General features: G+C 71.7%; 99 protein-coding genes, 1 tRNA gene, 3 pseudogenes and 1 riboswitch (1 of these 104 running past the window's edge). Of the genes and pseudogenes, 43 read left to right on the top strand and 60 right to left on the bottom strand.

Features of this window, described 5'->3' with window-relative positions:
* The 3 genes in view from ACZ4Z5_RS03095 to ACZ4Z5_RS03085 are tightly spaced (at most 22 nt apart) and all read left to right on the top strand, a layout consistent with a single transcriptional unit that may run on beyond the window.
* Positions 1-575, top strand: the 3' portion of a protein-coding gene (locus ACZ4Z5_RS03095) for an NADP-dependent oxidoreductase (protein ID WP_468255822.1). It extends 373 nt beyond the left edge of the window; only the last 575 of its 948 coding nucleotides appear in the window; the start codon falls outside the window, past its left edge; it ends in the stop codon at positions 573-575.
* Positions 576-597: 22 nt separating this feature from the next.
* Positions 598-843 (top strand): DUF2630 family protein, encoded by a 246-nt coding sequence (locus tag ACZ4Z5_RS03090; protein WP_468255820.1) that lies wholly within the window; start codon positions 598-600, stop codon positions 841-843.
* Between the two features lie 15 nt (positions 844-858).
* Positions 859-2,832 (top strand): FUSC family protein, encoded by a 1,974-nt coding sequence (locus ACZ4Z5_RS03085; protein WP_468255818.1) that lies wholly within the window; start codon positions 859-861, stop codon positions 2,830-2,832.
* Between the two features lie 189 nt (positions 2,833-3,021).
* Here the strand turns inward: ACZ4Z5_RS03085 and snpA are convergent, their stop codons facing one another.
* On the bottom strand, positions 3,022-3,684 hold the full coding sequence (gene snpA, locus ACZ4Z5_RS03080) for a snapalysin (protein WP_468255815.1): 663 nt from the start codon (positions 3,682-3,684) through the stop codon (positions 3,022-3,024).
* A gap of 195 nt (positions 3,685-3,879) precedes the next feature.
* On the opposite strand from snpA, the gene ACZ4Z5_RS03075 reads away from it, so the two are divergent.
* The 3 genes from ACZ4Z5_RS03075 to ACZ4Z5_RS03065 all read left to right on the top strand — a co-directional run bounded on the left by ACZ4Z5_RS03075 (position 3,880) and on the right by ACZ4Z5_RS03065 (position 7,609).
* Entirely contained in the window at positions 3,880-4,827 is a 948-nt protein-coding gene (locus ACZ4Z5_RS03075) for a LysR family transcriptional regulator (protein ID WP_468255813.1), read from the top strand.
* Between the two features lie 235 nt (positions 4,828-5,062).
* On the top strand, positions 5,063-6,538 hold the full coding sequence (locus ACZ4Z5_RS03070; RefSeq protein WP_468255810.1) for an APC family permease: 1,476 nt from the start codon (positions 5,063-5,065) through the stop codon (positions 6,536-6,538).
* A gap of 57 nt (positions 6,539-6,595) precedes the next feature.
* Entirely contained in the window at positions 6,596-7,609 is a 1,014-nt protein-coding gene (locus ACZ4Z5_RS03065) for a hypothetical protein (protein ID WP_468255808.1), read from the top strand.
* A 49-nt stretch (positions 7,610-7,658) separates the two neighbouring features.
* Here ACZ4Z5_RS03065 and ACZ4Z5_RS03060 read toward each other — a convergent pair whose 3' ends face one another.
* Positions 7,659-9,737: a PhoX family protein gene (locus ACZ4Z5_RS03060; RefSeq protein ID WP_468255806.1), complete on the bottom strand. Its 2,079-nt coding sequence runs from the start codon at positions 9,735-9,737 to the stop codon at positions 7,659-7,661.
* A 280-nt stretch (positions 9,738-10,017) separates the two neighbouring features.
* On the opposite strand from ACZ4Z5_RS03060, the gene ACZ4Z5_RS03055 reads away from it, so the two are divergent.
* On the top strand, positions 10,018-12,096 hold the full coding sequence (locus ACZ4Z5_RS03055; protein WP_468255803.1) for a VWA domain-containing protein: 2,079 nt from the start codon (positions 10,018-10,020) through the stop codon (positions 12,094-12,096).
* A 148-nt stretch (positions 12,097-12,244) separates the two neighbouring features.
* On the top strand, positions 12,245-13,960 hold the full coding sequence (gene metG, locus ACZ4Z5_RS03050; RefSeq protein ID WP_468255801.1) for a methionine--tRNA ligase: 1,716 nt from the start codon (positions 12,245-12,247) through the stop codon (positions 13,958-13,960).
* Positions 13,961-14,026: 66 nt separating this feature from the next.
* Here metG and aspS read toward each other — a convergent pair whose 3' ends face one another.
* A complete protein-coding gene (gene aspS, locus ACZ4Z5_RS03045; RefSeq protein WP_468255799.1) occupies positions 14,027-15,814 on the bottom strand; it encodes an aspartate--tRNA ligase in 1,788 nt (595 codons plus the stop codon).
* Positions 15,815-15,972: 158 nt separating this feature from the next.
* Between aspS and ACZ4Z5_RS03040 the strand changes: the two genes are divergently transcribed.
* Positions 15,973-18,087, top strand: a complete 2,115-nt coding sequence (locus tag ACZ4Z5_RS03040; RefSeq protein ID WP_468255797.1) for an ATP-binding SpoIIE family protein phosphatase — start codon at positions 15,973-15,975, stop codon at positions 18,085-18,087.
* On the opposite strand, the gene ACZ4Z5_RS03035 is transcribed toward ACZ4Z5_RS03040, so the two are convergent.
* Complete coding sequence (locus ACZ4Z5_RS03035; protein WP_468255795.1) at positions 18,084-18,500, bottom strand: nuclear transport factor 2 family protein; 417 nt, start codon at positions 18,498-18,500, stop codon at positions 18,084-18,086. The genes ACZ4Z5_RS03040 and ACZ4Z5_RS03035 overlap by 4 nt on opposite strands.
* Entirely contained in the window at positions 18,497-19,495 is a 999-nt protein-coding gene (locus tag ACZ4Z5_RS03030; protein WP_468255792.1) for an NADP-dependent oxidoreductase, read from the bottom strand. Before ACZ4Z5_RS03030 ends, ACZ4Z5_RS03035 begins: the two co-directional genes overlap by 4 nt.
* A 121-nt stretch (positions 19,496-19,616) precedes the next feature.
* Between ACZ4Z5_RS03030 and ACZ4Z5_RS03025 the strand changes: the two genes are divergently transcribed.
* Complete coding sequence (locus ACZ4Z5_RS03025; RefSeq protein WP_468255790.1) at positions 19,617-20,492, top strand: LysR family transcriptional regulator; 876 nt, start codon at positions 19,617-19,619, stop codon at positions 20,490-20,492.
* A gap of 406 nt (positions 20,493-20,898) precedes the next feature.
* Here ACZ4Z5_RS03025 and ACZ4Z5_RS03020 read toward each other — a convergent pair whose 3' ends face one another.
* The 3 genes from ACZ4Z5_RS03020 to ACZ4Z5_RS03010 all read right to left on the bottom strand — a co-directional run bounded on the left by ACZ4Z5_RS03020 (position 20,899) and on the right by ACZ4Z5_RS03010 (position 23,622).
* Positions 20,899-21,963 carry an AI-2E family transporter gene (locus ACZ4Z5_RS03020; RefSeq protein ID WP_468255787.1) on the bottom strand — a complete coding sequence of 355 codons (1,065 nt, stop codon included), beginning with the start codon at positions 21,961-21,963 and terminating at the stop codon, positions 20,899-20,901.
* Positions 21,964-22,047: 84 nt separating this feature from the next.
* On the bottom strand, positions 22,048-23,001 hold the full coding sequence (locus ACZ4Z5_RS03015) for a pirin family protein (RefSeq protein ID WP_468255784.1): 954 nt from the start codon (positions 22,999-23,001) through the stop codon (positions 22,048-22,050).
* Between the two features lie 174 nt (positions 23,002-23,175).
* Positions 23,176-23,622, bottom strand: coding sequence for an SseB family protein (locus ACZ4Z5_RS03010; protein ID WP_468255781.1), 447 nt, complete (start codon positions 23,620-23,622; stop codon positions 23,176-23,178).
* A 314-nt stretch (positions 23,623-23,936) separates the two neighbouring features.
* Here ACZ4Z5_RS03010 and ACZ4Z5_RS03005 point away from each other — a divergent pair, with 314 nt between their 5' ends.
* From ACZ4Z5_RS03005 to ACZ4Z5_RS02995, 3 genes are all read left to right on the top strand, one after another.
* Complete coding sequence (locus ACZ4Z5_RS03005; RefSeq protein ID WP_468256596.1) at positions 23,937-25,763, top strand: acyl-CoA dehydrogenase; 1,827 nt, start codon at positions 23,937-23,939, stop codon at positions 25,761-25,763.
* Positions 25,764-25,964: 201 nt separating this feature from the next.
* Positions 25,965-27,263: a M18 family aminopeptidase gene (locus tag ACZ4Z5_RS03000; RefSeq protein WP_468255778.1), complete on the top strand. Its 1,299-nt coding sequence runs from the start codon at positions 25,965-25,967 to the stop codon at positions 27,261-27,263.
* A gap of 160 nt (positions 27,264-27,423) precedes the next feature.
* Positions 27,424-30,000, top strand: coding sequence for a BTAD domain-containing putative transcriptional regulator (locus tag ACZ4Z5_RS02995; RefSeq protein ID WP_468255776.1), 2,577 nt, complete (start codon positions 27,424-27,426; stop codon positions 29,998-30,000).
* Positions 30,001-30,177: 177 nt separating this feature from the next.
* Here the strand turns inward: ACZ4Z5_RS02995 and ACZ4Z5_RS02990 are convergent, their stop codons facing one another.
* Positions 30,178-32,034 (bottom strand): NHL domain-containing thioredoxin family protein, encoded by a 1,857-nt coding sequence (locus tag ACZ4Z5_RS02990; protein WP_468255774.1) that lies wholly within the window; start codon positions 32,032-32,034, stop codon positions 30,178-30,180.
* Between the two features lie 188 nt (positions 32,035-32,222).
* Here ACZ4Z5_RS02990 and ACZ4Z5_RS02985 point away from each other — a divergent pair, with 188 nt between their 5' ends.
* Positions 32,223-32,816: a methyltransferase domain-containing protein gene (locus ACZ4Z5_RS02985; RefSeq protein WP_468255772.1), complete on the top strand. Its 594-nt coding sequence runs from the start codon at positions 32,223-32,225 to the stop codon at positions 32,814-32,816.
* Positions 32,817-32,826: 10 nt separating this feature from the next.
* Positions 32,827-33,252, top strand: a complete 426-nt coding sequence (locus tag ACZ4Z5_RS02980; protein WP_468255769.1) for a DoxX family protein — start codon at positions 32,827-32,829, stop codon at positions 33,250-33,252.
* Here ACZ4Z5_RS02980 and ACZ4Z5_RS02975 read toward each other — a convergent pair.
* The 3 genes from ACZ4Z5_RS02975 to ACZ4Z5_RS02965 all read right to left on the bottom strand — a co-directional run bounded on the left by ACZ4Z5_RS02975 (position 33,195) and on the right by ACZ4Z5_RS02965 (position 37,080).
* Positions 33,195-34,199, bottom strand: a complete 1,005-nt coding sequence (locus tag ACZ4Z5_RS02975; protein WP_468255767.1) for a glutaminyl-peptide cyclotransferase — start codon at positions 34,197-34,199, stop codon at positions 33,195-33,197. The genes ACZ4Z5_RS02980 and ACZ4Z5_RS02975 overlap by 58 nt on opposite strands.
* A gap of 15 nt (positions 34,200-34,214) precedes the next feature.
* Positions 34,215-35,693: a tyrosine-protein kinase domain-containing protein gene (locus tag ACZ4Z5_RS02970; RefSeq protein WP_468255765.1), complete on the bottom strand. Its 1,479-nt coding sequence runs from the start codon at positions 35,691-35,693 to the stop codon at positions 34,215-34,217.
* 118 nt (positions 35,694-35,811) lie between these two features.
* Positions 35,812-37,080, bottom strand: coding sequence for a nucleotide sugar dehydrogenase (locus tag ACZ4Z5_RS02965; protein WP_468255763.1), 1,269 nt, complete (start codon positions 37,078-37,080; stop codon positions 35,812-35,814).
* A gap of 257 nt (positions 37,081-37,337) precedes the next feature.
* Here ACZ4Z5_RS02965 and ACZ4Z5_RS02960 point away from each other — a divergent pair, with 257 nt between their 5' ends.
* Both ACZ4Z5_RS02960 and ACZ4Z5_RS02955 read left to right on the top strand, forming a co-directional pair.
* Positions 37,338-38,417: an NAD-dependent epimerase/dehydratase family protein gene (locus ACZ4Z5_RS02960; RefSeq protein ID WP_468255761.1), complete on the top strand. Its 1,080-nt coding sequence runs from the start codon at positions 37,338-37,340 to the stop codon at positions 38,415-38,417.
* Entirely contained in the window at positions 38,405-39,442 is a 1,038-nt protein-coding gene (locus ACZ4Z5_RS02955; RefSeq protein WP_468255758.1) for an MraY family glycosyltransferase, read from the top strand. Before ACZ4Z5_RS02960 ends, ACZ4Z5_RS02955 begins: the two co-directional genes overlap by 13 nt.
* A 75-nt stretch (positions 39,443-39,517) precedes the next feature.
* On the opposite strand, the gene ACZ4Z5_RS02950 is transcribed toward ACZ4Z5_RS02955, so the two are convergent.
* The 5 genes from ACZ4Z5_RS02950 to asnB all read right to left on the bottom strand — a co-directional run bounded on the left by ACZ4Z5_RS02950 (position 39,518) and on the right by asnB (position 46,700).
* Entirely contained in the window at positions 39,518-40,495 is a 978-nt protein-coding gene (locus tag ACZ4Z5_RS02950) for an NAD-dependent epimerase/dehydratase family protein (RefSeq protein WP_468255755.1), read from the bottom strand.
* A gap of 6 nt (positions 40,496-40,501) precedes the next feature.
* Entirely contained in the window at positions 40,502-41,629 is a 1,128-nt protein-coding gene (locus tag ACZ4Z5_RS02945; RefSeq protein WP_468255753.1) for a glycosyltransferase, read from the bottom strand.
* Between the two features lie 519 nt (positions 41,630-42,148).
* Positions 42,149-43,363 (bottom strand): glycosyltransferase, encoded by a 1,215-nt coding sequence (locus ACZ4Z5_RS02940; protein WP_468255750.1) that lies wholly within the window; start codon positions 43,361-43,363, stop codon positions 42,149-42,151.
* A gap of 93 nt (positions 43,364-43,456) precedes the next feature.
* Positions 43,457-44,785 carry a lipopolysaccharide biosynthesis protein gene (locus ACZ4Z5_RS02935; RefSeq protein ID WP_468255746.1) on the bottom strand — a complete coding sequence of 443 codons (1,329 nt, stop codon included), beginning with the start codon at positions 44,783-44,785 and terminating at the stop codon, positions 43,457-43,459.
* The gene (gene asnB, locus ACZ4Z5_RS02930) at positions 44,778-46,700 is read right to left on the bottom strand and encodes an asparagine synthase (glutamine-hydrolyzing) (RefSeq protein WP_468255744.1); all 1,923 of its coding nucleotides are present in this window, start codon (positions 46,698-46,700) and stop codon (positions 44,778-44,780) included. The genes ACZ4Z5_RS02935 and asnB overlap by 8 nt, the downstream gene beginning before the upstream one ends.
* A 290-nt stretch (positions 46,701-46,990) precedes the next feature.
* Between asnB and ACZ4Z5_RS02925 the strand changes: the two genes are divergently transcribed.
* Genes ACZ4Z5_RS02925 through ACZ4Z5_RS02910 form a run of 4 tightly spaced genes read left to right on the top strand, consistent with a single transcriptional unit; the run spans position 46,991 to position 50,765 of the window.
* On the top strand, positions 46,991-47,761 hold the full coding sequence (locus tag ACZ4Z5_RS02925; protein WP_468255741.1) for a methyltransferase domain-containing protein: 771 nt from the start codon (positions 46,991-46,993) through the stop codon (positions 47,759-47,761).
* A gap of 60 nt (positions 47,762-47,821) precedes the next feature.
* On the top strand, positions 47,822-49,156 hold the full coding sequence (locus ACZ4Z5_RS02920; RefSeq protein ID WP_468255738.1) for a hypothetical protein: 1,335 nt from the start codon (positions 47,822-47,824) through the stop codon (positions 49,154-49,156).
* A 34-nt stretch (positions 49,157-49,190) separates the two neighbouring features.
* Positions 49,191-50,150, top strand: a complete 960-nt coding sequence (locus tag ACZ4Z5_RS02915; RefSeq protein ID WP_468255736.1) for a class I SAM-dependent methyltransferase — start codon at positions 49,191-49,193, stop codon at positions 50,148-50,150.
* 6 nt (positions 50,151-50,156) lie between these two features.
* A complete protein-coding gene (locus tag ACZ4Z5_RS02910) occupies positions 50,157-50,765 on the top strand; it encodes an arsenate reductase/protein-tyrosine-phosphatase family protein (RefSeq protein WP_468255733.1) in 609 nt (202 codons plus the stop codon).
* 18 nt (positions 50,766-50,783) lie between these two features.
* Here the strand turns inward: ACZ4Z5_RS02910 and ACZ4Z5_RS02905 are convergent, their stop codons facing one another.
* Positions 50,784-52,646 (bottom strand): DUF4012 domain-containing protein, encoded by a 1,863-nt coding sequence (locus ACZ4Z5_RS02905; protein WP_468255730.1) that lies wholly within the window; start codon positions 52,644-52,646, stop codon positions 50,784-50,786.
* 11 nt (positions 52,647-52,657) lie between these two features.
* The gene (locus ACZ4Z5_RS02900; RefSeq protein ID WP_468255728.1) at positions 52,658-53,662 is read right to left on the bottom strand and encodes an LPXTG cell wall anchor domain-containing protein; all 1,005 of its coding nucleotides are present in this window, start codon (positions 53,660-53,662) and stop codon (positions 52,658-52,660) included.
* Positions 53,663-54,022: 360 nt separating this feature from the next.
* Between ACZ4Z5_RS02900 and ACZ4Z5_RS02895 the strand changes: the two genes are divergently transcribed.
* Positions 54,023-54,667: a hypothetical protein gene (locus ACZ4Z5_RS02895; RefSeq protein WP_468255725.1), complete on the top strand. Its 645-nt coding sequence runs from the start codon at positions 54,023-54,025 to the stop codon at positions 54,665-54,667.
* A 202-nt stretch (positions 54,668-54,869) separates the two neighbouring features.
* On the opposite strand, the gene ribA is transcribed toward ACZ4Z5_RS02895, so the two are convergent.
* Positions 54,870-55,622 carry a GTP cyclohydrolase II gene (gene ribA, locus ACZ4Z5_RS02890; RefSeq protein WP_468255723.1) on the bottom strand — a complete coding sequence of 251 codons (753 nt, stop codon included), beginning with the start codon at positions 55,620-55,622 and terminating at the stop codon, positions 54,870-54,872.
* A 134-nt stretch (positions 55,623-55,756) separates the two neighbouring features.
* Here ribA and ACZ4Z5_RS02885 point away from each other — a divergent pair, with 134 nt between their 5' ends.
* Both ACZ4Z5_RS02885 and ACZ4Z5_RS02880 read left to right on the top strand, forming a co-directional pair.
* Positions 55,757-56,569: a creatininase family protein gene (locus tag ACZ4Z5_RS02885; protein WP_468255720.1), complete on the top strand. Its 813-nt coding sequence runs from the start codon at positions 55,757-55,759 to the stop codon at positions 56,567-56,569.
* Positions 56,566-57,522 carry a RibD family protein gene (locus tag ACZ4Z5_RS02880; RefSeq protein WP_468256593.1) on the top strand — a complete coding sequence of 319 codons (957 nt, stop codon included), beginning with the start codon at positions 56,566-56,568 and terminating at the stop codon, positions 57,520-57,522. Before ACZ4Z5_RS02885 ends, ACZ4Z5_RS02880 begins: the two co-directional genes overlap by 4 nt.
* A 111-nt stretch (positions 57,523-57,633) precedes the next feature.
* Here ACZ4Z5_RS02880 and ACZ4Z5_RS02875 read toward each other — a convergent pair.
* The 5 genes and pseudogenes from ACZ4Z5_RS02875 to ACZ4Z5_RS02855 all read right to left on the bottom strand — a co-directional run.
* Positions 57,634-58,398, bottom strand: a pseudogene (locus ACZ4Z5_RS02875) (lysylphosphatidylglycerol synthase domain-containing protein); the annotation flags it as partial.
* 59 nt (positions 58,399-58,457) lie between these two features.
* The gene (locus ACZ4Z5_RS02870) at positions 58,458-59,399 is read right to left on the bottom strand and encodes a methyltransferase domain-containing protein (protein ID WP_468255717.1); all 942 of its coding nucleotides are present in this window, start codon (positions 59,397-59,399) and stop codon (positions 58,458-58,460) included.
* Entirely contained in the window at positions 59,396-60,622 is a 1,227-nt protein-coding gene (locus tag ACZ4Z5_RS02865) for a glycosyltransferase family 4 protein (protein ID WP_468256590.1), read from the bottom strand. Before ACZ4Z5_RS02865 ends, ACZ4Z5_RS02870 begins: the two co-directional genes overlap by 4 nt.
* A gap of 59 nt (positions 60,623-60,681) precedes the next feature.
* On the bottom strand, positions 60,682-61,080 hold the full coding sequence (locus ACZ4Z5_RS02860) for a 6-pyruvoyl trahydropterin synthase family protein (protein ID WP_468255714.1): 399 nt from the start codon (positions 61,078-61,080) through the stop codon (positions 60,682-60,684).
* A 95-nt stretch (positions 61,081-61,175) separates the two neighbouring features.
* Complete coding sequence (locus ACZ4Z5_RS02855) at positions 61,176-62,195, bottom strand: zinc-dependent alcohol dehydrogenase (RefSeq protein WP_468255711.1); 1,020 nt, start codon at positions 62,193-62,195, stop codon at positions 61,176-61,178.
* Between the two features lie 113 nt (positions 62,196-62,308).
* Between ACZ4Z5_RS02855 and ACZ4Z5_RS02850 the strand changes: the two genes are divergently transcribed.
* Positions 62,309-63,067: a CDP-alcohol phosphatidyltransferase family protein gene (locus tag ACZ4Z5_RS02850; protein WP_468255709.1), complete on the top strand. Its 759-nt coding sequence runs from the start codon at positions 62,309-62,311 to the stop codon at positions 63,065-63,067.
* Positions 63,068-63,651: 584 nt separating this feature from the next.
* On the opposite strand, the gene ACZ4Z5_RS02845 is transcribed toward ACZ4Z5_RS02850, so the two are convergent.
* From ACZ4Z5_RS02845 to ACZ4Z5_RS02830, 4 genes are all read right to left on the bottom strand, one after another.
* Positions 63,652-65,850 (bottom strand): alkaline phosphatase family protein, encoded by a 2,199-nt coding sequence (locus tag ACZ4Z5_RS02845; protein WP_468255706.1) that lies wholly within the window; start codon positions 65,848-65,850, stop codon positions 63,652-63,654.
* A 148-nt stretch (positions 65,851-65,998) separates the two neighbouring features.
* Positions 65,999-66,541, bottom strand: a complete 543-nt coding sequence (locus ACZ4Z5_RS02840; RefSeq protein ID WP_468255704.1) for a hypothetical protein — start codon at positions 66,539-66,541, stop codon at positions 65,999-66,001.
* A 105-nt stretch (positions 66,542-66,646) separates the two neighbouring features.
* Positions 66,647-67,789, bottom strand: coding sequence for an ArsR/SmtB family transcription factor (locus tag ACZ4Z5_RS02835; protein ID WP_468255701.1), 1,143 nt, complete (start codon positions 67,787-67,789; stop codon positions 66,647-66,649).
* A gap of 46 nt (positions 67,790-67,835) precedes the next feature.
* On the bottom strand, positions 67,836-69,017 hold the full coding sequence (locus ACZ4Z5_RS02830) for a M20 family metallopeptidase (RefSeq protein WP_468255698.1): 1,182 nt from the start codon (positions 69,015-69,017) through the stop codon (positions 67,836-67,838).
* A 495-nt stretch (positions 69,018-69,512) separates the two neighbouring features.
* Here ACZ4Z5_RS02830 and ACZ4Z5_RS02825 point away from each other — a divergent pair, with 495 nt between their 5' ends.
* Genes ACZ4Z5_RS02825 through ACZ4Z5_RS02815 form a run of 3 tightly spaced genes read left to right on the top strand, consistent with a single transcriptional unit; the run spans position 69,513 to position 70,419 of the window.
* The gene (locus ACZ4Z5_RS02825; protein ID WP_468255695.1) at positions 69,513-69,779 is read left to right on the top strand and encodes a hypothetical protein; all 267 of its coding nucleotides are present in this window, start codon (positions 69,513-69,515) and stop codon (positions 69,777-69,779) included.
* On the top strand, positions 69,776-70,225 hold the full coding sequence (locus ACZ4Z5_RS02820; RefSeq protein WP_468255692.1) for a hypothetical protein: 450 nt from the start codon (positions 69,776-69,778) through the stop codon (positions 70,223-70,225). The genes ACZ4Z5_RS02825 and ACZ4Z5_RS02820 overlap by 4 nt, the downstream gene beginning before the upstream one ends.
* Positions 70,159-70,419 carry a hypothetical protein gene (locus tag ACZ4Z5_RS02815; RefSeq protein WP_468255689.1) on the top strand — a complete coding sequence of 87 codons (261 nt, stop codon included), beginning with the start codon at positions 70,159-70,161 and terminating at the stop codon, positions 70,417-70,419. Before ACZ4Z5_RS02820 ends, ACZ4Z5_RS02815 begins: the two co-directional genes overlap by 67 nt.
* A 198-nt stretch (positions 70,420-70,617) precedes the next feature.
* Here the strand turns inward: ACZ4Z5_RS02815 and ACZ4Z5_RS02810 are convergent, their stop codons facing one another.
* The 10 genes from ACZ4Z5_RS02810 to ACZ4Z5_RS02765 form a co-directional block, all read right to left on the bottom strand.
* Positions 70,618-71,178: a DUF7676 family protein gene (locus tag ACZ4Z5_RS02810; RefSeq protein WP_468255687.1), complete on the bottom strand. Its 561-nt coding sequence runs from the start codon at positions 71,176-71,178 to the stop codon at positions 70,618-70,620.
* Positions 71,175-71,897, bottom strand: a complete 723-nt coding sequence (locus ACZ4Z5_RS02805; protein WP_468255684.1) for a (2Fe-2S)-binding protein — start codon at positions 71,895-71,897, stop codon at positions 71,175-71,177. Before ACZ4Z5_RS02805 ends, ACZ4Z5_RS02810 begins: the two co-directional genes overlap by 4 nt.
* Entirely contained in the window at positions 71,891-72,961 is a 1,071-nt protein-coding gene (locus ACZ4Z5_RS02800) for an ABC transporter ATP-binding protein (RefSeq protein WP_468255681.1), read from the bottom strand. Before ACZ4Z5_RS02800 ends, ACZ4Z5_RS02805 begins: the two co-directional genes overlap by 7 nt.
* Positions 72,958-74,094: a FecCD family ABC transporter permease gene (locus tag ACZ4Z5_RS02795; RefSeq protein ID WP_468255678.1), complete on the bottom strand. Its 1,137-nt coding sequence runs from the start codon at positions 74,092-74,094 to the stop codon at positions 72,958-72,960. Before ACZ4Z5_RS02795 ends, ACZ4Z5_RS02800 begins: the two co-directional genes overlap by 4 nt.
* Positions 74,095-74,102: 8 nt before the next feature.
* Positions 74,103-75,338, bottom strand: coding sequence for an ABC transporter substrate-binding protein (locus ACZ4Z5_RS02790; RefSeq protein WP_468255675.1), 1,236 nt, complete (start codon positions 75,336-75,338; stop codon positions 74,103-74,105).
* Positions 75,339-75,575: 237 nt separating this feature from the next.
* Positions 75,576-75,752, bottom strand: a riboswitch (cobalamin riboswitch).
* A gap of 392 nt (positions 75,753-76,144) precedes the next feature.
* Positions 76,145-78,145 carry a bifunctional polysaccharide deacetylase/glycosyltransferase family 2 protein gene (locus ACZ4Z5_RS02785; RefSeq protein WP_468256588.1) on the bottom strand — a complete coding sequence of 667 codons (2,001 nt, stop codon included), beginning with the start codon at positions 78,143-78,145 and terminating at the stop codon, positions 76,145-76,147.
* Positions 78,146-79,382: 1,237 nt separating this feature from the next.
* Entirely contained in the window at positions 79,383-79,796 is a 414-nt protein-coding gene (locus ACZ4Z5_RS02780) for a DUF6223 family protein (RefSeq protein WP_468255672.1), read from the bottom strand.
* Positions 79,797-79,997: 201 nt separating this feature from the next.
* Positions 79,998-80,447, bottom strand: coding sequence for a hypothetical protein (locus ACZ4Z5_RS02775; protein ID WP_468255669.1), 450 nt, complete (start codon positions 80,445-80,447; stop codon positions 79,998-80,000).
* A gap of 58 nt (positions 80,448-80,505) precedes the next feature.
* Positions 80,506-81,402, bottom strand: coding sequence for an RNA polymerase sigma-70 factor (locus ACZ4Z5_RS02770; RefSeq protein WP_468255666.1), 897 nt, complete (start codon positions 81,400-81,402; stop codon positions 80,506-80,508).
* A 134-nt stretch (positions 81,403-81,536) separates the two neighbouring features.
* A complete protein-coding gene (locus tag ACZ4Z5_RS02765) occupies positions 81,537-82,775 on the bottom strand; it encodes an NAD(P)/FAD-dependent oxidoreductase (protein WP_468256586.1) in 1,239 nt (412 codons plus the stop codon).
* A 306-nt stretch (positions 82,776-83,081) separates the two neighbouring features.
* On the opposite strand from ACZ4Z5_RS02765, the gene ACZ4Z5_RS02760 reads away from it, so the two are divergent.
* The 3 genes from ACZ4Z5_RS02760 (at position 83,082) to ACZ4Z5_RS02750 (ending at position 84,932) form a co-directional block, all read left to right on the top strand.
* Positions 83,082-83,507 carry a DUF6153 family protein gene (locus ACZ4Z5_RS02760; RefSeq protein ID WP_468255663.1) on the top strand — a complete coding sequence of 142 codons (426 nt, stop codon included), beginning with the start codon at positions 83,082-83,084 and terminating at the stop codon, positions 83,505-83,507.
* Between the two features lie 88 nt (positions 83,508-83,595).
* Positions 83,596-84,237, top strand: coding sequence for a DUF305 domain-containing protein (locus ACZ4Z5_RS02755; RefSeq protein WP_468255660.1), 642 nt, complete (start codon positions 83,596-83,598; stop codon positions 84,235-84,237).
* 206 nt (positions 84,238-84,443) lie between these two features.
* Positions 84,444-84,932, top strand: coding sequence for a DUF5994 family protein (locus ACZ4Z5_RS02750; protein ID WP_468255657.1), 489 nt, complete (start codon positions 84,444-84,446; stop codon positions 84,930-84,932).
* 69 nt (positions 84,933-85,001) lie between these two features.
* Here the strand turns inward: ACZ4Z5_RS02750 and ACZ4Z5_RS02745 are convergent, their stop codons facing one another.
* From ACZ4Z5_RS02745 to ACZ4Z5_RS02700, 10 genes are all read right to left on the bottom strand, one after another.
* The gene (locus ACZ4Z5_RS02745) at positions 85,002-85,340 is read right to left on the bottom strand and encodes a MerR family transcriptional regulator (RefSeq protein WP_359873640.1); all 339 of its coding nucleotides are present in this window, start codon (positions 85,338-85,340) and stop codon (positions 85,002-85,004) included.
* A gap of 1,026 nt (positions 85,341-86,366) precedes the next feature.
* Complete coding sequence (locus tag ACZ4Z5_RS02740; RefSeq protein ID WP_468255654.1) at positions 86,367-86,699, bottom strand: SCO5918 family protein; 333 nt, start codon at positions 86,697-86,699, stop codon at positions 86,367-86,369.
* A gap of 50 nt (positions 86,700-86,749) precedes the next feature.
* Positions 86,750-87,157 (bottom strand): CBS domain-containing protein, encoded by a 408-nt coding sequence (locus ACZ4Z5_RS02735; RefSeq protein WP_468255651.1) that lies wholly within the window; start codon positions 87,155-87,157, stop codon positions 86,750-86,752.
* 46 nt (positions 87,158-87,203) lie between these two features.
* Positions 87,204-88,712: a DEAD/DEAH box helicase gene (locus tag ACZ4Z5_RS02730; RefSeq protein ID WP_468255648.1), complete on the bottom strand. Its 1,509-nt coding sequence runs from the start codon at positions 88,710-88,712 to the stop codon at positions 87,204-87,206.
* Positions 88,713-88,965: 253 nt separating this feature from the next.
* Entirely contained in the window at positions 88,966-89,169 is a 204-nt protein-coding gene (locus tag ACZ4Z5_RS02725) for a cold-shock protein (protein ID WP_468255645.1), read from the bottom strand.
* Between the two features lie 647 nt (positions 89,170-89,816).
* Positions 89,817-90,239 (bottom strand): hypothetical protein, encoded by a 423-nt coding sequence (locus ACZ4Z5_RS02720; RefSeq protein WP_468255642.1) that lies wholly within the window; start codon positions 90,237-90,239, stop codon positions 89,817-89,819.
* Positions 90,236-90,505 (bottom strand): hypothetical protein, encoded by a 270-nt coding sequence (locus ACZ4Z5_RS02715; protein ID WP_468255639.1) that lies wholly within the window; start codon positions 90,503-90,505, stop codon positions 90,236-90,238. Before ACZ4Z5_RS02715 ends, ACZ4Z5_RS02720 begins: the two co-directional genes overlap by 4 nt.
* 589 nt (positions 90,506-91,094) lie before the next feature.
* Complete coding sequence (trxB, locus tag ACZ4Z5_RS02710) at positions 91,095-92,066, bottom strand: thioredoxin-disulfide reductase (protein WP_468256584.1); 972 nt, start codon at positions 92,064-92,066, stop codon at positions 91,095-91,097.
* A gap of 14 nt (positions 92,067-92,080) precedes the next feature.
* Positions 92,081-92,494 carry an arsenate reductase ArsC gene (locus tag ACZ4Z5_RS02705; RefSeq protein ID WP_468255636.1) on the bottom strand — a complete coding sequence of 138 codons (414 nt, stop codon included), beginning with the start codon at positions 92,492-92,494 and terminating at the stop codon, positions 92,081-92,083.
* A gap of 43 nt (positions 92,495-92,537) precedes the next feature.
* Positions 92,538-93,179: an arsenate reductase ArsC gene (locus tag ACZ4Z5_RS02700; RefSeq protein ID WP_468255633.1), complete on the bottom strand. Its 642-nt coding sequence runs from the start codon at positions 93,177-93,179 to the stop codon at positions 92,538-92,540.
* 74 nt (positions 93,180-93,253) lie between these two features.
* Here ACZ4Z5_RS02700 and ACZ4Z5_RS02695 point away from each other — a divergent pair, with 74 nt between their 5' ends.
* From ACZ4Z5_RS02695 to ACZ4Z5_RS02680, 4 genes are all read left to right on the top strand, one after another.
* Positions 93,254-93,568, top strand: a complete 315-nt coding sequence (locus ACZ4Z5_RS02695) for an ArsR/SmtB family transcription factor (RefSeq protein ID WP_030842180.1) — start codon at positions 93,254-93,256, stop codon at positions 93,566-93,568.
* Between the two features lie 42 nt (positions 93,569-93,610).
* Positions 93,611-94,393, top strand: coding sequence for an aquaporin (locus ACZ4Z5_RS02690; RefSeq protein WP_468255630.1), 783 nt, complete (start codon positions 93,611-93,613; stop codon positions 94,391-94,393).
* The gene (locus ACZ4Z5_RS02685; RefSeq protein WP_468255627.1) at positions 94,390-95,448 is read left to right on the top strand and encodes an ArsO family NAD(P)H-dependent flavin-containing monooxygenase; all 1,059 of its coding nucleotides are present in this window, start codon (positions 94,390-94,392) and stop codon (positions 95,446-95,448) included. Before ACZ4Z5_RS02690 ends, ACZ4Z5_RS02685 begins: the two co-directional genes overlap by 4 nt.
* A gap of 94 nt (positions 95,449-95,542) precedes the next feature.
* Positions 95,543-96,103 carry a DinB family protein gene (locus ACZ4Z5_RS02680; RefSeq protein WP_468255624.1) on the top strand — a complete coding sequence of 187 codons (561 nt, stop codon included), beginning with the start codon at positions 95,543-95,545 and terminating at the stop codon, positions 96,101-96,103.
* On the opposite strand, the gene ACZ4Z5_RS02675 is transcribed toward ACZ4Z5_RS02680, so the two are convergent.
* Positions 96,091-96,591, bottom strand: coding sequence for a GNAT family N-acetyltransferase (locus ACZ4Z5_RS02675; protein ID WP_468255621.1), 501 nt, complete (start codon positions 96,589-96,591; stop codon positions 96,091-96,093). The genes ACZ4Z5_RS02680 and ACZ4Z5_RS02675 overlap by 13 nt on opposite strands.
* Entirely contained in the window at positions 96,588-96,950 is a 363-nt protein-coding gene (locus ACZ4Z5_RS02670) for an ArsR/SmtB family transcription factor (protein ID WP_468255618.1), read from the bottom strand. The genes ACZ4Z5_RS02675 and ACZ4Z5_RS02670 overlap by 4 nt, the downstream gene beginning before the upstream one ends.
* Positions 96,951-97,149: 199 nt before the next feature.
* Between ACZ4Z5_RS02670 and ACZ4Z5_RS02665 the strand changes: the two genes are divergently transcribed.
* The 3 genes and pseudogenes from ACZ4Z5_RS02665 (at position 97,150) to ACZ4Z5_RS02655 (ending at position 100,390) form a co-directional block, all read left to right on the top strand.
* On the top strand, positions 97,150-98,523 hold the full coding sequence (locus ACZ4Z5_RS02665; protein WP_468255615.1) for an NAD(P)-binding domain-containing protein: 1,374 nt from the start codon (positions 97,150-97,152) through the stop codon (positions 98,521-98,523).
* Positions 98,520-99,759 (top strand): annotated as a pseudogene (locus ACZ4Z5_RS02660) (MFS transporter). The gene ACZ4Z5_RS02665 and the pseudogene ACZ4Z5_RS02660 overlap by 4 nt, the downstream one beginning before the upstream one ends.
* 70 nt (positions 99,760-99,829) lie before the next feature.
* Positions 99,830-100,390 carry a GNAT family N-acetyltransferase gene (locus ACZ4Z5_RS02655; RefSeq protein WP_468255612.1) on the top strand — a complete coding sequence of 187 codons (561 nt, stop codon included), beginning with the start codon at positions 99,830-99,832 and terminating at the stop codon, positions 100,388-100,390.
* Between the two features lie 66 nt (positions 100,391-100,456).
* On the opposite strand, the pseudogene alaS reads toward ACZ4Z5_RS02655, so the two are convergent.
* The 6 genes and pseudogenes from alaS to ACZ4Z5_RS02625 all read right to left on the bottom strand — a co-directional run bounded on the left by alaS (position 100,457) and on the right by ACZ4Z5_RS02625 (position 106,898).
* Positions 100,457-103,111: pseudogene (alaS, locus tag ACZ4Z5_RS02650) on the bottom strand (alanine--tRNA ligase).
* A 241-nt stretch (positions 103,112-103,352) separates the two neighbouring features.
* Positions 103,353-104,006 (bottom strand): HAD family hydrolase, encoded by a 654-nt coding sequence (locus tag ACZ4Z5_RS02645; protein WP_468255609.1) that lies wholly within the window; start codon positions 104,004-104,006, stop codon positions 103,353-103,355.
* Positions 104,003-104,554 (bottom strand): orotate phosphoribosyltransferase, encoded by a 552-nt coding sequence (locus ACZ4Z5_RS02640; protein ID WP_468255605.1) that lies wholly within the window; start codon positions 104,552-104,554, stop codon positions 104,003-104,005. Before ACZ4Z5_RS02640 ends, ACZ4Z5_RS02645 begins: the two co-directional genes overlap by 4 nt.
* Positions 104,551-105,150: an SLOG cluster 4 domain-containing protein gene (locus tag ACZ4Z5_RS02635; protein WP_468255602.1), complete on the bottom strand. Its 600-nt coding sequence runs from the start codon at positions 105,148-105,150 to the stop codon at positions 104,551-104,553. The genes ACZ4Z5_RS02640 and ACZ4Z5_RS02635 overlap by 4 nt, the downstream gene beginning before the upstream one ends.
* Positions 105,147-105,536, bottom strand: a complete 390-nt coding sequence (locus ACZ4Z5_RS02630; RefSeq protein WP_468255599.1) for a hypothetical protein — start codon at positions 105,534-105,536, stop codon at positions 105,147-105,149. The genes ACZ4Z5_RS02635 and ACZ4Z5_RS02630 overlap by 4 nt, the downstream gene beginning before the upstream one ends.
* Before the next feature lie 531 nt (positions 105,537-106,067).
* The gene (locus ACZ4Z5_RS02625; RefSeq protein ID WP_468255596.1) at positions 106,068-106,898 is read right to left on the bottom strand and encodes an aspartyl/asparaginyl beta-hydroxylase domain-containing protein; all 831 of its coding nucleotides are present in this window, start codon (positions 106,896-106,898) and stop codon (positions 106,068-106,070) included.
* Positions 106,899-107,280: 382 nt separating this feature from the next.
* Here ACZ4Z5_RS02625 and ACZ4Z5_RS02620 point away from each other — a divergent pair, with 382 nt between their 5' ends.
* The 3 genes from ACZ4Z5_RS02620 to ACZ4Z5_RS02610 are packed head-to-tail and all read left to right on the top strand — an operon-like array spanning position 107,281 to position 109,704.
* Positions 107,281-108,687, top strand: coding sequence for a hypothetical protein (locus tag ACZ4Z5_RS02620; RefSeq protein WP_468255593.1), 1,407 nt, complete (start codon positions 107,281-107,283; stop codon positions 108,685-108,687).
* A gap of 23 nt (positions 108,688-108,710) precedes the next feature.
* A complete protein-coding gene (locus tag ACZ4Z5_RS02615; protein WP_468255590.1) occupies positions 108,711-109,331 on the top strand; it encodes a GNAT family N-acetyltransferase in 621 nt (206 codons plus the stop codon).
* A gap of 4 nt (positions 109,332-109,335) precedes the next feature.
* On the top strand, positions 109,336-109,704 hold the full coding sequence (locus ACZ4Z5_RS02610; RefSeq protein WP_468255587.1) for a hypothetical protein: 369 nt from the start codon (positions 109,336-109,338) through the stop codon (positions 109,702-109,704).
* Between the two features lie 211 nt (positions 109,705-109,915).
* Here the strand turns inward: ACZ4Z5_RS02610 and ACZ4Z5_RS02605 are convergent, their stop codons facing one another.
* Together ACZ4Z5_RS02605 and ACZ4Z5_RS02600 are read right to left on the bottom strand one after the other, a co-directional pair.
* The gene (locus ACZ4Z5_RS02605; protein WP_468255584.1) at positions 109,916-110,113 is read right to left on the bottom strand and encodes a hypothetical protein; all 198 of its coding nucleotides are present in this window, start codon (positions 110,111-110,113) and stop codon (positions 109,916-109,918) included.
* Between the two features lie 200 nt (positions 110,114-110,313).
* A tRNA-Gly gene (locus tag ACZ4Z5_RS02600) sits at positions 110,314-110,387 on the bottom strand.
* Positions 110,388-110,845: 458 nt separating this feature from the next.
* Here ACZ4Z5_RS02600 and dcd point away from each other — a divergent pair.
* Together dcd and ACZ4Z5_RS02590 are read left to right on the top strand one after the other, a co-directional pair.
* Positions 110,846-111,421 carry a dCTP deaminase gene (dcd, locus tag ACZ4Z5_RS02595; RefSeq protein WP_468255581.1) on the top strand — a complete coding sequence of 192 codons (576 nt, stop codon included), beginning with the start codon at positions 110,846-110,848 and terminating at the stop codon, positions 111,419-111,421.
* A gap of 172 nt (positions 111,422-111,593) precedes the next feature.
* Positions 111,594-112,100, top strand: coding sequence for a phosphoribosyltransferase (locus tag ACZ4Z5_RS02590; RefSeq protein ID WP_468256581.1), 507 nt, complete (start codon positions 111,594-111,596; stop codon positions 112,098-112,100).
* A 176-nt stretch (positions 112,101-112,276) separates the two neighbouring features.
* Here ACZ4Z5_RS02590 and ACZ4Z5_RS02585 read toward each other — a convergent pair whose 3' ends face one another.
* The gene (locus tag ACZ4Z5_RS02585) at positions 112,277-113,191 is read right to left on the bottom strand and encodes a Yip1 family protein (protein WP_468255578.1); all 915 of its coding nucleotides are present in this window, start codon (positions 113,189-113,191) and stop codon (positions 112,277-112,279) included.
* Positions 113,192-113,483 lie beyond the last annotated feature (292 nt).

Raw genomic sequence — 113,483 nt, 5'->3', positions numbered from 1 at the left:
CCGCACTGCCCACGGCGGGGACCACGGCCGCGCTGATCGTGCAGGTCCTTGCGGACCGGGAGTGCGGGAATGCCCTGGTCGTGGGCGCGGCCGGCGGCGTCGGATCGTTCCTGACGCAGCTCGCGGCACACCGCGAGATCCGCGTCCTCGCCGCCGTGCGCGGCGACGAGCACGAGTGGATGGCCGGGCTCGGCGCCGACGTCACCATCGACACCACCGCGGAGAAGCTCGCGGACGCGGTACGGGAGGTGTACCCAGGAGGTGTGGACGCGCTGGTGGACCTTGCGTCCGCCACCCCGGACGCTTTCGCCCGGCACGCGGTGCTCGTCCGCCGGGGCGGTCTGGCCCTGTCCACGCTCGGGGCGGCCGACCCCCTGAGGCTGCCGCTCGGCGTCGAGGCGCTGAACTTCATCTCCGAAGGCGCCGCGGGAATCCTGGACCTGCTGGCGGCCGCCGCGGTGAAGGGCTCGCTGAAGGTGCCCGTCACCAACGAGGTCCCTCTCGACGAGGCCCCGGAGACCGTCACACGGCTCCGCTCGGGCGGCGCCCGGGGCAAGACGATCATCGTGCCCTGAACGGGCCGGAGGAGCGATCGGCATGGACAACCAGGAGATCATCGAGCACATCGGCGTGCTCATCGACGAGGAACGCGCCCTGCGCGACCGGGCGTCCGGGGAACGCGGCCTCGAACCGCAGGAACGGGAACGCCTCGCGGAGCTGGAGGTGCAGCTCGACCAGTTCTGGGACCTGCTGCGGCGCAGGCGCGCCAAAGTGGAGTTCGGCGAGAACCCGGACTCCGTGCGGGTGCAGCCCGCCGAGCAGGTGGAGAACTACGAGGGCTGAGCGCACCCTTCCTCCATGGGCACCCCACGCGCCGACGACACCGCCCGGCACCGGAAGCAGCCCTGGCCGGCCTGCTGGGTGCTGACGACGCTGCGGCCCGAGCCCGCGCCCGTCCCCTGGGCCGCCGTGGTCCGGGCAGGGATCGCCCTCTCGGCGCCGCTCGCCGCCGGACTGGCGCTCGGCCGGCCCGAGTACGGCGCCCTGGTGTCGCTGGGCGCCCTGTCGGGCGTCATCGGAGACACCGCGGACGCCTACCGCATGCGGTTGTTCAACATCGGGGTGCCGCAGGTGTTCGGCGCCGTCGGCGTCACCCTGGGGACCCTGGTGTACGGGCAGGGGTGGACCGCGGTCGTCGTGGTCACGCTGGTCGCGCTGGTCTCCGGGATGATCTCGTCGATCGGCGCGGTCGCGTCCGCCTCCGGACTGCTGCTGCTCCTGAACGCCGTGATCGGCGCGGGTCTGCCCCTGCCGCGGCCGTGGTGGCTGCCCGCGCTGCTGCTCGGCCTGGGCGGGCTGCTGGTCCTGGCACTGGCTCTGCTCGGCTGGCCGCTGCGGCACCAGGTCCCGGAACGCGCCGCGGTCGCGGATGCCTACCGTGCGGTCGCCGAACTCCTCGAAGCGGCAGGCGCGGACGAGTACGAGCCGCGACGGCAGGCCGTCACCCAGTCCCTGAACACCGCCTACGACCTGGTGCTGGCCCGCCGGGTCCGCGACCACGGCCGACGCGGCCCGCTGGTGCGGCTGCTGGCCGAGCTCAATGTGCTCATGCCGCTCGTGGAGGCCGCCCCGGCCGTCCATCTGGGCAGCCGGTCGCTTCCCGCGGAGATCCCCGCGGCCGTGCGGGAGCTGGCCGACGCCGTCGAGACGGACAGCCCGGCCGGATGCCCCCGGCCGGTGCTGCCCCCGCCGTCCACACCGTCGCAGCGCGCGGTGGACCACGCGCTGCGCAACGCGGCGGCCGTCGTGCTGACGCCCGAGCCCGGTTCCGGCCCGGACCGCGGGGCCGACCGGCTGGGCCGGCCGGCCCCCCTGGGGGTACGGGCGCGCAGGGCCGGCCGCAATGTGCTGCTGTCGGCGTCGTCCTGGCGGTACGGGCTGCGGCTCGCGCTGTGCATCGGCATCGCCCAGGCGTTCGTGTCGCTGGTCCCGGTGACCCGCTCGTACTGGGTCGCGCTCACCGTCACGTTCGTGATGAAGCCGGACTTCGGATCGGTCTTCTCACGGGCCGTGATGCGCGCCGTGGGCACTGCGGGCGGTCTGCTCGTCGCGGCGGTGGTGCTCGCGGAGGTCCCGGCGGGATGGTGGGAGGTGCCGGTGATGTTCGTGCTCGCCGCGCTGGTCCCCGCGTTCTCGGCGCGCGGGTACGCGTTCCAGACGGCCGCGATCACGCCGGTGATCCTGCTGCTGTCCGACATCCTGAACCGTGAGGGCCTCGGGCTGGTGCTGCCCCGGCTGGTGGACAGCCTCATCGGCTGTGCCATCGCGCTGGTCGTGGGGTATCTGCTGTGGCCGGAGAGCTGGGGCACCCGGGTCGGGGACCGGTTGGCCGACGCGGTCGCGGACAGCGCCCGCTATGTGGAGTGCGCGTTCGGGGGTGGCAGCCCGGATCCGGCGGTGCGGCTGCGGTTGCGGCGCCGGCTCTACCGCGATCTGTCGGTGGTCCGTTCCGAGTTCCAGCGGGCGCTCACCGAACCGCCGCCGGCCGGAGCCCGCGCGGCCGCCTGGTGGCCGCTGGTCGTCGCGGTGGAGCGGGTCGTCGACGCCACCACCGCGGCCCGGGTCGGGGTCGCCCACGGCGCGCCCCCGCCGTCACCGCACGGGGTCCGTGAGATCACCCGTGAGCTGCGGGAACTCGCCGACGGGCTACGGGGCACGGACACCCTGGTGGAGGTGCGCGCCGATCTGGAGGACGACACCGATGACGTCCTGGCGCCGTTGCGCCGGGAGGTCGCCTCGGCGCGGGCGATCGCCTCGCCCACGCCGGGCTGACCCGGTGCACGGGGCCCGGTGCGGGGCCCATGGCACGAACGCGTCCGAGGTCCTGGTCGGGATCCCGGTGTGGGTCCTGGTCGGGATCCCGGTGTGGGCCCCGGTCCGGGTCCCGGTATGGACCCCGGTCCTGATCCCGGCGGAGGCCAGGCCCAGCACCGGCCCTCGGACCGGACTTCGGGACCGGCGTCAGGAGGCCGGCTTCACCGCCGTGGCCAGTCCGTTGCGCCACAGCCGGTCCACCCGGGACCGCTCGGCCGTGTCGGGAACGGCGTTGGTGCAGGACGGCCCGGGGCCGCCGCCCGACATCAGTTCGCTGCACGGCCCCGAGTAGTGGTCGGGCAGACCGAGGACGTGCCCGGTCTCGTGGGCCGTGACCCGGGTGGAGTCGTACTGCTGGTTCTGCCGGTAGTCGAGGAAGATGTAGCCCCGGCCGTGGCCGTCCGTGGACGCGTACGAACCCCGGGGGTCGTTGCCCTCGTAGTAGCGGAAGTCCGGGTTGGAGCCTTCCTGGAGTCTGACGTTGGTGACGGAGGAGTTCCATATCTGGGTGCTGCGGGCTATCTGGCTGCGGAAGCGGGGTGCGCCCGCGGCGCTGTAGACGACGGTGACGGCCGCGGCGCCCGGGTTCGCGGCGCGTTTGGCGGCGACGGACCTCATGACGGCCTCGTGGAAGGCCTTGGTGGCGGCGGCGTTCTCCTTCGACCTCTCGTACTGGGCGTAGGCGGTGGTGGCGGCGGCGGTGCCCTCGGGGGTTGCGGCCTGGGCGGGGACGGCTGCCAGCGCGCCGGCAGCCAGGCCCAGGCCGACGAGGACGGCGACGGACGTGCGATGACCCGTGGGGGGTGTCATGGCTCTCCCTACTCGTCCGAGACGGGTTCGGTAGGGGGATCGTGGGGGACGACGAGGCCTGTGGGGATGATGTCAACTGGCGATAGCACCACGGCATCACCCCTGATGGATGCCCCAACTGCCTTGGTTTGCAAGGGAATTACCGCGCACGGAACGTCTGGTGCATGCCCGGACAACCGTTCTACCCTCAAGCACATGGAGCTGGAGGTGAGGCATCTACGGGTGCTGTGCGCCATCGCCGACGCGGGCAGCCTGCACAAGGCCGCCCGCGAACTCGGCATGAGCCAGCCTTCTTTGACCACCCAGCTCCGCCGCATCGAGAACTCCCTCGGCGGCCAGCTGTTCTCCCGCGAACGCACCGGCTGCCGGCCCACCCCGCTCGGCAGCACCGTCCTCGCCCGGGCCCGGCTGCTCGTCGCCGAGATGAACGCCCTCGTCGCCGAGGCCAAGGCGGCCGCCGCCCGGGCCACCGGCCCCCTGCTGCGCATCGGCTCCACGGCCAGCCGTGCCCTCCCCGGCTGGCTGAGCCGGCTGCGCGCCAGGTTCCCCGGCACCGAGACCTCCCTCCACATGGACGTCTCGGCGAACCGGTTGCTCCGGCTGGTCGCCTCGGGCCAGCTCGACGTCGCCTTCGTCCACGAGGTCGCGGGCACCTTCCTGCGCGTGCCCCACGGGGTCTCGCTCCAGGTGGTCGTGGAATCCGAACCGCAGTTCGTGGCGCTGGCCGTGCACCATCCGGCCGCTCGCCGGTCCGTGGTGGACCTGGCCGACCTCGCGGGCGACCGCTGGATGGTCGACCCCAGCGTGGACGGCGAATGGGAGGGTCTGAGACGCGTGTTCAGCGTGGCCGGCCTCAATCCGACCGTGTTGTACGGCGACTACCTCACCGCCTCGTCACTGGTCGCCGCCGGAGAGGCCGTCACCCCCTGCCAGCCCACGTCCCGTTGCCGTCCAGACATGGCGATCCGGCCGCTGCGGGGTGACCCGCTGACCGTGCGGCTGCTGCTGGCACGCCGTTCCGGGCCGCCCGCGGAGGACATCGACGCGGTCCACGCCGACCTGGAAGCCGCGTACTGGGAGGCGGCCAGGCAGTCAGCGGTGTACCGGCGCCGGCTGCGCGAACTGCCTTACCTCGTTCCGTGATGCGGGGCCCGCCCCGGCAGCCGGCCTTCGGCGGGGGTGCCGCGGTACCGGGTGCGCGGCGGGGGACCCGGACCTCCACGGGGTGCACGCGCACGGCTACTATGCGCTCGATCTCTCGCTGCGGAAACGACCGCTCCGCGCGGCCGGTCTCTTTCTGACATGCCATCACATGCCGGGTCATGCAGGACAATCGGGGGCTCCTGGAGCGCGGCGCACATCGGGAAGTGTGACAGCCATGAGCAGCAGCGTGCGGCGAGGACTGCAGCCCAACGTCCTCACCGGGTCCGACACCGTCGTGATGGCGGTCGCGGGCAGCGCACCGGCCTATTCGCTCACCGCGACGACCGCCGTCCTCGTCGGCGCCGTCGGCCTGGCCGGCCCGGCGGCGCTGCTCTACTGCGCGATACCCATGCTCGGCATCGTGCTGGCCTTCGGGCGGCTCGGCCGGATCGACGTCAACGCGGGCGCCGCGTACTCGTGGGTGGGCCGCACCCTCCACCCGTTCCTGGGCTTCCTGTCCGGCTGGGCCCTGGTGGTGTCCGCGACCATTTTCATGGTGGCCGGATCCCTGCCCGCCGGTGCCATGACCCTCGCCCTGTTCGACCCCGCGCTCGCCGACGACACCGTGCTCGCCGGCGCCGTCGGGGCCGGCTGGTTCCTGATGATGCTGCTGGTCGTGCTGGGAGGGGCCCGGCTCACCGTCCGCGCCCAGCTGGTGATGACCGGCGTCGAGGTCGCCGTCCTCGTCCTGTTCGCCTTCGCCGCGCTGTTCCACCACGGAGCCGGCCACGCCTTCCACTGGTCGTGGTTCGGCCTCGGGCACTTCGACGGACCCTCCGGATTCGCGTCCGGCGCGCTCATCGCGGCTTTCTACTTCTGGGGCTGGGACATCACCGGCAACCTCAGCGAGGAGACCAGGAACAGCCGCCGCACCGCCGGTACGGCCGCCCTCGTCGGTCTCGGCGTGGTCTTCGTGGTCTTCGAGGTGTTCACCGTCGCGGTGAACACCGTCCTCACCCCCGAGCAGATCCGGCAGAACCCCGCCAACGTCCTCGCGGTGCTCGGCGAGGAGATCTGGCCGGGCACCGGGGGCCGGCTCCTCGTGCTCGCCGTGCTGCTGTCCACCGTCGCCACCCTGGAGACCACCCTCATCCAGGTCACCCGGTCCCTCTTCGCGATGGGCCGCGACCGGACGATGCCCGCCGCGCTCGGCCGGGTCCACCGGCGGTGGAACACCCCGTGGGTCGCGGTCACCGCCGTCGGAGGGGTCGCCTTCGCCCTCTTCCTCGCCGCCGGCACCCTCGGCCCGGTCGGCGGCGTCCTCGCCGACGCCGTCAGCGCCATCGGCCTCCAGATCGCCTTCTACTACGGGCTCGCCGGGCTCGCCGCCGTCGTCGCGTACCGGGGACTGCTGCTGAGGTCCGTGTCCGACTTCGTGCTCGGCGGGATCTGGCCGCTGCTGGGCGCGCTGTTCATGTTCTGGATCCTCTACACGTCCCTGGGCGAGCTCAGCAGCCGTTCCGTGGCCGTCGGCATCGGCGGACTCGTCCTCGGTGTCGTCCCGATGCTCTGGTACTGGCGCAAGGGCAGCTCCTACTACCGGCCCGCCAGGCTCGACGCCGCCCGCTCCCTGCGCCTGCAGGAAGGCGGCCACGACGGGAGCCCGGTGGCACCGGACCATCCGTCGGACGCCCTTGCCACCGACTTCTGAGACAGGAGGCGAACCCAGAGGGACCCGGACGGGCTCGGACGGACACAGACCGGACGCATGAAGCGAGACAGAGAACGAGAGGCCGGACCCCGCATGGCCGCACGCCGCCGCCCCGCGCGCTTCACCCCCCGCTTCGACCCCGACCTCGGCGACCAGCCGCTCACCGACGCCCGCCACGACATCGTCATCGGCCGCTGGCAGGGCGTCCGCGATCTGCTCGCCGTCACCGGCGAGGACTGGCCGCTGCGCACCCACCGGGTGCGGCTGCTCTCCCACGCGGCGGCCGCCAGTTCGGTGGCCGAGACCTGGCTCGCAGCCGAACCGCACAGCGCCGACGCCGCTGTCCTGCGTGCCGCGACGGAGGTCGTCCGGATCTTCAACCGGGCCATCGCCGCGGGCCGCGGCACCGACGTGGACCGCGACCGGCTCGACGCGACCGTCACCGCCTGCCTCACCGCCGCGGACACGGCCCCCGCGGACCCGATGCCCTGGGTGTCGCTGCTCACCGTGGCCCGGCTCCAGCCGGGCGGTGTGGCGCGGCGCGAACTGCGGGGCTGGTGGGACGAACTGCGCCACCGCGACCCGTACAACATCGAGGCGCACGTGCAGATACTGCGATACTTCTCGGCCCGCTGGCACGGCACGCACGGCACCATGTACGACTTCGCTCGGGACGCCGCCGGCGCGGCCCCGCCCGGCTCGCCGCTGCCGGTCCTGGTGCAGATAGCCCGCGTCGAGGAGTACCGGTACGTGTCCGAGGCCGCCCGGGGGAGGCCGGTGCGCGGTTTCGGCCAGCACTGGAACCACGAGCTGGCCGTCACCGAGGTGGCCCGCACCTTCGACCGGTGGATCGGCTGGCGCGACGAGAGCCGCCCGGTCCCCCCGCAGGAGGCCGCCGAACTCAACTACCTCACGCACGCCGCCTGCCAGGCGGGGCTCCTCGCGGAGGCCGCCGAACTGTTCCGGCTGCTCGGAACGAACGCCGCCCGGATCCCCTGGTCGTACACAGGGGATCCGGGCGAGCAGATCACGCGCTGGCGGGAACAGGCCGGCCTGGGACCGGCCGGCTGACGGCTCCGGGGCCGGAGCCCCGGAGCCGGCGTCCTCGCTCCCGGCCTCGTCAGACGCCGATGTTGCGGCCGTCCTGGCGCCACACCGCCACGACCGCCGGCCGGACGATCCGGCCCGGTCCGTCCGGCCAGGCCGACGCGGGCTTCTCGACCGACGCGCCGTCCACCTCGCCCGGGTGCTGCACCGCGACCAGCACACGGCGGTCCTGGATGACCGGGCCGCAGGTCTCGGCACCCGTCGGAACCGTCAGGAACTGCTTCAGCTCACCGCGCTTCGGGCCGTGCGTGGCGACACCGAACAGACCGTCGTGCGAGCCGAGCCGGTTGCCGTCCGTGGAGATCCACAGGTTGCCGTGCGGGTCGAACGCGACGTTGTCCGGGCAGGAGATCGGCGACACCCGCTCCTTCGGGAAGCCCGCGAAGTAGGTCGACGGGTCGTTCGGGTCGCCGGCGACCAGGAACAGCCGCCAGGCGAAACCGTCGCTCGCCGGATCGTCCCAGTTCTCCGCGAGCTCCAGGATCTGCCCGTGCTTGTTCAGGTTGCGCGGGTTCGCCTCGTCCGCACCCGGCTTGCCCGTCTTGCCGCGGTCGGTGTTGTTCGTGAGCGCCACGTACACCCGGCCGGTGCGCGGCGACGGCTCGATGTCCTCGGGACGGTCCATCTTCGTGGCGCCCACCTTGTCGCCGGCCAGCCGCGTGAAGACGAACACCTCCTCGGGGGTCATGCCCGGAACGTGTGACACGTTCTTCCCGTTCGGACCGGCGGTCGCGAGCGGGATCCACACGCCGCTGCCGTCGAACTCGCCGTCGTTCGGCAGCTTGCCGGTGCCGTCGATCTCGGCCGCCGGGCTGTCGCCGGTCACCTTGGCGACGTACAGGGTGCCCTCGTCGAGCAGCGTCAGGTTGTGCTCGCGCGCGGCGCGGGTGCCGCCCTTCATCATCCGCTTCGAGGAAACGAACTTGTAGAAGTAGTCGAACCGCTCGTCGTCACCGGTGTACACGACCGGACGGCCGTCCTCGGTCAGCCGCGGCTGCGCGCCCTCGTGCTTGAAGCGGCCCAGGGCGGTGCGCTTGCGCGGCACCGAGGCGGGGTCGTACGGGTCGAGCTCGACGATGTAGCCGAAGCGGTGCGACTCGTTCGGCTCCTGCGCCGCGTCGAAGCGATTGTCGAACCGCTCCCACTTGCGCTCGGTCGCGCCGGTGCCCAGGCCGTAGCGCTTGTCGGTCGGCCGGGACGAGTTGGCGAAGTACTGGTTGAAGTTCTCCTCGCCGTGCAGCGTCGTACCCCACGGGGTGGTGCCGCCGGCGCAGTTGTTCAGGGTGCCGAGGACCTTGGTGCCGGTCGGGTCGGCGGACGTCTTCAGCAGGTCGCTGCCGGCCGCCGGGCCGGTCAGCCGGAACTCGCTGGTCGCCGTCAGGCGGCGGTTGAGGGGGTGCCGGGTGACCGGGGTCAGCTTGCCGGACCGGAAGTCCTCCTCCACCACGACCACGGACAGGCCGTGCGCGGCCCACGCGATCTCCGCCTGCTCGCGGGTGGGGTTCGCCGGGTCGTAGCCCCGGAACATCAGGATCTCGTCGGTGTACTCGTGGTTCGCGACGAGGACCTGGCGGTTGCGCTCGCCGGGCAGCGGCAGCAGCGCGAGGAAGTCGTTGTTGTAGCCGAACTGGCCGGCCTGGGCGGCAGCCGTCTGCTTCTCCGGGTCGAAGGCCGGGGCGCCGCGCAGGATCGGGTCGCCCCAGCGGATCACCACGCCCTGGGCGTAGCCGGACGGGACCGTGACCTTGTCGTCCGTGTTCGGCGGGACGCTCACGAAGCGCAGACCGCGGGCGGCGTTCCTCGTGGCGGCGGCCTGCGCGGACCCGGCGGCGTCACCGGCGGGCGCGGCGGCGGCCTGCGAGCCGCCCTGGCCGACGACCGCGGCGGTGCCCGCGGTGGCGGCGACCGTCACGACGGCCGCGGCACGCATCATCGAGCGGCGCGAAAGGGCACCGGCTATGACATCACCGACGTACTCGTTGTCGCTGGTGTTCGGCACCTCGTGGAAGCAGGCGTCACCACAGCGGTAACGGCAGGTCAGCGCGGACCGGCCACCCGCGTGCGAGGTGAGCAGCGGCAGCAGTTTGCGCACGTTCGTTCCCTCCGACTGGATTTGACTTCAGGCGCGCCCTGCGCCAGCAACGTTGTGGAATGCGACGGCCGTGACGCTAGGGCGCATCACCATCGGCACGGCGGACTCAGGGTGAACGACACGTGAATGAGTATCGGCGTAAAGGGAGTTGGAAGAGGTGCCACACCCTCCCTGAGTTTGGCCCGAAGGGTCGCTAACCTTACGTGTCCGCCCTGGCCAGGGATCACTTCCGACAGTACGGACAAACATCGCACCCAACTCATGCGAAAGGCCTACGTCCATGGGCATTCGGAGCTTGCTGCGCAAGGTGTTCGGACGCGATCGAGCGGAGAGCGTCGCGTCGACGGCGGCTCCCGTCCCGGCCCAGCCCTCCGCGCCGGACACCACCGCCGAGCAGCCCACCCCGTCCCCCACCCCCACCGTCCCGGCCCAGGCCGCCGACCTGACCGCCGCGGGCGACCTCGTCGCGGCGGCCTTCGACACCCCCCGCCCCACGGTCCCCGCCCAGTCCCGCACCACCGCGTCCGGCCCGGAGACGGCCTCCGAGGCATCCACGGCCGAGACGGCGCCGGGTCCGGAGACCGCGGAGGCGGCTGGCGCCGCGGCCGGCGCCGAAGCGACTCCGGAGACGTCCTCCGAGAAGGGGACGGAGCCGGTCGCCACCTTGGACGCCGAGCCCGAGGCCCGGCCCGAGACCCCGGCCGAATCCGCGGAGCCGGTTGCCGCGGAGGCCGTCACCGAGCCGGAGCCCGAGGTCGCCTCGGCCCCGGAGCCGGCTCCCGAGGCCGTCGTCGAGCCGGTCGCGGTGGCCGATGAGGAGCCCGCGGCTCAGGCCGGGACGGCTCCCGAGCCGGAGGCCGAGGCCGAGGCCGTCGCCGAGGCGGCTGAGCCGGTCGCCGAGGCCCCGGCCGAGCCGGACGCGGTTGCCGAGGCCGTCGTCGAGCCGGTCGCGGTGGCCGATGAGGAGCCTGCGTCGCAGGCCGGGACGGCTCCCGAGCCTGAGGCCCTCACCGGGGCCGGGCCGGCCGTCGCAGAGCCGATGTCCGAAGACGAGCCCGAGGCTGTTGCCCAGCCCGAGCCCGCCGCGGATGAGACCGGGGCGGCCACAGGCGAGTCCGCGAGCGTCGTCGCCGAGGCGCCCGAGCCGGAGGCCGTTGTCGAGCCTGAGCCGGTCGCCGAGGCCCCGGCCGAGCCGGTCGCGGCTGTCGAGGCCGTCGTCGAGCCGGTCGCGGTGGCCGATGAGGCGCCTGCGTCGCAGGCCGGGACGGCTCCCGAGCCTGAGGCCCTCACCGGGGCCGTTGTCGAGCCTGAGCCGGTCGCCGAGGCCGAGGCCGTCGCCGAGGCGCCTGAGCCGGTCGCCGAGGCCCCGGCCGAGCCGGTCGCGGTTGTCGAGGCCGTCGTCGAGCCGGTCGCGGTGGCCGATGAGGAGCCTGCGGCTCAGGCCGGGACGGCTCCCGAGCCGGAGGCCCTCACGGAGGCCGAGCCCGAGGCCGCCGTCGAGCCCGAGATCACCCCCGAGCCGGAGGCCGTCGCCGGGCCCGAGGCCGAGACCACCCGCGCCCCCGAGCCCCAGCTCGTCACCGCGGCCGTCGAGGAGCCCGTCTCCCCTGCGGACGTGGACGTCGACGCGGGCGTGGACGCCGGCGTGGAGCCGGTTGCCGCGGCTGCGGCGCCGCAGGCGGGTGGCGCCGGGGCCGACGGTCGCCCGGCGTTCGCCGAGGCGCTCGTGAAGGCGCAGGCGCCCGGGCTCGTCGGGGCGTACAGCGCCGCCGGGGCGGCGCTGGAGGCGCGGGGGCTGGCCGGGACGCGGGCCGCCGTGTACCTCGTACTGGACCGGTCCGGTTCGATGCGCGGGTACTACAAGGACGGCAGCGCGCAGAACCTCGCCGAGCAGGCGCTCGCGCTCGCCGCGCACACCGATGGGGACGCCGGCGTGCACGTCGTGTTCTTCTCGACGGAGGTCGACGGCACCGTGGACATCACGCCCGCCGACCACGAGGGCCGCATCGACGAGACGCACGCCGCACTCGGGCGGATGGGCCGCACGAACTACCACCTCGCCGTGGAGGCGGTCGTGGCGCACCACGAGAAGCACGCGGCGGGTCGCCCCGCGCTGGTGGTGTTCCAGACGGACGGTGCCCCCGACGCGAAGGTGGCGGCCCGCCAGGCGCTGGCGGACGCGGCCGGACGCCCGCTGTTCTGGCAGTTCGTGGCGTTCGGTGAGCACGACGGCAAGGCGTTCGACTTCCTGCGCAAGCTGGAGGTCCCGAACGCGGGCTTCTTCCACGCGGGTCCCGCCCCGAAGGAGCTGACGGACGCCGAGCTGTACGAGGGTCTGCTGAAGGACTGGACCCTCTAGGCGTCCGGCCTGCGAGACGCCGCCCGTCCGGGCCGTAAATCCCGGGCGGGCGGCCCCGAGGGGTCGGATACGCTAATGAGGTTCCGTGGACGCCGCACGCAACTCCGTGCGCGCGTCACTCCTCGTAGCGACTTGGGAGCAGCCTGCAATGGCTCGACACCTCATCACCAGCGCCCTTCCGTACATCAACGGGATCAAGCACCTGGGCAACATGGTGGGGTCCATGCTCCCGGCCGACGTGTACTCCCGTTACCTGCGCCAGCGCGGCCACGAGGTGCTGTACATCTGCGCGACCGACGAGCACGGCACGCCCGCCGAGCTCGCGGCCAAGGAAGCCGGACTGCCGGTCGACGAGTTCTGCGCCCAGGCGCACGACGCGCAGAAGGCGATCTACGACGGATTCCAGCTGGCCTTCGACTACTTCGGCCGCAGCTCCTCCCCGCAGAACCGCGAGATCACGCAGGAGATCGCCCGCGAGCTCAAGGCGAACGGGTTCATCGAGGAGCGGGCCATCCGCCAGGTGTACTCCAACACCGACGGCCGCTTCCTGCCGGACCGCTACATCGTCGGCACCTGCCCCCACTGCGGTTACGACAAGGCCCGCGGCGACCAGTGCGAGAACTGCACCCGGGTCCTGGACCCGACCGACCTGATCGAGCCGCGTTCGGCGATCAGCGGCAGCAGCGACCTGGAGGTGCGCGAGACCAAGCACCTGTTCCTGCTGCAGTCGGCGCTGGCCGGTGAGGTCGAGGCGTGGCTGGACGGGCGGGCCGACGACTGGCCGGTGCTGGCGTCCTCGATCGCCCGCAAGTGGCTCACCGAGGGCCTGCACGACCGCGCCATCACCCGTGACCTGGACTGGGGCGTGCCGGTGCCCGCGGACACCTGGCCGGAGCTCGCGGCCGAGGGCAAGGTCTTCTACGTCTGGTTCGACGCGCCGATCGAGTACATCGGTTCGACGAAGGAGTGGGCCGACCAGGACCCGGAGAACCGGGACTGGCGTGCCTGGTGGTGGGAGGCCGACGACTCGGTCCGCTACACGCAGTTCATGGGCAAGGACAACGTCCCGTTCCACAGCATCATGTTCCCGGCGACCCAGCTGGGCACCCGGGCGCCGTGGAAGAAGGTGGACGTCATCAAGGCGTTCAACTGGCTCAACTACTACGGCGGCAAGTTCTCCACGTCGCAGAAGCGCGGTGTCTTCACGCACGACGCGCTGGAGATCCTGCCGGCGGACTACTGGCGCTACTTCATGATGGCCAACGCCCCCGAGTCCGACGACACGTCGTTCACCTGGGAGCACTTCACCGCCACGGTCAACAAGGACCTCGCCGACACCCTCGGCAACTTCGTCAACCGTGTGCTCTCCTTCTCGCGCAAGCGCTTCGGCGACGACGTGCCGGCGGGCAAGGAGGCCGGTGAGGCGGAGGCGAAGCTCGGCGAGGAGATCGCCCGGCTGCTCGCCGAGTACGAGGGCCACATGGACGCCGTCCAGTTCCGCAAGGCGGCGGCATCGCTGCGTGCCCTGTGGAGCGCGGGCAACTCCTACCTCGAGGAGAAGGCCCCCTGGCTGGAGATCAAGACCGACCCGGACGGCGCGGCGCTGACGCTGCGCACGGCGATGAACCTGATCCACCTCTACTCGGTGGTGTCGGAGCCGTTCATCCCGTCCTCCGCGAAGGCGATGCGCTCGGCGTTCGCGCTGGAGAACGACACCGCCCCGTGGGTGACCGCGGAGGAGGCGAAGTCCCTGGACGCGGTCCCGGCCGGCACACCGTTCACGGTCCCGCCGGTGCTCTTCGCGAAGATCACCGAGGAGGACCAGGAGTCCTACCGCGAGCGCTTCGGCGGCACCGAGGAGTGAGCCGCGGAAACAGCGGCACATGAGGAAGCCCCCCGGCCGGGGGGCTTCCTCATGCACGCGGTGCGATCACTTCGTGGGCTTGTACGGCGTCGGCTTCGCCGGGCCCTTGTAGATGCTCAGGTGGAGTTCCTTCATGCGGGCCTCGTCGATCTCCGACGGGGCGCCCATCAGCAGGTCCTGGGCGTTCTGGTTGAGCGGGAACGCGATCGTCTCGCGGATGTTGGGCTCGTCGGCCAGCAGCATGACGATGCGGTCGACGCCCGGGGCGATGCCACCGTGCGGCGGGGCGCCGTACTGGAAGGCACGGAGCATGCCCGCGAACTCCCGCTCGACGGTCTCCTTGTCGTAGCCCGCGATCTCGAAGGCGCGGTACATGACGTCCGGCTCGTGGTTCCGGATGGCGCCGGAGGACAGCTCGACGCCGTTGCAGACGATGTCGTACTGCCAGGCGAGGATGTCCAGCGGGTCCTGGGTGTCCAGCGCCTCCAGGCCGCCCTGCGGCATGGAGAACGGGTTGTGCGAGAAGTCGATCCGGCCGGTCTCCTCGTCCTTCTCGTACATCGGGAAGTCGACGATCCAGCAGAAGCGGAAGACGTTCTCCTCGAAGTGGCCGGCCCGCTTGGCGGCCTCGACGCGCACGGCGCCCATGACCTTCGAGACCTCGTCGAAGTCGCCCGCGCCGAAGAACACGGCGTGGCCCGGCGTCAGGCCGAGGCGCTCGGTGAGGACCTTGACGTTCTCCTCGGTGAGGAACTTGGCGATCGGGCCGGCCAGCGTGCCGTCCTCGCCGACGCGCACCCAGGCCAGGCCCTTGGCGCCCAGCTCGACGGCGAACTCGCCGAGACCGTCGAAGAACTTGCGGGGCTGGTCCTGCACGCCGGGCACGGGCAGGGCGCGGACGTGCTTGCCGGCGAAGGCCTTGAACTCGGAGTCGGCGAAGACGTCGGTGATGTCCACCAGCTCCAGCCGGGCGCGCAGGTCCGGCTTGTCCGAGCCGTACTTCAGCATCGCCTCGCGGAACGGGATCCGCGGGAACGGCGAGGTGACCTCGCGGCCGCCGCCGAACTCGGTGAAGAGCTCGGTCATGAGCTTCTCGATCGGCTGGAAGACGTCCTCCTGCTCGACGAAGCTCATCTCGACGTCGAGCTGGTAGAACTCGCCCGGCGAGCGGTCGGCGCGGGCGTCCTCGTCGCGGAAGCAGGGCGCGATCTGGAAGTAGCGGTCGAAGCCGGCGATCATCAGCAGCTGCTTGAACTGCTGCGGGGCCTGCGGCAGCGCGTAGAACTTGCCGGGGTTCAACCGGGACGGCACCAGGAAGTCACGGGCGCCCTCGGGGGAGGTCGCGGTGAGGATCGGGGTGGCCATCTCGTTGAAGCCGAGCGCGGTCATCTTGTGCCGGATGGCGGAGATGACGGCGGTGCGCAGCATGATGTTGCGGTGCATGCGCTCGCGGCGCAGGTCGAGGAAGCGGTACTCCAGGCGGCGCTCCTCGTTCACCCCGTCGTCGGTGTTGACGGTGAACGGCAGCGGTGCGGCGGCGCCCAGGACCTCGACCTCGGAGACCTCGATCTCGATCTCGCCGGTCGGCAGCTCCGGGTTGACGTTCTCGGCGCCACGGGCGGAGACCTTGCCGTCGATGCGGACGACGCTCTCCTTGCTGATGTGGCCGAGGGCCTCGTTGGCGGCGGTGCCGGGGCGGGCGACGAGCTGCACCAGACCGTGGTGGTCCCGCAGATCGATGAAGAGGATGCCGCCCAGGTCTCGGCGATTGTGCAGCCAGCCGCTCAGCCGGACGTCGGTGCCGACGTCAGAGGCGCGGAGCTCGCCGCAGGTGTGGGACCTGTACCGATGCATCGTCGTTCATCCAGTCTTCGCGATTCGGGGTGGGCACAACCACCTCAGGTTACCGCTCGCACACCGGGAATCGGTTGGCATATACATGGCCTGACGTCTCCGGTGCATCACCTGACGTCTCCGGCATCACCGATCGGAACGTCATAAAGTTGTGGGCAATGCGCACCGAGGACGTCCTGGCCGCGATCGCAACCGGTCTCTGGCGCTGGGACAACGCATCCGGGACCGTGTCCCTCGACGCGGAAGCCGCCCGGCTGCTCGGTCTGCCTGCCGAACCGGTCACCCTCACCGAGGCCAGGGTGCGCTCCCGGTTCCACCCCGTCGACTGGATCGAGGTCGGCAGCACCGTCCAGCTCGCCGCCACCGAGGGCACCCTCGCCGAGGCCCGGCTGCGCATCGTCGACGAGAACGGCCGCGTCCTGCGCACGGTCCGCAGCCGCAGTACCGCCGTCCCGCAGGGCCACGGCGCCTTCCTCCTGTACGGCAGCCTCCAGGAGGTCAGCGAGGCCCCGCCGGAGTCCGCCGCCCGCACCCCCGTCACCGGCGACTGGCGGCGGTCCCGCGAGGCGTTCCTGCTGGACGCGGGGCGCGCCCTCGCCGAGGCCCGCTCCACCGCCGAGGTGCTGCGGGTCGCCGCGTCCCTGTCCATGCCGGGCTTCTCCCCGGACGGGCTCGCCGTGTTCGGCATCAAGGGCGACCGGCTGACCCTCATCGGCCACCACGGATACGGCCCGGGCGTCGACACCCCCTTCGCGGACATGCCGCTGGACACCGAGTACCCCGCCGCCGAGGTCGTCCGCACCGGCCGCGCCGTCTACCTCTCGGGACCCGAGACCTACCGCAGCCGCTACCCCGTCACCTGGCCGCTCGCCGAGCGCTTCGGACGCCGCTCCTGGGCCTTCCTGCCGCTCGTCGTCGCGGGCCGCACCATCGGGGCCTGGATGGCCGCCTTCGCCCACAAGGTCGGCTTCACCCCCGACGAACGGTCCGTGCTCGCCACCGTCGCCCGCATGCTCGCCCAGGCGCTCGCCAGAGCCGGCGCCGCCGAGTCCGAGCGCGAGCTCTCCCTCGGCCTGCAGCGCACGATGATGCCGACGCTCGGCCCCGACATCCCCGGCATGGCCGTCGCCGCGCGCTACGTCCCCACCGGCGGCGGGCTCCAGGTCGGCGGCGACTGGTACGACATGATCCCGCTGCCCTCGGGACGCTTCGCCCTGGTCATCGGTGACGTCCAGGGCCACGACGTACGGGCCGCGGGCCTCATGGGACAGCTCCGGATCGCCCTGCGCGCCTACGCGTCCGAGGGCCACCGCCCCGACGCGGTGCTCTCCCGCGCCTCCCGCTTCCTGCACGGCCTGCACGACCACGCCCTGGCCGAGTCACCGGCCTACCAGGAACACACCCTCCCCCGCTTCGCGACCTGCCTCTACGTCGAGGTCGACCCGGCCACCGGCACCCTCGACGTCGCCCGCGCCGGGCACCCCGAACCGGCGGTACGGATGCCCGACGGCACCGTGATCACCCGTCGCACCCGGGGCGGACTCCCGCTCGGCATCGAACCCGACCCCGACTACCCGACGACCCGGCTCACCCTGGACCCGGGCGAGACGATGATGCTGTGCACCGACGGCCTCATCGAGACCGGCGGCCACGACCTCGACAGCGGCTGGGACAGGCTCCGCACCATCCTGGAGAAGGAGGGCGGCGAGGGCCTGGAGAAACTCGCCGACGCCCTCGTGCAGGCCGTGCACGGCCCGCCCTCGCACCACACCACCGGGCCGCTCGCCGACCGGCGCGAGGACGACATCGCCGTGGTGCTGCTGCGCCGCCAGGGACCCGAGGACTTCCGGCCCGTCCCCCTGCGGCGCTCCGTGCTGACCATCGCCCAGGCCGAGCCGGAACGCATCTCCTTCGCCCGGCGGCAGGTCCGCGACCTCCTGCACGACTGGACGGACGCCGAGCAGGTCGACTCCGCCGTCCTGATGGTCTCCGAGATGGTCACCAACGTCCTCGTCCACACGGACGGCGACGCCCTGCTGGTCGCCGAGGCGACCGGACCCTCCGGTGGGCGCACGCTGCGCATCGAGGTGTCCGACGCCAGCGACGAACTGCCCCATGTGCGGCACCCCGGCGAGCTGGCATCGTCCGGCCGCGGCCTGCTGTTGATGGAGATGCTCGCCGACACGTGGGGCGTCGACCCCCGCGGCGAGGGCAAGTCCATCTGGTTCGTCCTCCACGAGCCGCCCCGCACGACGGCTTCCCAGGAGTCCTAGCCGGCCCCGCCCTGAAAGGCGTTGTCCAGCGTCAGGGTGAGCTCGGCGATCCGCCACCCACCGTCGGACCGGCGCAGGCCGAACGTGTAGACCCCGGTCGAGACCATCTGGATGCTCTCGCCGGTGTTCCTCGTCTGCACCAGATAGGCCCGCACCTCAGCGGTGGCGGCGTCCGTCGTCGTGACCACGACATTGCCCAGGTGGTGCCGCACCCTTCCGGTCTGGGCCGGGTGCTGGTCACGGATGAAGTCGAGCACCGCCGCGCGTCCGGCGACCGGGCCGAGCACTCCCCGTCCGGGCATCGTGAAGGTCCAGGTGGTGTCCTCGGTCAGGACCGCTTCCAGCTCGGGCACATTCAGCTCGTCCAGGGCGTGGGCGTAGTTCGCCACCGCCTGCTGGAGTTCGGTGATCACGAGACCACCGTCAGCACGATCTTGCCTTGGAGGTGGCCCTGCGCGGCTCGCGTGTGTGCGCTGCCCGCCTCGGGCAGCGGGTAGGTGCTGTCCACCCCGACCTGGAGCTTGCCCTCGTCGAACAGGCGCCCGATCTCGGTGAGCTGGGGGCCGTTGGAGCGCACCTGGATGTTCGAGACTGTGATGCCCAGACTCGCCGTCTCTTCCGGGTCGTACTGGGCGAAGAACACCGGAAGCATGGTGCCGCCGCGCTTGAGCACGGTCAGGAAGCGTGAGCTGTCCGGGCCGCCGACGGTGTCGATCACCAGGTCGACACCGCTGACCACGTCCGCGGCCTGCGTCCTGGTGTAGTCGATGAACTCATCGGCGCCGAGCTTGCGCAGGAACTGCTCGTGCCGGCCCGAGGCCACCGCGATGACGTGTGCCCCCTTCCATTTCGCCAGCTGCACCGCGAAGTGGCCCACTCCACCGGCGGCCCCGTTGACCAGCACGGTCATCCCCGGCGTGATCGGCACCGGCCGGTGCACCCGGCCGGTGAAAGGAGACGGCACGTCGTGGCCGAGATCAACCAGGTACTGCCAGGCCGTCAGCACGGCCATCGGCGCCCCAGCCGCCTGCACGTGGTCGATACCGGCCGGCTTGTGAGCCAGGTCCGAAGCCGGCGCGGCCACGTACTCGGCGTACGTCCGGCCGTCGAACCCGGGAAACCGCAGCATGCCGAAGACCTCGTCACCGACGGCGAACCCCGGCACGTCCGGAGCGACCGCCTGGACCACGCCCGACATGTCCGTTCCGGGGATCAGGGGGAACTCCAGCGCCGGCCTCATCTCGGCCGGCATGACCTTCATCCCCTCACGCAGGTACCAGTCCGGCGGGTTGATGCCCGCCGCGTGCACCCGGACGAGCACCTCGCCCGGGCCGATCTCGGGAGCCGGCACCTCGTCATACTGCAAAACCTCCGGCCCGCCCGCTTCGTGGAACTGGATCGCCTTCATCGCACCTGTCGCTTTCTTGGGGAGACGTTGCTCCTTCAGTCAAGGCCCGGGACGGCATGGCCGTCCAAGACCGGTTCGGCAACTGATCATTCCGAAACGGCATGACACGTACGCTGGAAGGGTGAACGATCTCGGGAAGGACCTGGAACTGCGGCTGGTGCGCTACTTCACCGTGGTGGCGGCGCACCGGCACTTCGGCCGGGCCGCCACCGAATTGCACGTGGCCCAGCCGGCGCTGAGCCGCCAGATCCAACGGCTCGAGAAGTATCTCGGCGCACGACTGCTGGACCGCGTACCCCAGGGCGCCCGGCTCACTCCGGCCGGCCAGAGGTTCCTGCCCCGGGCCCAAGCCCTGCTGCAGGCCGCCCGCCAGGCCGAGTTGGCCGTGCGTGAACAAGTCGAGACCGAACGAATCGCCATCGGCTACGTTGAAGACCTGGTGATCACTGCCGCCGTGCGGGAACTGCGCCGCCGTCACCCGGACGCCGAGATCGCCACCCGGTACCTGAGCTGCCGCGACGTCGGGGCGCTGTCCGACAAGCGCGTCGACGCCCTGATCGCGCGGGCCCCGCTGCCGCTCGCCGCCGACGACGTGTTCACCACCCCGCTGTACGAGGAGCCCCGGATGCTCGTGGTCCCGCGCGGCCATCTCCTGGCCGACCGCGCGTCGGTGACCGCGGAAGAACTGGCCGGCGAGGAGGCGGCGCCGTGCGCGTTCGAGACCGCGGACTGGACTTCCTACCGGGTCCTCGGGGCCGGCGTGCCGCCGATCGAGAGCTACGAGGACAAGCTCGAACTCGTCGCGAGTGGTGGGGCGATCGCCGTGCTACCGGTCGGCGACCGGCGTAGCTCACTGCGTCCCGACCTCGTCACCGTCCCGATCGAGGGCGCTCCCCCCAGCCAGGTCGTCCTGGTCAGCCGCAAGGGCGACCCGAATCCGATGATCGGGAATCTCCGGCTGGCGGCCAAGGCCGTCCTGACCGCCCCGGCAGCCTGACCGGTACCAGCCGACCCCTTGGCGCTGAACCGCACCAAGCGGTGCTCACGCGCGCCGTGTTCGCCGCGCATCTGCCGGTATCGCTCGGGGTCGGGTTGTGCCGGCTCGGCGTCCGACCCTGTGGAACGGCGATCAAGCACGCCGTCTCGACCAGGAATCGTTGCCGTATCGCGTGAGGGTGCAGGGAAGCTTCAGATCCGACCAGGTCGACACACACGTGTTGTTCAGGGTCGTCGTCGAGACGCGCTCCGAAGCGCTGCCTGTCGCGAGCGGCAGCCCGGCGACGCCTGGATCAACTCCCTGGCGTTGCTTTTCGCTGGAAGCTCCCGGGCGCCCCCTGGCCTCCCCGTGGGCGGCGGCCCCGTCGCCCAGCCCGTTCAGCCGCCCTGCGGGCTCCCGCCCCGGTTCACCCGACCCGCGGGCTCCGCGCCGCCGTGTGGCGTCTGCGCAGCTCGCCCAGGACACCGAAGGCTGCCGCCGCGACCGGCACGGCGAGCAGCATGCCGAGGATCCCCGCGAGGCCGGCCCCGGCGGTGATCGCCAGCATCACCACCGCGGGATGCATCTGGACGGTGCGGCTCTGGACCACCGGCTGGAGGACGTGGCCCTCCAGCACCTGGACGGCCAGGACGACGCCCAGCGCCCACAGGGCGATCACCCAGCCCCGGTCGGCGAGCGCGACCAGGACCGCGACGGCTCCGGAGAGGAACGCCCCCAGGTACGGGATGTAGGCGGTCACGAACACGAGGGCGCCCAGCCCGGCCGCGCCCGGCACCCGGAGCACCAGGAGCCCGATCGTGATGAGGACGGCGTCGATCAGCGCGATGAACGTCGTGCCCCGCATGAATCCCTCGACGGCCTCGAACGCCCGGCGTGCCATGGATTCCGCGACGTCCCCCGTGGCGCGCGGCGCGAGCCCCTTGATCAGCCCCGCGACCTTGTGGGAGTCCCGCAGGAAGAAGAAGATCAGCAGCAGGGACAGCACCGCGGTCGCGATCGCCTCGCCGACCACGCTGATCCCGGAGATCACTCCGGAGGCGGCGGTGCCGCCGAACTTCTGCAGCAGCTCCCTCGCGTGCGCGGCGATGTCGTCCAGCGAGGTCCCGGCCGCCCCGAAGTGCTCGGCGATGCCCCGCGCGGCGTCCCGCAGCGAGGCGAGGATCTGGTCGCCGCTGTCGATGAGCGCGTTCACCACCACGTACAGCGCCCCGCCGACCCCCACGACCACGGCGACACAGGTCAGCCCGGCGGCGAGGGAGCGGTTCACGCCCCTCGAGACGAGCCACCGGTGGACGGGGCCGAGGAGCGCGGTCCCGAGGATCGCCAGCAGCGCCGGTGTGACGGCCGTCCTGAACGTGATGATCAGCCAGATCGCGAGGGCCGCCACCCCGCTCACGAGCAGTGCGACGGCACACCACGCCCCGGCCCGCTGCGCACCCACCGGCAGCAGCGGCCCCTTCCGCGTCTCCATCCGCCCACGGCATCACGCGGGCCCGTCGCCGGGCCCCCGACCCGCCCGGGTGACCCCCCGGGCGGATCAGTGCCCCTCGGCCGGTCAGCCGCGGGTCGCCGGGACCGTTCCGAGCCGGCCCTTCCGGAAGTCCTCGAAGGCCTGCTGGAGCTCCGCGTGGCTGTTCATCACGAAGGGCCCGTAGTGCGCCATCGGCTCACGGATGGGCCGCCCGCCCAGCAGGACGATCTCCAGGTCGGGTGCGTGCCCGTCCTGCTCGTCGTCCGCCGTGACGGTCAGCGAGCCGCCCGCGCCGAACACCGCGGTCTGCCCCATGTGCACCGGCCGGCGGTCCGTGCCGACCGAGCCGCGCCCGGCCAGGACGTAGCCGAGGGCGTTGAAGTCCTCGCGCCAGGGCAGGGTGATCCGTGCGCCCGGCCGCAGGGTGGCGTGGATCATCGTGATGGGTGTGTGGGTGATGCCCGGCCCCTCGTGCCCGTCCAGCTCACCGGCGATGACGCGGAGCAGCGCGCCGCCGTCCGGGGAGGTGAGCAGCCGCACCTGGCCGCCCCGGATGTCCTGGTAGCGGGGGTCCATCATCTTGTCGGCGGCCGGCAGGTTCACCCACAGCTGGAGGCCGTGGAAGAGGCCGCCGGACATCACCAGGTGCTCCGGCGGGGCCTCGATGTGCAGGAGGCCGGATCCGGCGGTCATCCACTGGGTGTCGCCGTTCCGGATGGTGCCGCCGCCACCGTTGCTGTCCTGGTGGACGAAGGTTCCGTCGATCATGTAGGTCACGGTCTCGAAGCCGCGGTGCGGGTGCCACGGGGTGCCCTTGGCCTCGCCGGGCGCGTACTCCACCTCGCCCATCTGGTCCATCATGATGAACGGGTCGAGGTACCGGTAGTTGATGCCCGCGAACGCGCGGCGCACCGGGAATCCCTCCCCTTCGAACCCCGTCGGCGCGGTCGTCACGGCCAGCACCGGACGCGACGCGGCGGCGTCGGGTGCGGTCACGCGCGGCAGGGTGAGCGGGTTCTCGACAGTCACGGCAGGCATGTGGACCTCCATCTCGTACGCCCAAGATTAGTTGAACGTAGAACTTCTTGCCATCCGGAACGACGAACGCCCGGGAGGTATTCCTCCCGGGCGTTCGTGCCTGCCCTGCCTGTCGTCCGGCCATACGTCCCGCACCCGGACCCGGGTGCGGAAGTCGGCCGTCCGGACGACGCGCTAGCCGTACATGCGGCGCATCGCGTAGTCGACCATCTGCTCCACGGCCTTCGCGTCGAAGACCATGCGGTGCTCGCCCTCCATGTCCAGGACGAAGCCGTATCCCGTCGGCAGCAGGTCGATCACCTCGGCGCCGGTGATCACGAAGTACTTGGACTCCTTGCCCGCGTACCGGCGCAGCTCCTTGAGCGAGGTGAACATCGGGATCACCGGCTGCTGCGTGTTGTGCAGCGCCAGGAAGCCGGGGTTGTCGCCGCGCGGGCAGTAGACCTTCGACGTGGCGAAGATCTGCTGGAAGTCCTCGGCGGAGAGCGACGCGGTGGTGAAGGCCCGTACCGCGTCGGCCAGTGACGGCGGCGACGGCTCCGGGTAGAGCGGCTGCTCGGGGTAGCCCTGCTGCGGGATGTACTGCTGCTGGGCGCCCGGGGTCTGGTCGTAGCCGTACATGCCCGTAAGGGTACCGAGGCGGGCGCGGCCCCCGGGCGGGCCGGGCGGACCGGGTGCCGACGGGGGCGTGTTCCGGCCATGGGCGGCCGCGGGCGGCCACGCGGTCCGCGGCCGTGACGGGGTGCGGGGGCGGGTGTGGGGCGGGCGCGGAGCCGAGTGCGAGGACCGGGTGTCCCCTGTGAACCGGTGATTCCCCCTATGGACCCGTGGTTAGAGCCTCGTCACACTTGTCCCCAGAGGGGTTGCTTGTTATTACCGGCGGGTAGCATCATCGGAGTTACTTACTGGTAATGGGTCATGAGAGGGCCGTCGCCATGGGGCACTACAAGTCGAATCTCCGCGACATCGAGTTCAACCTGTTCGAGGTCCTCGGACGCGACAAGGTATACGGCACCGGCCCGTTCGCCGAGATGGACGCCGACACCGCCAAGAGCATCCTCGACGAGCTCTCCCGCCTCGCGGAGAACGAGCTCGCCGAGTCCTTCGTGGACGCCGACCGCAACCCGCCGGTCTTCGACCCGGAGACCAACACCGCGCCGGTCCCGGCCTCCTTCAAGAAGAGCTACCAGGCCTTCATGGACTCCGAGTACTGGCGTCTGGGCCTGCCCGAGGGCATCGGCGGCACCACCGCCCCCGCGAGCCTCGTCTGGTCCTACGCGGAGCTGATCCTCGGCTCGAACCCGGCCATCTGGATGTACTCCTCCGGCCCGGCCTTCGCCGGCATCCTCCACTCCGAGGGCAACGAGGCGCAGCGGAAGGTCGCCCAGATCGCCGTCGAGAAGCAGTGGGGCTCCACCATGGTCCTCACCGAGCCGGACGCCGGCTCGGACGTCGGCGCCGGCCGCACCAAGGCCGTCGAGCAGGAGGACGGCTCCTGGCACATCGAGGGCGTGAAGCGCTTCATCACGTCCGGTGAGCACGACATGTCGGAGAACATCCTCCACTATGTCCTCGCCCGCCCCGAGGGCGCCGGCCCCGGCACCAAGGGCCTCTCCCTCTTCCTCGTGCCGAAGTACCACTTCGACTGGGAGACCGGCGAGCTCGGCGAGCGCAACGGCGTCTACGCCACCAACGTCGAGCACAAGATGGGCCTCAAGGCGTCCAACACCTGCGAGATGACCTTCGGCGACCGCCACCCCGCCAAGGGCTGGCTGATCGGCGACAAGCACGACGGCATCCGCCAGATGTTCCGCATCATCGAGTTCGCCCGCATGATGGTCGGCACGAAGGCGATCTCCACCCTCTCCACCGGCTACCTCAACGCCCTCGAGTACGCCAAGGAGCGCGTCCAGGGCGCCGACCTCGCGCAGTTCACCGACAAGAACGCGCCCAAGGTCACCATCACCCACCACCCCGACGTCCGCCGCTCCCTGCTGACGCAGAAGGCGTACGCCGAGGGCATGCGCTCCCTCGTCCTCTACACCGCCTCCGTCCAGGACGCCATCGCGCTCAAGGAGGCCGCGGGCGAGGACGCCAAGTCCCTGCACGGCCTGAACGACCTGCTCCTGCCCATCGTCAAGGGCTATGGCTCCGAGAAGGGCTACGAGCAGCTCGCCCAGTCGCTGCAGACCTTCGGCGGCTCCGGCTTCCTGCAGGAGTACCCGATCGAGCAGTACATCCGCGACGCCAAGATCGACACCCTCTACGAGGGCACCACCGCGATCCAGGGCCAGGACTTCTTCTTCCGGAAGATCGTCCGCGACCAGGGCGCGTCCCTGAACCTGCTCGCCGAGGAGATCAAGAAGTTCCTGGCCTCCGAGGCCGGCGGCGAGGCGCTGGCCCCGGCCCGCGACGCGCTCGCCCGCGCCGCGGTCGACCTGGAGGCGATCGTCGGCACGATGACCAACGACCTCATCGCCACCGGCGAGGACGTCAAGAACATCTACAAGGTCGGCCAGAACACCACCCGCCTGCTGCTCGCCTCCGGTGACGTCGTCGTCGGCTACCTGCTCCTCAAGGGCGCGGCCGTGGCCGCCGAGAAGCTGCCGTCCGCCTCCACCAAGGACGTCGCCTTCTACCAGGGCAAGATCGCGGCGGCGAAGTTCTTCGCGGCCAACATCCTGCCGGGCGTCTCGGTGCAGCGTTCGATCGCCGAGTCGATCGACAACTCCCTGATGGAGCTGGACGAGGCCGCTTTCTGAGCCGAGTCCGGACGGAACCGCGACCCCGGAACCACTTTCCGTAGCCGCACCCCGGATCCACGGCGCCGTCCGCGCCCTGGATCCGGGCCCGCCCGCACCGCACCACGCCGACGGGCCGGACCCCCCTGCTCCACAGGGGTCCGGCCCGTCGGCACATCACGGCCCCGGCGGCCAGGCCGGGCATCTCGTTAGGGTGATCTCATGAGCAGCGCAACCGCCCGGTTCGACCGCGGCCACACCGACGACCTGATGTCCTTCCTGGCGGCGTGCCCGTCGCCGTACCACGCCGTGGCGGCCGGCGCGGCCCGGCTGGAGAAGGCCGGCTTCCGCAAGGTCGAGGAGACCGACGCCTGGGACGGCTCGGCGGGCGGCAGGTACGTGATCCGCGGCGGCGCACTCATCGCCTGGTACGTGCCGGAAGGCGCCGGCGCCCACACCCCGTTCCGCATCATCGGCGCCCACACCGACTCCCCGAACCTCCGGGTCAAGCCGCTCCCCGACTCCGGGGCGCACGGCTGGCGCCAGATCGCCGTCGAGATCTACGGCGGCACCCTGCTCAACACCTGGCTCGACCGCGACCTCGGCCTCGCCGGCCGGCTCACCCTGCGGGACGGCACCCACCACCTGGTGAACGTCGACCGCCCGCTGCTGCGCGTCCCGCAGCTCGCCGTGCACCTCGACCGGTCCGTCAACACCGACGGCCTCAAGCTGGACAAGCAGCGGCACATGCAGCCCGTCTGGGGCCTCGGGGACGACGTGGCCGAGGGCGACCTGATCCGCTTCGTCGCCGGCGAAGCCGGCGTCGAGGCCGCCGACGTGGCCGGCTGGGACCTGATGGTGCACAGCGTCGAAGCCCCCGCCTACCTGGGCCGCGACCGGGAACTCGTCGCCGGGCCCCGTATGGACAACCTCGTGTCCGTACACGCCGGTGCCGCCGCCCTCGCCGCCGTCGCGGCCCGCGGCGACCTGCCGTACATCCCCGTCCTCGCCGCCTTCGACCACGAGGAGAACGGCTCCGAGGCGGACACCGGCGCACAGGGCCCCCTGCTCGGCAACGTCCTGGAACGCTCGGTGTACGCCCGCGGAGGCTCCTACGACGACCGGGCCCGCGCCTTCGCCGGCACCGTCTGCCTGTCCTCCGACACCGGACACGCCGTGCACCCCAACTACGCGGAACGGCACGACCCCACGCACCACCCGCGCATCAACGCCGGCCCGATCCTCAAGGTCAACGTCAACCAGCGGTACGCCACCGACGGCAGCGGCCGCGCCGTGTTCGCCGCCGCGTGCGAGAAGGCCGGGGTGCCCTGGCAGACCTTCGTGTCGAACAACGCGATGCCCTGCGGCACCACCATCGGCCCCATCACCGCCGCCCGGCACGGCATCAGCACCGTCGACGTCGGCATCGCCATCCTGTCCATGCACAGCGCCCGCGAACTGTGCGGTGACAAGGACCCCTATCTGCTGGCGAACGCCATGACCGCGTTCCTGGAAGGCTGACGCGCCCCATGGCGCCCGCGCGGCAGCCGGAGCCGGGCCCTGTGATCCGGGCCGGCGGTCCGGACAGGTGAGCCGGGCGCGATCCGGACAAGTGAGCCGGGCCAAGGCTCCCAAGGCTCCGAACGAGCACACGGCCCGGCGGTATCCTCGGGGGCCCGAAGTGAACGGGGAACAAGGGGGAATCACCGTGGAGTTCCGGCTGCTCGGGGTGGTATCCGTCGTAGCCGCCGGGAACACGGAGATCGACCTGGGCACGGCGGAGCGCCGCAGCGTCCTCGCGGCGCTCCTGCTCGGCGCCGGCACCCCCGTCACCCTCGAACAGCTCACAGCCGCAGCATGGGAAGGAACACCGCCACCGCAGGCCGACGGTGTGCTGCGCACCCATATCGACGGACTGCGGACCACGCTCGACGGCACCGGACTGACCGGCCACGGGGATGCCTTCACCCTCCATGTGCCCGAACAGTCCGTGGACGCACGGCACTTCGAGCGGCTCGTCCGCGACGCCGACCCCCAGCGGCGCGGCCCCGCCGAGGTCCTGGCCCTGTTACGGGAAGCCCTGGCCCTCTGGCACGGCCCCGCCCTCGGCGGCACCGTACCCGGCACACCCCTGCGGGCCGCCGCCCGCGACCTGGAAGAAACCCGGCTGACGGCCGTCGAGCGGCTCGCCGAGGCGTACGGGCGGCTCGGCCGGCACGCCCGGGCCGTCGCGCTCCTCCGCCGGGAAGCGGTCGCCCACCCCCTGCGCGAAACCGTCGCCGCCGCCCTCGTCCGCGCCCTCCACCGGGCCGACCGCTCCGCCGAGGCCCTCGACTGGTACCACCGCACCCGCCGCCTCGTCACCGCCGCCTACGGCACCGACGTGAGCCCCGCACTCCGCGAGGCCTACGAATCCGTCCGCGACACCGTCCCGCACACACCGCCCATCGGCCCCGGGGTGCCCGTGAGCACGTCCGGGGATCGTGCTCCTGCGCCGCCGGTGCACGGCGTCGACGTCGCTGTCCCCGGGGTGCCTGTGAGCACGTCCGGGGATCGTGCTTCTGCGCCGCCGGTGGACGGTGTCGACGTCGCTGTCCCCGGGGTGCCTGTGAGCACGTCCGGGGATCGTGCTTCTGCGCCGCCGGTGGACGGTGTCGACGTCGCTGTCCCCGGGGACGGTGTCGGCGTTCCTGCTTCCGGCGTTCCCGTGCACACGCCTGGGGACCCTGCTCCAGTGCCGCCGGCTACCGGTGCCGACGTCCGTCCCTCCGATGTACCCGTCCACACGTCCCGGGATCGCGCATCCGCGGCACCGGCCCCCACAGCAGACGCCCCCGCCACCGAAGCGACGCCGGGCACGCCCTCGTCCGCGGCGATCGGCTCGACCGGCGCTTCCGCAACGGCACCGGGCGCAGCGGGAACTCCAGCCCACGCCACGGACCCAGCGGGAAGGCCACTGGAGGCCACCGGGCCGGCCGCACCCAGCGCCGCGCCCGCAGCGACCGGAGCCCCCGCAGCGACGGTGCGTTCGGGCACCGCCGGGTCCGCCACGTCCCCGGTCGGCCCCGTCGTGGCCGGACCCCCCGTCTCGTCCGTCGGCACGGGAGCCGGGCCCTCCCCGTGCCTCCCCGGCGGTACGTCGGACACCCCGGGGACCGCCCCCGCCACGGTCCCGGTGCGGCTCCCGGTTCCCGACCCCGCGCTCTTCCCCCTCTTCGCGCCGCTCGCCGGGTTCACGCTGGACCCGTACGCGGCGGCGGCGCTCGCCGACACGCGGCCGGAACGGACGGGGCGGGCAGCTGCCGCGATCGAGCGGTGGGCGGCGGCGCGGCGCCTGCGGGCGCGGCACCCCGACGGGGCCCATGGGCAGCACGAACACGACAGGGAGGCGCTGTTGCGGCTCCTCGACCACTACCTCTGCACCGCCCTGGCCGCGTGTGCCACGGCCGAGCCGGACGGCCGGCCCTGCTGCACCCTGCCCGGCGACGTGCGCTGGCCCGCCGCCGTCCAGGAGTTCCGGGGCCGGGACGACGCGCTCGCGTGGTTCACCCGGGAACGCGCCGCGCTCACCGCCGCCGTGGCCGCCGCCCGCGCCGCCGACTTCGACGACCGGGCGTGGCGCCTCGCCGTCCTCCAGTGGCCGGCCAGGGTGGGAACCGCCGCCGACGGCTGGGAACCGCTGCTCGTCCAGGCGCTCGACGCGGCCGTACGGCTCGGCGACGCCGACGCCGAGTCACGCGTACGGGCCCTGCTGGGCCTCGCCCTCACCAGCGAGGGCAGGCCCGCGGAGGCCCTGCCCCACCTCGCGGCCGCCCCCGACCTGGCCGCCCGCGCTGCGAACCCCCTCGACGAGGCGATCGGCCGTATCAACCTCGCGACCGCCCTGGAGCCCCTCGGGCGACTCGACGACGCGATGGACGAGTACCGGCGCGCCGCCGGACTCGCCCTGCGCGCCCGGGACCGCCGCGCGCAGATCCTGGCCCACCACCACCTCGCCCGCCTCTGCCTCACCACCGGCGACCCCGAGGACGCCCTCCGCCACGCCGAGACCGGTCTCGCGCTCACCCCCGACGACCCCGCGGCGGCGGCCACCGAAACGGTTCACCGCCGTGCCCTCACCCAGACCCGGAAGGAAGCCCTGACCCGCCTCGGCCGACGCCCCGGCTCCCCCTCGCCCGCACCCCGCCCCGCGCCCGCATCCCGCCCGACGCTCCGCGCACTGCCGGCGATCGACGCCACCCCGGACGAGCCGGCCTGACACCGACGAGCGGGCCTGGCAGCGACCGGGCCTGACACCGACGAGCCGGCCACGGTCCGTCCCGGCGCCGGCACGTCGGTGGGGCGTCCTCACGGAGTGAGCCGCTCCCGGACGGGTACGGCCCGCCCCGACGTGTCCCGGGGCGGGCCGTACCGTCCTGTGCCTCCGCGGCGGGTGCTACTCCGTCGCCGCGTCGTCCATGCCCGCGAGCACCAGCGGGAGCCGGGCCGCGCCGTCCTCCGTCAGGCGCACCGGAACTCCCCAGTCCTGCTGGTGCACATGGCACGCCGGGTACTCGTTCTCCGGGTCGTCGTCGCAGGACGCGGCCATCGCCGAGACGTGCAGGACGCCCTCGGCGACCTCGGGGTTCAGCACCAGGTCCCGGCTCAGGTCGGTGCCCTTCCCCTCGCCGGAGGCCAGCAGCTCCGGCGGTGTCGCCGAGACGAGGAGCCGCGTCGACGGTCCGTAACGCGTGTCGAGCTTCTGCCCCGCCGGGGCCTGGAACACGACGTCGAGCCGGAGCGCGCCCGGTGCGACGTCGGTCGCGGCGCGCTGCGTGCGGTGCGCGACGGCCTCGACCCGTACGGCCTCCTCCGGCAGCCGCAGCCGGGTCAGCCGGTGCCGCGCGGACTCCACGACGACGATGTCCTGGCCGACGAGGACGGCGTCCGACGGCTCCCGCAGGTCCGTGGCGAGGGTGCCGACCTCCCCGGTCGCGGGGTCGTAGCGGCGCAGTGCGTGGTTGTACGTGTCGGAGACCGCGACGGATCCGTCCGGCAGGGCGGTGACGCCCAACGGGTGCTGGAGCAGCGCCTGTTCCGCGGGCCCGTCCCGGTGCCCGAAGTCGAACAGGCCGCTGCCGACGGCCGTTCCCACGACGTAGCCGCCGTCGCCGTCGCTCTCCACGTACCGCAGCGCGGAGTTCTCGGAGTCGGCGACCCACAGCCGGTCCCCGGCCGCCGCGAGCCCGGACGGCTGCCCGAACCACGCCTCCGCGGCGGGCCCGTCGACCAGGCCCTCGTTGGTGGTACCGGCGGCGGCCCGCACCTCCCCGGTGGCCGGGTCGTACGTCCACAGCTGGTGGACGCCGGCCATGGCGATCCACACCCGGTCCTGCCACCAGGCCACGTCCCACGGCGAGGAGAGGTCCACCTCCAGCGCCGGCCCGGAGGCCGGCGAGCCCTGCCACCACTGTCGGCCCGTGCCGGCGACGGTCCTGACCTCCCCGGTGGCCGGATCGTACGTGCGCAGCACATGGTTGACGGTGTCCGCGACGATCACCGTGCCGTCCGGCAGCAGCGCGAGCCCCTGCGGTTCGCTGAACGCGGCGGGCGCGTCCCCGTGGCCGCGCTCCCCGGTCCCGGTCCGCCGCACCACCGTCTCGCCGTCCGGCTCCAGTTCGACCAACTGGTGCCGGGTGGTGTCCGTGACGAGGAGGTTGCCGCTGTCCGGCAGTACCAGCGCCTTCCCGGGGAACCGCAGATGCGTGGCGAGGGGCTCCGGCGCCACGTACGGCCCGTCGCCGCGCCGCAGGGTCCCCTTCGCCTCGTGCTCCGCCTCCAGCTCCTCGACCAGCTTCGCGATGGCGTGCGCATGCCCCTCACCGGCGTGCTGGGCGACGACGTACCCCTCGGGGTCGATCACCACGAGCGTCGGCCACGCCCGCACGGCGTACTGCTTCCACGTCGCCAGCTCGGGGTCGTCGAGCACCGGGTGCTCGACCTCGTACCGCTCGACGGCGTCGACGACGGCCGCGTGGTCGGCCTCGTGGACGAACTTCGGTGAGTGCACGCCGATGATCACCAGCGTGTCGCGGTGCTTCTCCTCCAGTTCGCGCAGCTCGTCGAGGACGTGGAGGCAGTTGATGCAGCAGAAGGTCCAAAAATCCAAGATCACTACGCGACCTCGGAGGCCGGCCAGTTTCAAGTCCTTGCCGCCCGTATTCAGCCAGCCGCCTTTGCCGATCAGCTCGGGGGCACGGACACGGGCACGGCGGCGGGGCGTGGGCGCGGGCGCCGGGGCGGCATCGTTCATGGTTCAAGCTTGCCATCCGCCCGTGAACGGTGGATCACGCCCGTACGACGCGGCCCGGCGCCGCCTTCGGGGGAGGAGGAGGTCCGCGCGGTGGCGCGGGGTCCTGGCGAAGGTGACCATGGATACGGAGGCCGGGTCCGGCAGGTGTGTCGGGGACGGACCTGCCGGGGCGGGCGAGGGAGGCGCACATGGTTCCCTTCCGGCTGATGTACCGGCTCGGGTTCCTGCCGTGGGAACGCGCGCCGGTGACGGCCGGGTTCCGGGACATCCTGGAGGGCCCGGACGGTCTGCCGCCGGGACGGGCGCTCGACGTGGGCTGCGGTACGGGCCGGCAGGCCGTGTACCTGGCCAAGCGCGGGTGGCGGGTCACGGGTGTGGACCTCGTGGCGGGTGCGATCGCCAGGGCCCGGGACCGCGCGGCCCGGGAGGGAGTCGAGGTGGAGTGGGTGCGCGGCGACGTCGGCGACCTCGCAGGGCTCGGCCTGGAGCCGGGCTACACCCTGCTCTACGACTTCGGCTGTCTGCACGGGTTGCCCGACGACGCCCGTGCCCGTGCGGCCGCGGCGATGACGGCCCTCGCGGCACCGTCGGCGACCCTCCTCCTCGTCGGGTTCTCCCGCGGCCGGCGCGTGCTGCTGCCGCGCGGCATCGAGGAGGTGGAGGTGGTCGGCCTCTTCGCCGGCTCCTGGGCGCTGCGGGAGGTCCGGGACGTCGCCTACCCGGCCGCGCAGCCGCGGGTGCGGCGTGCCCGCCCGCGGTGGTACCGCCTCACCAAGAACTGAGGAGAATCACGTGGACGCCCTGGTGCTCGTCGGCCGCATCCTCTTCGCGGCCCTCTTCGTCGTGGCGGGGGTCAGCCACCTCCTGCACACCGAGGCGATGGGCGGGTACGCCGCCTCCCGCGGCATTCCGCTTCCGGTCGTCGAGCCGATGACCGTCGGTTCCGGTGTGCTGATCATCCTCGGGGGTCTGAGTGTGGCGTTCGGCGTCTGGGCGGACCTGGGCGCCATGCTGCTGGCCGCGTTCCTGCTGCCGACGGCGCTGCTGATGCACGCTTTCTGGAAGGAGAGCGACCCACAGGCCCGGCAGCTGGAGATGATCCACTTCCTCAAGGACCTGTCCTTGTGCGGCGCGGCGCTGATGCTGCTCGGGTTCTTCGCCTATGTCGGAGAGGACCTGGGGCTGACGCTGACCGGCCCGCTCTTCGAAGTCGGCTGAGGGCCCGACGCCGGCCGGCGGTCCGATGCCGGCAGCCGGCGGTCGGATGCCGGCTGACGTGATGGCGCCGGCCGGCGGTCCGACGCCGACTGACGGTCCGACGTCCGCTGACGGGATGGCGCGGGAACGAAGACGACGCGGAACGTCTTCGGCCACCACTTGCCGGTGATCAGGAACTGGTCGGTGCCGGGAACGGCCGCGATCCCGTTGAGGACGTCCGCACGGGCGGCTTCCTCCTCGGTGAGCAGGCCGGTGGCGTCGATCTCTCCGGTGACCGTGCCGGTGCCGGCGTCGATGCGCAGGATCCGGTCCGACGGCCAGACGTTGGCGTAGACGACGTCACCGGCGCATTCGAGTTCGTTCAGCCGCGGTACGGGCTCCCCGTGGGCGGTGACGTCGACACCTCCGGTCGCGCGGAGGGTGGCGGGGTCCCGGAAGGTGAGCCGGGCGGAGCCGTTGCTGGTGACGAGCCGCTTGCGGTGCGGCTGGTGGCACACGCCCCAGCCTTCGTCCTCGTAGGGGACGCGGCGCAGTTCTGCGAGCGTCCTCGCGTCCCGTTCGACGGCGATACGGTCCTTCCAGGTGAGCTGCCACAGGGAGGCGCCGAGGACGGTGAGCCCTTCGCCGAAGAGGGGCGGCGCCAGTGCGGCGCGGGCGGTGGGCGGTCCGCCGGGCGGGCCCGCCAGGGCCGAGGACGCGCCGGCGATGCCGGTGCTCTCGTAGAGCGTGCCGCCGGCCAGCTCCAGGCCCTGGGTGAAGGACGCGGGATCATGGGGCAGGGTCTCCAGGACCTGCACGCGGAGCCGTGCGACATCCGGGGCGGGCCGTGCGTGGGTGTCCGGGCCGTGGCCCTCGGCTCGTCCGCCCGCCTCACACGAGCGGACGAGCATGCCACCGGCCAGGGAGGCGATCACGACCGGCACGGCCGCCGCCAGTGCGAGGCGCATGCGGAGTGCCCGGTCCTACGAGCGGTTCTCGGCCGGGACGGGCGTCGCGTGTTCCTTGGCGGCCGTCCTGCGGCCGGGGACCACCGCCGCCAGGCGTGACGACATGCGCTTGGTCAGTCCGGCCGTGTCCTCCTTCGGGCGGTACTTGTAGCCGTAGCCGTACGCGTCGCCCTCCCCTCGTGGGGGAGCGGCGTTCATGACCGCGCCGAGCACGGGCACGTTGACGCGTTCGAGGACGCGCAGGGCGTCGATGACCTGGCTCCGGCTCGTCCGCCGGGCGCGTGCCACCAGCAGATACCCGTCGAGGGCGCGTGCCATGGCCGTGGTGTCGGCGAACGGCAGTACGGGGGCGGTGTCCACCACGACGTGGTCGAACTCCTCGGCGAGCGTGCGCAGCAGGGAGGCGAACTGGGCGCTGCCGAGGAGCTGGGTCGGATTGGGCGGGATCATTCCGCTGGTGAGCACGGAGAAGGCCCCGGCGGACTGGAGGACGTCGTGGACGTCGGCTCTGCCCACGAGGACGGTGGTGAGTCCGGCGTCCCTGACCAGGCCGAGGGCGGGTGCGACGGAGGGGCGGCGCAGGTCGCAGTCGATGAGGCAGACCTTGGCGCCTTCCTCGGCGAGGGCGGCGGCGAGGTTGACCGACACGCTGCTCTTGCCCTCGCGGGGCAGCGGACTGGTGACGGCGATCACCTTGGGGCGCCGGTCGACCTCGGCGAACTGCAGGTTGACGCACAGCTTGCGGAAGCCTTCCGCACGGGGGCTGTGCAGGTCGTCGCGCAGGGACACCGGCTGTCGTGCGGCTCGCGGGTCCTGCACGATGCCGGAGAGCACGGGAGGGCCTCCGGCCGCTGCCAGGCAGTCGGTGAGGGCCTTGGAGTCCCGCATCGAGGTGTCCACCGTTTCCAGCACGACGCCCAGCCCCAGCCCGAGGAGGAGGCCCGTCGCCAGGCCGAGCGCGATGTCGAGCGGGATGTTCGGGGACGAGGGCGCGGAGGGCATGGTGGCGGGTTGGGTGACGGTCAGGCGTACCGGGGACGGCTGCCTGTTTCCCTCGGGTGTCTCCAGCTCCCTGATCACCTGGGCGAAGCGGGCCGCGACGGCGTTGCCGATCCGGACGGCCCGCGTCGGTCGGGTGTCCGTGACGGTCAGGCGCACCAGCACGGTGTTGAGGGGGGCGTCGGCAGAGATCCGGGAGGCGAGCTGGTTTCCCGTCATGTCGAGCCGGAGCGCCTTCACGACCGGCTCGGTGACTTCGGGGCTCGTCGCCACCTGGGCGTACGACTGGACGCGCGCCTGCGTGAACGCGTTTCCCTGATTGAGCTGGGAGGTGTCGTCACCGCCCTGGAGGGAGGCGAACAGCGTGGCCGTTGCCCGGTATTCCGGCGTGGCGAGGAAGCCGGCCACGCCGCCCGCGGTCGTCCCCAGCAAGGTGACCAGGGCGATGACGTGCCATCGGCGGGAAAGGACTCGTAGGTAATCGCGCAAATCCAAGGTCGTCCCCGATCGGAGCGTGTGGGTGAGCAGTCACCGTAGAGTTACTCCGAGGGATTCGCCGTATACGGCATGTTTTGCTGCCTTTTCATACCCCAACGGAGTGCATCGGCGTCCCCTAGAGGCGCTCGACGTTCTCCGAGCGGCAGCGATTGCAGGCGTCGAACACGTAGTCGGCGACACGCTCCAGCATCGCGTAGTCGAAGACGTCGTGGTCGGCGGTGATGACCACGGCGTCGGCCGCCGCGACCTGTTCCTCCGTGAGGTCGACGCAGAGGATGTCGGCGGGCAGTCGGGAAGGGTCGACGTGCGGTTCCACCGCCAGGACGTGTGCGCCCAGCTGCCGGAGCCCGTGGGCCACCGCGACGGCGGGTGACTCCCGGATGTCGCCGGTGTTCTTCTTGTAGGCGAGTCCGAGGACCAGCACCTGGCTGCCGTTGACCGGTTTGCGGCGGGCGTTGAGGCCCCGGGCGACGCGCAGCACGATGTGGTCGGGCATGTGGCTGTTGATGTCGTTGGCCAATGCCACGAACCGGAAGTCGTGCCGCAACGCCTGCTTGACCTGCCACGAGAGGTACGAGGGGTCGATGGGCAGGCAGTGCCCGCCGACTCCGGGGCCCGGCAGGAAGCGCATGAAGCCGAACGGCTTGGTGGAGGCCGCGTCGATGACTTCCCAGATGTCGATGCCGAGCGGCTTGCAGAACATCGCGAGCTCGTTGACGAGGGCGATGTTGACGTGGCGGAAGGTGTTCTCCAGCAGCTTGGTCAATTCGGCCGTGCGGGGTGAGCTGACGGGGACGGTGCGGTCCACGACGTCGTCGTAGAAGAGCCGGACCTCCCGCAGAGAGCCCTCGTCGAGACCGGAGACCACCTTGGGGGTGTTCTCCAGCCTCCAGGTGGGGTTCCCCGGGTCGATGCGTTCCGGGCTGTAGCCGAGGAAGAAGTCCTCGCCGGCCCGGAGCCCGCTGCGCGCCTCCAGGATCGGCCGCACCACGTGCTCCGTGGTGCACGGGTAGGTGGTGGATTCCAGGATCACGGTGGCGTTCGGCCGGAGGTGCTCGGCGACCGCTTCCGCGGCGCTCTCCACGTAACTCAGGTCCGGTGCGCCGTCCTTGAGCGGGGTCGGCACCGTGATGACGCAGACGTCGAAGTCCGCGGCGTCCGCGTAATCCGTGCTGAGTAAATAGCGACCGGAGTTGAGTGCCGACAGCAGGCGGGAGGACGTCACGTCCTCGGCGAACGAATCGCCGGATGACAGACGCTTGACGCGCATCTCGTCCACGTCGAGACCCACGACGTCGTGCCCGGCTTCCGCCACCCGGACGGCCAGCGGAAGGCCCACGTACCCCTGGCCGACCACCACCACCTTCTTCGTCGCAACCGGCACGGTCGGACTCCTCTCTGTCTACGGGCGAGATATCTGCGAGGAATATGCCCACGCGTTCGCCTGATGTGACTTCCTTCCGTCTCTTGAGTGACATGCGGTGGGCGAATGGGGGCATGCCCGCCGGTGGAGGCGGCGAACGGGCTAATTGCAGGATTCATTTCATTCTTTTTGCGGCGCCCCCCGCTATCGTTGCCGTGCTTTCGCCGGTGCACATGCCGCCGGCAATGCCCCACCGGCAAAAATGGAGTAACGGCGTGATGCAACGTCCGAAATACCTGGTAACCGGAGGAGCCGGTTTCATCGGCTCCCATCTCGTCGATGCCCTGCTGGCGCGTGGCGAGCCCGTCGTCGTACTCGACGACCTCAGCACCGGACGTCTCGACAACCTCGCAGGCGCGCGGGAACACGGCCACTTCCGATTCGTCCAGGGTTCCGTGCTGGACGCGTCACTCGTCGACGAGTTGGTGCGCGGAGCGGATCGTGTCGTGCATCTGGCCGCGGCCGTCGGGGTGAGACTCATCGTCGAGCAGCCGCTGAATTCCTTCGTCGTCAACACCAGGGGCACCGAGACGGTCATCGGGGCCGCCCACCGCCACGACCGCAGGGTGGTCCTCGCCAGTACCTCGGAGATCTACGGGAAGAACTCCTCCGGGCCCCTCAGCGAGACCTCCGACCGCGTCCTGGGAAGCCCTTCCGTCCCGCGCTGGTCCTACAGCACCGCCAAGGCGGTCGACGAGATCCTCGCCGAGCTGTACCGCCGCGAGTACGGCCTGCGGTCCACGATCGTGCGGTTCTTCAACACCGTCGGCCCCCGGCAGAGCCCCGCCTACGGCATGGTCATCCCGCGGTTCGCCCGCCAGGCGGTCCGCGGGGAACCCCTCACCGTCTACGGCACCGGGGAGCAGAGCCGCTGCTTCCTGCACGTCGCGGACGTGGTCGAAGCGCTGCTGTCGGTGATGGATCTCCCTGGCACCGTGGGCGAGACCTTCAACATCGGGAGCGACGAGGAGATCAGCATCCTGGAGCTGGCGAAGCGGGTCGTCGCCTGCGCCAGGAGCACCTCGCCCATCCGGCACGTCTCCTACAACGAGGCCTACGGACCGGACTTCGAGGACATGGAGCGCCGGGTTCCCGACACCGCGAAACTGCGGGCTTCCACCGGGTGGGAGCCGCGCCGGACCCTCGACGACGTGCTGGCGGACGCCGTCGGGGACGCCCGGAGCGAGCTGGGGGAACAGGCCTTGGGGCTCGTCGCGAAGGGCTCGGCCACCGGCGCGTCCGGTGAGACCGGCGACCCGGACGGCAGAGCGGTGCTGGCGGGCCCGTGTCCGGTCTGAGCCCCTGGTGGGTGGTGGCGGTCGCGGCGCTGGCGGCCCTGGCCGCCGCCGCCCTGCTCACCGAGCCGTTGCGGCGTCTCGCCCTCCGGCGCGGGTACACCGACCGGCCCGACGCACGCAAGGCCCATGACCGTCCCACCCCCTACCTCGGGGGCGTCGCCGTCGCCCTGGCGACCCTGGGTGCTGCGGGCGCGGTGATACTCGCCGCCGAGGACACCGACGCCACCATGGCCGTCGTGCTGTCCAGCGCGGCCCTGATCGCCCTCCTCGGCCTCACCGACGACCTGCGCCCGCTCAGCATCCGTCTCCGGCTCTCCGTCGAGGCACTGGCGGCGCTGGTGGTGGTGCTGCGGTGCGGCCACCCCGTGCTCTTCGATTCCTGGATCGACGTGGCCCTCTCGGTCGTATGGATCCTCTTCACCACCAACGCGTTCAACCTGCTGGACAACATGGACGGGGTGGTGTCCACGGTGACCGCGGTCACCGCGGGGTTCCTGTGCTGCGCCGCCCTCTCCGTCGGCCTCGTCGGCACCGCGTCGGTCATGGCCGCCCTCGCCGGGGCGTGCGCGGGCTTCCTCTTCCACAACTGGCACCCCGCGAGGATCTTCCTCGGTGACGCCGGCTCGCTCTTCGTCGGCTTCCTGGTGTCGTGCGCCACCGTGACCCTGCACCGGGGCGACGTCGCGCCGTCCGGGTACACGAGCCTGCTGCTCATCACCCTGGTCGTCACCGCGGACACCGTCCTGGTGATGGTCGCGCGCCGCAGGGAGGGCAGGTCCGTGCTGCAAGGCGGCAGCGATCACATCGCCCACCGGCTCCGACGGCTCGGGCTGACCGTACGGCAGGTGACGCTCGTCATCGGCGGTTTCGCGGCCGTGACGTGCCTGACGGCGGTGCTGGTCATGTTCAAGGTCTTCCCGCAGACCACCGTCCTGGTGGCCGTCGTCGCGGTGACCGCCGCGGTGGCCTGGGGCCTGCTCCTACGGGTGCCGGTGTACGCGGTCAGCGGTGACGGACAGCGCTGAGGCGGACGGACGGCCTCAGGGGAGGGACGGCATCGAGGGGAGCCCCGGCGCCGGTGACTCCCCTCGATGCCGTGCTCAGCCGACTTCGACCGCGAGCTGCTCGGCCGGCCGCGGGCCGGCGTAGTCGGGCAGGGCGCGGAACCAGTTCACCGTCTCGGCCAGCCCCTGGGTCAGCGGCACCTGGCTGATGTCGGGGAAAAGGGCACGCAGCTGTGCGTCCGAGGCCTGGGAGTGGCGGACGTCTCCCGCCCGAGCCGCCTCGTGCCGGACGTCGGCCGGACAACCGATGAGCTCCGCGAGCTGCCGGGCCAGATCGAGGACGGCGATCCGGGTGCCGAACGCGAGGTTGACCGGGCCGGGGGCCGTCACCTTGCGGAGCACGGCGTCGGCCAGAACCTTGGCGACGGTCCCCACATAGGTGAAGTCCCGGGTCTGGAGTCCGTCGCCGAAGATCCTCACGGGTGCGCCGCGCAGCACGGCGTCGATGAAGGCCGGGACGACGGCGGCGTACGCGTGGCCGGCCGGTTGCAGCGGGCCGTAGACGTTGAAGAACCGGAAGGCCAGCACGGGAAGGCCGAAGGAGGCGCCGTAAGCCAGGACGTAGGCCTCGGTGGCGAGCTTGCTCGCGGCATAGGGGCTCATCGGCCGGGTCGGCAGTTCCTCGTGCTTCGGCAGCGCGGGTACGGTGCCGTAGACCGAGGAGGACGAGGCGGCGACCACCGGGATGCCCGCGCGGCGGCACGCCTCCAGGACGCACACCGTGCCGGTGGCGTTGACGTGGTGACTGGCGACCGGGTCCGCCAGGGAACGCGGCACCGACGGCCGGGCGGCGAGGTGGACGACGGCGTCCACCCCGGCCACGACGCTCTCCAGGAGTCCGGGGTCGAGGATGCTGCCCTCGACGAGCTCCGCTTCGACTCCCGCGAGATTGGCCGCGGAGCCCGTGCTCAGATCGTCGAGGGCGATGACCTTGCCCACGTCCGGACGTGACGCCAGCTCCTGACACAGGTTGGCGCCGATGAACCCGGCGCCTCCGGTAACGAGGACGTTCAACTGTGCTCACCTTTCCAGCGAGGAAGCGGTCCACCAGCCGCGGGCGACGGCGATGGAGGTGTAGAGGGCCTGCGTGTCGGCCACCAGGCGCTCCTCGCCGAAGTGCGCCGTGGCGAACGCACGCGCCCGCGCCCCCATCTCCCGGCGCAGGTCGTCGTCGCGCAGGAGGGTCACCGTGTGACGTGCGAGTGCGGCGGTCGACGGTCCCGCCAGGAGCCCCGTACTGCCGTGCTGCACGACTTCCGCGACGCTGCCGACGTCGGTGGCCACGACCGGCAGCCCCGCGAGGCCGGCTTCGATCAGACTGACCGGCATCCCTTCGTTGTCCGAGGTCAGCAGCACCACGTCGGACGCCGCGTAGACGGTCTCCACGTCCGTCCGCCAGCCCAGCAGATGGAGGGAGTCGCCGAGGGCGGCGACGGCTCCCGGGGCCGGCCGGAGGTCCCCCTCCCCGCACAGCACGAAGTGCGCCGTCGGCGCGGCGCGGCGGACCTCGCGGGCCACGGCGAGGAAACGGTCGGGCCGCTTGATCCCGGTCACGCGCCCCACGTAGGCGACCACGGGGCAGTCCCGCGGGAGCCCGAGCAGGCGTCGGGCCTCCGCGGGACCGGGGGCGGGGGCGAGCCTGGTGCCGGGGGGCACGACGGCGTACTGCCCTGGTTCTCCGATTCCGGCGGCGACGAGGTCGTCACGGACCCGCCCGCCCACGGCGACCAGCCGGTCCGTCAGCGCCGCGAGCCCGCGCTCGGCCTGCACCAGGACCCGGGTCTTCGCCGGGGAGAAATAGCCGTGCAGAAGGTGTCCGTGAAAGGTGTGCACCCGGGAGGGAACGCGCGCCAGCACGGCAGCCGCCCGGCCCAGCGCACCGGCCTTCGCCGTGTGCGTATGGACGATGTGCGGCCGGAACCGGCGCATCGCCGCCGCGAGTTCCCACAGGCAGCGCACGTCGTCCGTGGGGCGCACGGCACGCCCCAGCCCGTTGACCCGCTGGACCGGCAGTTCCGGTGCCCGCTGGTCCAGATGGTCCGCCTCACCGGGGCCGACGAATCCGGTGACCAGACGATGATCGAAAAGCTCGGGATCCAGCCCTCGGACAAGAGCGGAAACCTGGACCGCCGGACCACCGATATTCATGCGCGTGATGACTCTCATCACCCGTAGTCGGGGGAATCCGGAATCCGTGCTCCGGGGGGTGGAGATCGGCATGCGCCCGATGGTATGCGGAGGCCGCTCCGGTATCCGTGAAGGACGCGAAGTGCTTGTGGAAGGAGCGCTCGAACGCGGGTATTCGGTCGATTTCTCTTATCCGTCGCCGCAGTATCGACGTCATCTCCGCGTCGGCTTCTGATATACCGCGCAGAAAACGAGCGGAAAGGACCGAGAGAGTGATCGACTGGACGATTGCGGACCTCCGGCCGGGCCGCCTCGATCGCAGGTGGCCGGGACGGATCGGGCCGCACCTGGGGGCCGGGTGTGACGGCGGCGGCCCGACCGTCCTGCCGAACCGAACCGAATCAAACCGAGTCGAGCCGAGCCGAGCAGCCGGGTATCGGGTGCCCGGGGCGGGGCGGGGCGGGGCGGGGCGGGGCGGGGCGGGCGGGTGACGGCGGCCTCACCGGTGCGCCGGCACCGGGAGCCGGCCGCCCGCGGTGCTCACCGGGTGGATCTGCGCTCCAGCAGCCCCCGGTACAGGCTGACGTGCCGTTCCACCATGGTCCGCGCGCTCAAGTGCTCGAGGGCCCACCGCCGGGCGGCGTCCCCGAGTCGTGCGGCGGCGGCCCGGTCCGCGAGCATCCCGTGCAAGCCCCTCGCCAGGGCCTCGGCGTCAGCCGGGGGCACCAGCACCCCCCGCTCGTGCAGCAACTCGGGCGTTCCGCCCACCGCGGTGGCGACGACGGGCCGACCGACCGCCATGGCTTCCATGACCGCATTGCTCAACCCCTCCTCCAGCGAGGGGAGCACGACGACATCCGCCCGGGTGAGGAAGGAGGCCACATCGGTGCGGTGGCCGAGGAAGCGTACGTCGATGCCCAGCCGCTGGGCCTGCTGCTCCAGATCGGCCCGCTGAGGGCCGTCGCCGATCAACACGAGCGTGCACCCCTGGTGTCGCCGCTGCATCCGGCCGACGGCGTCGAGCAGGTATCGGTGCCCCTTGTAATCGATGAGGTTGGCCACGCACAGGACCACGGGCAGGCGGGTGGCGAGGGCGGCCGGCGGGTGCGGCTCGAAGTCACGTTCCTCCATGCCGTTGTGAATGACCGCGATCTTGTGTTGCGGCAGGCCCTCCTGGCGTCGGGCGTCCTCCGCGACGGCCCGGGCGTTCGCCACCACGAAGTCGGTCATGCCGTTCGCGACCCGCTCCACGGCCAGCAGCGCACGGCGCCCCTCCTTGAACGTGCCCAGACTGCGCCGGCCGGCCACGCAGACCGGGACCCGGGCGAGGCGGGCCGCCGGGGCGGCGAGGACGTAGGAGTGGAACAGGAAGGCGTGGAGGACCTGTGGACGGGTCCGGCGCAGATGGGTCATGAGCTTGGTGAACGCCCCCGCGCTGGCCGCGGCTTCCCGCGCGGCGCCCGGGAGGCCGCTCCATGGTCGGGGCACCCCCCGGAATCCCAGGTTCACGGTGGTGACCCCGGAGTCGGCGAGCTCCGCTGCGCGCGGCCCGCCGTCGGACAGCAGGAGCACGCTGGTCTCGACGCCCCGTGCCGCCAGCCCGCGGGCGAGCAGTACGACCTGCTTCTCCGCTCCGCCCAGCCCCAGTGTGCCGACCATCAGGCAGACCCGGGACACCTCGTCGTCGCGGGCGGAGGTCTCCGCGATCGACGGACCTCTGACCTCGCGGCGTCCAGACGTGGATAGCAGCTCCATCCACCGAGCATGCCAGGAATGTCAGATATGTGAAGAGGTGACACGGCGCGCTTCCGACGATGGGTGACACGGCGTGCTTCCGTCCGTGGCCGCTCAGCCGGTCTTCTCGGCATCGGCGACGACGCGTCGCCGGTACCCGCGCGGCGTACAGCGACCCGCTTCGGCCAGGAGCAGGACGAGGTCGGCCCGCACGGGAAGCAGTTCGCGCAGGCGGGTCCCGGTCGCCTTGCCGAAGAGACCCACTTGGCAGGCAGCCAGCAGCGCATACGCGACCGAGGAGGCCACCGCGGAGCCGACAGCGCCCCACACGGGGATCAGCAGTACGTTCAGTGCGACGTTGAGGGCCAGGGCGGCCACCGACGGCACGACCACCAAGCGCGCGCGGCGCAGCCGCAGCAGGTAGGCGCTCGGCAGCCGGCTCGCTCCGAGGGCGGTCACGCCGGGAACCAGGAGCGCCACGAGGAGCACCGCGCCGGTGTACTCGGCGCCGTACAGGCCGGGGACGAGGACCGGTGCACCGAGCGTCACCACCACCGCCGAAACCACGGCCAGGACGACGCAGAAACGGGTGGTCCGCACGGTGACGTGAGCGGATTCCGCGTCGGTGGAGGCGAACTGGCGGCGCATCATGACCTGGGAGAGGACGTCGGCCATGAGCCGGCTGTACCCGGCGAACGAGACGGCCAACGTGTAGACGCCCACATCCTGTGGCCCGGCGATGGCGCCCAGCAGGAAGACGTCCGCGTACAGGAGGAGGAAGATCGACGCGGGGCCCAGGTGGTACCGGGCCCCGGTGGCGAGGGTGGTGCGCGCCAGCCGGAGGTCCCGCCGATGCCCTGTGACGCCGCCCGCGACGGTGAACACCAGCAGCAGGGCGCCGTTGGAGGCGAGCCAGACGACCACCACCGTCATGGGCGTCAGTGCGTCGACCGCGGTCAGCGTGATCAGCGCGCCGCACTGGACGACCGAACCGGTCAGCGCGGCCCGGTTGGCCACGTGCAGGCGTCCACCCAGCAGCACGATGCCGGTGGTGTAGTTGACCGCGATGCCCAGGGGAACCCCCAGGCACGCCACCGCCACGATGAGGAGCCCCGGCAGATGGAACGCGTCGGTGCCCACCGCCGCCACGCATGCCGTACCGGCGAGCCCGCTCAGCGTGCCCAGCGCGAAGGCGAGCGGGACGCTGTTGGCGGCGAGCGCCGCCCGGTCGGGGGCGTTCGCCCACAACGCCGCCTGGGCCTTCTCCACCGACAGGTGGCCCAGCAGGGTGGCGCTGGTGGCGACGGTGACGGCCAGAGCGTAGACCCCGCGAGCCTCCGGTTGGAGCGACCGGGCGATGACGGCGCTCGTCACGGCGGACAGCACCAGGCACGCCGCCTGGCTGCCCAGGACGCCCAGTGCTTGTCGTGCGCCGTCAGCCACGGCACCCGGGGGCGTCCTCGGGTACGGCAGACGGGGCGACCGGCTGCCGGTCCGCGCAGGTGCGGTGCCACAGTTCGAACTGGAGCAGAGACCAGAGCCGGCTCGAGTGGTCACGTCCCCCGAGGTGGGCGGTCAGGAGCTGCCGGACCACCTCGGGCCGGAACAGGCCGCGTGACCGGGCGGTCCCGTCGGTGAGCAGGTCGAACGCCAGGGGCCGCAGTTCACCGCGCAGCCAGTCCGCGAGCGGTACGGCGAATCCCGCTTTCGGCCGGGTGAGCAGCTCCGCGGGCAGCCAAGGGGCCATCGCCTTCTTCAACAGCGACTTGGTCACGTGGCCGTTCACCTTCCAGCGGCCGGGCACGCCGGCGGCCCACTCCATCAGGTGGTGGTCGAGGAAGGGGGAACGGGCCTCCAGGGAGTGGGCCATGGTGGTGATGTCCACCTTCGGCAGGAGGTCGCCGGGCAGGTAGGTGTTGACGTCGACGTCCATGAGCCTGTTGACCTCGTCTGCGGCACAGGAGTCGGAATGGGCCCGGTCGATGAGCTCGTGGCTGTCCACGCCGGCGACCTGTTCGCGCAGCCGGTCGGTGTACAGGGCGTTCTTGTCGACGGAGGTGAAGGTGGCCATGAGACTGGCGTAGCGGCCCTGCGGTGATTCGCTGAGCAGCCACATCGCCCGGCCCGCCTTGCGCAGCCGGGACCCGGGTTCGGCCCGCTCGACCAACGAGGAACCGATCCGGCCCATGGGACCGCGCAGCCGGCGCGGGGGGTGCACCCGTCCCACCTGGTGCATGAACGCGTAGCGCTGGTAGCCGCCGAACGATTCGTCGCCCCCGTCCCCGTTGAGGGCCACCGTCACGTGGCGACGGCTCAGCTCGGCCACGAAGAAGGAAGGAATGGCCGAGGAGTCGGCGAACGGTTCGTCGAAGTGCCGTGCCACCGTCGGGAGGACCTCCAGCGCCGCCGAACCGGCCACCACGAACTCGTGGTGGTCGGTCCCGTAGCGGTGGGCGACGGCCCTCGCGTAGGAGCGTTCGTCGTAGCGGCGGTCGTCGAACCCGATGCAGAAGGTCCGGACGGGCTTGTCGCTGAGGCGGGCCATCGCGGCGACCACCGCGGAGGAGTCGATCCCTCCGGACAGGAACGCACCCAGTGGGCGCTCGCTGACCATCCGGACCCGGGTGGCGTCGGTGAGCAGTTCCCGCACCCGTTCGGCGGCCTCCCCCTCGCTGTGCATCGGCCGTGGGGTGAAGTCCAGCTTCCAGTAACGCCGAAGACGCTTGGTGTTCCTCTCCCAGACCAGGACGTGTCCGGGCGGCAGCTTGCGGATGCCGCGGTAGATCGACCACGGGGCCGGCACGTACTGGTAGGTCAGGTAGTGGTGCAGGGCCACCGGGTCCAGCTCGCGCGGTACCGACGGATCGGCGACGAGGGCCTTGAGCTCGGAGGCGAACGCCAGCGAGTGCTCGGTCTGGTGGTAGTACAGCGGCTTCTTCCCCACCCGGTCCCGTGCGAGCACCAGCCGGTGGCGTGCGGCGTCCCAGACGGCGAAGGCGAACATGCCGCGCAGGTGTCCGACCAGGTCCTCGCCGTGTTCCTCGTAGAGGTGGACCAGCACCTCGGTGTCGCTGTCGGTGGTGAACCGGTGCCCGCGCGCGGTCAGCCGCTCGCGCAGCTCGGTGAAGTTGTAGATCTCGCCGTTGAACACGGCCGCGACGGTGCGGTCCTCGTTGTAGACCGGTTGGGCTCCGCCCGCCACGTCGATGACGGCGAGCCGACGCATCCCCAGGACCGCCCGGTCGTCGACGTGGTAGCCCTCCCCGTCCGGGCCCCGGTGGACGATGAGCCGGCACATGTCCCGCACCCGTTCGGGATCCGGCGGGCTGGTGGACACGATTCCGGCTACACCGCACATGAACGCTCCCAACGTGCTGCACCGTCAGATGGCGGGGTCGGCGGATCCGGTCCGGCTGTGCCTGCCTGCGCACTGCGTCGGTCCCACCGGCCGCGCAGGAGATACATACCACGTGAATGGGGCAATTCGTCCGGCCTCGCCGGGGACAGCCATCTCTTCACATCGGAGAGCTCCGCCGTGTGCTCCCAACCGGTGACCTCTTCGTTCCGGCGCCGTCAAAGCCCCGGCGTGAACCGCCCCGCGGGTTATGGTCGCCGGGCCCTGAACGGTGGCTGCAGGTGGGAGCTGACATGGCGATCGACACGCCTGAAACGCTTGGCAACCAGTCCATGACATCGGCCTGCCGGGCCGTCCTGGCCCGCCGCGGCGGGCTCCCCCCGGGCAGTCGCGTACTGGACTTCGGCTGTGGTTCCGGCCGCCACGTCCGGGAGTTCCGTGCCGAGGGCTACGAGGTGATGGGCGTGGACCGGCCCGTGGAACAACTGGCCGCGCGGTGGCGCGACCTGCCCGCGGACGACCGGGACTGCCTCCACAGCTCGGACGCCGAAGGGAACTTCCCCTTCCCTTCCGCTTCCTTCGACTTCTGCTACTCCACCTCCGTCTTCGAGCACGTCATGAGCTACGACAAGCCGATCAGCGAGATCGCCCGGGTCCTCAAGCCGGGCGCGTGGACGCTGCACGTCTTCCCGGCCCGTTGGCGGCCTGTCGAACCGCATATCTTCACGCCCTTCGGCGGGCGGTTCCAGCACCCGGCGCTCATCTCGCTGTGGGCGAGGCTCGGCATCCGGAACTCCTTCCAACGCAGCCTCAGCGCCAGAGAGACCGCGGCGCGGAACACCGAGTACAGCCGAACCGGCATCAACTACCCGACCCGGCGGGAGATCGCCCGGGCCTTCGGACGGCACTTCTCACGCGTCGAGTTCGCGGAGCACGACTTCGTCATGGCGATGCGGCACCTCAGCCGGGCCTCCGGTGTCCTCGCCCCGGTCATCTCGTGGCCGCCGGTCCAATCGCTCTACCGGGGTCTCCACACGCGGGTCGTGCTTGCGCGCAAGGCATAGCGCGACGTATGCGTGCCCGGTTCGGCGTCCCACCCGCAGACGGAAGAGGTCGGTTTCACCATGCGTGCAGCGACTGCCCTGAGGGAGCCGGGGAGCGCGCGACCGCCCGCCTCCGCCCGTCGGGCCCGGTGGTCGCACTGGGGCGCCTTCGCCGTCTTCGCCGTCGCGCTGGTCGTCCACCTCTGCGTCGTGCTCGTCGTCCACGCGCAGACCCACGGCGCGGCGCTCTATCCCGATGCGCGGACCTACGACGCGGTCAGCGACGCGGTCGCCGCGCAATGGCGCAGCGGGGGCCGGATCGACTCCCAGCACCTGGCGCGCATGGTCGGTTCGGCGCTCTGGGGCTACCCCGCGGTCATGGCGTTGTGCAAGGTCGTGACCGGCGGCGGGTGGCTGGGGGCCAAGCTGGTGCTGGCCGTCCTCGGGGCCACCGGCGCCCCGGCGGCGTACGGACTGGCCGTCGCCTCCGGGCGGGGCCGCACACGCGCGGTGGTCGCGGGCCTGCTGGTGGGCACGAGTCCGTCGCTCCTGTTGTGGGACGCATGGGGCCTGAAGGACGGACTGGTCACCAGCTTCGTCCTGTGGTGCCTCCTCGTGCAGGCGCGGGCACGGTTCGCGGTCGCCTGCACCGGTACCCTGATCGGCGTCTGGGCCTGCTTGTACGTGCGGCCGGCAGCCGCGCTGTTCATCGCCGTCGCCCTGCTCGCCCGGGTGAGGTTCCGCCGTGAGCACCTCGTGGGTTCCCTCATCGTCGTCGGTTTCTCCCTCCTCCTCATCGTCCCCCGGGTGACGGTGCTGATCGGACTCCTGGGCAGCCTGGAGGTGGAGGCCGGCACCTCCCTCAGCTTCGCCGGTGGGTACGGGTCCGAGAACCTGCTGAACCATCCCCAGTACCTGGTGACGTTCCTGCTGGGACCGTTCCCCTGGGAGTTCGGTCCCGGGACCGCCGTTCCCGGACGGTGGTTGTATCTGGGAACGTTCATCTGGATCGCCTGCCTGGCCCTCGCGCCCGCCGCTCTGCGCAGGGCGTGGCGGGACACCCGGGGGGTCGGCCGCGCCGCCGTCCTCGCGTCGTGCGCCTACGCCGCGACGTACGCCGCTTCCTTCGGGGGCGAGTTCTACCGGCAGCGGTCCCTGCTCGAGTGCCTGCTCGTCGTCCTGATCGCGCTGTACCTGCCGTTCTCGCCGGCCACCGCGCTGATGCGCGTCCACCCGTGGCTCGCCCTCGTGGCCTGCGCGGCCGTCCTGCACAGCCGGAGTCTGACACCGACGACGGGCAGCAAGGCCACAGCCGTATGCGTCATGGTCGTGGTCGTCGTCTCCACGGTCATGTGGCCCGGCGTCCAGGGACTCGCCCATCGCCGCCGCGTCGGCCGCCGAAGCGGCGCCACATGAGCCGAAGCAGCGCCACATGAAAGGAGACCCCGGTTTGCCGGACACTTCTCGGGACCACTGCCCCCTCTGCGGATCCTCCTCCGCGGCCACCGCTTCACGCATCCGTTTCTCCGACGTCTGGCGTGCCTACGCGGAACAGTGGGGCACGTCGTTCACGGACGACGTCAGGGGACGGCACGGCAATGAGGAGGACGCCGTCGCCCTGCGCCGTTGTCGTCGCTGCGAGCTGGAATGGTTCCACCCGGCACGCGAGGGCGACGCCGAGTTCTACGAGCAGCTCTACACCGGACGGATCGCCTACGAGACGTCGCGTTGGGAGTTCGGGCTCGCCGAGCGGCGCATCCCGGACGGTGCCCGCGTGATCGAAGTGGGCGCGGGCGAGGGGGCGTTCCTCCGTTCCGTACGTCCACGGTGCCGTTCCGTGGAGGCGATCGAGCGGAACCCCCGGGCAGCGGACGTGCTGCGCGCGGCGGGCGTCCCGGTCAGTGACGCCGACGTCCGCGACGACGCCCTGGCCGGCCCCGACCGGGCGGACGTCGTCTGCGCCTTCCAGGTGCTGGAGCACGTCGCTGACGTCCGCGGCTTCCTCGCGGCACTGGCCACGATGGTGGTGCCGGGCGGAGAAGTCCTCGTTTCGGTGCCGAACCGGGAGCGGTTCCGTGAGGGCCTCGAACCGCGGGACTGCCCACCGCACCACCTGTCCCGGTGGAGTTCCAAGCAGTTCGCCGCCTGCGCCGCAGCCGTCGGCTTGGAACTCGTCCTTGTCGACTGCGAGCCGCCCGCGCTGTCCCACGCGCGAGCAACACGCCAACGAGCCGTCCGGACCGTGCTGGGACCGCTGACCGGACCACGGGCGGCGCAGTGGGCGGGCAGGGCCACCGCCCGGTTGCGCATGTCGCGGCGCCGCCACGCGCGCCTGGCGGCGGAGGGCCGCTTCGCCTCCCGCGGGGAGTACGGTCACACGATGTTCGCCGTGCTCCGTCGCCCCCGGTGAACCGCGATGGGTGATCCGATCCCGCCGCCGACGGGGAACCGGCAGTCGCCGGAGGCCCGGTCGTTCCGGGTACTCGTCGTCTGCACGGGGAACGTGCACCGCTCCCCCCTCGCGGAACGCCTGCTGGCGTCCCGCCTGGCCGTGGTGCCGGACAGGTTCCGGGTGACGAGCGCCGGCACCGCCGCCGAGGCAGGCATGCCGATGGACCCGGTCGCCGCCTCCCTGCTCGCGGAACTCGGAGGCGACTCCGCGGGAGCCGTCGCCCGGAGGCTCACCGCGGACCTCGTGCGTGACGCGGCACTCGTGCTGGGCGCCGCGACGGAGCACCGCGAGGCCGCCGTACGGCTCTGCCCGGTCCATGCGCTCCGCTGCGCGTTCACCCTGCGAGAGTTCGCCCGGCTGATCGACGAGGACGATGCGGCCGGCCTCACCGACCCTGCCGACCGGGCCGCGGCCCTGACCAGGGGGGCGGCGGCACGTCGTGGAGCGAGCCGCGGGGCACCGGGCGACGACGACCTGGTCGACCCCTACGGCCGTTCCGAGGAGGAGGCACGGGCATGCACGGCCCGTGTCACGGAGGCGGTGGCACGCATCACGGCGGCAGTGCTGGGGTGACCGCCGGACGGGCCGGGGTCAGTCCGTCGTGCACGCGGGCGGAGCGTGGACCGTGGCCCGCAGCGGACGTGGGAGGCGCTGGTTCAGCACCGTGGGCGCCCGGTCCGCCGCGGGTTCCAGCAGCCGCAGCTCCACGGTGCGGCTGCTCCCCGCCGGCACCTCGACGTCGAACGTGTACACGGGATGTCCGCGCTCGATGCCCGGCGTCATGAAGGCCTTCTGCCCGCCCACCGTCGCGTCGACCAATCGTGCACCCGCGGTCGCGTAGTAGGAGACCAGCAGGCGGTTGTCACCCTCGCGGGTCGCGCCGCGGGGCGCGTCCAGACGGGTGGTGACGTACGGGGGGAGCCCCGAGGAGGGTGCACGGTTGGCCAGGACCACCTTCACGGAGACCTGGCGTCCGGCGGCCGTGCAACGGCCGGCACGCCAGTCCAGGGTGCGGTCCAGGTAGTAGTCCAGTTTGGTGCCGGCGGCGTTGTTGACCACGAGCCCGGCGTAGGGTTCCGGGCCCTCCGGGAGGGCCCCGCCGACCGGTCGCGACGCGAGCTCCCGTTGTTCGTCCTCGTGGGCGCTCCACATGGCCATCCGGCCGTCGTTCAGCACCTCGTACGCGCCGGCGAGCAGCGCGGGCAGTTTCTGGGGGTCCTCGGCGGCGGTGAGCAACCGCACGGCGGCGGCGCGCGCCACGTCCAAGAGGAAGGCCTTGCGCTCGAGCGCGTCGGGGAACGCCGCATAGTTGGTGCGTTCGCTGAGGTCCTCCACGTTCTCCGCGGTGACGACCGTGCCCCCGTTCGTGCGCGCCGGTCCCGAAGCCGCGAGCAGACGCGCCAGGACGCCGGGGTCCAGGGACAGCACGCCGTCGACGCGTTCCCCCGTCTTGTCGAACCACGTGGCCGACCAGATGCGGGCGGCGTAGGGGAAGTGCGGGCTCATGTTGGAGTTGGGCCACGTGTTGACCGCATCGCCGCGCCCGTACATGGCGGTGAACTCGGGGCCGAGGCCGACCTCGGGGCGTGCGCCGAGCATGTCCGTGTCGTGTCCGAAACGGGTGAGCGTGAACCTGCCCCGGTCGGCCGTCAGCAGGGCGTGGGCACCGGGCAGTCCACCGGTTCCGCGCGCCTCCGCGGGGTTCTGGAAGACCACGAAGTACCGTCGCGGACCGTCGGCGCCCAGCATGCGCGGGAGGAGGCGGGCGCCGGTGGCGGCGTTCTCCACGGCGGGCGCCAACCGGTCCAGCCGGGTGACGAGTCGTTCGCGCACCCGGTCCACGGCGGGGAGCCAGGTGCGGCGCGGAAGGCCGTGGGCGCCGGTACGCGCCGCGGTCACCCGCCGCGACGCCAGTTCGAGAGCGGGGGCGGCACCGCGCAGGGCGTCGAGGTTCAGGTGCCGGTCACCGGTACCCGCGTCCCCGGTGACGCGGCCGGCGGTGCGTACGACGGCCGGCAGTACGTCGCGGGTCAGCCCGTCGACGGTCTCGGCCGTGCCGCGCACGGTCTCGAAAGGTCCTCCGACCAGAGGCAGGTGCGCGGCCACGGCCCACGCGGGTCCGGTGGTGAGCCGATGGGCCCTCGTCGAGTGCGCGCCGGCGGAACGGACCGCCGCTTCGGCGCGCGCCCAGCGGTTCCCGGCTGGTGAGCCCGCCGCGGGTGCCGCCGTAGGGATGGACACCACGGCGTTCCGCAGCGCTTCCAGGTCGCTTCGGACCGCGAGCATCTCGCTGCGTGCGTACAGGCCGGTGACGAGCACCCATGCGGCACCGACGAGCAGGAGGCCGCCCGCAGTCCACACCACCGGCCCGGTACGACGGCGGCTCCGTCGCACCAGGCCGGTGAAGCGGGACAGACCGGTGCTGCCCGGGATCGTGCGGGAGGTCCACGGCATCCGTGGGCCTCTCAGCCGCGTTCGGTGTTGGCGCGCCGCCGCTTGGCGATCAACAGCGCCCCGCCACCGAGGAGCACCAGACCACCGGCCGCGCCGACCAGTGCGAGGGTCGCGTCCGAGGAGCCGGTGTCCGCGAGCTTCGACGAGTCGTCGCCGTCGTCGGACTTGGACGAGTCGTCGTCGGACTTCGAGGAGTCGTCGTGGTCGGAGTCACCGCCCCGGCCGCCGTGGTCGTCGCCCTTGTCGTGTCCCTTGTCGTGTCCGTTGTCGTGTCCGTTGTCGTGCCCGGGGCCGCCGTGGTCGCCGCCGTGGTCGCCACCGTTGCCGGGACGGCCGTGGTCGTCGCCGTCGTGGTCACCGCCGCCGCCACCGTGGTCACCGCCGCCACCGTGGTCGTCGTTGTCGTCGTGGCCGCCACCCCCGCCGTGGTCGCCACCGTCATTGGGGTCGTCCTCGTCGGTCACGGTGATCACGGCGGACACCCTGACCCGGGAGGTCTGACCCTCGTATTCCAGCGTGTACATGCCGTCCCGGGTGCCCACCGGGATCGTGACGCTCCCTTCGTGGGAACCGTCGGCGGGCACGGTCAGGGTGGCGATCACCACTGTGCCCGGGACCCCGCCGCCGGGCGGCGTCGTCCGGGTGGGTGTGGGCTTCGGCCGCGTCGCGGCCGCCGAGGGCTTCGGGTTGAGCGTCAGGTCCGTTCCCGGCGCGACCGTCGAGAAGGCGAGGGGGAGGGCGGACGTCGGCGAGCGCAGCGAGGCCGCGGCGGGGCCGCCCGCTCCCGCGACACCCAGCGGGATGAGGCGCACGATGATCGTCTCGAACGGCAGGAAGCCGGTCGCGATGTGGTTGATGACGTCGCCGTCGTCGACGGTGTCGTCGTCGATCTGCAGGCTGGGGGCCGGCGGGTACTGCGCGTACGCCGGTCCCACGTACACCATCGGGGCAGCGGCAGCCATCAGGCTTGCGGCGGAGGCGGCCAGGGCGACACGCCATTTCGTACGTCTGAGCATCGTGTTCGGGCTCCTTCGGATGCGTCGCTTGATCAGTGATCGTTCGTGTTTGTCGGCGAGGGTCGCCGCCGACTGCCCGATTCAGACGACGTCTGGCCACGGCGGATCGGACAGCAAGGGCATAGACGGCATCGACCGAAATCAAGCAACGGATCCATAGACCCGGGCGGCTCCGGCCAACCAGGCTCACCACACGGGTCCACAGGACGGCGCAGTGGTTGCACTCGTGTGGCCCACAGGGCTCGCGTCGGCCGCCGGAATCCGGTGAGAGTCGTCGGTGACCTGTACGAAGGGCCGCACCCGGCCCTCGGCCCCGGTCCCTGACACCCGACCTCGGGACGAGGAGGAGCGATGCCTCACATGACGAACGGCGTCCGGCACATGAGCGGACTGCGGGACGCCCGCTACGGCGAGGTCCTGCTGATCTCGCCGGGCGACGACGGCGGTCTCAAGGCGGACGTCTACAACACCATGGGGCTCAACGACTGCCCCCCGGAGCGGTGGAACGCCCTCGACCCCCGGTCACTGGCGCAGCAGTTCGACGTGCCCATGGTGTATCTCAACGGACCCCGCTTCTGGGCGATGGACGAGATCACGGCCTACAAGGCGGGGGACACCGCGACGTTCGGCGGTCTGGAGGCCCGGCTGGTCGCCGAGGTCGCCATTCCCATGGAGATCGACGTCACCGGGAAGACCCCCAGGAAGTACTACGTCGACTCCACCGTCGAACGGGACACGGAGTACGTCTTCTCCAAGGGGAGGCCGGTGCACGCCCTGCACGCCCCGGGAGACCGGACGTACGTCCTCCAGGCCTACGCCCACACCGTGGACGACAGCCTGACGATGGACTCCCTCGCCACCCTCGGCGGGCGGCTGCGGCTCCCGGAGGGCTGGGAGTACCGCGTGCACACCCCGGAGGAGGACCTCGTCGTCCGTACGGTCGACGGGGAGGCCCACGTCGTGCAGGACGAACTGGAGAACACGTACATGCTGGCTGCTTCTTGAGCTCAGTTCATCGAGGGCCGTTCATCGAGCGGACGGGTCATCGAGCGGACGGGACGACGGACGGGCCCCGGAGCCGGCTGCGGCTCCGGGGCCGTTCGTCGTGCCCGTTCGTCGTCCAGTCCGTCGAACGACGAAGCCACCGAGTCCACGTCCCGGTCCGCGTCCAGGGGCTCCGCACGGCGGGGCACCGCCCGGCCGTGTCTCAGGCCCTGTCGGCCGCGTGGTCCAGCCGCGGAAGGCCCTGGTGCGCAAGGTCCTCGCGGGAAAGCCCCTGGTGCGCAAGGTCCGGGTGCGGAAGGTCCGCCCCGAAGTCCGGCAGGTCCAGGTGCGGCAGGTGGTGCCCCATGCGCTCCCGCTTGGTCCGCAGATACGAGAGGTTCTCCTCGCGCGGCGGGGTCAGCAGCGGCACCTGCTCGGCGACCCCGATGCCGTGCCGCACCAGGGCCTCGCGCTTCAGCGGGTTGTTCGACAGCAGCCGTACGGACCGCACGCCGAGGTCGTGCAGCATGTCCGCCGCCACGCGGTAGTCGCGGGCGTCGGCCGGGTACCCGAGCGCGAGGTTCGCCTCGACGGTGTCCAGCCCCTCGGCTTGGAGCTGCATCGCCTGGAGCTTCGCCAGCAGACCGATCCCGCGCCCCTCGTGGCCCTGGAGGTAGACAAGCACACCGCGTCCGTCGTTCACGATGGCGCGCAGCGCGGCGGACAACTGGTCCCCGCACTCGCAGTGCCTCGACCCGAAGGCGTCTCCGGTGAGGCACTCCGAATGCAGCCGGACAAGCGCGCCGTCACCCTCGATATCGCCGTACACCAAGGCTATTTGTTCCTGGCCGTCATTGATGTCCCGGTAGCCGACGGCGAGAAAGACGCCGTGCTCGGTGGACAGCCGGACCTTTGCCGCGCGTTCGACGCCTGATGAACGAACAGTGTCCTGGTATGCGCCATCAGTATCTATCATGGCCAGATCATATCGGGTAACCTCTGGAAGCGGCTCCGAATCGGCGTGAAATTATCAACTGCCCTGCTGGTTGCGCTTGTTCGGGCTGTCGGTCGGTCAAATCGCTTGGATCGGGAAAGAAAGGGTCGGGAAACATGGGTGGCCCGCACGTGCGACTGCCGGCTTTGGGTCTGCTGCCGCTGGACACGACGACGGAGGACGTGAGAACCGGGAGGGCGGGCGTGGCCGTGCTGCCGGTGGGCAGTTTCGAGCAACACGGGCCGTTCCTGCCGCTGATGACGGACACCGTCATAGCCTGCGCGATAGCCCGGGAGGTCGCCGCGGCGTACCCGGTCCGCTGCCTGCCGCCGGTGACGATCTCCTGTTCCCACGAGCACGCCGACTGGCCGGGAACCGTGAGCATCTCCGCGGCGACCCTGCACGCCCTCGTACGGGACATCGCCGGATCGCTCCGCCGGTCCGGTGTCCGCAGTCTCGTTCTGATCAACGGTCACGGCGGCAACTACGTCCTGCGGAACGTGGTTCAGGAGTCCGCGGGCAGCGGCACGCGCATGGCGCTTTTCCCCGGCCCGGCCGACTGGAATGCGGCGCGGGACAGGGCGGGTGTGCAGACCTCGTCGCACAGCGATATGCACGCCGGAGAAGTCGAGACATCCATACTTCTGCACGATCACCCAGAACTCATACGTCCCGGATATGAGACCTCCGATTGGCTCGCCGACGACCGCGAGCATTTGCTGACCCTGGGTATGCGGGCCTACACCGAGTCGGGTGTGATCGGTCGTCCGTCATTGGCCTCCGCGGAGAAGGGAAAGGAATTGCTCGCCGGTCTCGTCGATTCATTCGCCGAATACTTCTCGCTCCTCTCGCCGGGCGATTCCGGGCCCGGCTCGTCCGGCACCGAAGACCGCCGGCAGCCGGCCGCCACCCGAGGGGAGACGCGATGACCGCGAGTACCGCGACGCATGCCGCGACGGCGCACCGCGACGCCGCGCTCGACGCCTCGGAAGCCTGGGAGCGACTGCTCGGCGTCCGCACCGAGGCGGACGCCGACGCCGCCGGACTCCTCCGATGCGCGGACGGCGGCCGCCGGTGGAACGCCTCGCCCGAGGCCGAGGCCCTCACCGACCGCTATCTGTCGCTGTGCCTGGCCGGCCCCCGCTTCACCTTCGCGCAACTGGGCCAGAGCCTCGACGGTTTCATCGCGACCCGGACCGGAGACGCCGACTACGTCACCGGCGAGGAGGACCGGGAGCACCTCCACCGACTGCGGGCCCTCGCCGACGCGGTGGTCGTCGGCGCCGGCACCGCCGTCGCGGACGACCCCCGGCTGACGGTCCGCGCATGCGCCGGCAGCAACCCGGTGCGCGTCGTCCTCGACCCGCACGGCCGGGTGCCGCTGGGGCACCAGGTGTTCCGCGACGGCGAGGCACCGACCCTGTGGGTGGTGGCCGCCGACGGCGAGCATCCCCGGCTCGCCGCCGTTCCCTCCGGTGTCGACGTGCTCACGCTGCCCGACCGGGCCGCGTTCACCCCGCACCGCCTGCTGCACGAGCTCGCGCGACGCGGTCTCGGCCGCGTACTCGTCGAGGGCGGCGGTGTCACGGTGTCGCGGTTCCTCCACGCCCGTGCGCTGCACCGGCTCTACGTCACCGTGGCGCCGGTCCTGCTCGGCGACGGGATTCCGGGCCTCGGCTTCCCCGGCCCCGAGCTGATGCGGGACGCGCTCCGGCCGCCCGTGCGACGCGCCGCGCTCGGCGAGGACACCCTCTTCGAACTCGACCTGCGGGCCGCGCACGCCGACCGCGCCGGGGAGCCGCCCGAGGAACGCGATTCCGCCGGGAAGTCCGGCGGAACCGCCCGGCCGGACGCGGCCACCGCGGCCGCGGCGGCCGCGTAGTCCGGTGAGCCCCTGGACGGCGAGCACACCCAGGCCGGGCAGGCTCGCGGCGAAGCAGAGCAGCCCGTACACCACGGCGACGGTCAGCCCCTGGGACGCACCCAGCCCCGCGGCTCCGAAGGCCCAGGCGGTCACGCCCTCCCGGGGGCCCCAGCCGCCGACGTTCAGCGGCAGCGCCATGGCGAGCAGCGCCAGCACCATCAGGGGCAGCAGCTCGGCCGCCGGGGCCGTCGCCCCGGCGGCCCGGGCCGCCAGCAGGAACATGCCGAGGTAGCCCGCCAGCACCGCCACGGACGACAGCAGCACCCCCGGCCAGGTGCCCCGGCCGAGCAGGCCCCGCCGTGCCCCGGCCGGTACGGCCCGCGCCGCGAGGCGCGGGCGGGACGGGCCGGACTTCCCGCGCAGCCGTACGACGGCGACGACCACGAGCCCGGACAGCACCGCGAGGAACGCCGCCGCGCCCGGCGCCGTGACGAGGCGCCCGACGAACCGGGCCGCCTCGGCCGGCGCCGGGGAGGGCTGCACCACCAGGAACGCCAGCCCGACCGCGACGAGGACGACCTGGCCCGCGAGCCGTTCCAGGACGACCGCGCGGACGCCCCCGGCGACGTCACCGGAGCTCCGCCCGTGCCGCACCGCGCGGTGCACATCGCCGAGCACCCCGCCGGGCAGCGCCGCGTTCAGGAACAGCGAACGGTAGTAGTCGGCCACGGCCGGACCCAGCGGCAGCCGGAAGCCCAGCCCCCGGGCCACCAGGCACCAGCGCCAGGCGCTGAGCACGGTGGTGAACAGCCCGAGCCCGAGAGCGGCCAGCAGGGTCGGGCCGTCGATCCCGCGCAGACCGTCCAGGAACGCCCCCGTGCCCTGCCACCACACCACCGCCGCGAGGACGGCCGCCCCGGCGATCAGGCCGAGCCTGGCCCGGACCGCCCGGATCACGCCCTGCTGCCGTTCGACGCCGGCAGGGCCAGTACGTCGCTGTGGTGCACCACCACTCCCAACTCGCCGGCCTCGCAGGCCGCCAGACGGCGCCGCAGGTACTCCTCGGCACGCGAGGCGAGGTCCGGGCGCTGCTCGCACGCGGCCCCGACCCAGCCCCTCAGCCACTCGGCGGCCAGCGCGGATCCGCCGGCGTCCGCCGTGGCACCGCCCGCGCCCCCGGACGGGCTCCGGGACGCGGAACCGAGCCGCCACGGGCTGGGGTTGACCCACACGTTCATGCCGTGACGGGCGAAGGCCATGGAGGCGGCCGGCACGGCGTCGGGTCCGAGCAGCAGCCGGCCGCCGTCGAGGCGGCGCTGGTGGGCGTTGAACGCCTCGGTGATCTCGGCGTCCAGCGGATCGGACGGGGTGAGGTCGACCCGCCCCACCACGGACAGCGCCAGCAGCACCGGGCAGCCGGCCCCCGCGCAGGCCGCGGCGAGCCCGTCCAGCTCGTCACGGGTGAGCAGGTCGAGCAGGGCGGACGCGGTGACCAGCGACGTACCGGCGAGGCCGTCCGCGGTCAGGCGGGCGATGTCGCCGCGTTCCGTCGCGACGGTGACGTCGGAGCCTTCGGCCGCCTGACGGGGCATCCGGGCGGCGGCCAGTTCGAGCAGATCGGGGTCGTGGTCGTGCAGGACCCAGTGCTGGGGCCCGTCCAGCTGCGGGGCGAGCCAGCGGCTCATCGAACCGGTGCCGCAACCGAGGTCGCGGATCACCATGGGCGCGCCCGGCTCCGCCGGCGCGCCGGACGCGCCGTCGGCCGTCCCGTGGCCGCGGTCCGCGAAGTGCAGGCGCAGCGGGTCGAGGAGCTCGGGGGCGCGGGCGGCGGCGTCGGCGGCCTCCCGCAGCGCCAGCCACTCCGGGGCGAAACGAGGTGCTTCGGTCGTCTTCATGTGGTCCTCCGGGGTTCCTTCCGGAGCTGCTCCAGCACCCTGGCCAGACTCCGCGAGGTCGTCTCCCAGCCCGCCAGCGCGGTGCGCCGTCGTCGCGCCGCCACCTTCGCGCGGTGGCGTTCGCCGGGTTCGGTGAGCCAGCGGCGCAGGGCCGCGGCGAGGGCCGCCGGGTCGTCCGGCGGTACGAGGGCGCCCGGCACACTGCCGTCGGGCGCCTGCCCGAGCGCTTCCGGGAGCCCGCCGACGGCCGTCGCCAGGACGGGAACCCCCCTGGCGAGCGCCTCGGTCACGGCCATGCCGTAGGTCTCGGCGTGCGAGGCGAGCACCATCAGGTCGGCGGCGGCGTAGCTCGCGTTCAACTCCGGTCCGGACCGGGGGCCGACGAGGTGCACCCGGTCCTCCAGGCCGTACTTCCCGATCAGCTCCCGGAGCCCTGCGACATGTCCGGGGTCCTGGCCGAGGCCGCCGACGCAGACGCAGTCCCACGGCAGCCCGGCGACCGTTTCGAGGGCCTCCACCAGCCGGAGATGGCCCTTGCGCGGGGTCACCGAGGCCACGCACAGCAGCCGCGGGGCGCCGGCGGTGCCGACGGTCCCGTTCGTGCCGGTGGTCGTACCGCGGTGCGCGTCGGCCGGCGTGCGGTTGCTCGCACCGCTGCCCGTCGTGCGGCCGCTCGTGCCGTCGTTCTCGACGCCGTGCGCGCCGCCCGTCGTCCCGCCGTACCCGCCGCCGTGTGCGCTGCCGTTGGCGAGGGGTGCGATGTCGGCACCCGGGGCCGCGACGTGGACCCGGGCGGGATCGAGTCCGTGATGGTCCACGAGCCTGCGGGCCGCCCAGCCGCTGGTCGCCACGACCGCGGCCGCGGACCGCAGCGTCCTGCGTTCCGCCGCGTCCAGGGCCGCCGCCTCGCCGGGCGCGAGCCCCGTCTCGTCGCCGAGCGGCAGATGCACCAGCACCGCCAGACGGAGCCGTTCCGCCTCGGGCACGACCACGTCGGGCACCCCGCAGGCGACCAGTCCGTCGAGGAGGACGAGACTGCCGTCCGCCGCCTCCCGGAGCGTCCGGGCCAGTTCCTCGCGCGCCGCGGGCCCGGGCTCCGGCCAGTCGCCCGCGACGGTGTGCTCGTGGACCTGCCAGCCGACCTGCGGCAGGTCCCGGCAGACCCTGCGGTCGTAGATGTTGCCGCCGCTGGGTGCGGTGGCATCGTCGACGCCTCCGGGCATCACCACGTGCACCGGGCGTTCGGGCACGGCGGCGGCTGCGGGGGGCAACGGGTCCGCCGTCACAGAGCCCGCTCGTAACTGGCCCAGGCGATGTGCGACTCGTGCAGTGTGACCGTGATGCCGGTCAGGCCGCGGGCACCCTCGCCCAGCGCCCCGGTGTGCACCCGGTCCGCCAGCCGGTCGGCGATGACCTTGGCCAGGAACTCGGTCGAGGTGTTGATGCCGGTGAACTCGGACTCGTCGTCCAGATTGCGGTAGTTGAACTCCCCCACCACCTTGCCCAGTTCGGTGGTGGCGAGACCGATGTCGACGACGATGTTGTCGGAGTCCAGTTCGGTGCGGCGGAACGTGGCGTCCACGAGGAACGTCGCTCCGTGCAGACGCTGCGCGGGCCCGAAGACCTCACCGCGGAAGCTGTGAGCGATCATGAGGTGCTCGCGGACGGTGACGCTGAACAACGGCTGTGCCCTCCCGGTCGGACGTGTCGGGCCGCTGGCGGCCCCTGGCCTTCAGTACGGCCGGAGGGTACTGCGTGTTCAAAGGCCCAGGTAGATCACCTTCCGGAGCCCGTACCCGGCGTCGTGGCGGCGTCCGGAGCCGTGTCGTACAGGACACGGTGGCACATGCCGGGCAGGTCGCCGGAGGCGATCCGGGGCATCACCGACGGCAGTTCCTCGAAGGCGCATTCGCCGGTGACCAGCGCGTCGAACACCGGGTCGGCGAGCAGGTCGAGGGAGAGCGCCAGCCGGTCCGCGAAGGTCCGGCGGGAGCGGCGCGCCTCGGACACCCTCCCGACCTGGCTGCCGCGCAGCACCAGCCGGCCGGAGTGGAAGGCCTCCCCGAGCGGCACGCTGATCCGCCGGTCGCCGTACCAGCTGAGCTCCAGGACCGTGCCCTCCGGGGCGAGGAGTTCCAGCGAGCGCGTCAGACCGGCCTCGGTGGCACTGGCGTGCACGACGAGGTCGCAGTCGCCGAGGGCGTCCCCGGGAAGCGCGAAATCCACCCCCAGCGCCCCGGCGACGGCGGCACGCGCGGGATCCGCGTCGACCAGCTGGACGCGGACGCCGGGGTACCGGGCGAGAAGCGCGGCGACGGAGCAGCCGATCATGCCCGCCCCGACCACCGCGATCCGGTCGCCGACCAGCGGCGCGGCGTCCCACAGCGCGTTCACCGCGGTCTCCACCGTCCCTGCCAGCACGGCCCGTCCGGCGGGAACCGCGTCGGGCACCGGAGTAACGGCACTCGACGGGACGACGTACCGGCTCTGGTGCGGGTAGAGGCAGAACACCCTCCGGCCGACGAGGTCCGGCGGCCCTTCCTCGACCAGTCCGACGTTCAGATAGCCGTACTTGACGGGTCCGGGGAAGTCGCCGTCCTGGAACGGCGCCCGCATCGCCGTGTGCTGGCTCTCCGGAACACCCCCGCGGAAGACCAGGCTCTCGGTGCCCCGGCTCACGCCCGAACACAGCGTGCGCACCACCACGTCGCCGTCGGACGGTTCGGGCAGGGCCACCTCCCGTATCTCGCCGACTCCGGGGGAGCGGAGCCAGAAGGCGCGTGCGAAACGCTCCATGGCGGCCTCCTGCCTTGAACGCTCGGGTGATGGTTCACGTTCTGATAGTCACGGGGCCGCACACGGTACGCGGCACCCGGTGGATCTGTCACACGGCTGGAGGGTGGTGCGCGGTGGCCCTGACCGCCACATACGACACGAGGCTGCTGCGACCGGAGACGGCCGCCGGTGCGGGCGCGCAGACCCTGCTGCTGGTGCTGCTCGGCACGTCGACCGGACTGGGGCCCGTGGGCTGGCTGGTGGGGCTGGTGTTCACCGTCGCCACCTGGGCCGTGCTCACGCGTGCCCTGCGCCGGTCCGGGACCGGGCCGTTCGGTCCGGCGAACACCGTCACTCTGGCCCGCACGACGCTCGTCGGAGGGGTGACCGCGCTGGTCGCCGAATCCTTCGCGAGCCCGCCCGCGACCGGCGTCATGGTCGCGCTCACCACGATCGCGCTGCTGCTCGACGCGGTCGACGGCCAGGTCGCCCGGCGCACCGGGACGGAGTCGTCGCTGGGGGCGCGCTTCGACATGGAGGTCGACGCCTTCCTCATCATGGTGCTCAGCGTGTACGTGGCCGTGTCGCTGGGCGCCTGGGTGCTGCTGATCGGCGCCATGCGCTACGTCTTCGTCCTCGCGGCCGGACCGCTGCCCTGGCTGAACGGGCCGCTCCCGCCGAGCATGGCGCGCAAGACGGTCGCCGCGTTCCAGGGCATCGCCCTCGTCGTCGCGGCCGCCGGGATCCTGCCGTACGCGGCCGCCTACCTGACGGTCCTGGTGGCCCTGGCGTCACTCGTCTGGTCCTTCGGCAGGGACATCGCGTGGCTGTGGCGCGTCCGCGTGCCCGAAGGCGTGGTGCCGGTGCGGGAGATGACGCGCGAGAAGGTCTGAACGTCGGAGTCCGAACCTCGGAGTCAGAGCGGGCGGGTCTGGACGCGCGGGTCCGGGCTTGCGGGTCCGGGCTTGCGCGTCTGAACGTACGAGTCCGGACGTACGAAACGCCCGACTGCACCAGAAGTCACGGCCGGTGTGCGTGGCCGGGGCGGCGCTGCCCGGCACGGCGTCCGGGGCCTGCTCCTCGGCCCGTCGGGCTCGCGTGGACCCCGTCGGCACGCCCGCGTGAGCACCGGACCCGGCCCTGGCGCGAACTCGAGCATCGACGGCGCGCGCTCGTCGGGCATCGACGCGGCTCGAGGGTGTCGCCCCGGTGCGTCGGCTGTACGTGTGCGCTCCACGCGTGTTCGGTGCGGCGCGAAGGAGCCCCGGCGCACGCGACACGGCCGACCGGTGCGTCGCCCCTCGTGGCCCGTCGGCAAAGCCCGACGGGCCGGTCCCGCGGTTCGCGCATGAAGGGGCTCGGCGTTTGCACGGCGACGGGCCGACGGTCCCAGTCCCGGCTCTTCGCCGGCACCGGGCCGCCCCTCCGTTCGCCTACGCCCGGTCGGCTGCCCTTCGCCTACGCCCGGCCCCGGCGGTCAGCGGCCCGCCGGGGCCGGGGTGCGGCCCGGCTGGGGTCCGTAGGCCGTCAGGAAGCGGTCACGGAAGTCGTTCATCTTCCAGACGGGCGCCTGCGGGCCGGGCTTCAGGCCCTCCTGCCAGTCCCAGCCGGAGATCCGTTCCATCACCGCGGGGTCGCGGGCGACGATCGCGATCGGCACGTCCCTGCCGAGCTTGCGGCCGGTGACGACGGGGGCGGCCTGGTGGTCGCCGAGGAACACGAGCACCGTGTCGTCGTCTCCGTACTTCTCCACGTAGGAGACGAGACTGTTCACCGAGTACTGGACGGAACGTGCGTACTCGGCGCGCACGTCGGACGGCTCCTTCCACAGCTCCGCCGCGTCCCTGCCCTCCGCCTTGACGGCGTGGTAGACGGAGCCGTCACCGACCTCGTCCCAGTCGAGCATCCGCGGTATCGGCGCCCACGGAGTGTGGCTGGAGGTGAGGATGATCTCCGCCATCATGGGCCCGTGCGGCTTGCCGTGCTCCAGCCGTTCGAAGGCGGCGAGGCTGTACTGGTCCGGTACGGGCGACCAGCTGAACTTCGGCCCGCGGTATCCCATGTTGCGGGAGTCGTAGATGTTGTCGAGGCCGTAGAACTTCCCCTCCGGCCAGGACCGGGTGACACCCGGCATGATGCCGACGGTCCGCCAGGCTCCGGTCCGCCGGAAGGCACCGGTCAGCGTCAGACGGTCGCTGGAGGTGAGGGTGCGGTAACGCTGCTGGTTGTTGACCCACAGGCCCGAGTTGAACGTCGAGTGGGCGAGCCAGCTGCCGCCGCCCGCCGTCGGCGAGGTGAGGAAGCCGCTCCGGGAGGAGTACCCGGCCGCCCGCAGCCTCTTCGTCCCGTCGGCGAGCGCCGCACTGACCGGCGGGCCCATCTGCGGGTCCTGGAGCGCGCTGCGGCCGTAGCTCTCGATGAAGGCGAATATGACGTCCTTGCCGCGCAGCGCGGTCAGCAACCGGTCGGGCGGGGTGCTGCGGAACGCGTCGACGGCCGCTTCCCCGGCGAACGCTTCCTTGTCCTCCAGGCCGGCACGCACCTGTTGGGCACGGCTCTGGAGGAACCCGGCCGTGCCGCCGGAGGCGACCGGCACGCCGGCGATCTGCGCGCCGAGCGCGGCGCAGGCGGCCCAGACGGTACCGGCCGCCAGGGTGCCGCGGGTCGCCGTCGTGCCGTGCCGGACGACGAGGTCGCTCAGTCTGGCGGCCGCCAGGGCCATCAGGACGAGCAGGGCGACGACGAGGACCACGACCAGGACCACCGCCCCGATCGCCCCCGCCGGACCGACGGCGTCCCTGAGGAACGACTCGGCGTCGTCGAACAGCACCCAGTCGAGCACCAGGTCGAACGGCCGGTCGAGGACCTCGTAGAAGCCCATGTCCAGGAGCTTGAGGATGGTCGTCGCGCCCAGGAGCGCCCCGGCGCCCATGGCCACCGCCCGCCTCGCCCTGCCGTGCCGCAGGACGAGCACCACCGCGACGCCGAAGATCCCCTCCACCGGAATGTGCAGGAACGCCCCCGGGGCGAGATCGGTGAGCTCGTTCGGCAGCAGCAGCGCGAGCAGTACGAACACGGCGGCCAGACCCGTCGTCACACGCGTCAGGACCCGCGCCCGACGGGAACGCGGAGTCTGCGGTGTGTCGGTGTCGGTGTCGGTGTCGGTGTCGGTGGTGGTGTCGGTGGTGGTGGCGGTGGTGGTGTCGGTGGTGGTGTCGGTGACGGACTCGGCGTCGGCAGCCGCGGTGGAGCCGTCGTCGACGGACGGGCCGTCAGGCGAAGCTTCCTCGTCGCCCACCGCGCCTGCGGGGTCGTCGGTCGGTTCGTCGGTGACGGCCTCGGTGTCCGCGGGGCCGTCGGTCATGCCGGGGCCGGGCTCGGCGTTGGCGCCGGAGCCTTCCTTGTCATCGGCGACATCGGCGTCCGCACCGGTGTCGATATCGGCGTCCGCGTCCCCGTCCCCATGCGCCGCCCCCTCCGCGTCCCGCGCCGTGTCTCTCGTCACGGGAGCCGGGATCGCGGCGTTGCCGTCAGGGGGCGTGGTGCCGTCCGTGAACGCCGGGTCGTGCGGCGTCGTTGGGCCGTCGGAGGACGCGGTGGAGTTGCCGGGCCGGTCGTCCTCCCCGGTCGCGTCGCCCGTGTCCGGCTGCTGACGAGAACGTGTCCAGAGCGACACCCGAGGATCCTTCCGTACAAGCCCGCTGATGGCACGGCGGACCAGGCCCGGAAGGCCGGGGCCGCCGTTGTGTGTACGGTTCGCCGGCCGCTTCGGTTCAGGCACGGGCCCTCGCTCCCACCACCGGCCCCGACGCGGCCGCGCGCCGTCACGCCTCGCTCCCGACGCGGCGGGCCCGGCCCACCACAGTGCCCACGGCGACCACCTTCACCCCCGGGACGGACGCATCGGTCGGCTGCAGGGCGAGAAGTGACGCGAGCGCGTCGCGGAAGGCCTCCCGGTCCCCCGGTGCATACGCGCTGCCCATGTCGTCCGGCCGCCGGTCCTGCGCCAGGCGGTGCTTCATCGCCGCGATGCCGTGCAGACCGCGGGTCCGTACGACCGCGACGGGATCGACGACCGTGCAGCGGAAGGCCATCGCGACGGGGAAGACCCATTCGACATCGGCCGTCGACACCTCCCGCTCGACTTTCACGGTCACGTTCCGGCTGACGTCGACCACGCTCACCGCGGTCGCCCGCGCCACGGCCGCCGGGTCGGCCGGCCCGGCGACGTAGTGCGTCGGGCCGATCCGGTGGACGAGCACCTCGTTCGCCGCCGGTACGAGCGGACGCCTCCGCTGGAGGAGCGCGCTCCAGCGGAACGCGGGCTCGAGCTCACGGTGCCTGGTGATGGGGTAACGGATGTTCACAGCAGACCTCCTGACGACGTGTCGAACGGCACTCCTCGTGCGGCGCTCCTCGTGGGGAACCCCCTGTGCGAACCCCCCGCGCGGAACTCCTCGTACGGGCCGTGCTCAGTACTGCAGCGCGACGGCGACGTCCCGGCCGATGCGTTCGACGGCGGCGAGATCGAGCCCGTAGCGCACATAGCGGCCGTCGCGTTCCGTGCACACCAGCCCGAGGTCGCGTAACGCCCGCAGATGGCGTGAGACCTGCGGCCGGGTCATCGACAGCCGGTCCGCCAGGTCGGCGGTGGTCATCGACTGCCGCGCGATCAGCCGGCACAGCCGCACTCGGCGGGGATCGGTGAGCGCCAGCATGCGGCTGCGGGCGAGCGTGACGCCCACTTCGGGGGCGTAGACCGGGAAGTGGACGACCGGTGGCAGCCCCGGCTCGTTCTTCACGAGCAGATGGGGTGCGCCGAACAGTGTGGGGATGAGCAGCACCGGCGTACGGGCCGGGGTGATCACCGCGTGGTGCACCTTGTCGAAGACGACGCGCACGGGCCCGGCCTCGCCGGTGGACCCCGCATCGCCCGTGGTGTCCGGGGACGGACCGGCGAGCCGCGCACCGGCCGGGCTGAGGGAGAGCAGAGCCGCCGCCGGCCCCTCGTCCGCGAGCCGTTGCCGCAGCCGGTGGGCGGCTCGGGTGAGCGACGGTTCGATGTCCGCCCAGAGGTCGCCGAAGAACGCGGAGCGGCACAGGTCGAGGAAGCCGAGCACGTCCATGCGGAGCGCCTCGGGGTCGCGGAGCAGGGCCTCGGCGAGGTCCAGGTGCGGTTCGGGCAGCCCGGACGCGGCCTGGCGCAGTGCCGCGGCCTGCCCCGGTTCGTGGAGGATCCGGCCGAAGTCGAAGCCGCGGTAGCCGCTGGCGCAGGCGTACGCGGTGAGTTCGGCGAACAGGTCCAGTGGGAGCCGGGCCGGATTCGACGACCGGGCGCCTGTTCCCTGTCCCGTACCGCCGCAGCCGGCCGATCCGTCGAGCCCCGGGTAGAAGCCCCGCCAGCGCAGTGCCGTCCACAGTGGCGAGAACCGCCGGAGCCCCGAACGGAAGGCGGGAGGCGCGGCACCGAGGACCTGCTCGGCCCAGGGCGCGCGATCCGGGTGGTGGGCGTGCTCGGTCAGCACATGCAGGCTCGCGGCCAGCTCCGCGAGAGGTGACACCGCGACCGTGAAGCGTGCGGTGACAGCGCCTTCCAGAACGATGACGACCGACATGGGCGGAGTGTAGGGACGTCGGGTCTCTGTCTCTCCTCTCACCGGCTCAGCCCGCCGCGAACTCCGCCCGTGCCGCGGCCAGCAGATCCGCATCCGTGAGCAGGTCGCAGACGACCCGGGCCAGTCCGGTCGCCGCGATCTGGGTGCGGTCGTGGGCGAAGGAGGTCGCCGCTGCCTCGCACATGGCCCGGGAGTGACTGGGTGTGCCGGGGGCGGCGACCTGGACGTACGGGTGGATGACCGGCATGAGCTGGGAGAGGTTGCCGATGTCGGAGGAGCCGGCCGGGCCGTCCGGGTCGCCGGGCGCGATGTCCAGGCCCAGCGCGCTCACGGTGTCGCGGAACCGCTCGGCGAGGACCGAGTTGTTGCGGCGCTCGGCGTAGAGGGGACCGGTCTCGCAGAGCTCCGCCTCCGTCTCGGTGGCGAGTGCCGCGCCCCGGGCGGCCTTGTGGACCCGCTCGACCAGCGCCAGGGCCGACGCGGCCGTGCGGTCCCGTACGTAGAGGTCCACCGAGGCGCGGGCCGGAACGACGTTCGGTGCCTGGCCGCCGTCCCGGACGATTCCGTGGATCCGCGCGGTGGGCGGTACGAACTGGCGCATCGTGTCGATTGCGGTGAGGAACAGCTGGGCGCCAGCCAGCGCGCTGCGGCCCTGCCAGGGGGATTTCGCGGCGTGCGCGCTCACACCGGTGAAGCGGGCCCGGAGGTGCGCCGCGGCCAGCCCGTGCTGCATCGTCAGCGAGCGGTCGCCCGGATGGAACATCACCGCTGCGTCGATGCCTTCGAAGACGCCCGCGTCGGCGAGCCGCACCTTGCCGGCGCCGCCCATCTCCTCGCCCGGGGTGCCGATGACGGCGATCGTGCCGGCGTGACCGGGCAGCGCACGCACGGCGGCGATCGCTGCGGCCGTCCCGCCCGCGGCGATCAGATTGTGTCCGCAGCCGTGCCCGACCCCGGGCAGCGCGTCGTACTCCACGAGCACGGCGACACACGGACCCGGTCTGCTCCCCTTGTGCACCGCCACGAACGCGGTGTCCAGCCCTCCGGCCGGCGCCTCCACGGTGAATCCCGCTTCCGCCAGCCAGCGGGTGATCACCTCCTGGGCGTGGAACTCGGCGAACTTCAGCTCCGGCCGGCCGTGGATGGCCCGGCTCACCGTCTCCATCCGGGGCCGCAGCACGGCGAGTTCGGCGGAGAGCAGCTGCAGGGCGGGCGTGCTGACGGACATGAGGACTCCCGTTGTCGTCGAGTTGGGTGACGCCTCGTCACGTACGTCGAGACTGCGCCCGCCGGCGCACCACCGGAGCCCGATTACCGCGCCCCAGGTAACCCTCGTCGCGGCCGCGCTCCGATCCGAGACCCGCAGGTTCGGGCCGGAGTTCGGAAGAACGCTCCCGGAGTCGGGAGTCTCCGGTGCGCCGGTCCGCTTTCCCCTCGGTCTCTCCGACGAGGAGGGCGTGCCACAACATGCCCGGCAGAGGCGGTGGACAGGGGGACAGACAGCCGGCGCGAGGTTCGATGGGACTCCACCGCGTGCCGTTCGCGGTGGTCGACCGGGTCGACTTCCGGCGGCCGACCGCGGGTGCATACCGGACAGGGCCGTATCCCGGAGGTCTGGACGACGACGAAGCCCCAGAATTCCGGCCTGACGCTGTTCTCACCGCGACCGCTCTTCCGTGACCGCCCATAGCGTCACCTGAAGGCGACGGTTTATGCTCGGGTTGTGCGAGCAACGAGCGACCCCCTTACCGACGACGAGAAGACCGACCTGGACGAGGCCCTCAAGGCCGTCCGCCGGGCCGAGCAGGCCCTCGCGCGGGCGCAGGAGCACCTCAACCGCACGGCGGGCCGCATCGGCTCCGCCGACCGCTACGGGCAGAAAGCCGCGGTGGGTCGCCGCGTCGGCTGGTCCCGCCAGCACATCAACACCCTCGCCAACGCCTACCGGGCAGACGAACCGGACCAGGAGGAGAGGACCCAAGCCGCATGAGCACCGCGCCCCAGCCGTCCGACATCCCGCAGCCGCAGGCCCAGCCCGAGGCCGTCCGCGCCACGCTCGCCCGGATCGCCCCTCACCTGCTTGCCGACTTCGACCGTGACCGAGCGGCCAGCACCGCCCGTGCCCGCGCCGAGGTCTCCGCGGCTCCCCTCCGCACGTTCACGGAGGCGTGGGCCGTCGAGGTGGCCATTGCCCGGCATCCGGAGACCGCCGCCCGGCTGCACGCCCTGGAGGCCCGCGCCGGAGAGGTCACCGACCTCGGCGAGGCCCGTGACATCGCCGCCGAGATCAGCCGTATCCGCAACGCCGCCGCCGCCGAGGCGGGCATCCGTACCGCCGGCGGTGCCGGCCGACGACCGACGACCGTTGGATGTGGGAGTACGCCTTCCATGCCGAGGACGAGGTCGGCTACCCGAAGTCCGTCCGCGATGAGGTGAAGGCCGTCGCCGACCAGATCGTCGAACTCGCGAACCTCGGCATCGATCCGTCCGAGCTCGGCGACCCCACCCCAGGTACGGCTCGACGTCATACGCTCCATTCCGGCGGGTGGTTCGAAACCCAAGCGCTACCCCGGATGAGGCCACGCCTGATCGCCGTGGTCCTGGTGGTAACACCACCGCACCTGCTCTGACACGCGTCAAGGATTCTGGCGCAACTTGGGAGCCACCCGGCGCTTCGATATCCAGAGGGCGCCTGAACTGCGAAATCTGATCCGCGGGCGCAATTTCTCCGGCCCTGGGCCGCTCCCTGCCGACCGCTGTTCATTGGCCTTACCAGCACGTGGTGGCACGGCCTCGTAGCAGCGGGCGCCGGGGCCGGCTCTCGTGACTCAGCCGCTGTGCCGGAACCCCTTGCCGGTGCGGTCCCGGGGGTCGGGCGAGAGGCCGAGGAAGCGGTCGCGGAGGGCGTCCCAGACGGTGAGCCGGGTGAAGTCCGGGGTGTCGAGGATTTCCTGCCGGTCGGTGAGGAAGGGGTTGGGCAGCAGGACGGTCATCATCTGTTCGCCGCGGCCGTTGAACAGGCGGACTCCCCAGCTCACGGGGGCGCCGTCGGAGCCGAGGCTGCGGTAGAGCTCGGCCCGGGAGCAGCGGCGGATGCGGCCGAGTTCGGGGCCGGACGCGGTGTGCTCGCCGATGCACAGGTGGAAGTGCCAGGCCCCGAAGTCGACGGTGACGTAGCCGTCGTTCATGGTGATGGCGGTGGGTGCGCCCGGCGCGGCCACCTCCCAGGCGGCGCCTTCGATGACGGGGCCGAAGTGGATGTGCTCCCAGTGGTCCGTGAAGAGCACGGTGAGCAGGTCGAGAAGCGTGGCCTCGTCGGCCGGGAGGGGCCAGACGTGCTGGGTGCCGCCGCCGGGGGTCTCGACGACGGTCGGCTCGGTGGTGGTCATGAGGTCTTCTCCCTGGAGTTGAGGACGCAGTCGCCGCAGGTGCCGGCACCCGGCACCCGGTAGTACAGGCAGCAGCTGCGGCGCCGGAAGGCGAGCGGTGCGGCGGGGGTGATGCGGTACGTGCCGGCGTCCACCAGCGGAGGCCGGTCCAGCAGTCCGCGTACGAGGGGTACGACGGGGTACGGGGCGTGCGGCTCCCTGGCGAGGAGTACGCGGTGGGCTCCGATGAGCGCGGAGGCGGCGTTGCCGCGCAGGGTGTGCGGGGAGACCCCGGCCACGCGTCGCACCGCGTCGGCCCAGGGCGCCAGGTTCGCCACGACGACCGCGCGGTGCAGGGCCGCGGACGGCTCCTCCTGGTCCGCCTCCCGCGGGCTGGGCAGCCACAGGTCGAGCGGCCCCGCGGCGGGCAGGCGCCACCACAACCGGTCGGGTGCCAGGTCCGGGACGCGGCCGGTGAGCGCGGCGCAGGCCAGGGCGATGGACCACAGGCGTGAGGCGGTCCCCAGGTGAAGCGTGGAGGCGGCCACCCTCGGCCGGTCGGTGCCCAGCCGCGCACCGACGGCCTGGACGCACCGCTCCAGCGTGCCCTGGTCCGCGTACAGCTCCGTCAGGGGCCGGAAGCCGTCACCGCCGGGCCGGGGACCGGTGGCCATCGTGAAGTAGGGGCCGATCGCGGCGATCCGCGCCAGGACGCCGGGTGTGAAGGCCGTACTCACCATGTCCGTACCGTCCGTGTCAGCTGGTGGAAGCCGTGGACACGGGCGACCCGCCCGTCCGGCCCGGTGAGGGTGAGCCGGCCGGCTCCCGCCCAGCTCACCCGCGAGGTGGGGGCCCCGTCTCCCGGGGGCGCCACGGCCAGCCCTTCCCGGGCCAGGGCGCGTTCGAGGAGCGGGAGCACGTCGGCCGGCGCGTCGACCGTCACGTGGGCCCGCTCGGTGCGGCGCAGTCCGAAGGTGCCGGAGACCGGGTTGAAGGCGAGGTGGTCGGCGTCGAACGCCGCGGCAACGGCTCCGCCGCGGATCAGATCCTCGGGTGCCCCGGCGTGGACACGGGAGTCGCGGTCGACGAGCCAGACCGCGTCTGCCACCCGCAGGGCCAGCTCCAGGTCGTGCGTACTGACCACGACGGTCAGGCCCTTGTCCCGGGCGAGGTCGCGCAGCAGCACCGTGAGCGCCACCCGCGAGGGGACGTCGAGGAAGGCGGTCGGCTCGTCGAGGAGGACCACCTCGGGCTCCTGGGCGAGGGCACGCGCGGTCAGGACGCGCTGGCGTTCGCCGTCGGAGAGCTCGGCGGCCGGCCGGTCCGCCAGATGTCCCGCGCCCATCGCCTTCAGCGCCCACTCGACGGCCGCGTGGTCCGCGGCCGTGAGCCGGCCGGTGAACCCGGTGTGCGGGTGGCGGCCGAGCCCGGCCAGTTCCCGTACGGACAGCAGTCCGGGGTCCACCCGGTCGGTCAGGACGACCGCCAGCCGTCGGGCGAGAGCGGCCCGTGGCTGGTGCGCCAGGTCGGCCGCGCCGATCCGTATCCGGCCGTCGAGCGGTGGCAGGAGTCCGCACAGGGTGCGCAGCAGCGTGGACTTGCCCGCGCCGTTCGGTCCGAGCAGTACGGTCAGTTCTCCGGCCCGCGCCTGAAGGTCGAGCCCCGACAGCACCGCCCGGCCCGCTTCGCGCCCGCGCGGCGACCGGGTGCGGTAGCCGACGGCGAGCCCCTGGGTGGCGAGACCGCCGGGGCGGTCCGGTCCGTCGGTCATGTCCGTGACGGGTTCGGTCATGGTGTCGGTCACGAGGCCACTCCTTGTACGCCGCGCCGGCTGCGGATCAGGAACGCGATGACGACGGGGGCGCCGAACAGTGAGGTGATGGCGTTGAGCGGCAGGACGGAATCCGTGCCGGGCGGCTGGCTCAGCAGCGCGCACGCCAGCGCCAGGAACGCCCCCGCGAGTATCGACGCCGGGATCAGCGCCCGGTGGTCGGAGGTTCCCAGCGCCACCCGCGTCAGATGCGGGACGGCCAGGCCCAGGAAGGCGACCGGGCCGCAGAACGCGGTTGCCGCGCCGGCCAGCAGTGAGGTGCCGAGCAGCGCCAGATCGCGGCTGCGCCGCACGTTCAGGCCCATGGTGCGGGCGTAGTCCTCGCCGAGCAGCAGGGCGTTGAGGCGTTTGGCGGTCAGCAGCGCGGTCAGCAGGCCGGCGCCGATGACGGGCAGCATGACCTGGAGGTCGGGCCAGGTCGTGGCGCTGAAGCTGCCCAGGCCCCACATGACGAACTGCTGGGCGCGTTCGGGCCTGGCGTAGACGAGCATCACGCCGACCACCGCGGTGGCCGCCGAGCCGATCATGACGCCGATGACGAGCAGGGTGACGGCCGACTGCACCCATCGCGAGAGGAGCAGGACGAGGGCCAGCACGGCGGCGGCGCCGAGTGATGCGGCCAGGACGACGCCCACGCGCCCCAGCCCGGCCAGGTCTCCGGTGAAGCTGCCGGCGACCCCGCCGGTGCCGACCACCACGGCGGCGACACCCATGCTCGCGCCCGAGCTCACCCCGAGGGAGAACGGGTCGGCCAGCGCATTGCGGAACAGGGTCTGCATCTGCACGCCCGCCACCGCGAGGGCGGCACCGACGACGGTGGCGGTCAGCGCACGCGGCAGCCGGACCTGCTCGACGATCACGGTCCATCGCGGGTCGTCGGCGGTGCCGCCGAACAGGATCCGCACCACCTCCGCGACCGGCACCCGGTGGGAGCCGGTCGCGATGGTGAGGACGAACAGCGCGGCGGCACCGGCTGCGAGGGCGAGGACGACGGCGAGGCGCCGCCGCCTCGGCCGTACCGCCCGCGGGGCGTCCGGAGCGTCCGGAGCCTTCGGGGTCTTCGAGTTCTTCGAGGTCTTCGGGGTGGAGGCCGACGCGGTTGTCATGTGCGTCGTCACGCCTTGGGCACCGGTCGGTGGAAGGTGAAGGAGTGGCCCTTCGCCTGGTCCGGGTGCATCAGCGCGAAGAGGTCGGCGAGGACCAGGTCCGGGCGCAACACACCGCGCTCGAAGTAGTCGTTGCCGCCGCCGGGGCCGAGCGCCTTCGTGTTCGTCCAGACCGCGCCGCCGGAGAGGGCCTTCAACTGCCCGTACCGGCTGTCGGCCTTCACGGCGTCGGCGGTGGACTTCCACTGCTGGTCGGCGATCCAGACCGGGGCCTCGCCGCCCTTGGCGTACACCGCCTCGAAGTTCAGCTGCACGTTGCCGGTGCCCGCCTCACCGGCCCAGGGGTAGGTGCCGCCCGCGTCCTTGATCAGCCGGGCGGCGTAGCTGCCGCCGGCGGGCATGTACCAGGTGCCCTGGTACATCGTGCCGGGCAGCACTTCGACGGGCTTGCCGGCCTTGACCGCCTGCGCTCCCTTCTCGGCGACCTTCCGGTAGTCGCTCTCGATGGTGTCGAACACCTCGCCGGCGCGCTTCTCGGCTCCTGTGAGTGCGGCCATCGCCTTGACCCACTCGGCGCGTCCGAGCGGACTGGGCTCCAGCCACTCCGCGTTGGCGACGACGGCGATGCCGGCCTGGCGGAGCTTGGGGTATTGCGGGTCGTCGGTGCCCTGGGTCATCAGCACGTCGGGCTTGGCGCCGATGACCGTCTCGGCGTTGAGGGTGCGGTCCTTGGCGTACTCGGTGACCTTGCCGGCTTTCACCCGCTCGATCACCTGGGCGGAGGAGATGTTCGCGGCGCTCGCCACTCCGGTCAGCACGTCGAGGGTGCCGGTCTCGGTGAGCAGCGGCAGGTGGGTGGTGGAGGCGGAGTACAGGCTCTTGACGGGAACGGTGACCTGCTGCGCGGTCGCCAGCTCACCGGTCAACTCGGGCTTCGGTGCACCGCACTTGACCAGCACGTACGACTCGGGCTTCCCCTTGGGGAAGGGCTCGTCGACGGTGAGGACCTGGTAGCTCTTCTCGTACCGGAGCGTGAAGTTCTCGGCGTGCTTCACCGTCGACTTGACCGGGAAGTAGTCCTTGGCCGGGTCGAAGTCCTTGATGCAGCCGTCCCCGTAGGCCTGGGCCCCGGCGTCGGCGGGCGGGCTGGAGTCGCCGCCGCACGCGGTGACGGTGAGGGCGACGGAGAGAAGGACCGCCGCGGCGGCCTGACGGCGTCCGGGCATGACGGATCGTACGGTCAAGGTGACTCCTGGTGGCGTGCGTGGGCAGCGCGCATCGGCATCCTGGGGCGCGCGATGCGGTGTGTACGGAAAGGAATCCGCGGAGGGGGCGTCAGGACCTGGAGACGAGCCTGGGGGAACGGGCCGGTGCGGCCGGCCGGGCAGGCCGGACCTGACGGGTCACGGGCGGCGCGAAGCCGCCACACATACGCAGGCACACGAGTGCCACCGCCTCTCCCGGGGAAATCCGCCCCGTCCATCGAGGTGCGACGGCGTGAGTCTCCTGACTCGGGATCGACGCTTCTCCGGCCTTCCCACCCCGGACGGGGCGGTGGCCATGGCGGAGTCGCTCCCCCTACACAGTGGCGGTACCGTGCCGGAATCCCACCGGCTTCCTCGTTCCGCCGTCGCTTGTCGGACGGAAGCATGGCAGAACCGGCCACGGCCGCGCCAGACCCCCATGGGCGCGGCCGGCCACGGCGGACGGTCGTCGGCCGGGGAGTGGGTGAGTCCGGAGCGTCCGGCTGGGGCATGCACGGCGCATGCCCCAGCCGTCGGGAGCGGTCGGTTGCGCCGGGCTTTCGCGGGCCGTGGCCGACCGAGGCCGACCGCCCTCGGCGACCTCCTGGCAGCCGGGTACGCGGGTCGCCGATGGTGATCCGGCTCTCCTTGCGGCACTTGCGCACTCGCCGGCGAACACTGACGGTTCGGCTTCAGGGACGGATCCGGCACGGGGCCGGCAGACCGGTCCGGACAACGCAGCAGGCCCAGGTAGTCGACCTGGGCCTGCTCTCGAGAGCGGATGACGGGGATCGAACCCGCCTTCCCTATCCGGCGGCCCGCTCCAGGGTCTCCGCCGCCGTGCCCGTCCGCTGCATCCGGTGCCACCGCAACCGGCTGCCGAGCAACGCGGTCACCACGGACTGGACGACGACCAGGTACATGAGCTGGCGGTACAGGAAGATCTGCAGCGGCAGCGTCCACAGCGGCTCGAATCTCTCCCTGTCGAGCCGCAGCGCGTACACCGCCGTCGCGACCTGGACCGCGGTGAAGCCCAGCCAGACGCCGGCCGCTTGTCCCGCGTCCTGGAAAAGCAGTCCGTACACGGCGAAGACGTCGACGAGCGGGGCGAGCAGCGGCAGCACGGTCTGGAAGAGCAGCAGGTACGTCAGGCCGCGGCGGCCGAGCTTGCCGGACTGGCCGCGTTCGACGACGGCCCGGCGGTGCTTCCACATCGCCTGGAGGGTGCCGTAGCACCACCGGTAGCGCTGCTTCCACAGCTGACTGACGGTGGACGGCGCCTCGGTCCAGGCGATCGCCGACTCCTCGTAGACGACCCGCCAGCCGTCCCGGCACAGGGCCATGGTCAGGTCGGTGTCCTCCGCGAGGGTGTCCTCGCTGACGCCGCCGACCGCGGCGAGCGCGTCCCGGCGGAACGCGCCGATCGCACCGGGCACGGTGGGCATGCACTCCAGGACGTCGTACATTCGGCGGTCGAGGTTGAAGCCGATGACGTACTCGAGATGCTGCCACCGGCCGAGGACGCCGGTCCGGTTGCCGACCTTGGTGTTGCCGCTGACCGCGCCGACCCGCGGATCGGCGAGCGGCTGGATGAGCCGTTCGACGGCGTCGGGCTCGAAGACCGTGTCACCGTCGATCATCACGACGATGTCGAAGTACGCCCAGGACAGTCCCGTGTTGAGCGCGGCGGCCTTGCCTGCGTTGGGCTGCCGGACGACCATCACCCGCGGGTCCTCGATCGACTCGGCGATCTCGAAGGTGCGGTCGCTGGAGCCGTCGTCGACGACCACGATCTGGACATACGTGTGGGTGGAGGCCAGCAGGGAGCGGATCGTCTTCTCGATGCCGGCCTCCTCGTTGTACGCCGGCACGATCACGGACACCGGATCGGTGACCGGCGGCAGCCGCGGCGCGCCGCGCCGGCGGCGGGCCCGGACCCGGCGTACGTGGAGCCGCGCGACGCCGAACAGCATGACCAGCCGTACGGCGGTGATGACGCCGGCGACGACGAGCAGCCAGGTCATCCCGTCGGCGAAACCGCGCGAGACCTTCTGGGCGAGGACGAACGCAGCTCCCGTCCACTCGGCGGCGGGGGACACGCTGTACGTGGTGTCGGGGAGGCCGACGGCGGCGCCGACGGTCGTGTACTCGGTGCCGCCGCCCTCGGCGAGGAGCCGCTCGGTCTGCCGCACGGCCTCGGGCGAGCCGGTGTACTGCCGTACGGAGGCGTCGTCGGCGGCGACGATCAGGTAGCCGGACTCGGCAGCGCGCCCGGCGGCCTCCCACTGGCTCGCGCAGAGTTTGCTCACTTCCCCGGTGTGCGGCAGGCGGAGCAGCCGGGTGCCGGTCCCGGCGGTGCCGGCGAGCGCGTTCTGGGCGAAGGAGAGCTCCAGGCCGGCGCGGGTGCCGGAGACCTGACCGAGGTCGGCATCGGTGTACGTGTGCGAGCCGAGCTCGTGCCCTTCGGCGACGATCCGGCGCAGCAGCTCGGGGTGTTCGGCGGCGGCGCTTCCGGTGACGAAGAAGGTGGCCTTGACGCCCTTGGCCTTGAGGACGTCGAGCAGGCGGGGGGTCCAGCCGGGGCCGGGGCCGCCGTCGTAGGTGAGGGCCACGGTACCGGGGCGGGGCGTGGCGCTGTGGACGCCGGTGTCGTCGACGCGGAGGACGGGGCCGCCGTCGCGTATCTCCTTCGGCGCGACCGGACAGGAGCCGGCAGGTGCGGGGGTGGCGGTGGGGGCGACCTCGTGGCGGCCGTAGCCGGCGAAGGTCAGCGATGTCGCGGCGACGAGCAGCGTCAGGGCGAGGATGTACCAGTGGGCCCGGGGGTCACGCCGCAGGGCGTGCCGCTTGCCTCCTGCGCCTGCGGACGGCGCGGGGCCCGCGGCGCGGGGCCGGGGAGTACGGGGTTCCGGGGCGGGCGGTTCCTCGCGCGCACCGGCGTCGCGCCGATGCGGCTGTTCGTGCGGGCCGGCATGAGAGGGCGGCTGCCGATACGGCCCGGCGTGCGCCGGCGGCTGCTCGTACGGACCTGGGTGGGCTCCCTGCCCGTACGAGCCGGCCGGCGGCGGCCCGTACGGGTCGGCGTACGGCGGCTGCGCACGATACGGATCCCCGTACGCGTCGCCGTACGGCTCCGGTGGGCCCCACGGCTCATGTGGATACGTCACTTCGGCCTCTTCGTGGCTCCGGGAGCCTGACCGGCTTTGCCCGGTGCGTCCTCGGTCGCGGATCCGCCGGAGCCCCCGGAACCGCTGCCGGACGTTGGGGTCGGCCGTGCAGTCGCCGTCGGGGAGGCATTCGTCGGGGAGGCTGCCTTCGTCGGGGATGCGCTCGGGCTCGGGGCCGCGCTGGTGGGCGGGGCGCTCGCGCGGGCGGTGGGCCGCGCAGAGCCGTCGTCCTCGCCGCCGGCATCGGAGGCCGACGGCGACGGGTCGGCGATGAGTGCGGGGGCCGGGCGCCCCTTCTCGACCCAGGCGCCTCCGCCGGGGCCGGAACCGAAGAATCCGGCTATCAGGACGGCAAGAAACCCAAGGCAGGCCACCCCGACGCCCACGGCCACCCACCTCATGGCGCGGCCCCGCCGTCCCGAGGCGTCGACGAAGACACTGTTGTCCTGCTGGCTCATGGGCGCGGATTCTAGGGAGGCGACGTGAACGACGCGAACTTGCCCACATATCCGGCAGAGCCGCGCGCCCGGTCCGCCCGGCATGTCCCGAGAGCGGCAGTTCTCCTGAAGGAGCCGGCGACGGGACACGGTCGGTGACACGGGTCGTCGGCCTCCCCCCACCAGGAGATGCCGACAGCCCGTACGCCAAGGCCCGCGCCGAGGCCGGCCTGCCGAAGGACTTGCGGGAAGGCCGCGATGATCTACCGGCACTCCGACGGCGGACGTCGGCAGGAGGTCGCCGGAGGCATCGATGCCATGGGTCGCGCGGCACGCCGGAAGACGGTGGCCGAACCGGGGCCGCGCGGGACGGCCGACCGTCGGCGGGCAGGGGAGGCGACGTCCCGCCCGGGGTTCTGCGCCGAGGATTCGCGATGGGATCAGCGGGTTCGACGGGAACGGGCGCGGGCCAGCCGGCCTAGGGTGACGGCGGTCAGGCCCAGGAGCACGGCGAAGCAGGCACCGCCGAGCCCGTTGCCGGTGCCGAGGCCGCCGTCTGCGGTGGCCGCGACCGTCCCGCCGACGACCACGGCGACCGGACCCGTCACGAGGGCCGTGACCGCTCCGTTCCGCCGGGCCCAGGTGACGATGCGCCCCCGCCTGCTGGTGCGGACCAGGGCCAGGCCGCCGCCCACCGAGCCGAGGAGGCCGACCAGCGCCGACAGAGAGGCTCCGACCCGGCCGACGCTCACGGTGTAGACGCTTGCGACGACCGGCTGGACCGAGGCGTCCGCGGCGGCCGGTTCGGCCAACGCGAGACCGCCGATCAGGACGGCAGCGGCAATGGAAAGCACGGATCGAACGGACATGGCAGGTCTTGCCTTTCTGAGATGGTCTGAACCGGTTGTTCGTGAGATCACGGGCCCCAGGGGTCCGGGTACGACCGCGACCACTCGACCGCTGCAGCAGGCGACACCGGCGATGACGATCCGGAGTCGTACCGGACATCCGGGTCCGGCCGTCCGGTGCCGAGTCGGCTCTCGTGGCCGTCGGGCTCACCGTCGGATCGCCGTCGTCGGCGGTTCACCGCCCGGCGGCCAGGACCTGGCGGCCGGGCGCAGCGGCAGGCGCGGGGGCAGCGACCGGACCAGGGCCAGGGTGCTGAGGGCGAACATCACCACGCCCAGGGGGACATGGAACGAGGGCACGTGCGCGATGCCCAGTGCGACCTGCGCCGAGGCGAGGAGGAGGAAACCGGTGGAGTACAGGACGGGGCGCGGGGATCCGCCGCCCGGGCGCCAGGCCAGGAGCGTGGCGAGCACGTACAGCATGGCGGCTGCGTACATCACCTTCGATCCGACGTCGTGCATCAGATAGCCGCGGGACGAGGTCAGCAGCATGCCTGCGGTTGCCGCCTGGAAGAAGAGGGTCAGGGTCTGCAGGACCATCGCGGTCCTGAGGAAGGTGCCGCCGCGCGGCGCGGCGGCAGTCGTCCGTCCGGTCATGCTGTGGTTCCCCTCGTGTCGTGTGCGGCGATCGGCGGGTGCTTCCGAGTCGTCGGCGTCAGCGCAGGGTGAGCGGGGTCCCGGAGGTGACGTGGGTCAGCTTCTCGGGGTTGCGGACGAAGTAGAGGCCGGTGATGCGGGCGTCCTCGACACGGACGGCCATGACGCCGTCGAGCTCGCCGTCCACGTGAACGGCGAGTGCGGGGCTGCCGTTGACCACGGTGGGCTCCCAGGTGATGGTGGCCTTGAGCTTGGCGGAGCCGCCGAGGTAGAAGCGGACGATCTTCTCGGCGCCGATGACCGGATGCACCGCGGCCCTCTTGAGGCCGCCGCCGTCGCTGAGCAGAACGACGTCGGGGGCGAGTACGTCGAGGAGGTCCTGCGGGTTCCCGGTCTCGATGGCGCGCCGGAAGGACTCCAGGGCCGCCCGGGTCTCGTTCGGGGACGCCGTTCTGCGGGGGCGGCGAGCGCCGACGTGCCGGCGGGCGCGGTGCGCGATCTGGCGGACGGCATCGGGGCTCTTGTCGACGGCCTCGGCGATCTCGTCGTAGTCGACCTCGAAGACGTCGCGCAGTACGAACACCGCCCGCTCGGTCGGGGAGAGGCTTTCGAGGACGACCAGCATCGCCATCGACATGCTCTCGGCGAGTTCGATGTCCTCGGCCACGTCCGGCGTGGTGATCAGCGGTTCGGGCAGCCACTGGCCGACGTACGCCTCGCGGCGGCGCTTCATGGTGCGCAGCCGGTTGAGCGCCTGCCGGGTCGTGATCCGTACCAGGTACGCCCGCTGGTCGCTCACCTGTCCCAGGTCGGCCCTGACCCAGCGCAGCCAGGTCTCCTGGAGGACGTCCTCGGCGTCGGCCGCCGATCCGAGCATCTCGTAGGCGACGGTGAACAGCAGGTTGCGGTGGGCGACGAACGCTCCGGTCGCCAGGTCGGTGGTGTGGTCGGTCATATCTCGGTCTCTCTCCCTCGAATGCCTGGTCGGGCTGCCCGCCCCGCGGCGGCCGACGCCCGCCGTGCCCGGCCTGCGGCAGTCACCGGCGGTGGTCGCCCTCGGGCCGGGCGTGCACGACGACGTCGGAGTTCTCAGCCATGGGCGGCTTCTCCGTTCACCAGCGGGCGGACCGTCTTCGCGACGGACGGATCCGGCGCGGCGGCCGGGCGGAGGCGGCGCTTGCGCTTGGGCAGGCCGAAGGTCGGGTGGGAGGTGGCCCACAGCGACATCCTCACGATGCCCGACTTGATCCGGGCGGCCTTCCGGCCGCCCAGGTACTTCGGCTTCGCCTGCGCTTCGTCATCGACCAGCTGCAGGATCCCGTCCCGCCGCCCGAGGCTGATGTGGTTGCCGAGGTACTCCAGCCTGGTGTTCGCGATCCTGCCGCCGGTCAGGCGTCCCACGATGGCGTCCGTGGCCTGCCGGCCGGTGTAGCCGGCCGAAGCGCAGGACATCGGCAGCGGTCGGCCGTTGTCGCCGACGGCGTAGGCGCTGTCGCCCGCGGCGTAGACGTTCGGGTGGGAGACCGACCGCATGGTGCGGTCGACGACGATCCGACCGTCCTCGGTGACCTCGAGGCCGCCTGCAGCGGCGAGGGGGCCGGCCGCGAACCCGGCCGTCCACACGGTCGCGTCGGAGGCCAGGGCGGTGCCGTCGGCGCACAGCACACGCGTCGCTTCGACGGCTTCGACGCTGGTGTGCTCCAGGACGGTGATGCCCAGCCGGTCGCAGGCCCGGCGCAGGTGGCCGCGGGCTTCGGCGGAGAGCGGGGCGCCCAGCTCTCCGCGGGCGACCAGGGTCACCGACAGGCCGGGCCGGGATTCGGCGATCTCGGTGGCGGTCTCGATCCCCGTCAGCCCGTCGCCGACGACAAGCACCTTCCCGCCTTCGCCCCGCGCGTCCAGGCTGTCCAGGCGCTCGCGCAGGCGCAGCGCGGCGGGCCGGCCGGCGACGTCGAAGGTGTGCCCGGCCACGCCGGGCACACCGTGGTCGGCGACATGGCTGCCGAGCGCGTAGAGAAGCGTGTCGTAGCCGAGCTCGCCGCCGTCCCTGTCGGCGTCGGCCACGGCGACGACCTGCCGTTCGGGGTCGACTGCGGTGACACGGGCCAGGCGCAGCCGGATCCCCGTTCCCGCGAAGACGTCGGCGAGGTTCGGAGCCTCGATCTCCTGGCCGGCCGCGAGCTGGTGCAGACGCAGCCGCTGGACGAAGTCCGGCTCGGCGTTGACGACGGTGATCTCGGTATCCGCCGGGGACAGCCGACGAGCCAGGGTCCCGGCCACGTAGGCCCCGGCGTAGCCGGCGCCGAGGACCACGATGCGGTGCTTCATGTCTCGCTCCTGATCGGACATGCTCTCTCCTCTGTCTCAAGGCGTTCGGCCTCAAGACACCGCGCGACTGCTCGCCGTGACAGCTTGTGAGACAGATCACTCCACAGCCATGGGCTCGGCACGCGAAGTCCTCACCCGCCTCCACACGGGCCGCGTCCGGGGCGGCCGGACCCCGCCCTCGCCCTCGAACGCCTGCGCCTGCCCAGCCAGGCCCCTGCGGACCCGGTGGACGGAGGCGATGGCCATGGCGGATAGCAGGGCCTGGTCGCACTGCGCCGGGTACGAGTGCGTCCTACGGTGGGAAATGTGACCGGCCACGAATCGCAGCCGCAGTACAGGCCGGTGCCGCGGCTCGGATTCCTGCTCGTCCTCGGGCTCATCATCGGGCTGCTCGGCATGCATGCTCTGGGCACTGCTGCCGCGCTGCCGTCGGCGGGCACCGCCGAGCACATCTCCCACCACGTCGCGGCAGCGCAGGCTGCCCCGAGTCATTCGTGCCCCGGCGCCGAGGACCAGGGCCCGGCCCGGCCCGTCGGCCACGCGGACCAGATGTGCGCATCTGCGGCGCTGCCCGGTTCCCCCGGCATTGTCGCGCCGGACACCGCGCCCCTCACCGGCGTGCCGAGCGGCGTTGCTCACGCCCGTGCCGCGCTGTCGCTCGCACTGGCCTACGAGCCCGCCGGAGGGCGGGCACCGCCCTTGCTCGCCGAACTCCAGATCCTGCGGACATAGGGACCCCTCCCGTGGCGCACGCCCGAAGACGCCGGCCACGGACAGCCCAGCCCTTCCATTCCGCATCCGATCACTGGAGCTCAGCGAAATGAACACGAACCGATCCCTGCCGCGCCGCGCGGCCTGCGCGGCCACCGCGGTCGCAGCCGGCTTGGTCCTGGCCGCGTGCGGCAGCGCCGACAGCACGAGCACGGCCGGCACCACTGCCGCGACCACGACCGCCCCGGCGCCGACCGGGACCGACCGGCACAACCAGGCGGACGTCACCTTCGCGCAGGGGATGATCCCCCACCACCGTCAGGCCATCCTGATGTCCGACATGGTCGCCGCCCACGGCGCCTCCGGCGAGGTCAAGGCACTCGCGGAAAAGATCAAGAAGGCCCAGGCCCCGGAGATCGAGGCCATGTCCGGCTGGCTCAAGGCATGGGGCGAGAAGGTCCCCAGCGGCATGAGCATGGACGGCATGGGCCATGGCGACGATGAATCCGGCATGCCCGGGATGATGGACGACCAGGACATGAACCGGCTCGGCGACGCAAGGGGCAACGCCTCCGACATCATGTTCCTGACCATGATGATCGAGCACCACGAGGGCGCGATCGACATGGCCAAGACCGAGAAGCAGCAGGGTTCCTACGGCCCCGCCAAGGATCTGGCGGACGACATCATCACTTCCCAGACCGCCGAGATCGTCCAGATGCGGCAGATGCTCGACGCCGAACGGTCGTAGGGGAGCAAGCCAGGGACCGGGCCGCTGCGGCGCCCGAGCCCGATCCGGGAAGGGGGAGGGCGGCACGTCGCCGTCCTCGCCCTCCTGCACGCTGTGTCGGCGGCACGGGCCGCGAGCCTGCGCAGGATGCGGCGGGCGTCGTCGTCGACCGCGTCCAGGGTGACGGCCAGGACACCGGCCTGGTCGCCGCCGTCCAGTAACGGTATGTGGACCCGAACCCCATCGGCCAGCGCCACCTCGACCGGGCGCGAGGTGAGGAAGCACCGGCCGGCGTCCGCACCGTCGATGGGCAGGGGATCGCCGTCCTCCAGCCCGTCCCCGGCGAGGGGAACCCGCCTCTGCTGCCCGTTGGCCTGGAGCAGGATCCGCGTCTCCCGGCCGCCGATCCGGGCCACCGCGTAGGCGAGGGCAGGCCCCACCCGGTCGGGCGGCAGCGCGTGGGCCGGGTCGTGCACCTCGATTCCTTCCCCGTCGGCGACGACACCGCCCTGATCACCCGCGGCGACAACGACCACTTCTCCCTCATGGTCGTCCCGCCGGACACGACGCCCGAGGCCGCCCGCACGGCCATGGCCCGCGCCGTCCACGCCGACAACGTCACCGAGGCCGCCGGGATCCTCCTCGCCGAACTCCCCCACCCCGCGGGCCCGTCGGTTGGCACCGCCCTGGAGAACGATGAAGGCCCCGGTCTCTGACCAGGGCCCCGGCGGGCGTCATTGACACCGGAGGGCGGCCGACCGATGCCGGCAGCAGGCGTACCCGTCTCAAGCCTTCTCGGGGGGCGTGCCGGATTCGGCGGCGCGGCGGTACTCGGCGTTGATGCGCTGGGCCTCCTCGAGCTGGTCTTCGAGGATGATGATGCGGCAGGCGGCCTCGATCGGGGTTCCCTGGTCGACGAGTTCGCGAGCACGGGCGGCGATGCGGAGCTGGTAGCGGGAGTAGCGACGGTGGCCGCCCTCGGAACGCAGCGGAGTGATCAGGCGGGCTTCGCCGATGGCACGGAGAAAGCCCTGGGTGGCGCCGATCATCTCGGCGGCTCTGCCCATGGTGTAGGCGGGGTAGTCGTCGTCGTCGAGACGGTCGTACGAATCGTCTGCTGTCATTTGCACCTCTCCGTGACACGCATAGAGGGGCCCTGGTACCAGTATTGGCACCAGGGCCCTGAAGGAAGTACTACACCACCTGCCGGCCCTGATGAAGCGCCGGCCTTCTGTGTCCGCCCACCCGGCCTGGTCGCTGCCGGGGGTGCGGGGATCGTGGTTGCTTGACCGAAGATCACCTCGCTATCGATGTCCTGCGGTACCCGGACTCGAGACTTCTGCCCGGACGATCCTGATGGCGCCGTGTTCCTCCGTTCTTCCCTTGCTGATCAACTTCTTGTCCTGCGGATACTGCGTACTGCTGGTGATGCGTATTGCTCAGCGGCCTGAGGAAGCGCCACTGCTGCCATGCCCTGGTGCGCGCGTCCGCAGCCCGACGCCTTCACCAGGGGTACCGCCCTACTGCTCTCACGGGTACCGCATCTGCCATGACGCGATCCCGCTCACGGAGGCCCCTGATCACTGCGGGCCGCCCAGTCCGGCAGCCAGCTTCGTCGCCGTCCTGCGAAAGCCCTGGCTTCGAAACTCCACCGCCGCACCGTCCTGCTCACTGCAACTACTTGTACTGCTTGCCGGCAGTTCGTCTCTGCCAGGCCCTGTTGTCTCTCCGGGGTACGAGAGAAAACATAACCCGTCTACCTGGCGATGTCTACTGCGGCCGAAGTAGATTTTCGTGTCCCCGGTGAGCAGATAGTTGGAGTCGGACGGGGGCGTCAAGTGATCGCGAGGTGCGGCGGCCTCTGCACTGCGCGCGCCCGGCTGTCCGTCCTACCCGGTAGGACGACCTGTGGACTGTCGAAGATTGACGAGCTGCTCGTTGACGTCGCCAGGCTGGTGCGGGCACGGTGGGGATCCCGGAGACCGGCGGGCTGTACCGCGTCTCGATCCCGGACGTCAGCGCCTGGACCACGGGCGACGTCAGCTACTCCGATCACTGACCCCGCCTCCGTAGCGGATCCACCCGTCGATACACGAGAGGACCCGGCCGGCGAGTGCCGGTCGGGTCCTCTCGGCTGCCCGGGTGTCAGCTCATGTCCGCCCGCGGACCAGGGTCAGGCCGCCCGTGGGGGTGCCGAGTGTCGCAGAGGCGTGCTGGACGGGGTCGAGGCCGCGGGTGGGCGCACTGCTCGGGAGGCTGCGACAGGTGAAGCCGAGTTTGGTCATCGCGCGGACGACTTCACGGGCGGTGAAGTCGCGGCGATCCTGGCGGGTGATGATTTGGCCGACCTGCTTGACGGGGTAGGCGCGGCGACCGATGATCACGGACTCGCCGGTGATCTCCTCGGGTTTGACACCCTTCATGGAGTCAAGGACGGCACTTTTGGTGAGTTCGAAGGGGAAGCGGGCGATGACACAGCGCACGATGCCTCACAAGGGAAGAGGAAGGGGGATGGCCCCGCCGCGCGGGCGGTTTACGCGAGGACGAGGGCCGGCGCGGGGGCGCCCGGAACAGCGTCCTGTCCACCCGCGACGGACGGGGTGACGATCCTGGGGGGAGGGAAGGCCCGCGCTGGTCTGGGAGCGGTGGAGGAGGCGGACGGGCCGCTGTTGTCGGAGAGGTCGCGCAGCCGGAGCCGGTCCGTGTAGGCGGCGCTGCCACGGACGGCGGTGAGCTGGGCCTGAGTGACCAGACCGGTGCACTGATCGTCGTTGTCGCAGACGAGCAAGTGGCCGGTACGAGCCCCGGCCATGACGGCCAAGGCCACCTCCACGGTCATGTCGTCGCAGACCTGCGGTCCGGCCGTGTCCATGGCGTCGGCCACCGTGGAGTGCGTGGGGGTGGGATGTGTCGGGCGGGCCTGCATCTGGACCAGCGTCACAGCGTGCCTCCTGAGGCGAGGGGTCGGCTTCCGTATCACGCGACACTCAGGCAGTCGTGCCGGCAGAACGCCGTGCGCCGGCGCGCCTGGCCACCGAGGCTGGACCGCGTCGACCGCGAGAGGCCGTGCCGCGCCTGCGCTGCTCGGTGGGCGGCACGGTGATCGTCAAAGGAATGCCGGAAGGGGTGCGCGCGCCGGTGATCCGGGCGAGGGCATCCTCGCCGGAGCGGACCCGGGTGGTCTCGGGCACGATGCCGGCGGCCGCCATGAGGCGCATCATGTCGCGGCGCTGGTTGGCGGTGACCAGGGTGACGACGCTGCCTGACGCGCCGGCTCGCGCGGTACGGCCGCCGCGGTGGAGGTAGTCCTTGTGGTCGGTGGGCGGATCCACGTTGACGACGAGGTCGAGCTGGTCGACGTGGATTCCGCGGGCCGCGACGTTCGTGGCGACCAGGACGGTGATGTGTCCGTCCTTGAACCAGGTCAAAGTGCGGGCGCGCTGCGGCTGTGATTTCCCGCCGTGCAGGGCGGCGGCCCGGACGCCGTGGCTGAGGAGGTCCTCGGTGAGGCGGTCCACGGCGTGCTTGGTGTCCAGGAACATGATCACCCGGCCGTCACGCGCTGCGATCTCGGTGGTCAGCCTGTGCTTGTCGGCGCCGTGCACGTGCAGGACGTGGTGCTTCATCGTCGTGACCGCGCCCTGGGAGGGGTCGACGGAGTGGACGACGGGGTCGGTGAGGTAGCGGCGGACCAGAAGGTCGACGTTGCGGTCCAGGGTCGCGGAGAACAGCAAGCGCTGGCCGCCGGGCCTGACCTGGTTCAGAAGCGCGGTCACCTGGGGCATGAAGCCCATGTCGGCCATCTGGTCCGCCTCGTCCAGGACGGTGACGGCCACATGGTTCAGCCGGCAATGCCCGCGGTCGATGAGGTCCTTGAGACGCCCGGGGGTGGCCACGACGACTTCGACTCCGCTTCGCAGCGCGTTCGCCTGCCGGCCGACCGGCACCCCGCCGACGACGGTGGCCAGTCGCAGCTTCACAGCGCGGGCGTAGGGGGTGAGGGCGTCCGTGACCTGCTGGGCGAGTTCCCGGGTCGGGACCAGGACCAGGGCCACTGGCTGACGGGGCTCGGCGTGCTGCCCGGCCGTACGGGCGAGCACGGCCAGACCGAAGGCGAGCGTCTTGCCGGAACCTGTCCGGCCGCGGCCCAGGACGTCACGGCCGACCAGGGAGTTCGGCAGCGTCGCACCCTGAATGGCGAACGGGACGGACACACCCTGCGCGGTGAGCGTGACCAGGAGACGCCTGTCCAGGGGCAGGTCGGCGAAGTTCTCGACGGGAGGCAGCGCCGGGGTGATCGTCTTGGGCAGGGCGAACTCCCCCTGCACCGAGGCGGGGTGCCTGCCGTATCCGCCCGACCGGCTCGTACCCCCCGTTCGGTTCGCGCCGAACGCACCGGAAAGACCGCCCCGGCCCGTTCCGGCGGGGGAGTGGTACGCGTGGCCGCCCGTGCGGCGGGTGCGGGAGGAACGGCCGTTCGTGCATGTGGGGTTCATTAAGAACCTTTCTTGATACGGCACGTATCGAGAAATTCCGACAGCGGATGAGCGGTGTTGGAAAATCATAAGAACGGGCCGAATGGAATGCGAGAGTCAGGTGGTTCGGGCCTGGGTGCAGAATTATTGGCGCAGGTGGGCAGCTGAAAGGGGTGGCGGTGATTCGAGCGCACGTGGAAGCCCTGTGAAATTAAGGCAGCTGGGGCCCGCACCCCGAAGGATGCGGGCCCCAGCTACGTATGACGCGTCAGTGTCAGGCGGGAACGATGTTCTCGGCCGTCGGACCCTTCTGGCCCTGCGCGATGTCGAAGGAGACCTTCTGCCCCTCCTGAAGCTCACGGAAGCCCTGGGTGGCGATGTTCGAGTAGTGGGCGAACACGTCAGGGCCGCCACCCTCCTGCTCGATGAAGCCGAAACCCTTTTCCGCGTTGAACCACTTCACGGTGCCAGTAGCCATGTCATATCTCCTTTGGGCAGTGCAGCGGAATCCGCACTTTACGGACGCCGTGTCGCCGCGATGATTCCCTGCCCGGAAAATGACCGGAATGCAAAACGCTTCCGTGCGGCACGGGCCGACGGGGCGCCTGAAGTTTCGGGTACCAAAACTGCAACTGATTCGACAGTAGCATGCCGGTGCAGGCCATGCGCGTTCCGTTTTTTGCCCCTGTGCGTCGCCGGTAAAAACTCTCCGTCTGGCGTTGATTAAAGTCTCGGTCCGCGAACGCAGGTATCCGCGAACTCGTAATGCGGCGTTTCGGCCGACCGGCTCTCCCTGGCTGATTCGCCCGCGATGACCTCGGCGAGACGGGCGGTCCTGGGTTCGACGGCTGTCGGTTGGAGCGCCCAACTTATAGCCGGCACTCGAGTGCTCATGGGGCACGCGGAGGGCACGACGCGCCTGAGAGGTCTGGACAATGGCGAAGGCCCAGGTCGCTGACCTGGGCCTTCGTTCACGAGCGGATGACGGGAATCGAGCCCGCGCCATAAGCTTGGGAATCACCCGGCACTTGGGCCTACACATGCCACCTGACCTGCAGAAACGTGCGCTGGCGGCTGCGTCGTGGTTGCTTCCGCGCTCCCCTTGGTGACCGCTGCTTGCCGCCCTTACTGGCACGTTGTGGCACGGCTTTCGCGCTGGCTGGATGCGCGAGGGTGCTGTCGCAGGTCACTGCCAGAACACCTCCTCCACTGGCCGGGCTCTGCCTTCCCCGCCTCGCGCCGAAGGTGCGCGGCCTGCGTGAGCAACTGCGCGGCTTCGGCGTTCGTCGTCGCGTCGGCTGCCCGGCTTTCCAGGTCGTGGATGTGCCGGTCGAGCGCGGGATCGCGGGCGATGGCGAACTCGGCCCACCACTGGGCGAGGAACGCCGGTACCGGGGCGATGTCGTGCGCGTCGCCGATGGCCCACTTCCAGTGGGCGTCGAAGTCGGCGAGGAGCTGCGGTGTGTGCTCGGCGATCGCGGCGCGCAGCGCCTTCGTGTTCCGCTCGGGCATGGGCGGGATGCCGGACGGCCTGGGGGCGGTCGTCATGCCGCCACCTCCTCGGGCTCGGTGGCCTGAGCGGCCTGCTTGGCCTTGTAGGCGGCGGCGAGGGTGGACGCGTACTGGGGTGTCCACTCCATGTGCCTGGCGACGGCCGGTGCTCCGCCGCGGCCGAGGTCTACGGCGATACGCCCCGCGGTCTCACGGAAGTGCGCGGTGGCCTCTTCGGCGGCCTTCCTCGCCCGGTCCAGTTCGTGCTTCTGCGCGTCCGTCAGGGCGGCCTGCGGGGCTCGGGTGCGGGGCTTGTCGGTCATGGGAGGAGTGTGTACCCCACGCCAATAAATCGCAACGACTACTTGTTGTTAAGGCGCCTGTTCGAAAGAGCCGATCTTAGGCCACCCCATCAATGACGGCAGGTCGGGCTGGGTACTCGTGGTGCGGGTCGCAGAGGCCGCTCCGGAACTGATCACCCAACGCCTCGTCGAGGGCGGCAGCAAATCCCGCGGCTGGTGTGCGCACGAGCTATCTGCCGGCCTTCCTCTCTATCGAGGTCAAACGGCACCCGGAGTGTTTCGCGGAGCAGGGGTGCCGATGGGGCGCGAAGGGCACTCCGGGCAGGGCATTCCCGCGAGTTGGGGCAATCGGAGGACGCGACAAGACTGGAGAGGTCTAGACAACCAAGAAGGCCCAGGTCTCTGACCTGGGCCTTCTCTCACGAGCGGATGACGGGAATCGAACCCGCGCCATAAGCTTGGGAATCACCCGGCACTTGGGCCGGTGTATAGCTTCTGACCTGCGGAAACGCCCGCTGGGGAGTACATGTCGCCCTCCCTCTGACGGACCCTTGTTGCCCGCTGTTTACCGCCCCTACTGGCACGTTGTGGCACGGCCGCCCGCAGAGCGTCAGACGGCGACCGACGCGGCGGTCCTGTGTGCCAGTGCTGCCAGGTGGCGTTCGGTGTCGAGGGCGGCCTGGCAGCCGCTGGCGGCGGCTGTGATGGCCTGGCGGTAGGTGTGGTCGACGACGTCTCCGGCGGCGAAGACGCCGGGGATGTTGGTGCGGGTGGAGGGGGACTCGACCGTGATGTAGCCCTCGTCGTCGAGGTCGATCTGGCCGGTGAAGAGTTCGGTGCGGGGGTCGTGGCCGATGGCGATGAACAGGCCGGTGGCGTCGAGGTCGCGCGTCTCGCCGGTGATGACATCGCGGAGGACGACGCCGGCGAGCATGCCGTTCTCTTCCTTCAGTTCGGCGATCTCGCTGTCGAAGGCGAAGGAGATCTTGTCGTCGGCGAAGGCCCGGTTCTGCATTGCCTTGGAGGCGCGCAGGGTCGAGCGGCGGTGGACGACGGTGACCGAGCGGGCGAAGCGGGTGAGGAAGGTGGCCTCCTCCATGGCGGTGTCGCCGCCGCCGACCACGACGATGTCGCGGTCACGGAAGAAGAACCCGTCGCACGTCGCGCACCAGGAGACACCGCGTCCGGAGAGCTCGTCCTCCTTGGGGAGGCTGAGCTTGCGGTAGCCGGATCCGGTGGCGATGATCACGGCCTTGGCGCGGTGGACGGTGCCGGCGGAGTCGGTGAGGAGCTTGATGTCGCCGGTGAGGTCGACTTCGACGATGTCGTCGTCGATCATCTCGGCGCCGAAGCGCTCGGCTTGGGCCCGCATGTTCTCCATCAGGTCCGGGCCGTCGATGCCGGTGGGGAAGCCGGGGAAGTTCTCGACCTCGGTCGTCGTGGTGAGCGAGCCGCCGACGAAGATCGAGCTGCCGAAGAGCAGGGGGCTCAGCTGGGCGCGGGCGGTGTAGAGGGCGGCGGTGTATCCGGCGGGGCCGGAGCCGATGATGACGACGTCGCGTATGCCGTCTGCCTGGTCGATGTCGCTCACGCCCTTCACGCCTTCTTGGCGTCGATGTCGGCGATCAGGCCCTCGATGAGGGTCTTGATCTCGTCGCGGATGGGTCGGACGGCCTCGACACCCTGGCCGGCCGGGTCCTCCAGGGTCCAGTCGAGGTAGGTCTTGCCGGGGAAGTACGGGCAGGCGTCGCCGCAGCCCATGGTGATGATGTAGTCGGACGCCTGGGCGGCCTCGGTGGTGAGGACCTTGGGCTTCTGGTCGGAGATGTCGATGCCCAGCTCGGCCATCGCGGCCACGGCGGAGGGGTTGATCTGGTCGCCCGGAAGGGAGCCCGCGGAGCGGACCTCGACGCGGTCGCCGCCGAGGTGGCGCAGGAACCCGGCGGCCATCTGGGAGCGGCCGGCGTTGTGGACGCAGACGAAGAGCACGGAGGCGAGCGGAGCAGTCATCGGTACTTCCTTGGGGCAGGGGTGGTGCGGGGACGGGGATGGCTCAGGAGCTGGACGGCAGGGTGTCCAGCAGGGCGGTGATCCGGGCGTCGAGGGCGTCGCGGATCTCGCGTACGACGGCGATCGGGGCGCCGTCGGGGTCGGGGACTGGCCAGTCCAGGTAGCGGTGGCCGGGGAAGACGGGGCAGGCGTCGCCGCAACCCATGGTGATCACGATGTCGGCGGCCTGGACGACCTCGTCGGTCAGCGGCTTGGGGTAGACCTCGTCGAGTGCGGCGCCTGTCTCGGTGAGCGCCTGGACCACGTGCGGGTCGACGGCGCCGGACGGGTGGGTGCCAGCGGAGGAGACGATCACGTCGTCCCCGGCGCGGTGGGCGAGCAGTGCCGCGGCGAGCTGGGAGCGGCCGGCGTTGTGGCTGCACACGAACAGCACCCGCGGTCGGCCTTCTGCGGCGGTCGGGTTCTCGACGTGCGCGAGGGCGTCCAGGCGCTCGGCGGCGAACCGCTCCGCGAGCACCACGAGGTGGGTGCGCACGTGGGCGTGGGCGGCGAGCCGCTGGTAAGAGTCCGCGATCAGCCGCTGCACCGTTTCCGGGGAGAATCGGCCCTGGTGGCGCATGGCTAGGCGGGCGGCACCGGCCGCGAGTCGTTCGTCGGGAAGGACCGGGTGCGAGGACGCGGCCATGGCGAGAACCCCCTGGGTACAAAGAGGTCAGCCCAGGCTGGTATCAGCACCGGGTGATGTGAGAGTATCAGCCCATGATGACGTCAGTCGATACTGATCTGATCCGGGTGCTGGGAGACCCCCTGCGCCTCCAGATCGTGACCCTGCTCGCCCGCGAGACGCTGTGCACCACCCACCTCGTGGAGGAGACCGGTGCCAAGCAGACCAATCTCTCCAACCACCTGAGAGTGCTGCGCGAGGCCGGGGTCGTGGAGACGGAGCCCTGTGGTCGGTTCACCTACTACCGGCTGAAGCCGGACGTCATCGAGCAGCTCGCCGGCCAGTTCGCCGCTCTCGCGCAGACCGCGCGCCTGACCGCCGAGGCGAACTTCAAGCGTTCCTGCCCCTGAGCCTTCCCGTCCCCTGCCTCACCTGCCGAGGAGAACCAGCCCGTGACCGCCACCGAGCCCGCCGCGAGCGACGCCATAGCCGCCGACACATCGCCGCAGCCCGCCCCCGGCGCCACCCCGCCCCGCACCCCGCTCGTCGCCCGGGCCGCAGCCGAGCTCGTCGGCACCGCCGCCCTGGTGGCGATCGTCGTCGGGTCCGGCATCCAGGCCACGGATCTCACCGACGACGTGGCGCTGCAGCTGCTGGCCAACTCCACGGCCACCGTGTTCGGCCTTGGCGTCCTGATCGCCCTCCTCGGGCCGGTGTCCGGGGCGCACTTCAACCCGGCGGTCAGCCTGGCCGAGTGGTGGACCGCCCGCCGGGGCGGTGCCGGTGTGAATGCCCGCGAGCTCGCCGTGTACGTCCCCGCGCAGGTCGTCGGCGGGATCCTCGGTGCGATCCTGGCGGACGCGATGTTCGGCGAGCCGCTGGTGAAGTGGTCCACGCACGACCGCTCGGCGGGGAACCTGCTCCTCGGCGAGGTCGTGGCGACCGCCGGGCTGATTCTGCTGATCTTCGGCCTGGCCCGTACCGACCGGCTCCGCTTCGCGCCGGTCGCGGTCGCCTCGTACATCGGCGCCGCCTACTGGTTCACCTCCTCCACCTCCTTCGCCAACCCGGCGGTGACCATCGGCCGGGCCTTCACCGACACGTTCGCTGGCATCGCCCCCGGTTCGGTCGCGCCGTTTATCGGCATGCAACTCATCGGCACGGTCGTGGGCCTGGCCCTGGTCGCCGTGATCTTCATGCGCGGCAAGACCGACAGCGAGACCCCCTCGGCATGAGCCGTACGGATGTGGTGGTGATCGGCGGCGGCCAGTCCGGACTCGCCGCCGGTTACCACCTGCGCCGCCTGGGCCTGGATTTCGCCATCCTCGACGCTCTGCCGACGCCCGGCGGTGCCTGGCAGCACACCTGGGACTCCCTCCACCTCTTCTCGCCCGCCGCGTACTCCTCTCTGCCCGGCCGCCTCATGCCCCCGCAGCCGGGCGAGACGTACCCTGACGCGGCCCACGTCGTGTCGTACCTGACCGACTACGAGCAGCGGTACGACCTCCCTGTCCACCGCCCCGTACGCGTGGCTGGCGTGCACCGAGACGGCGAACTCCTGCGCGTGGAGACCGACTCCGGTACCTGGCGGGCCCGGGCGGTCATCGGCGCCACCGGCACCTGGTCACGGCCCTTCGTTCCCGCGATCCCCGGTCGTACGGAGTTCCAGGGTGCCCAGCTCCACACGGTCGAGTACCGCAGTCCCGCCGACTTCGCCGGACAGCGGGTGATCGTGGTCGGCGGCGGCAACTCCGGTGCCCAGATCGCCGCCGACCTCGCGTACGACACCGCCCTGACCTGGGTCACCCTGCGCGAGCCCCGCTATCTCGCAGATGACATCGACGGCCGTGCCCTCTTCGATCACGCCACCGCCCGCCGTCGCGCCCTCGACGAGGGCCGCACCGACACCGGTGGCGTCGCCTCGCTGGGCGACATCGTGGCCGTCCCGCCTGTCCGCGCCGCTCGCGACGCGGGCCTGCTCAAGGCCCAGCCGATGTTCGACCGCATCACCTCCAGCGGAGTCACCTGGGCCGACGGCATGACCGCGGAGGCGGACGCGATCATCTGGTGCACCGGCTTCCGCCCGGCCCTGTCCCACCTCGCCCCGCTCGGCCTGCGCGGCACGCGCGGCCACATCCCCACGACCGGCACCCAGGCGATCGGCGAACCCCGCCTCCACCTCCTCGGCTACGGCGACTGGACTGGCCCCGCCTCCGCCACCCTCATCGGTGTCGGCCGCCCCGCCCGCGACGCGGCCCGGGCCATCGCGGGGCTGCTCGGAGCTGTGTGAGCCCGCAGAGCCGGTGAGGAAGCCGGGTGGTTCGTGGCGATGCCGGCGGGAATCATCCAGGCCCTGGGAAACTCAGGCATCGAGGGGAGCGGTGATGCCAGACGGTCGTTCAGCGCTGGACCGGCAGGCCGTTCTCAACGACTACGCCAGGGCCCGCCGGACCTTCCACGCGCTTCTGGACGACGCCACGCCGTCCGACCTCGCCCGTCCGACCAGTGGCACTCGCTGGACCAACTGGCAGCTGCTGTGGCACATGCTCTTCGGCTACCTCGTCACCCGCGTCCTGCTGGTGCTCGTACACGGCTTCGGCCGCCTGCCCCGGAGCGCGAGCAAGGCATTCGCCCAGGTGCTCGACGCGGGGACGCGGCTCTTCGACGTGATCAACTACCTCGGGCCGTGCGGGGCGGTGAAGGTGTTCGGGCCTCGCAGGATGAGTACGGCGTTCGACCAGATCACCGGTTCGCTGGCGCGGCGGCTCGCGAAGGAGTCCGAGCGCGATCTGGCGCGAGGGATGCACTTTCCGGTTCGGTGGGACCCGTTCTTCGAGGACTTCATGACCCTCGCGGACCTCTACCGCTACCCCACCCAGCACTTCGACTTCCACCACCGCCAACTCACCTGTGGCGGCGGGGCTGAGAGGCGTCAGTCGATGTGAGGGCTGCGGCGCTCGACGAGGACAATGTCGCGCCAGCGGCCGTTATGACGGCCGATGCGCTCGCGGGTGCCGATGACCCGGAAGCCGGCCCACTGATGGACGGCGAGGCTCGCGGCGTTCTCCGGGAAGATGCCGGACTGGACGGTCCAGATGCCTGCCGCTTCCGTCGACTCGATGAGCGCCTTGAGCAGCGCGGAGGCGACGCCCCGGCCTCGGGCGTCGGGATGCACGTAGACGGAGTGTTCGACGACGCCGGCGTACGCGCACCGGTCGGAGACCTTGGTGGCGGCGACCCAGCCGAGGACGCGGCCGGTCTCGTCGACGGCGGCGAAGCGGTGCTCGGGCAGCTTGGCCGCGTCGAACTCTTCCCAGGTGGGGGCCGTGGTCTCGAAGGTGGCGTTGCCCTCGTCGATGCCGGCCTCGTAAATCGCGATCACCTCGTCGGCGTGTGCGACCGTGAGCGGCACCACCAGGGCGGAGACGCTCACGCGGCCGCCGCCTTGGTCAGCAGCTGCCCCATGGCGGCAAGGACGGCGGGCTCGACGCGGTAGTACACCCAGGTGCCGCGCCGCTCAGAGCTGAGCAGCCCGGCCTCCTTGAGCTTCTTCAGGTGGTGGGAGACGGTCGGCTGGGAGACGCCGACATTGGAGATGTCGCAGACGCACGCCTCGCCGCCCTCGTGCGAGGCGACGGCGGAGAACAGCCGCAGGCGGACCGGGTCGCCGAGCGCCTTGAACATCTTCGCCGTCCGTTCGGCTTCGTCGGCGGTCAGCGGGCGCTCGGCGAGCGGCGGGCAACAAGGAGCGACGTCCGGCTGGAGCAGCGGCAACACGGAGACATTCGACATGCATCTATGTTGACACATGTCGAACCAGGCTCCCAGGGGTGTTCCGGCCGCAGAGTGGGAACGCATGGCACGCCCTCACGGGAAGGGGCGTCGAGGCTCCTGCGGATTCGATGAATGTCTATGTTGACGAGCGTCGATGCAAGTGCCATGCTGGCCGCGCAAGCCATCGACAGACGTCGAAGCAAAGAGGGGAACCGTCGTGAACGCCACCGTCACCGACCAGCTGCCCGTCCTCGTGATCGGTGCCGGGCCTGCGGGCCTGGCCGCCGCCGCACACCTCGTCGAGCGCGGTCTGGAACCGCTCGTCCTGGAGGCCGGACCGGCCGCCGGCGCGGCGGTGCGCGACTGGTCGCACGTGCGGCTGTTCTCCACCTGGGGCGAGGTCACCGACCCGGCCGCCGAGAAGCTCCTCGCGCCGACCGGCTGGGTGAAGCCCGACGCGAAGACGTACCCGACCGGCGGCGACTGGGCGGAGCAGTACCTCCAGCCGCTGGCCGACGTTCTCGGCGACAAGGTCCTCTTCGGCGCCACAGTCACCGGCGTCTCCCGCGCCGGCCGCGACCGGATCGTCGACGCCGACCGCGAGACCCAGCCCTTCGTCGTCCACGTCACGTACGCCGACGGCCGCGAGGAGCGGCTCTTCGCCCGCGCGGTGATCGACGCCTCCGGCACCTGGGCCACCCCGAGCCCGGCCGGCGCCTCCGGTCTCCCGGCCCTCGGCGAGACGGCCGCCGCCGGCCGCGTCACCTACCGCGTCCCCGACCTCAAGGACCCGGCCGTCCGCGCCCGGTACGCGGGCAAGCGCACCGCCGTGATCGGCTCCGGCGCCTCCGCCTTCACGGCGCTCGCCTCGCTCGCGGACCTGGCCAAGGCCCAGGACGGCGAGGGGACGAAGGCAGTGTGGATCCTGCGCCGCGGTATCTCCGGCTCCACCTTCGGCGGTGGTACCGCCGACCAGCTCCCCGCCCGCGGCGCCCTCGGCCTCGCCGCCAAGGCCGCCGTCGACGAGGGCCACGCCCACGCCGTCACCGGCTTCCGCACGGAGGCGATCGAGCGCGCCGGCGAACAGCTCGTTCTCGTGGCCGAGGACGGCCGCCGCCTCGACCCGGTCGACGAGGTCATCGTCCTGACCGGCTTCCGCCCCGACCTCTCCTTCCTCGGCGAACTCCGCCTCGACCTCGACGAGCGCCTCCAGGCCCCCGTCGAGCTGGCCCCGCTGATCGACCCCAACCAGCACTCCTGCGGCACCGTCTACCCGCACGGTGTGAAGGAGCTCTCCCACCCGGAGGAGGGCGTCTACCTCGTCGGCATGAAGTCCTACGGCCGCGCCCCGACCTTCCTGGCCCTCACCGGCTACGAGCAGGTCCGCTCCGTCGTCGCGGCGATCGCCGGCGACCGGGAGTCCGCCGAGCGCGTCGAACTCGTCCTGCCCGAGACGGGAGTCTGCGGCGGCGCCGGCCTCTTCGACCAGCCCGACACCGACACGGCGACCGACGGCGGTGGCTGCTGCGCCCCCGCCCCGGCCCTCATCCAGCTCGGCACCACCGCCCAGGCGCCGTCCTGCGGATCGTGACCGACCTGACCACCCGCACGGACGGGGCCGCGACCGGAACAGGGGACCGGTCGCGGCCCCGCGCCGCGCTACCCGCGCTCTGCCTGACTCAGATCACCAGCTGGGGATCGTCTACTACGCCTTCCCCGTCCTGCTCTCCCGCATCACCGCCGACACCGGCTGGTCCTCAGGCGCCACGACCGGCGCGTTCTCCCTGGCCCTCCTCGTCTCCGCAGCCGCAGGCGTACCGATCGGCCGCATCCTGGACCGACGCGGCCCACACCTGGTCATGACAGCCGGCTCCGCCCTCGCGGTCATCGGCGTGCTCGCCGTGGCAGCAGCCCCCAACCTCCCCATCTTCTACGCCGCCTGGGCCCTGACCGGCATCGCGATGGCCGCCACCTTCTACCATCCAGCCTTCGCCGCGCTCACCCGCTGGTGGGGACCCGACCGCGTCCGCGCCCTCACCATCGTCACGCTCGCCGGCGGCCTCGCCTCCACCGTCTTCGCACCGCTCACCGCCACCCTCGCCGAACACCTCGACTGGCGCACGACCTACCTCGTACTGGCAGGCGTGCTCGCCGCGATCACCCTCCCCGCACACGCCCTCACCCTGCGCGCTCCCTGGCCACCCGCCCCGCAGACCCAGGACCCCGAACAGCCCACCGGCGGCGACCGGACCGCACGCAGCCGGCCCTTCGTCCTGCTCGCCACCGCGTTCACCCTCTCCGGCTTCGCCATGTACGCCGTCGTCATCGGGCTCGTACCGCTCCTCGAACAGCAGGGCGCGAGCCCGACCGCCGCCGCGTGGGTCTCGGCCTCGGCGGCCTCGGCCAGACCCTCGGCCGCACCCTCTACGCCACCCTCGCCATACGCACGACCGTCACCACCCGAACCGCCGCCCTGATCGCCCTCGGCGGCGCCACCACCGCGGCCTTGGCACTGGTCCCGGGCCCGATCCCGCTCCTCGTCCTTCTCTCCGTCCTCGCCGGAGTCGTACGGGGCAACCTCACCCTCCTCCAGGCCACCGCCGTCACCGACCGCTGGGGGACCACCCACTACGGCCGGCTCTCCGCCCTCCTCACGGCCCCCGCCACCATCGCCGCCGCCCTCGCTCCCTGGGCCGGAGCCGCCCTCGTCGGCGTGCTCGGCGGTTACGGCGGCCTTTTCCTCGCCCTGAGCGGAAGCTCCTTCGCGGCAGCCCTCCTGGCGACGAGAACGGCTCCACGAGAGAAAGCCGGATCTGCTGGGGGTTGATCTCCACGATCGCTCGACACAGCGCGGTGGCATGGCCGATCGCCTCCCTCTTCGTCCGATACTTGATCGCGTGGACAGATCCTCGACCGGCAGGCCGACACGGCTCGGCGGTCGTGAGCCGGTTGTGGTTCGGTCGTTCGCCGAAGGCGACTCCGTTGCGGATCTGACGCGCCTGCTCCATCGCGCCTATTCCGGACATGCTGCGGAAGGACGGGTCTTCTTCGCCTCGTATCAGTCTGTGCAGGACACGGTCTACAGGCTGGGCAGGGGTGAGTGCTGGCTGGCTCTGCAGGCGGGTGAGCTGGTGGGCACCGTGACGGTGGCGGCTCCGTATGAGGCCCCGGAGGGGTATCCCGCTCCGGCGGGCTCGGGGTCGTTCTGGCAGTTGGCCGTGGACCCTTCGTACCGGGGGACGGGTCTCGGGCAGCGGCTGCTGTCCTTGGCCGAGGAGCGCATCGTCGCCCTTGGGTCCGATGACGTTGTCATCGACACGTCGGTCGAGGCGGCCGAGCTGATCGGCTGGTATCGCCGACGCGGCTATGTGCCGGTCGGGACGTGGCGATGGGACGTGACGAACTACGAGAGTGTGGTCCTGCTGAAGGGGCTTGCGTCGGCCGGACGCGGGAGATGACAGGGGCTGTCGGCGCGATCCCCGGTGGGGAAGGTGCCGACAGCCCCCTTTCGGGACTGCCTGGTGCTACTGGCTGAGGATGCGGGCGGCGTCCTGGGCGGCGATGGCGAGGGCCTGGTCGAGGGCCTCGGTGCGGCGTCCGCCGGCGCTGGCGACGGGCCCCTTGCCTCCGGCTCCGCCGCCGACGGTGCGCGCGGCCGGGATGAGGATCTCGCTGGCCTCGGTGCCGGTGTCGTGGAGGCTGCGGGTGACCGCGGCGGCCAGGAGGGCCTTGCCGTCGTGCTCGGTGCCGAGGACGACGACGGCGTGGTCGGCGTCGAGGAGGCCGGCGGTGTTGTGGGCCAGTGTGCGGAGTTCGTCCGGGCCGACTCCGGTCACCTTTTCGGTGACGACCCGGCCACTGGAAACCGTGCGGGCGGAGGTGGCGAGCTGCTGGGCGCGGTTCCCCAGCTCGGCCTCGCGGAGGCGGCCGAGCTCCCGCTCGGCGGACGTGAGGGCATCGAGGCGCTTGCGGAGGGCGTCGGGCGCGTCCTGGGGGCGGGTGCCGAGGAGGCCGGAGAGTTCTTCGAGGAGGCGGCGTTCGGTGTCGTAGTAGTTCAGGGCGTCGCGGCCGGTGAGGGCTTCGATGCGGCGGAGGTTGGAGCCGATGGAGGCTTCGCTGGTGATGCGCACGGGGCCGGCGTTGGAGCCGTGGCCGATGTGGGTGCCGCCGCAGAGTTCGCGGGAGAAGTCGCCGATGTCGACGATGCGGACGTGGTCGCCGTACTTCTCGCCGAACAGGGCGGTCGCCCCGGCGGCCTCCGCCTCGGCGCGCGAGGCGTGCCAGACGCGTACCTCGGGGTCGGCGAGGAGGCTGTCGTTGACGAGGGCCTCGATGGCGGCGAGCTGGGGGCGGTCGACGGCGGAGAAGTGGGCGAAGTCGAAGCGGAGGCGGCCGGCGGCGACGAGGGAGCCGTGCTGGCGGGCGTGGTCGCCGAGCGTGCGGCGGAGCATGGCGTGCAGCACGTGGGTGGCGGAGTGGGAGCGGGCGACGGCTTCGCGGCGGGCGCCGTCCACGAGGGCCTCGACCTGCTCGCCGGCCCGGATCTCGCCTTCGGCGACGCGCACGGTGTGGACATGGAAGCCCTCCAGGCCGGGCTTGGTATCCAGCACCTCCAGGAGCGTGCCGCCGGCGGTCCGGATGGTGCCGGTGTCGCCGACTTGGCCGCCGGACTCAGCGTAGAACGGGCTGCGGTCCAGAACCAGTTCGAGGGTGGTTCCCTGGTCGGCGCCGGGCACGACGGTGTCGTCGGAGATGAGGCCGAGGACGGTGGCCTCGGCGTCGAGGCGGTCGTAGCCGACGAAGTCGGTACGGCCGTCGCGGGCGGACAGCTCGCGGTAGGCGTCCTGACGGCGCAGCGCCTCGGCCGTCTTGGCCTTGCCGCCGGCCTTGGCGCGTCGCTGCTGCTCGGCGAGCAGGTCGGCGAAGCGGTTCTCGTCGACGGTCAGGCCGGCGTCGCGGGCGGCTTCGACGGTCAGCTCGACGGGGAAGCCGAACGTGTCGTGTAGTTCGAAGACGGTGTCCCCAGCCAGGGTCGTGGACCTGCTCTTGCGGCTGCGGCTGATCGCGGCGTTCAGCAGTCGGGTGCCCTGCGCGAGGGTACGGGTGAAGGACTCCTCCTCGGCGGTGACGACCTGCTCGATGAGGTTGGCCTGGTCGGTGAGTTCGGGCCAGACGTCGCCGAGGTTGGCGATCACGCTGGCGGTGGCGGGCGCGAGGACGGGCTGGTCGATGCCGAGCAGACGGGCATGCCGGACCGCCCGCCGCATGAGGCGGCGCAGGACGTAGCCGCGGCCGTCCTTGGCCGGCAGGACGCCGTCGGCGATGAGGTAGGCGATCGAGCGGGCGTGCTCGGTGACTACCTGGAAGGAGACCTTCTCCTCGCTGCTGCCGGGGTAGTCGCGGGCGGCGAGCTCCCGGACGGTGTTCTGGGTGGGCATGAGCAGGTCGGTGGTGCAGACGTTCTCGACGTCCTAGAGGATCGCTGCGAGTCGGTCGAGGCCGAGGCCGGTGTCGATGCTCTGCTGGGCGAGCTCGCCGAGGATCGGGAAGTCGCCCTTCTTGTCGCCCTCGCCGCGCTGGTACTGCATGAAGACGAGGTTCCAGATCTCCACGTAGCGCTCGCCGTCGACGGCGGGTCCGCCCTCGCGGCCGAAGGCCGGCCCCCGGTCGTAGTTGACCTCCGAGCAGGGACCGCATGGGCCGGGGACGCCCATGGACCAGAAGTTGTCCTCCATGCCCAGGCGCTGGATGCGCTCGGCGGGGACGCCGATCTTGCGCCACAGCTGGTCGGCCTCGTCGTCGTCCTCGTAGACGGTGATCCAGAGCCGGTCCTTCTCCAGGTTGTAGCCCTCGGTGAGGAGTTCCCAGGCGTAGGCGATGGCGTCGGCCTTGAAGTAGTCGCCGAAGGAGAAGTTGCCCATCATCTCGAAGAACGTGGCGTGTCGGTTGGTGCGGCCGACGTTGTCGATGTCGGAGGTACGGGCGCACTTCTGGATGGTGATGGCGCGGCGATACTCCGGGGTGACCTCGCCCAGGAAGTACGGCTTGAACTGGTTCATGCCTGCGTTGGCGAGGAGCAGCGTCGGGTCGGAGGGGATGAGCGGGCTGGACGGTACGTGGCGATGGCCGCGCGAGGTGAAGTAGTCCAGAAAGGTGGAGCGGATCTGCGTCGAGCGCATGGTGGTGTGGCCCTCACGGAAGAGTCGTGGAGAGATGGGGGGTGATCACACGCCGAGCCGGGCCGAGAACAGGGACTGAGAGGTTCTCAGTTCTCCAGCTCGACGCAGATAGCTCGCGCCCCCACGGTGTAGACCATGACTCCAGATCCGTCGCTTGAGGTGGCGCAGCCGACATCGGACGTAACGGACCGCTGCGACTGCGCCACCAAGCGTAGCGGGTCTGAAGTCAAGATCGCTTGGACTATGTGGATCTGCCGGGGACGTCGGTCAGAGACAGCAGCGTCCCGGCGAGGTCGTCGGCACGCGGGAGTACCAGGGCAGCGCCGGCCCCGGTGAGCGCCGAGGCATCGGAGAAGCCCCAGCCGGACCCGATGGGGGTCACGCCGGCCGCTCGGGCGGCATGCATGTCGGACTCCATGTCGCCGACGAACATGGCCTCGGCGGGGGAGACGCCGAGCTTGTCGAGGGCGAGCAGCAGGCCGTCGGGGGCGGGCTTGGGTACCGCGTCCTCGTAGCAGACGATGACGTCGACCAGGTCGAGGATGTCGGGCGGGAGAAGCCAGTTGACCCGCTGGCGGCTTCGCAGCGTCACGATGCCGGTGGCGACGCCCGCGTCTCGGAGCACGGTGAGGGTGTCGGCCACGAAGGGGAACACCTCCGCCGTGAGGGTGGCCGTGGCTGTCGCCGCCTCCCAGCCGTCCTCGTTGATCGCTCCGGCGAGCCCGAGCTCGGCGAGTACCTGTGCGCGTGGGGTGGTCGCTGCCCCGGCCGGAAGGTCGGCGACCGTGACACGACGGCCGAGGGCCGAGGTCGCGAACCCGGCCAGGGCGGCGAGCTGCGCGGCTCGGCTGTCGACCAGGACACCGTCGAGGTCGAAGAGCACTGCCCGCTTCACGGCGCATCACCTGCCGGGGGCGAGGGCAGGTCGGCCTCGGTGAGCAGGGAGTGGAGGGTGACGTGGTGTTCGGCGAGCAGCATCCTGCCGCCGAGCGGGCGCTCCAGTACGCACAGCGCGTCGGCGACCGGCGCTCCGGCGACCCGCAAGGTGTGCGCCATGGCGAGCAGCTGACTCCCCGAGCGGACCACGTCATCGACGAGTACGGCCCGGCGGCCGTCGATGGCGGCGCCTTCGATCTGCCGGCGGGAGCCGTAGCCCTTGGGGTGACGGCGGAGGAAGACGGCAGGCAGCCCGGTGGCTGCGGACAGGGCGACGACGAGGGGGACGCCGCCCAGTTCGATTCCGGCCAGCAGCCGTGCGTCGTCGGGGACCAGAGCGGCCATGGCCGCGGCGGTGTCGCGCAGGAGCGCGGGGTCGGCGGCCAGCCGGTACTCGTCGAAGTAGGCGTCGAGCCGGCCGCCGTTGGAGAGGTGGAACGGGGCGCGGACACAGGCGGTGTCGGCGAGCCGGGCGGTGAGGCCGGCCAGCTGCGTGCTGGTGGTCATGCTCCTCCGATCGGTGCTGAGTCGAGCGTGGCGAGGACGGAGTGGAAGGCGTCGGCGGACTCGGCGGTGGACAGGAAGCCGAGGGGGCGGGTCGGGGTTTCGTACAGCCACCTGGCTTCGCGCAGGAAGTCGAGCAGGCGCAGGGCGGCCGGTCCGGCGAGGCAGACCGGTACGGGCCGGATGGTGGTGGCGTAGTAGAGGGCGGCGGTCAGCTCGTGCAGGGTGCCGACGCCTCCGCCCATGGCGACGACGAGGTCGGCGTTGTCCAGGTAGTGGTTGAGGCGGGCGCCGATGTCGGGGAGGTGGACGGACATGGTGGTGTGCGGGTTGAACGGGCCCCATTCGTCGTGCTTGGCGATCAGGGTGACCGCCGTGACGAGGGTTTCCTGGGACGCTGCGCCACGGGCGGCGGCTTCCATCAGGCCGTTGTAGCCGCCGTGCAGGAGCGCGTATCCGGCCTGGGCCAGAGCCTTGCCGATCTCCTCCGCCAGCGTCTCCTCTTCGGCGGAGGCGGGTACCACCCCGCCGAAGAACACGGCGGTCAGGCCCTCGCGGGCCCGGGTGGCGGCCGGGCCCGCGAGGTGGAGTGCGTTCACACCAGCTCCTGGGAGGTGCGGTAGGCGGTGATGGAGCTCCCCAGGCCGTTCAGCGCCTCCGGGCAGGCCCGTGCGACCAGTGCCAGCATCCGGTCGATGGCCGCGTCGACGTCGGTGGCCAGAGGGACGGCCGGCCCGCTGATCGCGGCGTCCAGGTCGTCCAGGCAGGCCCGCCCGATCGGTGTGAGGGCGATCTCCTCACGCAGCTGGTACCAGCCCCAAAACCGCGAGGTGGGGGCCAGTGCGGTCTTGATCAGGTCCTTCGTGGCGGTGTGGAGGCGGTGCCACTCGGAGTAGGCGACGAAGCGCTGACCGCGCTTGATGCGCTTGTGCAGCAGCACGGCCAGCACCAGGTGCTCGATCAGCAGCTCGGTGCAGGTACGCACGAGGCCGGGCGAGGAACTCGGCCGCGAAACGGGCAGCTGCCGCGGCCTCCTCGGTTGTGGCCGGTGCGGACGCGCGGTCGAGAAGCGAGGCGGTGGCAACCGTCGCCTGCAGGCGCGGGATGCGCGACGCGGGTGCGAGGTACAGGTCGATCTGGTGCAGGTGTCCGTCGTCCGGGACGAGGAAGACCATCCCGACGCCGCCGAGGTCGGCGACGATCGTGTCGCGCCAGCCGGGCAATAAGGCGCCGGCCTCGGTGGACATCAGGTCGTCCAGCGCCGCGACGAACGCGGGCATCTCGGCATCGTGGACGCCGACGACGAAGTCGACGTCCGACAGACGGTCGGCGGTGCCATGGGCCAGTGAGCCGCGGACCATCAGGTGGGTAACGGCCCGGGACGTGGCCAGGGTGTCGGCGAGCCTGGACAGCAGCGGGAGCTGGGCAGGGCGGTTGGCGTGGGCGAGTTCGGCCAGGTGCAGAGTGGGCATGCGCGTCCTCCGTTCGGATTCCGACAGGTGGGACTTGCGGGCGGTCAGGCCGTGAGGGCGAGGAGGCGGCGCTTGGCCGTAGCCCAGCGCGTCGCCGCCTCTTCGTCGCCGAGCGAGGTGTGCAGCTCGGCGATCAGGTCGTAGACCGTGCCCTCGGGCAGGGCGTAGGTGTAGAAGAGCCGCAGCAGCATCCGCTCGGCCGCCTCCGTGTAGCCCAGATCTGCCATCGCGCGTGCGGCCTGCAGCCGCTCCGCGAGGACCATCTGGCTGGCGGCGGGAAGCGGCTCGGCGGCGGTCGAGCGGAGCGAGGGGTGCCGGGCCAGGCGCCGGTAGGCGTCGTCGGCGTACACGTCGGCGATCAGGTGGATCCGGTCGGGGCCCAGCAGGTTGCACACCCCGTGGGCGTACGTCGGCGTCAGCCGCCAGATCCGCCCGCCGGTCATGTGTACCTTGGTGCCGCCGGTGACCAGGTAAGCCGAGGAGTTGGTGTGCAGGGGGATGTGCAGCCGGTGCCGCTCGACCTGGTCGAGTTCGTCGTAGTCGCGGTGCTCCCACAGGAAGGCGTTGGCCTCCAGCCGGGCGAGCCGCACCCACATGTAGTTCAGGCCCAGCTCGGCCAGCAGCGAGGCGGTGGCCGGCATCTGCGCCAGCAGGTCCGTCGGCCTGGCCGCGCAGTCGCCGATCGTCACGTCGGCGGCGTCACCGGAGGCGTTCATCAGTGAGGTCGTCCACCAGCCCCCCGACTGGTAGGCGCCGTACTCCGCCTTCCAGGGCGCCTGGGCTGTCAGCGCCTCGTGGCGGATCCGCTCCAGCCGGGCGGCGTCCACGGTTTCCAGCTGGGCGATCTGCCCTGCCAGAGCGGTCAGAGTTTCCATCGGTTCCCTCCCGTTCCCGGCCCGCCGAGCAGCGGACAGGTGTGCGCGTGGTGCTGGATGGGGTGATCGAGCCGGGCTGCTGACGCAGCCGCCGATCTCACGCTTCGCAGTCGGAGCCGCACGCAAAGCGAAGTGCGTTCAGCATGGGGGTGGGCGCCGAGGCATGGATACGACGTCACCGCCGTCATGGAGCCGCCCTCGTCGAGGGCCCGGTGCGCTGGACGATGACGTCGTGCGTCATGACTGCCGTCATGGCTGCCGTCATCTGAGCCGCAGAGCCGTCGAACGGGTTTCCCGCTGATCGGCCGTGGCTATCGTCAGACCAGGCGAACGGGGACGGAGAGGATCTGCGGTGGCTGAAACTCCCACGCTCTTACGGGTCTTGACGCTGCAGCGCCACTGGCAGGTCTACGAGACCTTCCGCCTCCGGTTCGAAGCGACCGCGAACACGGTCGCCCAGGAGGAGAACGACCGCCGGCTTCAGGGCCTGTCGGTCTCCAAGCGGCAGTTCGAGCGCTGGTACGGCGGTGCGGTCAAGACCCGCCCCTACCCGGACCAGTGCCGAGTGCTGGAGGCCATGTTCGGCGTCAGCGTTGACCTCCTCCTCGCTCCCGCGCCGGCCGCATCACTGCCCGCGCCTGCGGCCGAACCCCCGCTCGTCGTCCTGCCGCCACGGCCAGCCCCTGTCCTTCTCCCCACCGAGCAGGCAGCGGCACTGCCTGCTGGTGGCCCGTTCAGCAGCGAGTCCCGCCTCGACGCGGGCACCACGGAATTGGAAAGGCAGGTCGCGATGGCGGCTCGTCGTGCGCTCAGGTTCTCCGCACTGGCGGAGGGCAGCAGCATCGGCCCGGAGACCCTGGGCCAGATCCATGACGAAGTGCGACGGCTCACCGTCGCCTACCCGAAGCTGGCGTTGCCGACATTGCTCGGCGACCTGGTCGAGGTACAGGACCTCACCTTCCGGCTCCTCGAGCACGGCCGGGTCAAGCCCTTGCAGGCCCGCGATCTCTACCTGCTCGCCGGCATCACCTCCGGCATGCTCGCCAAAGCCAGCCACGACCTGGGCAACCCCAGCGCCGCGATGATGCAGGCCCGCACCGCATTCGTCTGCGCCGACAACGCCGACCACTACGCCATGCGCGCCTGGGTCCGCTCCCTGCAGTCGCTCATCTCCTACTGGGCCGGACGCCCCTCCGAGGCCGCCGACTACGCCACCCTCGGCCAGAGCGCGGCAGGCAACGTCCGCGGCACCACCAGCGTGTGGCTGGCCTGTCTCTCCGCCCGCGCCCATGCCCTCCTCGGTGACGGCGAGGCCACCCGTACCGCCATCCAACAGGCCGAGGAAGCCCGCACGGCCGTCGAATCCGACGACCTCGACTCCTTCGGCGGCATCATGACCTTCCCGGTGCCCCGCCAGCTGTACTACGTCGCCGAGGCCACCGTGCACCTCGGCGAGGACCCCGCACTCGGCGAGAGCCAGTCGGAGGCCGCCGTCGCCGCGTACCGCAGCGCCACGGAGGACGAGTGGGCCTTCGGCGACGAGGCCGGCGCGCAGACCGACCTTGCCCTCGCCCGCATCGCCCGCGGCGAGATCGAGGGCGCCATCGAAGCGGTCCAGCCCGTGCTCGACCTCCCCATCGAGCAGCGCAACTTCGGCATCACCAGCAGCGCCCAGCGGGTCCACGACGCCCTGCAGGCCGAAGGCCGGCGAAGCCGAGGCGCGGCAGCCGGCCTCCGCGAGGAGATCGAAGCCTTCACGGCCACCCCGACGTCCGTCCTCATCCGGTGACCCCGCAGGTAGGCTCCGCAGCCATGACCCCAGTCCACCTGGCCGGCCCCCGCCTGGCACTGCGCGAAGTCGAACCCGAGGACACCGCCGCCCTCCTGGCCATCTACGGCGACCCCGAGGCCACCCGGCACCTCAGCTTCGAGCCCCGCACTCCCGACCAGGTCCAGGCGATCGTCGACCGGTCCATCGCCTCCGCGAAGGACACTCCCCGGACCGAGTACTGCCTTGCCATTACGCCGAACGGTGAACGCCGACTGATCGGCTACGCGCGCCTGGCGACCGAACCGCAACAGGCAGCCACCATCGGGTTCGCCCTGAATCCGGCGGAGTGGGGCAAGGGCCTCGGCACGGAGACCGTCCACATGCTGTGCGCCCTCGGCTTCAAGTCCCTGGGCCTGCACCGCATATGGGCTGCACGCTCGCCGCTCAACGAGGCATCCGCGCGTACGCTCCTGCGAGCGGGCATGACCGAGGACGGGCGGATCCGCGACCACGTCTTCGTGCACGGGGCCTGGCGGGACTCGATTACCTACTCGATCCTGGAGCACGAGTGGACGCCGGTCGGCACCGTTGAGCTGAACACGGGCGACGAAGCCCCGGCGCGCGTGCCTCCGTCCGCCGCTGACAGCGGGCAGGAGAGGTGAGCCGGTGCTGACCGAGCAAGGCTTACCGCACCAGCTGGTGATCCCCGGCATCGCCGAGTTCGCACGCGGTGGTCTGCCCGCCCCACCGACCACCGATGACGGCAACGACTGGGTCGACGGGATGTGCTGGCTGTACTGCGGACAGCGATGGACTCGCGTCCTGTGGATCGGCCCTGTCAGTGTCGCAGGAGCCCAGGCGCCCATGTACGCCTGCGGCCCCTGCATCGTAGAACTCCAGGAGCGTGTCTGGCTCTCCATCCAGCGCCACGACGAGCCCGCGCGCACCGCCCAACGACAGGAGTGCGGTCGGGAGGGCAGATTCGCCGTCAGCGGGCGGGGGCGCCACCGACGCAGCGGTGCACGGTCTGGCTAGACGGTACAAGCCCTTTCGGGGCCAGCGCGTCTCGGCACTGGCCCCGAAAGGGCGTTCTGCTTCAGGTGGCCTGGGCTACGCCTGGCGAGGCTGCGGGTCGTCCTGCTGCTGGAAGAACGACGACGCGTCCGGGACCAGCTGCCCCTCGTGACTGGCGGCCGTGACTGCCACGTGCCACCCTCTCGCCGCTCGCGGACGGCGTCGTTCCTCGTCAGAAGGTGTGCGGGGTGAAGGGACGGACGGGCTCGATCATGAGGCCGAGCAGCCGCTCGAATTCGGCCCTCTCGTCCTCGGTCATGAGCTCGACAGCATTGCCGAGGGTCTTCCTGGTGAGCTGCTCCATGAACGGGGCGAGGAACCGCTGGAAGGCTTCCGGCGGAGGTGACGCACAGGGGTGCGGTCCCGGCACGCAGCCGGGGCCGCACCCCTGTGGTGTGTGGTGCGGATCACTCAAAATGCGTCTCGGGATTCGAGACGACTCGGCGCCCGGTGGCCGCGAGTGACGGTTCGAGGCCCAATCTGACGCCCCGTTACGGCACTTATGGCACGCGGGCCCGGATAGGTCTAGACAACAAACAAGCCCCAGGTCGCTGACCTGGGGCTTTATTGTGGAGCGGATGACGGGAATCGAACCCGCGCTATAAGCTTGGGAAGCTCATGTTCTACCATTAAACTACATCCGCGTAATGCGGTGTTGATCTCAACCGCACCGTTGCACACTGTACCCCATCGAGTGCCCCGCGTGCGAAAGGCGTAGCCTTCGGTCCGCGGTGCGGCGGCCGGAGTGCCGGATGGAGCGACGTCCCGTATATCCCCTAATGTGGCTTTCTCGTCCACGGTTGTTGGGGAAGGGACTTGATGGACTCGATGGAGCGCGCCGTAGTCCGTTGTGCCGAGGGGCACGTGTTCAGCATCGCTTCGTTCCCGATGCAGCAGCTCGGGCCGGGGCGGATCGGGCCGGGGCGGCTGCTCCGGTGTCCGCGGTGCGCGCGGCTCCGGCAGGCGGTGCCGGTCGTCCGGCAGAAGCGGTAGGAGCAGCGGCAGTAGCGGAGAGCTACGAGACGCTGCGCAGAGGTAGGTGCCGGTGGCGCGCGGGCCGTCCGATTGCGGGGGGCGCGCGCGCTCTGCGTATCCTCGGTGGGTGCTTCTCTCAGACAAGGACATCCGGGCAGAGATCGACGCCGGGCGCGTGCGCATCGATCCGTACGACGAATCGATGGTGCAGCCCTCGAGCATCGATGTGCGGCTCGACCGCTACTTCCGGGTGTTCGAGAACCACCGCTATCCCCACATCGACCCGGCGATCGAGCAGGCGGATCTGACGCGTCTGGTCGAGCCGGAGGGCGACGAGCCGTTCATCCTGCACCCGGGCGAGTTCGTGCTCGCCTCGACGTACGAGGTCATCTCGCTGCCGGACGACATCGCCTCCCGGCTGGAGGGCAAGAGCTCCCTGGGGCGGCTCGGCCTGGTGACGCACTCGACCGCCGGCTTCATCGACCCCGGTTTCTCGGGACACGTCACGCTGGAGCTGTCGAACCTCGCGACGCTGCCGATCAAGCTGTGGCCGGGGATGAAGATCGGCCAGCTGTGCATGTTCCGGCTGAGCTCGCCCGCCGAGGAGCCGTACGGCTCCGAGCGGTACGGATCGCGTTACCAGGGGCAGCGGGGGCCGACGGCCTCCCGCTCGTTCGTGAACTTCCATCGGACGCAGGTGTGATGGACCATGAGTGAGGCCGTACGGGGGCATCTGACGTACGAGAAGTTCGGCACCGTGACTTCTCACAGGTCCACCCGTCGCCCTGTCTCCGCTCCTCGGTGCGCTGGTGCCCGCCGCCCGGCCTGCCGTATCTGAATCACCCCGAGTGCGGCTCTGAGGGCTGCGAAGGACGCTGAACGCTGCGACTGACGTACGCGAAACCCTGGACTACGAGAACTTCGGCCGGGCGGTGCGCGAGCTCGCGCAGACCATCGCCGATGACGGCTACGAGCCCGACATCATTCTGAGCATCGCCCGGGGCGGCGTGTTCGTGGCCGGCGGTCTCGCCTACGCGCTGGACTGCAAAAACATTCACCTCGTGAATGTTGAATTTTACACAGGAGTGGGTACCACTCTTGAGATGCCCGTCATGTTGGCCCCCGTTCCGAATGCGATCGACTTCTCCGACAAGAAGGTGCTGATCGCCGACGACGTCGCCGACACGGGCAAGACGCTGAAGCTCGTCCACGACTTCTGCCTCGACCACGTCGCCGAGGTCCGCAGCGCGGTGATCTACGAGAAGTCGCACAGCCTCGTGAAGTGCGAGTACGTGTGGAAGAAGACGGACGACTGGATCGAGTTCCCCTGGTCGACGGAACCCCCCGTCGTGCAGCGCGAGGGCCAGGTGCTCGACGCCTGACACCCGCCGTCGAAGGGGTTGAAGGCGGCGAAGGCATCGCAGGCGTCGAAGGCGGCGAAGTGGAGCCGTCGACGGGCGACAGCCACAGGACGCACTGACCGGCCGGACCTTCCTCGTCCGCGGACAGCGCAGAAGGGCCCCGGCGCCGTGCCGGGGCCCTTCGCGCAGAGGCGGACTCAGATCGTGCCCAGCTTCATCAGGCTCAGCAGCGCCACCAGCTGGATCGCCGAGGCGCCCAGCGCCTTCGGCCACGGCAGGTCGTGGGACTTGCTCACCATCGAGGTGAACAGGGCGCCCGCCGCGAACCAGGTCACCCAGCCGACGACCTGGACGACGGTGTTCTCGCCGCCCAGGAACAGGGCCAGCAGCAGACGCGGGGTGTCCGTGAGGGACATGATCAGCATGGAGAGGCCGACGGTCGGCTGCCAGGAACCGTTGCCGCCGAGCTGACGCGCCAGGGTGTGGGTCACCGCGCCCAGGATCAGGCCGCTGAGCACCACCGCGACGGCGGTCGTCAGCACGTAGGGGACGGCCGTGGACAGCGTGGCGTTGATCGTCTCCTCGCGGGCCTTGTCGAAGCCGAAGATGGCGAGCAGGCCGTAGACGAACGTCACGGTCAGGGCCGGGCCCCAGACGGTGTAGTCCCGCATCTGGAAGAACGTGGCGCCGGGGCGCAGCACGATGCCGCTCAGCAGCTGCTTCCACGGCAGGCGCGGACCCGCGGGCGGGGCCGCTGTGTCACCGGTCCGGTAGGTGTGGGCGTCGCCGTAGGGGTCCTCGCCGATGCTGAACGCCTGTGTGTGGCCGGGCGTGTTGTTGTACGCGTCACCGCCGCCGTGGGGGGCGCCGCCGCTGTAGCCCTGGCCGTGTGCCCGGCCGCCGCCGTAACCCTGGCCGCCGTTGTACGGATCGCCTCCGTACCCGCCCTGGGGATCGCCGAAGTACTCGGGTTCACCGTGCTGTTGGTGCGCCTGGCCGTGGGGCGGCCGGCCCTGCCACTGCTGTGCAGGTGCCTGCTGCCCGTACGGCGGGTGCGTCTGTTGTTGGGGGGTCCGGTTGTCCCGGCCGCGTCCGATCCTGAATCCAGCCACGCATTTGAACGTACCGGGTCGACGGCCCGTCCGTGACAGCGGATTGGGCCTTGGTGGGGCTTTGCGTCCGACCTGTGACATCCCCTAGGGGATCCAGGTGGGTTGTCCGGTCGGTCGTCCGGTGGGTCGTCGGGGGCGTGCGGGTGCGGGACGGACGGGAGTGGGAGGAGTGGGAAACGGAGAAGCGGGGGGGGGGTGCGCACCAGCCAAGGAGGTCCCCCCCCCCCCCCCCCCCCCTCCCCCCCCGAGGCCCCCCCTTGGCTCCCTCCCCCACCTTTGTTTCTCCCTTTTC

The organism is Streptomyces sp. NPDC030222 (genome assembly GCF_055573115.1).
Note: the sequence above shows the minus strand (reverse complement) of the source record. Positions and strands in the feature narration are given on the sequence as shown.

Coding starts and splice junctions, on each gene's coding strand:
- ACZ4Z5_RS02730 (WP_468255648.1), bottom strand. CDS start 88,712: ATGAACCCCACATGCACGAACGGCCGTTCCTCCCGCACCCGCCGCACG.
- ACZ4Z5_RS02680 (WP_468255624.1), top strand. CDS start 95,543: ATGCCAGACGGTCGTTCAGCGCTGGACCGGCAGGCCGTTCTCAACGAC.
- ACZ4Z5_RS02670 (WP_468255618.1), bottom strand. CDS start 96,950: ATGTCGAATGTCTCCGTGTTGCCGCTGCTCCAGCCGGACGTCGCTCCT.
- ACZ4Z5_RS02615 (WP_468255590.1), top strand. CDS start 108,711: ATGACCCCAGTCCACCTGGCCGGCCCCCGCCTGGCACTGCGCGAAGTC.
- ACZ4Z5_RS02905 (WP_468255730.1), bottom strand. CDS start 52,646: ATGCCGTGGACCTCCCGCACGATCCCGGGCAGCACCGGTCTGTCCCGC.
- ACZ4Z5_RS02775 (WP_468255669.1), bottom strand. CDS start 80,447: ATGACCGGACGGACGACTGCCGCCGCGCCGCGCGGCGGCACCTTCCTC.
- ACZ4Z5_RS03070 (WP_468255810.1), top strand. CDS start 5,063: ATGAGCAGCAGCGTGCGGCGAGGACTGCAGCCCAACGTCCTCACCGGG.
- aspS (WP_468255799.1), bottom strand. CDS start 15,814: ATGCATCGGTACAGGTCCCACACCTGCGGCGAGCTCCGCGCCTCTGAC.
- ACZ4Z5_RS02820 (WP_468255692.1), top strand. CDS start 69,776: ATGAGCACCGCGCCCCAGCCGTCCGACATCCCGCAGCCGCAGGCCCAG.
- ACZ4Z5_RS02855 (WP_468255711.1), bottom strand. CDS start 62,195: ATGGAGCGTTTCGCACGCGCCTTCTGGCTCCGCTCCCCCGGAGTCGGC.
- ACZ4Z5_RS02765 (WP_468256586.1), bottom strand. CDS start 82,775: ATGAAGCACCGCATCGTGGTCCTCGGCGCCGGCTACGCCGGGGCCTAC.
- ACZ4Z5_RS02940 (WP_468255750.1), bottom strand. CDS start 43,363: ATGGAGCTGCTATCCACGTCTGGACGCCGCGAGGTCAGAGGTCCGTCG.
- ACZ4Z5_RS02925 (WP_468255741.1), top strand. CDS start 46,991: ATGGCGATCGACACGCCTGAAACGCTTGGCAACCAGTCCATGACATCG.
- ACZ4Z5_RS02755 (WP_468255660.1), top strand. CDS start 83,596: ATGAACACGAACCGATCCCTGCCGCGCCGCGCGGCCTGCGCGGCCACC.
- ACZ4Z5_RS02920 (WP_468255738.1), top strand. CDS start 47,822: ATGCGTGCAGCGACTGCCCTGAGGGAGCCGGGGAGCGCGCGACCGCCC.
- ACZ4Z5_RS02830 (WP_468255698.1), bottom strand. CDS start 69,017: ATGTCCGTCAGCACGCCCGCCCTGCAGCTGCTCTCCGCCGAACTCGCC.
- ACZ4Z5_RS02815 (WP_468255689.1), top strand. CDS start 70,159: ATGTGGGAGTACGCCTTCCATGCCGAGGACGAGGTCGGCTACCCGAAG.
- ACZ4Z5_RS03065 (WP_468255808.1), top strand. CDS start 6,596: ATGAAGCGAGACAGAGAACGAGAGGCCGGACCCCGCATGGCCGCACGC.
- ACZ4Z5_RS02725 (WP_468255645.1), bottom strand. CDS start 89,169: ATGGCTACTGGCACCGTGAAGTGGTTCAACGCGGAAAAGGGTTTCGGC.
- ACZ4Z5_RS02625 (WP_468255596.1), bottom strand. CDS start 106,898: ATGGAAACTCTGACCGCTCTGGCAGGGCAGATCGCCCAGCTGGAAACC.
- ACZ4Z5_RS02880 (WP_468256593.1), top strand. CDS start 56,566: ATGACCGCGAGTACCGCGACGCATGCCGCGACGGCGCACCGCGACGCC.
- ACZ4Z5_RS03005 (WP_468256596.1), top strand. CDS start 23,937: ATGGGGCACTACAAGTCGAATCTCCGCGACATCGAGTTCAACCTGTTC.
- ribA (WP_468255723.1), bottom strand. CDS start 55,622: ATGATAGATACTGATGGCGCATACCAGGACACTGTTCGTTCATCAGGC.
- ACZ4Z5_RS02960 (WP_468255761.1), top strand. CDS start 37,338: ATGCAACGTCCGAAATACCTGGTAACCGGAGGAGCCGGTTTCATCGGC.
- ACZ4Z5_RS03015 (WP_468255784.1), bottom strand. CDS start 23,001: ATGCCTGCCGTGACTGTCGAGAACCCGCTCACCCTGCCGCGCGTGACC.
- metG (WP_468255801.1), top strand. CDS start 12,245: ATGGCTCGACACCTCATCACCAGCGCCCTTCCGTACATCAACGGGATC.
- ACZ4Z5_RS02975 (WP_468255767.1), bottom strand. CDS start 34,199: ATGCGCCTCGCACTGGCGGCGGCCGTGCCGGTCGTGATCGCCTCCCTG.
- ACZ4Z5_RS03090 (WP_468255820.1), top strand. CDS start 598: ATGGACAACCAGGAGATCATCGAGCACATCGGCGTGCTCATCGACGAG.
- ACZ4Z5_RS02685 (WP_468255627.1), top strand. CDS start 94,390: ATGAGCCGTACGGATGTGGTGGTGATCGGCGGCGGCCAGTCCGGACTC.
- ACZ4Z5_RS02870 (WP_468255717.1), bottom strand. CDS start 59,399: ATGAAGACGACCGAAGCACCTCGTTTCGCCCCGGAGTGGCTGGCGCTG.
- ACZ4Z5_RS02720 (WP_468255642.1), bottom strand. CDS start 90,239: ATGACGACCGCCCCCAGGCCGTCCGGCATCCCGCCCATGCCCGAGCGG.
- ACZ4Z5_RS02640 (WP_468255605.1), bottom strand. CDS start 104,554: ATGACCACCAGCACGCAGCTGGCCGGCCTCACCGCCCGGCTCGCCGAC.
- ACZ4Z5_RS02705 (WP_468255636.1), bottom strand. CDS start 92,494: ATGACTGCTCCGCTCGCCTCCGTGCTCTTCGTCTGCGTCCACAACGCC.
- ACZ4Z5_RS03030 (WP_468255792.1), bottom strand. CDS start 19,495: ATGAAGGCGATCCAGTTCCACGAAGCGGGCGGGCCGGAGGTTTTGCAG.
- ACZ4Z5_RS03010 (WP_468255781.1), bottom strand. CDS start 23,622: ATGTACGGCTACGACCAGACCCCGGGCGCCCAGCAGCAGTACATCCCG.
- ACZ4Z5_RS02835 (WP_468255701.1), bottom strand. CDS start 67,789: ATGTCGGTCGTCATCGTTCTGGAAGGCGCTGTCACCGCACGCTTCACG.
- ACZ4Z5_RS02910 (WP_468255733.1), top strand. CDS start 50,157: ATGGGTGATCCGATCCCGCCGCCGACGGGGAACCGGCAGTCGCCGGAG.
- ACZ4Z5_RS02945 (WP_468255753.1), bottom strand. CDS start 41,629: ATGAATATCGGTGGTCCGGCGGTCCAGGTTTCCGCTCTTGTCCGAGGG.
- ACZ4Z5_RS02745 (WP_359873640.1), bottom strand. CDS start 85,340: ATGACAGCAGACGATTCGTACGACCGTCTCGACGACGACGACTACCCC.
- ACZ4Z5_RS02885 (WP_468255720.1), top strand. CDS start 55,757: ATGGGTGGCCCGCACGTGCGACTGCCGGCTTTGGGTCTGCTGCCGCTG.
- asnB (WP_468255744.1), bottom strand. CDS start 46,700: ATGTGCGGTGTAGCCGGAATCGTGTCCACCAGCCCGCCGGATCCCGAA.
- ACZ4Z5_RS03055 (WP_468255803.1), top strand. CDS start 10,018: ATGGGCATTCGGAGCTTGCTGCGCAAGGTGTTCGGACGCGATCGAGCG.
- ACZ4Z5_RS02895 (WP_468255725.1), top strand. CDS start 54,023: ATGACGAACGGCGTCCGGCACATGAGCGGACTGCGGGACGCCCGCTAC.
- ACZ4Z5_RS02810 (WP_468255687.1), bottom strand. CDS start 71,178: ATGACCACCACCGAGCCGACCGTCGTCGAGACCCCCGGCGGCGGCACC.
- ACZ4Z5_RS03020 (WP_468255787.1), bottom strand. CDS start 21,963: ATGGAGACGCGGAAGGGGCCGCTGCTGCCGGTGGGTGCGCAGCGGGCC.
- ACZ4Z5_RS03040 (WP_468255797.1), top strand. CDS start 15,973: ATGCGCACCGAGGACGTCCTGGCCGCGATCGCAACCGGTCTCTGGCGC.
- ACZ4Z5_RS02695 (WP_030842180.1), top strand. CDS start 93,254: ATGATGACGTCAGTCGATACTGATCTGATCCGGGTGCTGGGAGACCCC.
- ACZ4Z5_RS02770 (WP_468255666.1), bottom strand. CDS start 81,402: ATGACCGACCACACCACCGACCTGGCGACCGGAGCGTTCGTCGCCCAC.
- ACZ4Z5_RS02865 (WP_468256590.1), bottom strand. CDS start 60,622: ATGCCCGGAGGCGTCGACGATGCCACCGCACCCAGCGGCGGCAACATC.
- snpA (WP_468255815.1), bottom strand. CDS start 3,684: ATGACACCCCCCACGGGTCATCGCACGTCCGTCGCCGTCCTCGTCGGC.
- ACZ4Z5_RS02700 (WP_468255633.1), bottom strand. CDS start 93,179: ATGGCCGCGTCCTCGCACCCGGTCCTTCCCGACGAACGACTCGCGGCC.
- ACZ4Z5_RS03000 (WP_468255778.1), top strand. CDS start 25,965: ATGAGCAGCGCAACCGCCCGGTTCGACCGCGGCCACACCGACGACCTG.
- ACZ4Z5_RS02990 (WP_468255774.1), bottom strand. CDS start 32,034: ATGAACGATGCCGCCCCGGCGCCCGCGCCCACGCCCCGCCGCCGTGCC.
- ACZ4Z5_RS02805 (WP_468255684.1), bottom strand. CDS start 71,897: ATGGTGAGTACGGCCTTCACACCCGGCGTCCTGGCGCGGATCGCCGCG.
- ACZ4Z5_RS02985 (WP_468255772.1), top strand. CDS start 32,223: ATGGTTCCCTTCCGGCTGATGTACCGGCTCGGGTTCCTGCCGTGGGAA.
- ACZ4Z5_RS03075 (WP_468255813.1), top strand. CDS start 3,880: ATGGAGCTGGAGGTGAGGCATCTACGGGTGCTGTGCGCCATCGCCGAC.
- ACZ4Z5_RS02795 (WP_468255678.1), bottom strand. CDS start 74,094: ATGACAACCGCGTCGGCCTCCACCCCGAAGACCTCGAAGAACTCGAAG.
- ACZ4Z5_RS02715 (WP_468255639.1), bottom strand. CDS start 90,505: ATGACCGACAAGCCCCGCACCCGAGCCCCGCAGGCCGCCCTGACGGAC.
- ACZ4Z5_RS03085 (WP_468255818.1), top strand. CDS start 859: ATGGGCACCCCACGCGCCGACGACACCGCCCGGCACCGGAAGCAGCCC.
- ACZ4Z5_RS02900 (WP_468255728.1), bottom strand. CDS start 53,662: ATGCTCAGACGTACGAAATGGCGTGTCGCCCTGGCCGCCTCCGCCGCA.